Annotated in this window: 96 protein-coding genes, 2 tRNA genes and 7 pseudogenes (1 of these 105 running past the window's edge); 53 read left to right on the top strand and 52 right to left on the bottom strand. The window is 56.1% G+C overall.

All coding sequences use genetic code 11. The features are described 5' to 3' along the window. Window positions 1-789, bottom strand: the 5' portion of a protein-coding gene (locus B347_RS24970) for a GlxA family transcriptional regulator (RefSeq protein ID WP_019410072.1). It extends 219 nt beyond the left edge of the window; only the first 789 of its 1,008 coding nucleotides appear in the window; it begins with the start codon at window positions 787-789; its stop codon lies beyond the left edge, outside the window. Between the two features lie 161 nt (window positions 790-950). On the opposite strand from B347_RS24970, the gene B347_RS0112665 reads away from it, so the two are divergent. Next, on the top strand, window positions 951-1,496 hold the full coding sequence (locus tag B347_RS0112665) for a cysteine hydrolase family protein (RefSeq protein ID WP_019410071.1): 546 nt from the start codon (window positions 951-953) through the stop codon (window positions 1,494-1,496). A gap of 155 nt (window positions 1,497-1,651) precedes the next feature. Here B347_RS0112665 and B347_RS0112660 read toward each other — a convergent pair whose 3' ends face one another. The 4 genes and pseudogenes from B347_RS0112660 to B347_RS0112645 form a co-directional block, all read right to left on the bottom strand. Then, entirely contained in the window at window positions 1,652-3,712 is a 2,061-nt protein-coding gene (locus B347_RS0112660; RefSeq protein ID WP_019410070.1) for a TonB-dependent receptor, read from the bottom strand. Window positions 3,713-3,994: 282 nt separating this feature from the next. Continuing rightward, a pseudogene (locus B347_RS25450) lies at window positions 3,995-4,543 on the bottom strand (saccharopine dehydrogenase NADP-binding domain-containing protein); the annotation flags it as partial. After that, window positions 4,540-4,941 (bottom strand): VOC family protein, encoded by a 402-nt coding sequence (locus B347_RS0112650; RefSeq protein ID WP_019410068.1) that lies wholly within the window; start codon window positions 4,939-4,941, stop codon window positions 4,540-4,542. The pseudogene B347_RS25450 and the gene B347_RS0112650, both read right to left, overlap by 4 nt. Window positions 4,942-4,960: 19 nt before the next feature. After that, complete coding sequence (locus B347_RS0112645; RefSeq protein ID WP_019410067.1) at window positions 4,961-5,704, bottom strand: SDR family NAD(P)-dependent oxidoreductase; 744 nt, start codon at window positions 5,702-5,704, stop codon at window positions 4,961-4,963. Between the two features lie 139 nt (window positions 5,705-5,843). Between B347_RS0112645 and B347_RS0112640 the strand changes: the two genes are divergently transcribed. Further along, a complete protein-coding gene (locus tag B347_RS0112640; protein ID WP_019410066.1) occupies window positions 5,844-6,728 on the top strand; it encodes an AraC family transcriptional regulator in 885 nt (294 codons plus the stop codon). A 77-nt stretch (window positions 6,729-6,805) separates the two neighbouring features. Here B347_RS0112640 and B347_RS0112635 read toward each other — a convergent pair whose 3' ends face one another. The 12 genes and pseudogenes from B347_RS0112635 to B347_RS0112570 all read right to left on the bottom strand — a co-directional run bounded on the left by B347_RS0112635 (window position 6,806) and on the right by B347_RS0112570 (window position 21,170). Further along, window positions 6,806-8,077: an McrC family protein gene (locus B347_RS0112635; RefSeq protein ID WP_026014151.1), complete on the bottom strand. Its 1,272-nt coding sequence runs from the start codon at window positions 8,075-8,077 to the stop codon at window positions 6,806-6,808. Window positions 8,078-8,325: 248 nt separating this feature from the next. Next, a pseudogene (locus B347_RS0112630) lies at window positions 8,326-10,188 on the bottom strand (AAA family ATPase); the annotation flags it as partial. A 351-nt stretch (window positions 10,189-10,539) separates the two neighbouring features. Further along, window positions 10,540-11,619 (bottom strand): hypothetical protein, encoded by a 1,080-nt coding sequence (locus B347_RS0112625; RefSeq protein WP_237719126.1) that lies wholly within the window; start codon window positions 11,617-11,619, stop codon window positions 10,540-10,542. A 686-nt stretch (window positions 11,620-12,305) separates the two neighbouring features. Next, window positions 12,306-12,983, bottom strand: a complete 678-nt coding sequence (locus B347_RS0112620; protein WP_157786887.1) for a hypothetical protein — start codon at window positions 12,981-12,983, stop codon at window positions 12,306-12,308. Between the two features lie 752 nt (window positions 12,984-13,735). Further along, window positions 13,736-14,506, bottom strand: a complete 771-nt coding sequence (locus B347_RS0112605; protein ID WP_019410059.1) for a molybdopterin-dependent oxidoreductase — start codon at window positions 14,504-14,506, stop codon at window positions 13,736-13,738. Then, window positions 14,499-14,939, bottom strand: a pseudogene (locus tag B347_RS24955) (cytochrome b/b6 domain-containing protein); the annotation flags it as partial. The pseudogene B347_RS24955 and the gene B347_RS0112605, both read right to left, overlap by 8 nt. A 100-nt stretch (window positions 14,940-15,039) precedes the next feature. Beyond that, complete coding sequence (locus tag B347_RS0112595) at window positions 15,040-15,975, bottom strand: AraC family transcriptional regulator (RefSeq protein ID WP_019410057.1); 936 nt, start codon at window positions 15,973-15,975, stop codon at window positions 15,040-15,042. Window positions 15,976-16,015: 40 nt separating this feature from the next. Then, window positions 16,016-16,915, bottom strand: a complete 900-nt coding sequence (locus B347_RS0112590) for a LysR substrate-binding domain-containing protein (RefSeq protein ID WP_050997503.1) — start codon at window positions 16,913-16,915, stop codon at window positions 16,016-16,018. Between the two features lie 36 nt (window positions 16,916-16,951). Further along, window positions 16,952-18,277 carry an MFS transporter gene (locus B347_RS24950; protein WP_019410055.1) on the bottom strand — a complete coding sequence of 442 codons (1,326 nt, stop codon included), beginning with the start codon at window positions 18,275-18,277 and terminating at the stop codon, window positions 16,952-16,954. 54 nt (window positions 18,278-18,331) lie between these two features. Continuing rightward, the gene (locus B347_RS0112580; RefSeq protein ID WP_019410054.1) at window positions 18,332-19,123 is read right to left on the bottom strand and encodes an enoyl-CoA hydratase-related protein; all 792 of its coding nucleotides are present in this window, start codon (window positions 19,121-19,123) and stop codon (window positions 18,332-18,334) included. Window positions 19,124-19,152: 29 nt separating this feature from the next. Then, window positions 19,153-19,929 (bottom strand): enoyl-CoA hydratase, encoded by a 777-nt coding sequence (locus B347_RS0112575; protein WP_019410053.1) that lies wholly within the window; start codon window positions 19,927-19,929, stop codon window positions 19,153-19,155. Beyond that, complete coding sequence (locus B347_RS0112570) at window positions 19,926-21,170, bottom strand: CaiB/BaiF CoA transferase family protein (protein WP_237719125.1); 1,245 nt, start codon at window positions 21,168-21,170, stop codon at window positions 19,926-19,928. The genes B347_RS0112575 and B347_RS0112570 overlap by 4 nt, the downstream gene beginning before the upstream one ends. 331 nt (window positions 21,171-21,501) lie before the next feature. Here B347_RS0112570 and B347_RS0112565 point away from each other — a divergent pair, with 331 nt between their 5' ends. Then, window positions 21,502-22,881: an NAD-dependent succinate-semialdehyde dehydrogenase gene (locus B347_RS0112565; RefSeq protein WP_019410051.1), complete on the top strand. Its 1,380-nt coding sequence runs from the start codon at window positions 21,502-21,504 to the stop codon at window positions 22,879-22,881. A 407-nt stretch (window positions 22,882-23,288) separates the two neighbouring features. Here B347_RS0112565 and B347_RS25590 read toward each other — a convergent pair whose 3' ends face one another. After that, window positions 23,289-24,353, bottom strand: a complete 1,065-nt coding sequence (locus tag B347_RS25590; protein ID WP_019410050.1) for an RHS repeat-associated core domain-containing protein — start codon at window positions 24,351-24,353, stop codon at window positions 23,289-23,291. Window positions 24,354-24,526: 173 nt separating this feature from the next. On the opposite strand from B347_RS25590, the pseudogene B347_RS27170 reads away from it, so the two are divergent. From B347_RS27170 to B347_RS25445, 4 genes and pseudogenes are all read left to right on the top strand, one after another. Continuing rightward, window positions 24,527-24,649, top strand: a pseudogene (locus tag B347_RS27170) (RAQPRD family integrative conjugative element protein); the annotation flags it as partial. Between the two features lie 22 nt (window positions 24,650-24,671). Continuing rightward, complete coding sequence (locus B347_RS27165) at window positions 24,672-24,770, top strand: RAQPRD family integrative conjugative element protein (protein ID WP_085983210.1); 99 nt, start codon at window positions 24,672-24,674, stop codon at window positions 24,768-24,770. 115 nt (window positions 24,771-24,885) lie between these two features. Further along, a pseudogene (locus tag B347_RS24940) lies at window positions 24,886-25,065 on the top strand (DUF3487 family protein); the annotation flags it as partial. An 86-nt stretch (window positions 25,066-25,151) separates the two neighbouring features. Beyond that, window positions 25,152-25,548: pseudogene (locus tag B347_RS25445) on the top strand (DUF2895 family protein); the annotation flags it as partial. A 107-nt stretch (window positions 25,549-25,655) separates the two neighbouring features. Here B347_RS25445 and B347_RS26925 read toward each other — a convergent pair. The 6 genes and pseudogenes from B347_RS26925 to B347_RS0112520 all read right to left on the bottom strand — a co-directional run. Further along, a pseudogene (locus B347_RS26925) lies at window positions 25,656-26,235 on the bottom strand (tyrosine-type recombinase/integrase); the annotation flags it as partial. 230 nt (window positions 26,236-26,465) lie between these two features. Beyond that, window positions 26,466-26,541, bottom strand: a tRNA-Gly gene (locus B347_RS0112540). Window positions 26,542-26,607: 66 nt separating this feature from the next. Continuing rightward, window positions 26,608-27,165 (bottom strand): CDP-diacylglycerol--glycerol-3-phosphate 3-phosphatidyltransferase, encoded by a 558-nt coding sequence (gene pgsA, locus B347_RS0112535; protein ID WP_019410046.1) that lies wholly within the window; start codon window positions 27,163-27,165, stop codon window positions 26,608-26,610. Window positions 27,166-27,197: 32 nt separating this feature from the next. Then, window positions 27,198-29,021, bottom strand: coding sequence for an excinuclease ABC subunit UvrC (gene uvrC, locus B347_RS0112530; protein ID WP_026014148.1), 1,824 nt, complete (start codon window positions 29,019-29,021; stop codon window positions 27,198-27,200). 2 nt (window positions 29,022-29,023) lie between these two features. Further along, a complete protein-coding gene (gene gacA / locus B347_RS0112525; protein WP_003445030.1) occupies window positions 29,024-29,662 on the bottom strand; it encodes a response regulator transcription factor GacA in 639 nt (212 codons plus the stop codon). Between the two features lie 135 nt (window positions 29,663-29,797). Continuing rightward, entirely contained in the window at window positions 29,798-30,163 is a 366-nt protein-coding gene (locus B347_RS0112520) for a helix-turn-helix domain-containing protein (RefSeq protein WP_026014147.1), read from the bottom strand. A gap of 81 nt (window positions 30,164-30,244) precedes the next feature. Here B347_RS0112520 and B347_RS0112515 point away from each other — a divergent pair, with 81 nt between their 5' ends. The 7 genes from B347_RS0112515 to B347_RS0112485 all read left to right on the top strand — a co-directional run bounded on the left by B347_RS0112515 (window position 30,245) and on the right by B347_RS0112485 (window position 37,093). Continuing rightward, complete coding sequence (locus tag B347_RS0112515) at window positions 30,245-30,487, top strand: DNA-binding protein (RefSeq protein WP_019410042.1); 243 nt, start codon at window positions 30,245-30,247, stop codon at window positions 30,485-30,487. Window positions 30,488-31,179: 692 nt separating this feature from the next. Then, a complete protein-coding gene (locus B347_RS0112510; protein ID WP_019410041.1) occupies window positions 31,180-32,271 on the top strand; it encodes a 3-deoxy-7-phosphoheptulonate synthase in 1,092 nt (363 codons plus the stop codon). Between the two features lie 275 nt (window positions 32,272-32,546). Beyond that, window positions 32,547-33,428, top strand: a complete 882-nt coding sequence (locus B347_RS0112505; RefSeq protein WP_019410040.1) for an esterase/lipase family protein — start codon at window positions 32,547-32,549, stop codon at window positions 33,426-33,428. An 81-nt stretch (window positions 33,429-33,509) separates the two neighbouring features. Further along, a complete protein-coding gene (locus B347_RS0112500; RefSeq protein ID WP_019410039.1) occupies window positions 33,510-33,791 on the top strand; it encodes a peptidylprolyl isomerase in 282 nt (93 codons plus the stop codon). A 121-nt stretch (window positions 33,792-33,912) separates the two neighbouring features. Continuing rightward, window positions 33,913-34,683: a 3-hydroxybutyrate dehydrogenase gene (locus B347_RS0112495; RefSeq protein WP_019410038.1), complete on the top strand. Its 771-nt coding sequence runs from the start codon at window positions 33,913-33,915 to the stop codon at window positions 34,681-34,683. 148 nt (window positions 34,684-34,831) lie between these two features. Next, window positions 34,832-35,938, top strand: coding sequence for an enoyl-CoA hydratase/isomerase family protein (locus tag B347_RS0112490; protein WP_019410037.1), 1,107 nt, complete (start codon window positions 34,832-34,834; stop codon window positions 35,936-35,938). Window positions 35,939-35,941: 3 nt separating this feature from the next. Then, on the top strand, window positions 35,942-37,093 hold the full coding sequence (locus B347_RS0112485; RefSeq protein WP_019410036.1) for an acyl-CoA dehydrogenase family protein: 1,152 nt from the start codon (window positions 35,942-35,944) through the stop codon (window positions 37,091-37,093). A gap of 54 nt (window positions 37,094-37,147) precedes the next feature. Here B347_RS0112485 and B347_RS0112480 read toward each other — a convergent pair whose 3' ends face one another. From B347_RS0112480 to B347_RS0112460, 5 genes are read right to left on the bottom strand one after another with little or no spacing between them, the layout of a single operon-like run. Next, window positions 37,148-37,921 (bottom strand): enoyl-CoA hydratase, encoded by a 774-nt coding sequence (locus B347_RS0112480; protein ID WP_019410035.1) that lies wholly within the window; start codon window positions 37,919-37,921, stop codon window positions 37,148-37,150. A 16-nt stretch (window positions 37,922-37,937) separates the two neighbouring features. Further along, window positions 37,938-39,065: an acyl-CoA dehydrogenase gene (locus B347_RS0112475; RefSeq protein WP_019410034.1), complete on the bottom strand. Its 1,128-nt coding sequence runs from the start codon at window positions 39,063-39,065 to the stop codon at window positions 37,938-37,940. An 8-nt stretch (window positions 39,066-39,073) separates the two neighbouring features. Then, window positions 39,074-40,267, bottom strand: coding sequence for an acetyl-CoA C-acyltransferase (locus B347_RS0112470; RefSeq protein ID WP_019410033.1), 1,194 nt, complete (start codon window positions 40,265-40,267; stop codon window positions 39,074-39,076). 10 nt (window positions 40,268-40,277) lie between these two features. After that, window positions 40,278-41,039 carry an SDR family NAD(P)-dependent oxidoreductase gene (locus B347_RS0112465; protein WP_019410032.1) on the bottom strand — a complete coding sequence of 254 codons (762 nt, stop codon included), beginning with the start codon at window positions 41,037-41,039 and terminating at the stop codon, window positions 40,278-40,280. A 23-nt stretch (window positions 41,040-41,062) separates the two neighbouring features. Continuing rightward, entirely contained in the window at window positions 41,063-42,727 is a 1,665-nt protein-coding gene (locus B347_RS0112460) for an AMP-binding protein (protein WP_019410031.1), read from the bottom strand. A 752-nt stretch (window positions 42,728-43,479) separates the two neighbouring features. On the opposite strand from B347_RS0112460, the gene B347_RS0112450 reads away from it, so the two are divergent. After that, complete coding sequence (locus tag B347_RS0112450; RefSeq protein WP_019410029.1) at window positions 43,480-43,809, top strand: hypothetical protein; 330 nt, start codon at window positions 43,480-43,482, stop codon at window positions 43,807-43,809. 140 nt (window positions 43,810-43,949) lie between these two features. Here the strand turns inward: B347_RS0112450 and B347_RS0112445 are convergent, their stop codons facing one another. Continuing rightward, the gene (locus B347_RS0112445; RefSeq protein ID WP_019410028.1) at window positions 43,950-44,654 is read right to left on the bottom strand and encodes a YoaK family protein; all 705 of its coding nucleotides are present in this window, start codon (window positions 44,652-44,654) and stop codon (window positions 43,950-43,952) included. 237 nt (window positions 44,655-44,891) lie between these two features. Between B347_RS0112445 and B347_RS0112435 the strand changes: the two genes are divergently transcribed. Beyond that, window positions 44,892-45,566 (top strand): histidine phosphatase family protein, encoded by a 675-nt coding sequence (locus B347_RS0112435; RefSeq protein ID WP_019410027.1) that lies wholly within the window; start codon window positions 44,892-44,894, stop codon window positions 45,564-45,566. A 110-nt stretch (window positions 45,567-45,676) separates the two neighbouring features. Beyond that, window positions 45,677-45,901 carry a YgdI/YgdR family lipoprotein gene (locus B347_RS0112430; protein ID WP_019410026.1) on the top strand — a complete coding sequence of 75 codons (225 nt, stop codon included), beginning with the start codon at window positions 45,677-45,679 and terminating at the stop codon, window positions 45,899-45,901. 217 nt (window positions 45,902-46,118) lie between these two features. Here the strand turns inward: B347_RS0112430 and B347_RS0112425 are convergent, their stop codons facing one another. After that, a complete protein-coding gene (locus B347_RS0112425) occupies window positions 46,119-47,132 on the bottom strand; it encodes an AraC family transcriptional regulator (protein WP_019410025.1) in 1,014 nt (337 codons plus the stop codon). 218 nt (window positions 47,133-47,350) lie between these two features. Here B347_RS0112425 and B347_RS0112420 point away from each other — a divergent pair, with 218 nt between their 5' ends. Together B347_RS0112420 and B347_RS0112415 are read left to right on the top strand one after the other, a co-directional pair. Continuing rightward, window positions 47,351-47,722, top strand: coding sequence for a hypothetical protein (locus B347_RS0112420; RefSeq protein ID WP_019410024.1), 372 nt, complete (start codon window positions 47,351-47,353; stop codon window positions 47,720-47,722). A 182-nt stretch (window positions 47,723-47,904) separates the two neighbouring features. Beyond that, complete coding sequence (locus B347_RS0112415) at window positions 47,905-48,375, top strand: hypothetical protein (protein ID WP_019410023.1); 471 nt, start codon at window positions 47,905-47,907, stop codon at window positions 48,373-48,375. A 142-nt stretch (window positions 48,376-48,517) separates the two neighbouring features. Here the strand turns inward: B347_RS0112415 and B347_RS0112410 are convergent, their stop codons facing one another. Continuing rightward, window positions 48,518-49,423 (bottom strand): LysR substrate-binding domain-containing protein, encoded by a 906-nt coding sequence (locus tag B347_RS0112410; protein ID WP_026014145.1) that lies wholly within the window; start codon window positions 49,421-49,423, stop codon window positions 48,518-48,520. 158 nt (window positions 49,424-49,581) lie between these two features. Here B347_RS0112410 and ydiJ point away from each other — a divergent pair, with 158 nt between their 5' ends. Both ydiJ and B347_RS0112395 read left to right on the top strand, forming a co-directional pair. Then, a complete protein-coding gene (ydiJ, locus tag B347_RS0112400; protein WP_019410021.1) occupies window positions 49,582-52,605 on the top strand; it encodes a D-2-hydroxyglutarate dehydrogenase YdiJ in 3,024 nt (1,007 codons plus the stop codon). Between the two features lie 104 nt (window positions 52,606-52,709). Then, a complete protein-coding gene (locus B347_RS0112395; RefSeq protein ID WP_019410020.1) occupies window positions 52,710-53,609 on the top strand; it encodes a LysR family transcriptional regulator in 900 nt (299 codons plus the stop codon). A 48-nt stretch (window positions 53,610-53,657) separates the two neighbouring features. Here the strand turns inward: B347_RS0112395 and B347_RS0112390 are convergent, their stop codons facing one another. After that, window positions 53,658-54,293 carry a cupin domain-containing protein gene (locus B347_RS0112390; protein WP_081498289.1) on the bottom strand — a complete coding sequence of 212 codons (636 nt, stop codon included), beginning with the start codon at window positions 54,291-54,293 and terminating at the stop codon, window positions 53,658-53,660. A 389-nt stretch (window positions 54,294-54,682) separates the two neighbouring features. Between B347_RS0112390 and B347_RS0112385 the strand changes: the two genes are divergently transcribed. From B347_RS0112385 to B347_RS0112365, 5 genes are all read left to right on the top strand, one after another. Further along, entirely contained in the window at window positions 54,683-55,735 is a 1,053-nt protein-coding gene (locus B347_RS0112385; protein WP_019410018.1) for an ABC transporter substrate-binding protein, read from the top strand. 150 nt (window positions 55,736-55,885) lie between these two features. Further along, on the top strand, window positions 55,886-56,965 hold the full coding sequence (locus B347_RS0112380) for an ABC transporter ATP-binding protein (RefSeq protein WP_033387686.1): 1,080 nt from the start codon (window positions 55,886-55,888) through the stop codon (window positions 56,963-56,965). A 10-nt stretch (window positions 56,966-56,975) separates the two neighbouring features. Then, window positions 56,976-58,220: an ABC transporter permease gene (locus tag B347_RS0112375; RefSeq protein ID WP_019410016.1), complete on the top strand. Its 1,245-nt coding sequence runs from the start codon at window positions 56,976-56,978 to the stop codon at window positions 58,218-58,220. A gap of 5 nt (window positions 58,221-58,225) precedes the next feature. Continuing rightward, the gene (locus B347_RS0112370; protein WP_026014142.1) at window positions 58,226-59,050 is read left to right on the top strand and encodes an ABC transporter permease; all 825 of its coding nucleotides are present in this window, start codon (window positions 58,226-58,228) and stop codon (window positions 59,048-59,050) included. Between the two features lie 102 nt (window positions 59,051-59,152). Further along, window positions 59,153-60,400, top strand: a complete 1,248-nt coding sequence (locus B347_RS0112365; RefSeq protein WP_019410014.1) for an aspartate aminotransferase family protein — start codon at window positions 59,153-59,155, stop codon at window positions 60,398-60,400. Between the two features lie 79 nt (window positions 60,401-60,479). On the opposite strand, the gene B347_RS0112360 is transcribed toward B347_RS0112365, so the two are convergent. The 3 genes from B347_RS0112360 to B347_RS0112350 are packed head-to-tail and all read right to left on the bottom strand — an operon-like array spanning window position 60,480 to window position 64,333. Continuing rightward, complete coding sequence (locus B347_RS0112360; protein WP_019410013.1) at window positions 60,480-62,078, bottom strand: GMC family oxidoreductase; 1,599 nt, start codon at window positions 62,076-62,078, stop codon at window positions 60,480-60,482. A 1-nt stretch (window position 62,079) separates the two neighbouring features. Then, entirely contained in the window at window positions 62,080-62,895 is an 816-nt protein-coding gene (locus B347_RS0112355) for a shikimate dehydrogenase family protein (RefSeq protein WP_019410012.1), read from the bottom strand. A gap of 4 nt (window positions 62,896-62,899) precedes the next feature. Next, on the bottom strand, window positions 62,900-64,333 hold the full coding sequence (locus tag B347_RS0112350; protein WP_026014141.1) for an aldehyde dehydrogenase family protein: 1,434 nt from the start codon (window positions 64,331-64,333) through the stop codon (window positions 62,900-62,902). A 662-nt stretch (window positions 64,334-64,995) separates the two neighbouring features. On the opposite strand from B347_RS0112350, the gene B347_RS0112340 reads away from it, so the two are divergent. The 3 genes from B347_RS0112340 (at window position 64,996) to B347_RS0112330 (ending at window position 69,100) form a co-directional block, all read left to right on the top strand. Continuing rightward, window positions 64,996-65,532, top strand: coding sequence for a sigma-70 family RNA polymerase sigma factor (locus B347_RS0112340; protein ID WP_019410009.1), 537 nt, complete (start codon window positions 64,996-64,998; stop codon window positions 65,530-65,532). Continuing rightward, complete coding sequence (locus tag B347_RS0112335; RefSeq protein ID WP_019410008.1) at window positions 65,529-66,479, top strand: FecR domain-containing protein; 951 nt, start codon at window positions 65,529-65,531, stop codon at window positions 66,477-66,479. Before B347_RS0112340 ends, B347_RS0112335 begins: the two co-directional genes overlap by 4 nt. A 95-nt stretch (window positions 66,480-66,574) precedes the next feature. Next, window positions 66,575-69,100: a TonB-dependent siderophore receptor gene (locus tag B347_RS0112330; RefSeq protein WP_019410007.1), complete on the top strand. Its 2,526-nt coding sequence runs from the start codon at window positions 66,575-66,577 to the stop codon at window positions 69,098-69,100. A gap of 44 nt (window positions 69,101-69,144) precedes the next feature. Here B347_RS0112330 and B347_RS0112325 read toward each other — a convergent pair whose 3' ends face one another. After that, complete coding sequence (locus B347_RS0112325; protein WP_019410006.1) at window positions 69,145-70,020, bottom strand: LysR substrate-binding domain-containing protein; 876 nt, start codon at window positions 70,018-70,020, stop codon at window positions 69,145-69,147. 103 nt (window positions 70,021-70,123) lie between these two features. Between B347_RS0112325 and B347_RS0112320 the strand changes: the two genes are divergently transcribed. Next, a complete protein-coding gene (locus B347_RS0112320) occupies window positions 70,124-71,356 on the top strand; it encodes an MFS transporter (protein WP_019410005.1) in 1,233 nt (410 codons plus the stop codon). A gap of 210 nt (window positions 71,357-71,566) precedes the next feature. Here the strand turns inward: B347_RS0112320 and B347_RS0112315 are convergent. Together B347_RS0112315 and B347_RS0112310 are read right to left on the bottom strand one after the other, a co-directional pair. Further along, window positions 71,567-71,642 (bottom strand) — tRNA-Asn (locus B347_RS0112315). Window positions 71,643-71,707: 65 nt separating this feature from the next. Next, on the bottom strand, window positions 71,708-72,904 hold the full coding sequence (locus B347_RS0112310) for an amino acid aminotransferase (protein ID WP_026014140.1): 1,197 nt from the start codon (window positions 72,902-72,904) through the stop codon (window positions 71,708-71,710). Window positions 72,905-73,237: 333 nt separating this feature from the next. On the opposite strand from B347_RS0112310, the gene uvrB reads away from it, so the two are divergent. From uvrB to B347_RS0112285, 5 genes are all read left to right on the top strand, one after another. Beyond that, complete coding sequence (gene uvrB / locus B347_RS0112305; protein WP_019410003.1) at window positions 73,238-75,253, top strand: excinuclease ABC subunit UvrB; 2,016 nt, start codon at window positions 73,238-73,240, stop codon at window positions 75,251-75,253. Window positions 75,254-75,549: 296 nt separating this feature from the next. Beyond that, window positions 75,550-76,194, top strand: coding sequence for a sugar dehydrogenase complex small subunit (locus tag B347_RS25585; RefSeq protein ID WP_081498287.1), 645 nt, complete (start codon window positions 75,550-75,552; stop codon window positions 76,192-76,194). After that, window positions 76,191-77,783, top strand: coding sequence for a GMC family oxidoreductase (locus tag B347_RS0112295; RefSeq protein ID WP_019410001.1), 1,593 nt, complete (start codon window positions 76,191-76,193; stop codon window positions 77,781-77,783). Before B347_RS25585 ends, B347_RS0112295 begins: the two co-directional genes overlap by 4 nt. 1 nt (window position 77,784) lies before the next feature. Beyond that, window positions 77,785-79,128: a cytochrome c gene (locus B347_RS0112290; protein ID WP_019410000.1), complete on the top strand. Its 1,344-nt coding sequence runs from the start codon at window positions 77,785-77,787 to the stop codon at window positions 79,126-79,128. 195 nt (window positions 79,129-79,323) lie between these two features. After that, window positions 79,324-80,472: an MFS transporter gene (locus B347_RS0112285; protein WP_019409999.1), complete on the top strand. Its 1,149-nt coding sequence runs from the start codon at window positions 79,324-79,326 to the stop codon at window positions 80,470-80,472. Window positions 80,473-80,550: 78 nt separating this feature from the next. On the opposite strand, the gene B347_RS0112280 is transcribed toward B347_RS0112285, so the two are convergent. The 10 genes from B347_RS0112280 to B347_RS0112235 form a co-directional block, all read right to left on the bottom strand. Next, window positions 80,551-82,896, bottom strand: a complete 2,346-nt coding sequence (locus tag B347_RS0112280) for a TonB-dependent siderophore receptor (protein WP_237719129.1) — start codon at window positions 82,894-82,896, stop codon at window positions 80,551-80,553. 228 nt (window positions 82,897-83,124) lie between these two features. Further along, window positions 83,125-84,102 carry a FecR family protein gene (locus B347_RS0112275; RefSeq protein WP_019409996.1) on the bottom strand — a complete coding sequence of 326 codons (978 nt, stop codon included), beginning with the start codon at window positions 84,100-84,102 and terminating at the stop codon, window positions 83,125-83,127. Continuing rightward, window positions 84,102-84,596, bottom strand: a complete 495-nt coding sequence (locus B347_RS0112270) for a sigma-70 family RNA polymerase sigma factor (RefSeq protein ID WP_026014138.1) — start codon at window positions 84,594-84,596, stop codon at window positions 84,102-84,104. The genes B347_RS0112275 and B347_RS0112270 overlap by 1 nt, the downstream gene beginning before the upstream one ends. Before the next feature lie 84 nt (window positions 84,597-84,680). Beyond that, entirely contained in the window at window positions 84,681-86,000 is a 1,320-nt protein-coding gene (locus tag B347_RS0112265) for an MFS transporter (protein ID WP_019409993.1), read from the bottom strand. A gap of 303 nt (window positions 86,001-86,303) precedes the next feature. Next, window positions 86,304-87,734, bottom strand: coding sequence for an efflux transporter outer membrane subunit (locus B347_RS0112260; RefSeq protein ID WP_019409992.1), 1,431 nt, complete (start codon window positions 87,732-87,734; stop codon window positions 86,304-86,306). Then, window positions 87,731-88,795: an HlyD family secretion protein gene (locus B347_RS0112255; protein WP_019409991.1), complete on the bottom strand. Its 1,065-nt coding sequence runs from the start codon at window positions 88,793-88,795 to the stop codon at window positions 87,731-87,733. The genes B347_RS0112260 and B347_RS0112255 overlap by 4 nt, the downstream gene beginning before the upstream one ends. Beyond that, window positions 88,792-90,339 (bottom strand): MFS transporter, encoded by a 1,548-nt coding sequence (locus B347_RS0112250; protein ID WP_019409990.1) that lies wholly within the window; start codon window positions 90,337-90,339, stop codon window positions 88,792-88,794. The genes B347_RS0112255 and B347_RS0112250 overlap by 4 nt, the downstream gene beginning before the upstream one ends. Before the next feature lie 155 nt (window positions 90,340-90,494). Then, window positions 90,495-91,403, bottom strand: a complete 909-nt coding sequence (locus B347_RS0112245; RefSeq protein ID WP_019409989.1) for a LysR family transcriptional regulator — start codon at window positions 91,401-91,403, stop codon at window positions 90,495-90,497. 338 nt (window positions 91,404-91,741) lie between these two features. Further along, window positions 91,742-93,940 (bottom strand): lipase family protein, encoded by a 2,199-nt coding sequence (locus B347_RS0112240; RefSeq protein WP_019409988.1) that lies wholly within the window; start codon window positions 93,938-93,940, stop codon window positions 91,742-91,744. Continuing rightward, window positions 93,940-94,749 carry a hypothetical protein gene (locus B347_RS0112235; protein ID WP_019409987.1) on the bottom strand — a complete coding sequence of 270 codons (810 nt, stop codon included), beginning with the start codon at window positions 94,747-94,749 and terminating at the stop codon, window positions 93,940-93,942. The genes B347_RS0112240 and B347_RS0112235 overlap by 1 nt, the downstream gene beginning before the upstream one ends. Window positions 94,750-95,016: 267 nt before the next feature. Here B347_RS0112235 and B347_RS0112230 point away from each other — a divergent pair, with 267 nt between their 5' ends. The 11 genes from B347_RS0112230 (at window position 95,017) to kch (ending at window position 105,886) form a co-directional block, all read left to right on the top strand. Continuing rightward, window positions 95,017-96,114 carry an FUSC family protein gene (locus tag B347_RS0112230; RefSeq protein ID WP_019409986.1) on the top strand — a complete coding sequence of 366 codons (1,098 nt, stop codon included), beginning with the start codon at window positions 95,017-95,019 and terminating at the stop codon, window positions 96,112-96,114. A 524-nt stretch (window positions 96,115-96,638) separates the two neighbouring features. After that, window positions 96,639-96,941, top strand: coding sequence for an urease subunit gamma (locus B347_RS0112225; RefSeq protein ID WP_019409985.1), 303 nt, complete (start codon window positions 96,639-96,641; stop codon window positions 96,939-96,941). A gap of 51 nt (window positions 96,942-96,992) precedes the next feature. Continuing rightward, complete coding sequence (locus B347_RS0112220) at window positions 96,993-97,517, top strand: urease subunit beta (protein ID WP_019409984.1); 525 nt, start codon at window positions 96,993-96,995, stop codon at window positions 97,515-97,517. Between the two features lie 86 nt (window positions 97,518-97,603). Then, window positions 97,604-99,322, top strand: a complete 1,719-nt coding sequence (locus B347_RS0112215; RefSeq protein ID WP_019409983.1) for an urease subunit alpha — start codon at window positions 97,604-97,606, stop codon at window positions 99,320-99,322. Between the two features lie 99 nt (window positions 99,323-99,421). Then, a complete protein-coding gene (ureE, locus tag B347_RS0112210) occupies window positions 99,422-100,099 on the top strand; it encodes an urease accessory protein UreE (RefSeq protein WP_019409982.1) in 678 nt (225 codons plus the stop codon). A gap of 21 nt (window positions 100,100-100,120) precedes the next feature. After that, a complete protein-coding gene (locus tag B347_RS0112205) occupies window positions 100,121-100,807 on the top strand; it encodes an urease accessory protein UreF (RefSeq protein ID WP_019409981.1) in 687 nt (228 codons plus the stop codon). A 42-nt stretch (window positions 100,808-100,849) separates the two neighbouring features. Beyond that, the gene (gene ureG / locus B347_RS0112200) at window positions 100,850-101,506 is read left to right on the top strand and encodes an urease accessory protein UreG (protein ID WP_019409980.1); all 657 of its coding nucleotides are present in this window, start codon (window positions 100,850-100,852) and stop codon (window positions 101,504-101,506) included. Next, on the top strand, window positions 101,503-102,465 hold the full coding sequence (locus tag B347_RS0112195; RefSeq protein ID WP_019409979.1) for an urease accessory protein UreD: 963 nt from the start codon (window positions 101,503-101,505) through the stop codon (window positions 102,463-102,465). Before ureG ends, B347_RS0112195 begins: the two co-directional genes overlap by 4 nt. Before the next feature lie 99 nt (window positions 102,466-102,564). Next, on the top strand, window positions 102,565-103,545 hold the full coding sequence (gene yut / locus B347_RS0112190; protein ID WP_019409978.1) for an urea transporter: 981 nt from the start codon (window positions 102,565-102,567) through the stop codon (window positions 103,543-103,545). A gap of 27 nt (window positions 103,546-103,572) precedes the next feature. Then, window positions 103,573-104,631 (top strand): HoxN/HupN/NixA family nickel/cobalt transporter, encoded by a 1,059-nt coding sequence (locus B347_RS0112185; protein ID WP_019409977.1) that lies wholly within the window; start codon window positions 103,573-103,575, stop codon window positions 104,629-104,631. A 79-nt stretch (window positions 104,632-104,710) separates the two neighbouring features. After that, a complete protein-coding gene (kch, locus tag B347_RS0112180; RefSeq protein WP_019409976.1) occupies window positions 104,711-105,886 on the top strand; it encodes a voltage-gated potassium channel protein in 1,176 nt (391 codons plus the stop codon). 15 nt (window positions 105,887-105,901) lie between these two features. On the opposite strand, the gene B347_RS0112175 is transcribed toward kch, so the two are convergent. Together B347_RS0112175 and B347_RS0112170 are read right to left on the bottom strand one after the other, a co-directional pair. Further along, a complete protein-coding gene (locus tag B347_RS0112175; RefSeq protein ID WP_019409975.1) occupies window positions 105,902-106,126 on the bottom strand; it encodes a hypothetical protein in 225 nt (74 codons plus the stop codon). Continuing rightward, a complete protein-coding gene (locus B347_RS0112170) occupies window positions 106,111-107,475 on the bottom strand; it encodes a PLP-dependent aminotransferase family protein (protein ID WP_019409974.1) in 1,365 nt (454 codons plus the stop codon). The genes B347_RS0112175 and B347_RS0112170 overlap by 16 nt, the downstream gene beginning before the upstream one ends. Before the next feature lie 86 nt (window positions 107,476-107,561). On the opposite strand from B347_RS0112170, the gene B347_RS0112165 reads away from it, so the two are divergent. From B347_RS0112165 to B347_RS0112140, 6 genes are all read left to right on the top strand, one after another. Beyond that, window positions 107,562-108,539 carry a threonine dehydratase gene (locus tag B347_RS0112165; protein ID WP_019409973.1) on the top strand — a complete coding sequence of 326 codons (978 nt, stop codon included), beginning with the start codon at window positions 107,562-107,564 and terminating at the stop codon, window positions 108,537-108,539. 171 nt (window positions 108,540-108,710) lie between these two features. Beyond that, window positions 108,711-109,112, top strand: coding sequence for a hypothetical protein (locus B347_RS0112160; protein ID WP_026014134.1), 402 nt, complete (start codon window positions 108,711-108,713; stop codon window positions 109,110-109,112). A 128-nt stretch (window positions 109,113-109,240) separates the two neighbouring features. Beyond that, on the top strand, window positions 109,241-109,582 hold the full coding sequence (locus B347_RS0112155) for a hypothetical protein (RefSeq protein WP_019409971.1): 342 nt from the start codon (window positions 109,241-109,243) through the stop codon (window positions 109,580-109,582). 53 nt (window positions 109,583-109,635) lie between these two features. Continuing rightward, the gene (locus B347_RS0112150) at window positions 109,636-110,190 is read left to right on the top strand and encodes a UPF0149 family protein (RefSeq protein ID WP_019409970.1); all 555 of its coding nucleotides are present in this window, start codon (window positions 109,636-109,638) and stop codon (window positions 110,188-110,190) included. A 109-nt stretch (window positions 110,191-110,299) separates the two neighbouring features. Beyond that, on the top strand, window positions 110,300-110,980 hold the full coding sequence (locus tag B347_RS0112145) for a GNAT family acetyltransferase (RefSeq protein WP_019409969.1): 681 nt from the start codon (window positions 110,300-110,302) through the stop codon (window positions 110,978-110,980). Window positions 110,981-111,044: 64 nt separating this feature from the next. Further along, a complete protein-coding gene (locus B347_RS0112140; protein ID WP_019409968.1) occupies window positions 111,045-111,896 on the top strand; it encodes a CAP domain-containing protein in 852 nt (283 codons plus the stop codon). Window positions 111,897-111,985: 89 nt separating this feature from the next. On the opposite strand, the gene mqo is transcribed toward B347_RS0112140, so the two are convergent. Further along, window positions 111,986-113,632, bottom strand: a complete 1,647-nt coding sequence (gene mqo / locus B347_RS0112135; protein WP_026014133.1) for a malate dehydrogenase (quinone) — start codon at window positions 113,630-113,632, stop codon at window positions 111,986-111,988. A gap of 620 nt (window positions 113,633-114,252) precedes the next feature. Between mqo and B347_RS0112130 the strand changes: the two genes are divergently transcribed. Further along, window positions 114,253-115,311, top strand: a complete 1,059-nt coding sequence (locus B347_RS0112130) for an aromatic ring-hydroxylating oxygenase subunit alpha (protein WP_019409966.1) — start codon at window positions 114,253-114,255, stop codon at window positions 115,309-115,311. The last annotated feature ends 32 nt before the right edge of the window (window positions 115,312-115,343 follow it).

Below are 115,343 nucleotides of genomic sequence, written 5' to 3'. Positions count from 1 at the left end.
GTTTAACCATCGTGAAACCGTAGTGCCCGCGGCTTCCTTGAAGCGGCGGGTAAAGGTGCGTCTGCTCATTTTTGCCACGTCCGCGAGCGTGTCGAGTGACAACGCTACGTGAAGGTTGGCTTGAGCCCACTCCAGCACCTCAGACAACCGAGTATCAGAAGCCAGTTGTGGCACGGGCTTCTCGACATACTGCGCCTGCCCGCCCTGCCTGAGGGGTGGAGTTACCAGTAACTTGGCCGTGCGGTTTGCTACATCGGCCCCTTGGCCCTGACGAATCAGGTGTAAACAACAGTCGATCGCAGCCACCGTACCGGCCGACGTTATGATGTTTCCGGCACTCACATAGAGCACTTCAGGGCGGAAATGAGCCTTTGGAAAGCGCTGGGAAAACACATCACGGGCGATCCAGTGAGTGGTGGCCTCACGTCCGTCGAGCAAGCCCGCATCCCCCAGCACAAAAGCCCCCAAACACAATCCAACGATCAGTTTTCCTTGGGCGTCAGACTGTTGCAATACCCTGACCAGTTGCTCGGAGGCAGGCTGTAAAGGGTCACTCCAGGCCGGAATAATGATGATGTCGGAGCGCTGCATCAACTCGAGCCCGTGACTCACCTCAATATTCACACCATGGTCGCTGCGCACCATGCCCGGCATTTCAGCGCAGTAACTGACCTCGTAATAAGGCTCGTCAGACGACGACCCCGCACTCCCCAGCACGATGCCAGCAATAGACAGATGAAAAAGACTGACACCGTTGTAAGCAAGTACAGCCACAGAAATAGCACTCATGACAGCCTGACACCTGGGTCATCGTTAATGGCCTGATAGTAACGCTTAATGTCACTCAGGCCACTGTTGCGCATTTCCTTACCCGGCAACAATGGCGTACCGCAGATGAATGATTGCTACACCTCAGTTGATGTTCCATGCCACCTAGCCGGAGAACCCCCATGAAACCTGGTCTTATCGTCGTTGACTTGCAAAACGAGTACCTGCCTACCGGCAAGCTGCCGCTGAGCGGGATTGAAGTCGCCGTTGCCAATGCGGCTCGTGTAATCGCTCATGCGCGCAATAGCAAAATCCCGGTTTTCCATGTCCGTCACGAGTCCGTCGACGAAGATGCCCCGATCTTTGTAAAAGGCTCGGGCGGTGTCGAAATTATTCCTGCTGTAACACCGACGGGCGACGAACCTGTGATTGTAAAAAACCACATCAACTCATTCCGCGACACTGATCTCAAACAGCAACTGGACGCTCACGGAATTGATGAAGTGATCGTGATAGGTGCAATGAGCCATATGTGCATCGACGCCGTGGTACGTGCGGCCGCAGATATGGGTTACCCCGTTACCGTGCTACAAGATGCTTGCGCAACACTCGACTTAACCTTTGCGGGTGTAACCGTGCCGGCGGCACAAGTACACGCAGCAATGATGGCCTCGTTTGAATTTGGCTATGGCACCGTCAAGCCGGTGGACGACTACCTGTCAGCCTGAGGTCATGGCGCAGCCTTGTTGGCTTGGTGACGACAGGTAGCATCAGCGCGCAGGTTGCGCCATTACTAGACAGCCATCGAGTTTCGGCAGGCGGGAGGCTGTATCAAACGCCTTGAAATCAGACACCGGGGGTGCGCATCCATGCGCCCATCGACTTACATGTCGTAACGCAGTACCAAGCCGAATGTGCGCGGTGCGCCCACATCAATGATGTCGCCAATACGGTTGCTGGTGACGTATTGCTTGCCGAAAGCGTTTTTCACGTAGCCCGATACAGCAACGTTTTGGGTGACTTTGTATTCAGTGCTGAAGTTGGTCAGTACGTAGTTGTCACTGCGGCGTACCTTACTGACGTTGCCGTTGTCATCGAACTCGAAATCGGACGGCGCGGTGCTCTGATACGTGAGATCCGTGTTCAAGGTCAAACGGTCATTCCACCGGTAGGTACCGCCCACCGACATTTTGTACTTAGGCGAATAAAGAAACGGCTGGCCGCTGCGATCTAGGCCGTCACGCGTGTTGAAATCCTTATATTTGGCGTCGGTGATTGCACCGCCTATGTTCAGGGTCAACTGCTCGCCAAAATCTTTTTCGACAGTGACTTCTAGGCCCTTGATGTTGCTGCGACCGGCGTTGTAGACAAGGAAGAAATCACCCGATGGGTCAAGCACACTGACCTGCTGATCTTTCCAATCGGTGTAGTACAGGTTGGCACGTGTTCGCAGGGTCTTTTCAAGGAACGAGCCACGGTACGACAGTTCGTAGTTGGTGGTGTATTCCGGGTCGTAAGCCTCATGTCCGCCACCCGCACGCACGTTAACACCGCCACCACGGTAGCCTTTCTGCACCATCAGACCGACGTACTGATCAGGGATAAATTGATAATCAACGCCCAGTTTCGGTAACAAAGCGTGGAACGTTTTCTTCACCTTGCCGGGGCTGGAGAAGTCATCCTGTTTGATATCAGTGTCATTCACTTCGTAGTCGTAGCGCAGACCGGTGATCAGCGTCCAGTCGGGGGCAAAATCCCAGTCAACTTCACCGAATAGCGCGGCGTTGTTAATCGCGACATCGCCCCTGGCGGCGCCCCGTTGCACGTTGTTGAACAATAGGCGGTCGTGGAAACTGTTAGTGGTGCGACCCAAATACATCCCGCCGAAGCTGCGGACGGTGTCGGATTGATAACCCAGACGCAGTTCCTGGCTGAACATGTCACCCGACTGTTTACGGAAAATCTCGTTGTTGACCGTGGCGGTCTGGTCGAAGTCTATGTGCGCGGTGTAGCCCGAGTGGGTGTAGCTGGTCAGGTTGGTCAGCGTCCAAGCATCGTTGAGACGCCAATCGATCTTCGCGATCACGGTGTCTTGGTTGAGGTTGTCATAAGCCTTGGTGTTAGAGGCGATTTTGTAATACTGGACGTCGTCGCCGATGCGGGTGATCGAATTGTCGCCCTGGCGATGTTCGCTGTGCACGTAGGTCAACAGTACATCGGTGTCGTCATTCGGGGTGATCAGCAACTTGCCGCGGTAGTTGCTTGTGCGGTGCGGGTTGGCATCGTCATGGTTGGTGGTGTTGCGGATATAGCCATCGCCGTCTTGGGTGTCGATGGCAATTCGGCCTGCGACCTTTGCGTCTACGATTGCACCACCGCCGGCCACTGCCACGCCTCGCTCACCGTAGTTACCTATGTTGGTTTGGGCGGAGAAGGATGGATAAAAGGTTGGATTCTTGGTCTGGATAACCACTGCACCGGCCAGAGAGTTCCGCCCTTGGGTGGTGGACTGCGGTCCAAGGAAAACTTCGACCTGCTCTGTGTCCCACAGCCCGACAGGGCTCATCGTCAACGCGCGGTTGGGTTGCTGGGCACCGTCGACATACACCGATACAGCACCGTTTAAGGTCGCAGGGCCTTGGTCATCGAAACCGGACACCGGGACACCACGAATGCCCCAGTTTTCGTTCCCGGCTTGGTTGTACACGCCAGGGGTACGAGCAAAGACGTCGATCAGGCTGTGATCGGCTTTGTCACGCAGTTGCTGCTCCGTTACCACGGCTACGCTGGACTGTGTCTGTTCGAGCGTTCGGTTGATTTTTTCACCCGTGACGGTGACCGGCGCAAGCTCCAATGCGCCAGGCTGATCGTCCGCCCATGCGCTGTTCAACAGGCACATGGCAGACCCAACCGCCAACGCAAGTGTATTGATTTTGTAATTCATGCCCCGCCCCCAAACCCGTATTTGTATTTTTATCTGCTGGCAAAGTGCTGCATTCCCACAGCGGAGCGGAGTCTAGGGTAAAAATTACGCAAAGGAAATACTATTGATAATCCATCTCATTAACACCCGATAGACGTTCAGCATCCAACCATTGGGCCGCCCCCTGGCAGGCACCTTCAATGCCCTGTACACCTGGACAATCACTCACGTTAATGAGGTCATCCAGCGCAATCGGCGCTCGATAAGCGAGAAGGTGAAACCTCGTAGAACCTACAGATCGGTGATCATCGTCCCGGCAATAGTCGTGGAAAATTCGGCGCCGATGATCTCACTGACGCTCATCGCCGACCCCCGCGACATAGACCCTGGCACCTGAAGCGCGAGACTCAAAGCCACGGGGTTTGCAACGCGTTGGGCGACGTGCGCCGCCAAGCTGTCGGTGGGGACGACGTCCCAGCCAACACCCGGCAGCAACATCACGTCTGACGCGCCCGCGTCTGGACCCAACTGCTCAGCTAGGCGATAGACATTGATCTCAGCGGTGATGTCCAGGTAATCAACCTTGGCTTCTATACACGCCGCCATCAAGGCGGGCGCTGTGTGAGCAAACGGGCCCGCGAAGTTCAGCAATACACTGATGCCAGACAACGATTGGGCAGCGCCGGAGCCGGCTTCGAACACGCGATAAGGCACTCCCAGTTGCTCAGCGAGTTCGATCAGATGCGGGCGATTGCGACCGGCTATTTCGAAAGGCAAGCCGAACGCCTTCGCCGTTTACGCAGCCATGCGACCGGTATAGCCCGTCGCGCCATAGATCAGAAGTGTGCTCATTGGGCATGCTGCCAGTTTTTGTAGACGAACTCTAAACTGTACCCGTCAGGGTCCAGCACATTGGCTGCGTAGTAATTGGGGGCGTAGTGCAAACGAGCGCCCGGCGGACCTTTATCGATAGCGCCCTGGGCCATCGCAGCGGCATAGGCGGCCTCCACGTCAGCCTTGCTTTGAGCGATAAACCCTACGTGCACGGCTTGCCCCTGGACGACGCCCTCGCGCAACCAAAAGAACATTCGGCCATTGGCGCCAAAACCCTTTAGATCCGGATGCCCAGGGGGGCCGTCCTTGCCGTCATAGTCCAACCGGGCGGTAATGCCAAGCGGCTCAAGAGCTTCCTCGTAGAAACGGATAGAGCGTGCAATGTCGCTGACTGACAGAAAAATATGGTCCAGCATGGTGATGTTCCTCAGTTGTTCAGATGATGTAGCCGCCAGCGACTTCAATGCTTTGTGCATTGATCCAGGCGCCCTCTTGCGACAGCAGCATGCTAATGACCCTTGCTACGTCTTCGGGCTCGCCCACTCGACCCAACGCCGTCTGCCCAGCTAACAGGGCTTCGAACTCATCATTGAGCCCACCCCCCAACTCGGTACGAATCGCCCCCGGTGAAACCGCATTGGCCCTGATGCGGCGCTCACCAAACTCCTTGGCCATGTAACGCGTGAGCACTTCCAGGCCACCTTTGAAGGCGGCATAAGGCGCAACCCCCGCAGTCGCCACACGCGTAGTGGCGCTGGTGAGGTTAACGATGCTCGCGTGCTCTTCAAGCAATGGCAGCAAGGCCTGAGTCAGAAAAAATGGCCCTTTGAGGTGGACGTTGAAAAGGCCATCGAACTGCGCTTCGCTGACTAACTCCAGTGGGCTGAACAGACCGTACCCAGCGTTGTTGACCAAGCCCGAGAGCGAGCTTGTGCCCCAGGTGTCTTGAAGGACAGTGACGACAGTCTTGCGAAATGCCTCGAAGCTGGCGACGTTTGCAACGTCGAGTTTGAGCGCTACAGCTTTGCCGCCTGCTTGCTCAATGCGCTGTACAACGCCTTCCGCGGCATCGGGATGAGTGTTGTAAGTGAGGATGACCCCCATGCCACGCCGAGCAACATGCTCTGCTGCACTGGCGCCTATGCCACGACTCCCACCGGTAATGACGATCACGCTCATGACTAAGCTCCACGGCTCGTTGAAAGAGACTCCACAGTAAGGGGCCCCGCCATCACGAACACAGCCGTTCCTACTCTAAACCTGCCTGTTTCTGCTTTTTGCTTGCGCTGGGCGCCATAGCCGCGTCAGCATGCCCACCATGAACAGCCAATTGATAGAACTGCGCGCCCTCGCCTCCAAAGCCGAAAACCGTCGCACAGAAACGGGTATTCCGCGCGTCGCCATGGTTCAGGGAAAAATCCCTGAGCACTTACTCGCGGCAGTCTACGACCCGATGATCAACCTGATTTTGCAAGGCAGCAAAACCATGTCCGTGGGCGATCGCACGTTGCGGTATGACCCAGCGACGTATTTCGTCATGTCCATTGAACTTCCGGCAGTGGGAGCTGTGCACCCTGCTCCCACAGGCGAGCCCTACCTAGCAGTCAGCCTGACGCTTGACCCGATCGTGTTGTCCACGCTGTTAGCCGACCTGCCAAAACCTGTTAATCGTCACGATAGTGAGCCGGGCTTTTCAGTGTCTGCCACCACCCCCGAGTTGATGGACGCCTGGGTGCGGATGTTGCGATTGATGGGCAAACCTGACGACATCACGGCCTTGGCCTCCGTTTATGAGCGTGAAATTCTGTTCCGCGTGTTGCAAGGGCCACACGGCTGGATGCTAAGGGACATTGCAGTGCCAGATACCGCGATGGCCAGAGTGAATCAAGCCATCCAATGGATACGTCAGTATTTTGCCGAGCCCATCAGAGTGGAAAGCCTCGCTCAGAAAGCAGCCATGAGCGTCTCTGCGTTTCACCGTCACTTCAAAGCGGTCACGACATTAAGCCCGCTGCAATATCAAAAGCGCGTGCGCTTGCTGCAAGCGCGAATGCTCATGGTCGCCAATGCGAAAAGTGTCACGGCCGCGGCTTTCGAAGTGGGTTATGAAAGTGCAACGCAATTCAGTCGCGACTATGCGCGCGTATTTGGATTACCCCCCGCCAAAGACACGGGGAGAATACTGGCGGCCATGACACGCTAACCCTGCGCCCTTTAGGTCGGGGGTATGCTCATTAAGAAACACGGTAATCCCCCCTGAAAATAAGCCTGAATGCTTGCTCAATGTCCCGCAAACAGAGTCAACAGCTGAGTATCAAGCAAACACTCTGCCTCCATGTCAAACGGAAGTACCCATAACCTTAGGCCACCGCCAAAATCGAATGGGGGTAGTGCTTGTTGAAACTCCGCGCGGCGGGGATAGATTAAGACTAGCTCGCCACGCCCTTGCAGGTATTTCTGACCATAAGCAAATAATTGATAGAAATCAGTTTGGGATAATCCGTATTTCTTGTCGCGATCTGCCGCACTCAGGCGCTTCCATTTCGTGTCTAGCACCCAACTTTGCCCCCCCTTGCGCACCAGTAAGTCCGGTTCAAGGCGAAATATTCGCCCATCCTGGTGTTCGCATAAATATTCACTGGCCGCTTGAGCGGTGAGCTTCGCCTCTGCGGGCAATGAGCGGCGTACCCAAGCATCAACATAGCGCTCGAACAGTTTTTCCATTGGGAACAATAGGCTAATACCCCGCCACTCGCCCGCCACGGCAATTGGCATCTGCTGGTTAAGAATTAACTCACACCACGATTTAATCGGCTGGTAATGGGCCATCAACCGATCAGTACGCCAGGCCCGAAAGTCGTCACGCACCGATTGGCTGCCTGACACCTCGTGCAATACACCACGGAGTTCATGGCTCAATCGCCAGTTAGCGGGATCCTGGGTGGTATGGCACACACGCTCAAGGGCCAATTTGAGCAATCGATTCTCCGCTCGATCTGCGACAAAAATGTCATGGCGCACGTGAAAGAAATGCTGGCGCGACGGTGGCTGACGCATCTGCGCGACCACGTTAAGTTGCCCCCGCAGATAGCGCTGCTCTTCTTCGACCCGCTGATAATCAAAACGCATGCCGCGTTTGATCAGATGATCTAACGCGCCGAGAAATTGTCCCATCACCCATTCGGACAAAGGTGCGTCGTAAACCTCAAGAGCCGTAGGACTCACTTCGCGAGGCTTCAAGTTGAGTGATCGCTGGATCAGTCGTCGCAGCAGCGCTCGGCTTTTGACCTCACAGTCACCACTGTCAAAGTGTTTAGGCAAAATTTCCAAACACGTGCCACAAGGTGTTTCCAGCACACCAACATAGCTATCAAGCTTGAGCCAGCGACGCCCCTCCACTTGAACCAAAGCCGCGCCTGCCCGACTAAATGACGCACTTTGTTGACATAACCAGTCAAACGCACTGGCGGATACTTGAGCCCGATCAAGTGTGGGTTCCACAGCATCCACCGTAAGCCGCGCATACTCGCGTACCGTGATTAGTGTCCTCACGCGTTACCGGCCTCAATGGCCTTCATCACTTTGCGCCCCAGTGCACGGGTGTTGTATTCAGAGCCCTCACTTGTGGTCAAGGGTAATCCTAACTGGGCCGCGATATCCCTCAGAGATGGCTTTGCCATGGCTAAACATGCACCACCTTGCAAGACCTCTATGGTGCCACTGCTCAATTGGCGAATAGTCAGTGCACCAAACTGCACCTGCTGCGCAATGTTCGGCTTGGCAAAAGTAACGTGATGATCAATAACGCCTAGATAAGCTTCTAAGCGCTCAAACGCTTCGCTATTAATACTCCACGGTAGGTTGTGTGCCGTAAGGTTAACCTCAGCACCAAATAAAGATTCTGCCACTTGGGTCGCTTGGCTCAAAAAACAGTACTGAAAGGATTTGCGGTGATCGTTCAAGACCCACTGAATGTGCAACCAATCGTCAAAGAAGTATTCCTGAAGCAGTGGCAGTACTTGATTACGAACAATCGAGGCGAGCCGCTCAAGGCGGCGATCATCAATCAGCGGCATAAAGTAGGCGTGGCCTAAACAATGGTCGCGATCCAATAAAACCTCAATACGTTGATTCATAACCCGTAACAGTTGACCAATGTTTACGCCCTCCACATCCACCTGATCCAGCAACTCGGGCCGTGGAGGCATTTCTTTGAAGGTGAATCGCCGGCGCAAAGCGATATCTAATCCAGCCAGCGAACGATCTGTCGTGTTCATGGTGCCAATCAAGTACACGTTGGAGGGCACACTGAACGAGTGCTTCGAGTAGGGCAGCACAATCGACAGTGCTTCAGCAGCACCGGCCCGCTTGGAAGGTTCGATCAAGGTGATCAATTCACCAAAAATCCTAGAGATATTTCCACGGTTAATTTCGTCGATGATCAGGACACGGGCATTGGAAGACTCATGGCTAGGGTGTGACGCCTCTCTCGGTATCACGCGATTAACCACACGTTCGACTAAAGCCGCCAAGAGAGTGTTATAGCCGTTGACTAAAAAAGGCTCTAGCTTGGTATCCAAGACTCGCTCAAATACCGTTTTTTCACGAATGTCGGCCATCGTTATGCGTTGCGCACGCACATAGTCAGCAAGCGTATTCACCACGCTCATGCCTATGGGCAAAACATTATTATTGGGCTTTCGCAGTTCAACGACATCCGCCGATGCGTTGATCACCTCGTAACCTGAACCGAAGCGGTCCCCTGGTTTAAAGGGTCGAGCCTGAACGCTAAGCCCTGAATCGGATACCTCAGCACTCAATAAGCCCTTCAGTTTGACGACATCAATCGAGCCGTCACGTAGCTGATAAATAGTCGCCTGACTAAAGGTCTTGCTCATCAACAACTCACACGGCAATGACGGTGTGTAAACCCTGAGCCAATTGACCTGACGACACTGCCCATAAGCCTCATCCGCATCGGCACGCTTGATGGCTTGATAATCGCTGGTGAACTCACCGATGGCGCGAAATTTGTGATTACCATCACTCACCACAACCAAATCGCCCGGTTTAACTTTCAGTAGAAATGTCGCGACTGCAGTGATGTTATAGGCATCGGGAGCCAGCGCGTAACCGGCTTCAACAAAGCGCTGATGGATGGCTTGTCGGCTTTCACAGCCGCTGAAATCCACCTGATCGCCGTACCCTAACAGCGCATAGCCATTGCTTATGCACTCATCGTAGATATAGGCATCATCGCCCAATGTATTGCCTAACGACATTTTCCAAATGCGACGACCGCTGATGTCAATCGGTGCTTGCGCCTGCTGGGTTACCTTAGCGGCAGCTATATCACAGAGGCTTTTAAACACACCATCAACCACGTCATAGCGCAATTGACCGTCCGCTCCGGTCTCAGCTCGCAAACCTTCTACAAAGTCTTCGTAACTGAAACTCTGGTGAAAAGTCACAAAACATATTTGGCGATTCTTGACCAGTTCATCAAAACGTACTTTCAGCGCGACTCGATTTTCAAGATGAGTCGATAGCCACTGAGGATCAAGAACCTCTAGCGCCGCTTCGATGGTTGCATAGGTTTTTCCAGTTCCAGGAGGGCCGAACAAAATCTGATTAAGAGGCGGCGTTACAGCCGAGTTATCCATAATGTCCCCTCCCCCTTGAGCTAGGAAAATTTGATATCCCAGCCACTGTTTCAGTCCGTTGTGCACATTACTGCTATTACTGTCACCCACAGCAGCATGAGTGCCTTGCGGCCCATAATCTACATACAACTGGCGTAATTCAGGAAGATTAGTGATCTGCAAAACATCCTTGCCAGAGTGGTGTGTTACCAAGTTCACACCCGTCAAGTAATTATTGGCTGTGTTTATAGCTTTACCTGACTGTATCATCCAGTCTTTAAAGTTTTTACCGACCACTGCATTCACAGCCCGTACTCCTAAATAGATTTTTCGATCTTAATCGGTACTTTCAACATATTCGCAATTGGCTGCTCACCGCCAGATCGACCCACGAAGTACCTGTAAAAGATGGTCAACTATCACCCCGGCCGGGACATCCGAGCTGGCAGTACGATCTTCTGAGACTATCGGCCTGAGCCCTTGTTGTGATCTGCCTGGCATGCACGGTGCTGTAAAGGATAGCAATTGGCACAAAACCAGCTTTTCAATCAATGAGCCTCTTTTTTTGGAATCACCCGACCTGGCAATGCTCTCAAATAATTTATGCATGAAGTAGGACAGGTGCGATAACTCCTCCTCATCCAGGTCCAACTGTTGGCTTGCGGTCACTTGAACGTGGCAGTTAAAACGGCGAGCGGGGTCAGCGGTTGGTTGTGGCTGCCATAGACTCAAGCTTTGACGAGCCTCTTCAAACCCATCGATTTGGATGTCATTAATAACAAAGTCAAAGCGCTTAACATCGACCTCATCGGCATCAGGGACTTGGCCCCGGTGCAGTATAAGTGGCGGCGAAACAGGCTCTTTTTTCGAATTGTCGTGCATGTGTGCATTAATTGAAAAACCAATGCTTTCCAGATCGTTCAAAGCGAGTAAGACAACCTCAAACAACCGTTTACGATAATCCCTGTTTAACTGGCCTTGATGACTAAAAATATGACCTTCGATTTCTTTTGTATCGTCCAGAATTTTCTGCAACGCAGCAGAGGTTGTGCAGTACCAAAAGCGCAAACTTTCAGAGGTACGTGATACCGATATAACCGGTTCTGCACGGGCCGAACCTTGCTTCAGTGTTTTTATTTCAGCCTTCAATTGATCAACCCGGTTTTCAGCCTCGTTGAGCGCGGCCTGGAGCTGTCTGTCACGAGCCTTAAAGCTCTTGGACAAGTCACGTGCAACTGCCAGTTTACTGAGCTTGGTCTTACCTGGAACGGGGTCCTCAAAACGAGCAACCGGCACACGGACATTCTGCCCCAGCAGTTGATCGCACCAACTGGCGAATGTCATGTCTGGCGCCATTTTCACTGGCACGCGACCCTTAAGGGCTTGATCCAACTGCTCTTCTTTCAAGGCAGATAAATCAGCCATTACTCCATATCTGTTGAGCACACTCATTTCTGCCGCCCGGACTTTTTTCTCTAAACCCAACGCCTGTACTCCATGACAAAGATCCATAGCACGACACAATAATCGGCCTAATCCGTGAAAGCATGGCAGCAGACACGGCAAAGTGCCAGTATCACTGATGCACATACATAAAAGGCTTACGGGTCATCTGCCAAGAAGGCTAATGCTGCGGGTTTAACTCGCCAAACGGCAGTGCCGATCCGACACTCCAGCGCTAGAGGACTGAGAATATGAATCCGCCAGTCAAAGAGGACAGTTTGATCAGTGTTGACGTCGCCCAGATACCGTATTCGGAGGCTGGGAGCCAACCGACTTCAGAACACAGAATTTAGTACAACTCTGAATCGGCTGAAAAGTAATGTTGATAGAACTCCACCAAACGGTAAAAACCCGAAACTTCAGTTCTTCGCGGGCAAATAAACAAAATCGCTAAACCGTACTGGATAAACCGGTCGCCATATTTTTCGCGAAGCTATCCTTCGTGGTGCCAATCGTTATGTGTTCGCAACAGATACAGCAAAAATCAATATGTGCGTCAAAATCCATTGCCTACCGATAGATGTCCACACTGCCAAAGTGATGAGATGAGTCTTTCCATACCCGTATTGCGGCCGATACGCAGTGCGGAAAACATATGTTGTTCCGAGTTCGACGCCAGTTGGTGCCGATTTACCTCAAATGCAGTCTGTGCCGAAGCGCGACAGCAGGTATGGATTTTTAGGCTGAAAGTACTCCTTAACCAGCACATAGAGCTTAGGTTTCGCGTCATCCCACGAAACCGACTCAGCACGAAGACGAAGCAGTCTCTGACCAAAATCAACTGGATTCAGCTGTTTCGTCGTGGCTATCTCTACTTCCCGTGCCTCGGAATCAAACCGTTTGTGGACCCCGCTACTCTGTCCCGAGTAATCGTAAAACCGGATCAACTTGCCCTCACTATCTCGATCCGAATGGCATTTCGCGAACGAATCTTGTGATAAATGCAGCAGTTGCCCCAGTGCAACTCCCTTAGCCATCTCCTTGTGATCGTTGTAGCGATAGTCAACAAGATCACCGACTCTGCGGCTCCCCTTCAAGAAAAAATTTTTCAAACCCGATACCGGAGCGTCATACACATCCGCATTGAGGTCTAAATCACCCAGAGAGACCCTGAACGCGAATTCCATCCACATCTGGATAAGGTCATAAGTTTCACCTGCAGTCTGCCTAGATGGTGCCATGGCGTGCCAAAACTGCATGTCTCCAAAATGCCCACGGGCTACGAATGGCTGTGTCATCGCCCAATCAGGGTTATCACGAAATTTTCCTGAATACATCCATGAAGAACCCAGCACAGCGATATAACAAGACACGTCATTTTGGTTTGTGATTCGCAGAATTCGCTTAGCACAGCTAGGGGGATTCTTAGTGAGGTAAACGCAGGAAAGTCGTTCCAACGGATACCATGCATGACGTCGCTTGGGTCAATATTGACTGCAATTAACGCCTCACAAGGTGACCCCTTAGTCCCACAGTCAAGTGTCATGCGAGTGAGATCCTGGTGAACCGGAGCTTTGCGATCTACCACAGGAATGATCTCTCTCTTAGTCGCGCGTGGGTTATCGCCGAAATACTTTTCGACAGTATCCATCTCAAGGCTGAAAGCGCTGACCGAGGCAGAAAAACAAAAGGGAATAAAGCGGAAAAAATGCGGGCAAGTCGGCGCATGGCAGACCTCTATGCTAAAGATGTGTGGCTATATAACTATTTGTAGTTGTCAGCCCTCACGGCTGCAAGCCATTGAAGTGGATACTCGTCAGCCTGCATGAAAAGCATATTTCTACAGCTGCTACAAAACACGGCTCTGCAAGAGGAAGGGCCGGGGCGAAAGCCTTCAGTGATGAAGCACGGCGAGGTTGATGAGCGGGCAATAAATGCTTTTCAGCGCCCCAAACCTGTTCAAGATCCCGACACGTGGCACCCGATGCCTGTGGCAGCGATTTAATTGTTGGTGTTCCTACAAAGGCGGACTGAATGCTGCGGTTATCGCCGTGACGCTATCAGGCACGATCCTCATCTGGATACCGTGCGAAATCGTTCGCGTTCCCTTGCTGTATTCGCCTTATCAAATCCCGCTAAACCAGTTATAGCCCTGATCTTCCCAGTATCCGCCTGGATTATCGTTGCTGACGAAGACCTCAACGATATGCTTGGGATTTTTAAAACCCAATTTGGTCGGAACTCGAACCCGCAGTGGGTAGCCATACTCCGGTGGCAGAGCAACTTCACCGAAGTCCAGTGCCAACAGTGTTTGCGGATGCAATGCTGTCGGCATGTCGAGGCTTGAGTAGTAGCGATCAGCACATTTGAAACCGACGAATTTGGCAGTGGTGTCAGCCCCGATGTGTTCCAGAAAGCTTTTCAGCGGCACGCCCCCCCATTGCCCGATGGCGCTCCAGCCTTCTACGCAGATCAAGCGCGTTATATCGCTGCGCTGCGGCAACTTTCGCAAACCTTCAAGCGTCCACGACGCCTTGTCCCGTACCCGCCCGGAAACGGCAAGCGAATAACCGGACAGGTCGACTTGCGGGATATCGTCCTCGCCATAAAAAGCGTTGAAGGGAAACGGCGTGGTCATTTGCGCCTTGGTGAAGGTCGGCGCCAGTTTTTGGCCGCTAAACAGCCAAGCCTGAACCCGATCATTCCAGCGCGACATGGCCCAGAGCACCTTGTCGACCTGATCGCCGTCCTGCAGGTTACAACCGCTCAGCATCGCCATCGCACCAACAGTCAAGCTACCCCGGAGGAAATTCCGGCGCTGCAGATTTTCCAGTTGGAGCTGCTGGGCGGGCTCAAGTTTAATGCGTTGAATCGCGCGTTTTTTAGGCTCAGTCATGGTCGATTTTTCTGCTTTCAAGGGGCCGTATGCCACCCGTGATCATCGGCAACAAGGTTTTCGGCACCAACATCACCAGGGCCAGATGCACAACCACGAACGCGCCAATGACTGCCATCGCCGCGAAATGCACGTATCGGGCAACATCATAGCCGCCAAGGAGCACCACCAATTCGTGCAGTTGGATGGGCTTCCAGATCCCCAGCCCCGAGACGACAACCAACACACCTGCTGCCAGCACCCCCCAATACATCAGGCGCTGCACTGCGTTATAAACGCCCTTCTCGTGTACCAGTCGAAAACGCAAGGCATCCGTCAAATCATGCTTGAGCGCCAAGAGCCCAATCGGCAAAAAATCACGCTTGAAATGGCGACTGATCATCCCGTAAAGCAGGTAGACAAGGCCGTTGATGAACAGCAGCCACCTACATGCAGATGGGGTATCACCACGACATGAAGCAGATCCCTCGCGGACCTTGCCGGTGAAATGATCGGCACGTAGGGCCTCGCTCTGCGCGAAGGTAGGTCAGCGATCAGTGCGACGAAACGTAAATGGACGCTGTCTGCGCAGAGAGCGCGTAAGTAGCTTTCATCCATTCGATTTCTGCATGGGGCGTGCGGCCAAAGAAGCGCTTGAATTCGCGGCTGAATTGCGAGGGGCTTTCGTAGCCAACGCGGAATGCCGCCGATGAGGCTGACACGTCGTTGCGCAGCATCAGCAGGCGGGCCTGATGCAGGCGGGTTGACTTCAGGTATTGCATCGGTGAGGAGTCCGTGACGGCTCGAAAATGCAGATGGAAGCTGGGCACGCTCATGCTCGCCTCCTGCGCCAAGGCCTCGACGTCTAATCGCTCCTGATAACAGCTGTGGATCTTGCGGATGGCGCGCGTGACTTTTGCGAAGTGTCCTTGTGCGCCAAGCGCTGCGCGCATCGATCCGCCTTGCTCACCGGCGAGGACGCGGTAATAGATTTCGCGCACCAGCGAAGGCCCGAGGATCTGCGCCTCGACCGGATGGTTCATGGCTTCGATAAAACGCAAAGTCGACTCGCTGAGCATCTCGTCCATAGGCGAGGAATAAATGCCTCTGGGCCGGGCGTGAGTCGGCCCGAAAGTGTCGTCGATTTCCATAATCAGCTCGCCGGCCAGCTTGAAATCCAGTCGCATGTAAACAGCCAGCATCGGCTCTTCCTCGCTGGCATCGGATTCCATGGTAAACGGCACCGGCACCGATACCACCAAGTAATGCTGCGCGTCGTAAATGTAAACGTCGTCGCCCAAGTATCCGCGCTTGCGCCCCTGACACAGGATCACGATGCCCGGCTCATACAGCACCGGCGTTTTGGTCAGTGGACGGTTCGAGCGCAAAAACCGTATGCCGTCCAACGGGCTCAGGTTATAGCCTTCCAGCGGGGCCAGCTGTTTCATCAGTTGGACCATGCGCTGAATACGTTCGGTACTGTGGTTCATATACCCCCTTTTTCCGACGTTAAACTGTGCGTACAGCGTTTTAAACGACCCGCTGTCCGAGCCACTGACGAAACAGGGTCAGTGCCACCGACTCAGGTGTGTTCAGCGGCCACGCGAAATAATAGGAAAAGCTCTTGCGGTCGATCACCAGGTCGAAGGGCATACGCAGCAATCCGGCCTCCAATTCTTTGATCACCAACGATTTCTGCGCAATCGCCACGCCGTGGCCTTCGATTGCAGCCTGGTAGGCCAGGAGCGACGTTTCGTAGCGCATGCCGCTGTAAGGATTGAACTGAGTGGCGCCGGCTTCCCGCAGCCACAATGCCCAGTCGTCTAGGCGCGCAAGGGAGTGCAGCAGCACCTGATCGCCCAGTTGTTCCGGCGCGCGCAAGTCGGCAACAAAACCCGCTCCCACCACAGGAACCAGCTCATTGGGGGTGAGCAATTGCGTCCCCGTGTTCGGCCAGTCACCACCGCCCAGTTGGATCCCCCCATCAAGGTCTTCATGCTCAAAATCCAACGCTGCGGGCGACGTGGTCAACTGCACGTCGATCGCCGGGTGGGCAATGTGAAATCCAGCCAAGCGAGGAATCAGCCAGCGCACAGCAAACGTCGCGGGGGCGCGGATCTTGAGCAACTGTCGGCGCGTCGAACCACCGACAATGACGTTGGTGGACTCGCGCAGCGCGTTGAACAGCGGCACGATGTCCGCCAAGTAGCGCGCGCCAGCGGACGTCAGTTCCAAACCAGTGGGCATGCGTTTGAACAACTGCACTGACAGGTATTCCTCCAGCGCCTTGATCTGGCGACTGACAGCCGCCGGCGTCACCGACAGCTCGTCAGCCGCACGCGTAACGCTGAGCGACCGGCCAGTGGCCTCGAAAGCCTTGAGTGGATTGAGCGGCGGCAAGGGCCGGGAATGAGCGCCTCTGGTGTTCACTGAAAATCCCCCGGATATCGCCGCTGATGGCTGCACCTATTGAGAAACGGAACTGCGCTTGCGGTCAAGGCGTACTCCCCAGACCGCAGCCACAAGAATGCACGGCAACAGCGAGATGATCGAGTAAACAATGCCTGCCAGCGGGTTGCCGCTCCAATTGACCAACGCCAGGCTGATCATCGGCAGGAAACCACCAAACAGGATGTTGCCAATCTGCTGCGACAACCCAAACCCTGTGGTTCGGCTCTGCGGTGGAAAGCTGTCGGCAATGAACGCTGGCAGTGGCGCCATAACCATCGCCGTCAATGCCGCGAGCAGCGTAATACAGGCGGTCACCACGGGCCAGGCGTGAATTTTCGCCGACGCGACAATTTGCGCAAAACAGGGATAAGCGACTGCCGCCCACAGCACCATGCCGATCAGCATCACCCATGCCCGGCCATAGCGATCGCTGACCGCGCCGAACAGCGGGTACAACGGCGCTGCTATGAGGATGGCGACACCCACACACACATTAGCCTCGAAGACTGGCACCGCCAGCACATTCTGTAAGAAATACAGCATGTAGATGATCGAGGTGTACAAGGTCACCGAAGTTCCACCCTGCGCGCCAAACACGGCCACCAACAGGTTCTTCCATGACGCCCGGCTCCCCAGTGTGTCGGCCAATGGCGAGCGCGATACTTCACCCTTTTCCTTGAGCGTCTGGAACACCGGCGTTTCCTCCATGCCGAGGCGAATGTAAGTGGCGACGAGGACAATCGGCGCCGAGACCAGAAAAGGCACCCGCCAGCCCCAAGCTGCAAAGTCGGAGGGTGACAGGTAAAGGTTCAGCAGAGAGACCACTAGCAGCGCGAGCAACAGGCCCAGGCTGGCCGTGCTCTGCAAGAAACTGGTAAACAGTCCGCGTCGCTCATGTGGCGCATGTTCCATGACATACACCGCCGCGGAGCCATACTCGCCGCCCAACGCGATGCCTTGAACGATGCGAAGTAGCAACAGGCATGCCGGTGCGAGTATTCCGGCGGATTGATAGGTCGGCAAGCACCCCATCAGAACCGTCGATGTGCCCATCAGTACTAGGGTGATGACAAACGCACGTTTACGTCCGATGCGGTCAGACATTGGGCTGAATATCAGCGTGCCCAGCGGCCGCGCCAGATAGGCAACACCAAATGTACCGGCCGTAAGGATCGAAGAAACAAACGGGTCGAACTCAGGCAGGAACAAGGCGCGCAAAGTGCTGCTCAGGGCGACGTAGACGAGGAAATCATAATATTCGAGCAGGGTGCCGAAGCTGGCGGTGCCAACCACCCGTGACATGCTCGGCCGGGCAAATCCTGAGAGTGCGGCGATGTCCATTGATGAGGTCCTTATTATTATGGGCTTACAGCGGATAAACAGCCCGCGCAGGCGTTAGTCGGTCGACGTGAGAAAAGCTCGAACCGCCGTCTTATGCTCAGCGCCGCACAGCAGAATCGCTTGCACACTGCCTGCGGTCTCGAGTGCCTGCGACAGATCACTGGTGGCTGCCTGACGTACCAGGCGCTTGGCCAGTCGAAGCGCCTTGGGCGGCGCAGCGGCAATCGAACGAGCCAATTCGTCGACCACGTTGTCCAACTCTTCAGCCTCCACCACGCGGTTGATCAAGCCCATCTGCAGGGCTTCGTCGGCAGTGTGAAACTGACTGGTCAGGGTCATTTCCATGGCTTTAGCAAGGCCCACGGCGCGAATCAGGAACCAAGCACCGCCGATGCCCGAGATCAATCCCAGACGCAGAAAGCTTTCCGCCATGCGGGCATCTTTCACCGCAATTCGCAGATCGCACATCATCGCTAGGTCCAGTCCCGCACCAATCGCCGAACCATTGATCGCCGCGATCACCGGGACCTCCACAGCCTGCATGGCCAGCGTTATGCGATGTAGATAACGGCGCAGGCCTTCAAGCACCTCTTCAGTAGCGCCCTGCATCAGGTCCGCGCCGCTGTGCATGTCCTTCACATTGCCACCGGTGCAAAAGTGCCGGCCATTGCCGCGCAGCACCACGCAGTGAACATCGGTGCGGCCGTTTACGCTTTCCAGCGCCTCGGCCAAGGCCACGCACATGGGGGTCGCCAGAGCATTGCCGGTTTCCCCGCCATTGAGGGTCAGGTGCAGGACAGCACCGCGTTGTTCGATCAGAACCAGATCGGTTTTCTCGGGGTTCATGGCGCACGCTCTCTTGTTGATCGGTGTGGTTACTGGTGGGTAAAGAATGGAGCACGACGCTCAAGGAAAGCGTCGCAACCCTCGCGTTGATCATCAAGGGCGAAGCTGGCGTGGAAGGCGCTTCTCTCGTAGACCAATCCTTCTGCGAGCGTGCTTTCGAACGCTCGTGCAGTGGCGGCCTTGACCGTCAGCAGCACCGGTAGCGAATGCCGTGCTATCAACTGCGCGAGTCCCAGCGCAACGCGGGTGACCTCCTCATCCGCCACCACCCTCGACACCAACCCGCAGTCCCGTGCCTGGGCAGCTGTGATTGGCTCGCCAGTCAGGTTCATTTCCATCGCCAAGGACTTCCCGACAGCCCGTGGCAGGCGCTGAGTGCCGCCTGCTCCCGGGACCAGGCCCAGTTTGATTTCTGGCTGGCCGAACAACGCGTTTTCACCCGCGACGACAATGTCGCAGAGCATGGCCAACTCGCAGCCACCGCCCAGCGCGTAGCCGCGCACGGCAGCCACCAACGGTTTGCGTGCGGTGCTGAGTGCCTGCCACTCCGCCGCGAGGTAATTGTCCTGAACGGCTTGTGCATAGGTCATTTTCGCCATCGCCTGAATATCGGCTCCGGCCGCGAAAGCTCGCACCGAGCCGGTGAGTACGATCGCGCGGGTATCGGTGTCGGCATCCAGGGTTTGCAGAACCCTGCCCAACTCCTTCATCAACTCGCTGGTCAGCGGGTTGAGGGTGTTGTGGCTGGCCAACGTGACCAACGCAACGGCGCCGTGCCGCTCCAACTGCAAGAGAGACGCGGTCATGCCGTCACCGCCTGGCGTGAATGCACACCAACCGCGCCTACAGCCTCGAGCGCGACTATTTGCAGCTCGCTGAAGCCTAGCGCGGCAAGGATTTCGACGGTGTGTTCACCCACGGCTGGGGGTGGCATCAGCGGCGCGCCCGGATGGCTGTTAATGGCAAAGCCAGGCATGCGCAAAACACCCGCCTCAACATGCGCAAGCTCGACCTCGACACCGCTCTGGCGGTAGTGATCGGTGCTGGTCAGTTCGTCATAATTGGCGACCGGAGCACACAGGATGTCCTGCTGTTCCAGCGCTTGCAGCCAGTAAGCGGACGTATGACAGACGAGTCGTTGCTCCAGCAAAGGGTGCAGTTCGGCGCGGTTCTGCACCCGGGCCGGGTTGTCGAGGAATCGCTTATCCTGCACGAGCTCTGGCAGCTCCAGCAAACGGCAAAGCGCAGTCCACCGCGCGGGGTGATAGGCCGCGACCATGATCCAGCCGTCGGCAGTTTTGAATGCTTCATTCGGCGCCGCGTAAGGTGCTGCGCTGCCAGTTTTTTCAGGGGTTTGGCCGGTGGCCAGAAAGCTGCTCAGCGACAGGTGTTGCAACATCAATGTGCAGTTGTAGAGACTCACGTCCAAGTGCTCGCCACTGCGCTGATGCAGACGTCCATGCAGAGAAGCGAGTATCGATATCGATGACAGGTAGGCGGTGACCATGTCGGCAATGGGGATCGGTACTTTACAAGGCGTGGAGCCAGGGTTGCCCAGCATGCTCATCAACCCGGTCACTGCCTGAATGTTGCCGTCGACGCCAGGCCGTTTGTGCAGTGCCCCCTTCTGTCCGTAGGCGGAAATCGAGCAGTAGACCACCGCCGGGTTCAGCGCTTTGACGGTGTCGTAATCTAGGCCGAGCCGGGCCATGACACCGGGCCGAAAACTTTCGATCACCACATCGGCGTCGCGCATCAACGCCAGAGCGACCCCCTTACCGTCGACACTTTTCAAGTCCAAGGCAATACCGCGCTTGTTGCGGTTAACGCTGAGCGACGTCACGCTCTGGTGCTGCTGCCAAGGCGGACCGATGGCGCGTCCCAGCTCGCCACCCAGCGGCTCGACCTTGATCACGTCCGCGCCCATATCCCCCAGCAACATGCCGCACACCGGGCCCGCCACAATATGCGAGAAGTCCACAACCTTTATGTTTTTCAAGCTGTCGGTCAGCATCGTCACACCCTGTTGCGCACGTGTATGTGCCATTAATCGATGAGATCGAGGATAGGGAAAGCGGTCTTGGCGCCGCTATCGACTTTATAAGCGGGGGGACTTGAGTTTTTGTTAAGGGCAACTGATGACGGTGACTGCATCAGAATTGTCGGTCAGAACTTCCTGCATGGAGCGCAATCGACGTGGCCATTGTTTGAGTTGTATGCGCGCACGCCGTCTTGCAGATCCGTTTCATCACGGACTTGCCCGATATTGGATTAGGCAAGCAATGGAGATAAACCGGCATTCGCAGGACTACTCGCACACCGTAACTTGGGCTCTCAGCGTTTGTACTGAATCAATAGCAACGATTGGAGATCAGCCCATGTTAGTCGTCTACAACCCAGCCGATGGCAGCGAAGTCGGCCGCGTTCAGCAAAGTGATGCGGCCGCCGTGAACGCAGCCGTCGACCGCACCTGCGCAGCCTTTCCCGAGTGGTCCGGCAAGCTGGCCAAGGAACGCAGCGACATCCTTCGCCGCTGGTTTGACAGCGTTAAGGCAGACAAGGAAGCGTTCGCTGAGTTGCTGTCGAAGGAAAACGGCAAGTGCCTGACCGAAGCCCGTGGCGAAATCGATTACGGGTTGGGGTTCATCGAGTGGTACGCCGAAGAAGCCAAGCGCGTCTATGGGGACACCATCCCTACCCATGACAAGAATGCTTCAGTGGTGGTCATCAAGGAGCCCGTCGGGCCCGTGGCCGCCATCACACCGTGGAACTTCCCGTTCATGATGATCACCCGTAAGGTCGCTACCGCCCTGGCGGCTGGCTGTACCATGATCATCAAGCCTGCGGAAGACACGCCTCTGACCGCTTTCAAACTGCTGGAACATGCGCGTATGGCCGGTATTGCGCAAGGCGTTCTGGAAATGGTGGTGGGCGATCCGAAGCAGATCGGCGAGATCATTACCTCCGACCCGCGGATCCGCAAAGTGTCGTTCACAGGCTCTACCAACGTTGGCAAGTTGTTGGCGGCGCAATGCGCGCAGACCATCAAGAAAATGACCCTGGAGCTGGGGGGCAACGCACCTTTTATTGTGTTCGACGACGCCAACATCGACGAAGCGGTCAAGGGGCTGGTGGGTGCCAAGCTACGTAACTCCGGCCAGGTGTGCATCTCGCCAAACCGGATTTTCGTACAGGACACCATCATCGAGTCGTTCCTGGACAAAGTGAAGAGTGCCGTGCAGGCCATCGATGTCGATCAGGGATTACGGGAAGATTTCGTGGTGGGCCCGATGATCAACCGGAACGGCTTCGAAAAAGTCGTCGCGCTTGTCGAGCAGGCCAAGGTCGCAGGCGCCAAGGTGCTGCTGGGCGGCAAACCCCACGCCAAGGGCGGGCTGTTTTATGAGCCGACCCTCCTCACGGGCCTGACAGACGACTCACCGCTGGCGAAGAATGAAATTTTTGGGCCCGTATTCGCCGTCTATTCGTTCTCCACTGAAGCGCAAGTCATTGAACGCGCCAACCAGACCGAGTTCGGCCTTGTCGCCTACGCCTATACCAGTGCGCTGGGGCGTTCCCTGCGACTCTCCCGCCAGCTTGAGGCCGGTATGGTAATCCTTAACTCGGGCTCTGTCGGCACCGTCTCGATTCCGTTCGGCGGTATCAAGCAATCAGGCTATGGCCGCGAAGGCAGCTACTACGGCATCGAGGAATACGTGCACGTTAAATACGTGCTAATGGCTGGCGCCCAGTTGTAACCCTCAGTTGACAATGCGCAGAGTGCCACGCTCACTCCGCGCACACTGAAGCCGTTGTACTCGTCTGCGACAATGAGCGAGCGCGCACAGTTGAGAGTTTCTTAAAAGGTGTTGGAGTAGTTCGTCATGGCCGGAACCTTGCTTCTGGTAGGCCGAGAGTCAAGTATGTCAATGCCCGTCCAATCGGCAGGCACGAGAAATGACACATCATTGGCCAAGTATCTATGTGTGGGAGGACGAAGGCAGCCCAAATTCTCGGAGAGCTTGGATATTAAGCACTGAAATACAGCCTGCCATCAAGTAGGTTTTATTGAATCATGTGCTTGTCTGACACTCCCCCGATAATACATAAACAACAGAACCACACCCCTCACACATCCAACACTCACCAATGTATCACTCATCATCTACTGCGAATTTGAAAAAACAGAATGATCCGTCGGACGTTCCATTTTTTTAAATGTCGCCACCGGAATAACTACAACATCTTTATACATCCTCTTGCGAATTACCACCAGCTCTTGCAAGAGGCCATTACCAGCAATATGGTCAAAATCAACCCCGCGTTTCTTCGCTGGCAAGTTTTTAACATACACGGCACCAACACTATTGGGTTTCTTCAACCCAACACCATTAAATCTTTGCGATGGCTTCGCATAAAAACGAGCAGTATTTATATTTGGTGCAGTATAAAATCCAGGCCCATACAAGGTACCTATATTACTGCCAATAAAACCTGGATCAAGGCCATTGTTTGCCAAGTTTTCTATATGCTTTGATTTTGATCCATGATACCCGACAAGCTGATACCCCTCAGGTACCACTCGGCCCGCTTTGGAGCCCGCATCATGGGCAATATCAGCTGCAACGGATAACGGGCTTGAAGTCTTTATAGGCATCATCCCTTGAGTCAGCGCCCTTGCCAGGGTGCCCCAAGGGTTGTGCCCACTATTATCCTGATAATTAATCGGATTGTTTTTGCAATAGGCATAGGAGTTCATGCCCCCCTCATAAAATGGACTTAACGAGTCGGGACTACTGAACCTCATTAACACACTGTTATACGCCCGATACCCATTACCCAAGAGATAGATCCCAAGCAGCGGCTCCTTACACTCACCGATGTACCCGGCTGAAAACGAACTTTCACACTCTGAACAATCATACCCATACGCCGTATATACGCGACCGCGCACTTCAAGACCTGACCACCCAATTATCACGGTGTTTTGCTGATCAACACACAGCAAACTCGTCACACCACCTTTTACCGTCCGCTCTTGAAAGCCCAACAGCATTTCCATTTTCCGAAAAAAAGAAAATCCCTCGGCACCTTGAGTTATTGTCGCCAACAAATCATCACAGTAAAAACGCTGAATGCGACCACTCATACTATGCTGCGTCTGCGAGTTAATGCGATCCAATGGATCGTATGAATAACTGCTCACAGGAACACTATTTTTCACATTCATCGCCTTCACCTTAGAGAACTGTTGTATAGAGTTTGCTCCAATACTTACTGGCGGGATAGCTATCAGAAATGATAGGTCAACATCACTTACCTATCGCATTCATGCACACATAAAAAATACCGTGATCAAGCAATCCGGCAGTTCAGACCTGTGCATTATTTGCCAGCGACCCCACCCATCTGGCCACCCTTGTGCGCCAAATCGACCTGATCGAGCGCCTGGCCGAAGACAGTGCCCACCTGCCCCGCGGCGACACCTCGCGCTACCACTTCGACTACCCCCCGCTTTTACGATGACGTGCAGCACATGCGTTAAGGCATCCGTGACCACTTGAGCCCCCGACGTGCTCAACCGCGCGATCCGCTGCCGTTGTCCGGGGACTATCGCCGCGAGGTCGAGGCCAGTCATGAGTCTTAGTAGCAAGCAAAGTGCCGCCATCCTGGCCCATGGCGGGTTTACGCCCGGAGCCAGTGCATCGCTGTTGATTGCGGGGTGTTCGCCGTGCTGCTGTTGTGGGGCGTAGGGGCGTTGCATGCAAAGCGCATCACGACCCAATCTAACACTGACCTTTTTGCCCCACCGCTTGAACCGCCAGCCAGTGGTCGTGCGCGGCCTGACTGCCGATGAATTATGGACTTGCACGGGTATCAGTGCCGCCTTGGGAGGGCTCACAGAGCTGCCGCTGGCCTGGCTGAGGCACAGCGTGGCGATGGCTTGATCCAGCGTTCAGTGGCCTGGCGTACGCGTCAGAGCAGGGCATGACCCGTTTTAAGAGTGAGGTCACACACCTGCAGAGGCATGGGCGCGATGGAATTGCTGGCGCTGACAGCCCTGCGAGCGGTCGGTTGGTGGAGCGCTCCACGCGACCTGACCACCCCTCTCCCGCCCGATTTGCGCTCAGGCAGTGTGCGCAAGTGGTGGGAGGTGCCGCCGGGCACGGTGTACAGCTTTGCCTTCTACATCTTCCGGCATCTCAACCGTTGGCCCACCAATGGTGAGGACGATTACCCGCGCAACATCCGGGCGCTGTCCTCGCACCTGACCCCGGCCTGCCGGGTGTTTCTGCTCGACGAAGCAACCCGTCGGCGCGACAGCACGGGCCAAGGCTATATCCAACGACGACTGGATCGTCACCCTGGATCTGAGCGCTGACGAATACTACGGTGCCGAACAGGTCAAGCGGGCGCTGGTGCGACTGGACATCGACCCCGAACGCAATCCCTTCGGTCTGGCGCTGGCTGCTACAGCGAAGCACCACAACACATTGGCCGCACCCCCGACGACAACGGCGAGGAACCCTGGTAACCCAGTCAACAGCAACAAACGAATCGTCAACTGTGTTTGCAACATCCCGCCATGTTCACGCAGGGTGTGTAGCAACGCGGGCAGCTCAGCCATGCGCAGGAAGGGTTAATGGATGACTGGCGGCTTGGGCAGGGCCACCACATCTAGGTCAGACGCCGGGTTCTGTTCAAGTCCTGGGATCTTAACCATGGCGAAACGGAACAACTGGTTGAACCAGGTCCGGCACTTCTCTGCGGTGGTGAAAGCGCTACGCCGCTCGATGTGGGCAACACATCCTTGCCAAAGATCCGGCGGATTTGAGACAGCGTGCTTTGACGCGCCTCTTTGAGGGTCAGCGACCGGTTCTCGACCCATCGATCAAACAGGTTATGGAATGTGTTTTCTTCCGCCAGCCGGTGGGACTCGCGGCTGCGTCGACGCTGCAACTGGGGATTGACCCCTTGCGTCAACAACTTGTGCGCCTAATCCCGACGGGAACGCGCTTCACGCAAACTGACTTGCGGGTAGTTGCCCAAGGACTGCGCATTTGCTTGCCGGTGGGCTTGGCCTGCCGGACGGCAGCATCTGAAAGTACCATGCTTCTAGCCTCCTGAAAGTTGGATTCAGGGATAGATGCTCAGATAATGACTCGTCGGGCTCCTTGAACAATCCGATCTCAAAGCCGTCCACTTTTTATGGACTAGATTCTGGACTAAAAACATCCGGATACCCGTGGCTTTCGGTGGATGCTGGCGGAACGAAAAAAGGACCCGAAGGTCCTTGTTTCAATCGCTTACAGAATTCAGCAGAACTCTGCAGCGCAATATTTGGAGCGGGAAACGAGACTCGAACTCGCGACCCCGACCTTGGCAAGGTCGTGCTCTACCAACTGAGCTATTCCCGCGTCTTGGTGGTGCGCATTCTATAGAAATCAAAGAATGCGTCAACCCCTTGATTCGAAAAGTTTTATTTATTTTGTAGAGGTGGTCTTCAAATGCGGCCAGGCGGCCCGCAGATATTGAACCATCGACCACAACGTCAGCCCTGCAGCCACTAGCAACAACGCATAGCCGACCAAAACCCAGAAGCTGAAGTCGGAAGGATTGGCCAATAAGATGACCAAAGCCAGCATTTGCGCAGCGGTTTTCCATTTGCCCATGTTAGAGACCGCAACCTGTGCCCGAGCGCCCAGTTCTGCCATCCACTCACGCAAGGCGGAGATAACAATTTCACGACCAATAATTACCGCGGCCGGCAAGGTCAGCCAGAAATTGTGATGTTCTTGCACCAGCAACACCAGCGCCACTGCCACCATCAATTTGTCAGCCACAGGATCCAGAAAGGCGCCAAACGGCGTGCTCTGCTCCAGTCGTCGAGCCAAGTAACCATCCAGCCAATCGGTTGCGGCCGCAAATGCGAAGACTGAGCTGGCAGCTGCATAACTCCAGCTGTAAGGGAGATAAAACAGCAAGATAAAGAATGGAATCAGAAGAACGCGTAGAACGGTGATCAAATTAGGGATATTCATCGGCACAACTGGCTACGAGGTGAGGGGGCATTCTACTCGCTGTGTAGATTTGCATAAATCAACTCTGCGAGCTTTTTACTGATACCCGGTGCTTTGGCGATTTCTTCGATGCTTGCACGAGTCAGCTCCTGTAATCCACCAAAATGTTTCAACAAGTCACGGCGACGGGTCGGCCCTACTCCGGCAATCCCTTCCAGGGTTGACGTTCGCCGGGTTTTCCCACGTCGCGCTCGGTGCCCAGTAATTGCAAATCGGTGGGCCTCGTCACGGATCTGCTGAATCAAGTGCAATGCCGGGGAATCACCTTTTAAGGTGAACTCATGGGCAGCATCATTCAGGTAGAGGGTTTCGAAACCCGCTTTACGGGTTGCACCTTTAGCCACACCGAGCAAAATCAGGTCTGGAACCGCCAATTCGTTTAATACGTCACGGGCCATTGAAAGTTGGCCCTTGCCGCCATCGACCAACAGAATGTCGGGCAGTTTACCTTCACCTTCTTTCAGACGGCTAAAGCGGCGCATCAACGCTTGGTGCATGGCGGCATAGTCATCGCCGGGGGTTACGCCTTCGATATTAAAGCGTCGGTAATCCGACTTGATTGGACCTTCAGGACCGAATACCACGCAGGAAGCTACCGTGGCTTCGCCGCTTGAGTGGCTGATGTCATAACACTCAAGGCGTTGTGGTATTTCATCAAGCTTCAACACTTGAGCTAGGGCTTCAAAACGTGCAGCTACATGCAAGCGATTGGCTAGGCGTGCACTCAACGCCTGCTCGGCATTGGTGACAGCCAGTTGCTGCCATCGGGCACGGGTGCCGCGCACGCGATAACTGATCGCCATCTCACGCCCCCGCAGGGCTTCGATCGCATCGCTGATGGCATCAAAGCTCTCGTGTTCAACGTTGACAATCAATTCGCTTGGCAGGTCGCGTTCAGGGCTGCTGATGTAGTACTGCCCGAGGAAAGCTGCCATAACCTCGGCCACTTCCTCTTCAATCCCCACTTGCGGGAAGAAGTTCTTACTACCCAGCACTCGCCCGCCGCGCACATTGATTAAATGCACGCAGGCGCCACCTGGGTTTACGAAGGCCGCGATAATGTCCACATCGCCAGTCCCACCTTCCATGCTTTGCTGATCCTGAACCCGGCGCAGCAATGAGATCTGATCGCGAAGCTCTGCAGCACGCTCAAAATCGAGGGTGCTGGCGGCCTTTTCCATTGAACTGTTGAGTTCATCGGTCAGCGCACTGCTACGCCCCTCGAGGAACATCACCGAGTGGCGCACATCTTCTGCATACACCTGGGGCTCAACTAATCCAACACACGGCGCCTTGCAGCGTTTGATCTGATATTGCAAGCATGGCCGGGTTCGATTTTTGAAGTAGCTGTCTTCGCACTGGCGAACCAGAAACGTTTTCTGCAAAAGACTCAGGCTTTCACGAATCGCACCTGCGCTCGGGTAAGGTCCGAAGTATTTACCCTTCTGCTTTTTGGCTCCGCGATGAATGCTCAGGCGCGGGTATTCGCCGTCCGATAGAAAGACATACGGATAGGATTTATCGTCGCGCAGCAGAATATTGTAGGGCGGCCGCCATTCTTTGATCAGCGTCTGTTCAAGTAGCAGCGCTTCCGTTTCATTGGCGGTGATAGTGGTTTCGATTTGCGCAATGCGAGCTACCAGCGCGGCGGTCTTTGGCGCGAGCCCTGTTTTGCGGAAGTAACTGGCCAAGCGTTTTTTCAGGTTCTTGGCTTTGCCCACGTAGAGCAGACGAGCATCGCTATCAAACATGCGATAAACGCCGGGCCTGCCACTGCAGGTCGAAAGAAATGCGCTTGAGTCAAACACGTCAGTCATTGTTAACCAGCATCAACCATGCCATGACGAACAGCCAACAAGGCCAGTTCAACATCACTTTTAACTGATAGTTTCTCGAAAATTCGATAGCGATAAGTGTTAACGGTCTTGGGGGACAGGCAAAGCTTGTCGGATATAACTTGAACCTTTTGGCAGCCGACAATCATCAATGCAATCTGAATTTCTCGTTCAGAGAGGGCATCAAAAGGAGAATCACTAGCAGGCTGAAAAGACTTGAGCGCCAATTGCTGAGCCACTTGTGGACTGATGTAGCGCTGACCTGCAAATACAAGGCGAATAGCCTGAACCATTTCGGCCAGGCCGGCGCCTTTGGTCATGTAACCTGCAGCACCCGCTTGTAACAAACGCGTCGGAAAAGGATCCTCTTCACACACCGTTACGGCCACAACTTTAATGTCAGGGTGGCTGCGCATCATTTTGCGAGTCGCTTCCAGACCACCGATACCCGGCATTTTGACATCCATCAAGACCACGTCCGGCTTCAGTTCGCGCGCTTTGATGAGCGACTCTTCGCCTGATTCGGCTTGACCGACCACTTGCAATCCTTCGATATCAGCCAGCATTCGTGTAATGCCCGTACGCACAAGATCATGATCATCGACCACTAGAACCCGAATCAAGTCGACACCTCGCAAATTGCGTCTTAGTTGGTTGCCGCTACCTTAGCAAAAAACAATTGAGGCAACCTACCTATACATGCGTTATCTGCTTAGATCTTATGGCTCAAAATCACGAATAGGATGACGTGGTCTGGCTCACACATCATTTGGCTCTTGGCGTTTTTTTAACGGATGAGTGACAGACATTTCCGCCAAGGCCGTGGTCAATTGCCTAATAGCATCCTGATCTTCTTTTTGCAGAACGCGATAATTGACCAGAATCTTTTCTTCTACGCGACTGAGATTATCGAGTAGTGTTGGCGTTGGCGTTCCAGTGAGCACATAAAGTAAATCCACACCACGTTCAGCAACGCGAGACAAATAATCAGCTTTCGGTGCTCGATCACCGCTCTCATATTTACCTTGGGCATTTGCCTCGACACCACCTATTTCACCAAAAACTTTCTGTGACAAGCCAAGTCGCTCTCTTTCTTGCCTCAAACGCGGACCAATGCCACTCATTTGAATTTTAGAGCCCATATTTAACACCCATATGAATGGTATAATTCGCGACTATCGAACAATATTGAACGGTTTTGAACTATGACCGAAATTCGTACTGCCGCACAAGCCAAGGCTTGGCTGGAACACCAGGGTAAGTCTGTTCAAGAGTTCGCTCGCGAACATGGCGTAGACCCGGCAACTACCTATCAGATACTCGCCGGGCGAAAAAAAGGAAAGCGCGGAGAAGCTCATAAAGTGGCGGTCCTTCTGGGGATGAAGGATGGAGTAATCCCGCCCGACACTCCCGGATCCAAAGGGGCAGTCACCATTGATCTTTATTGAGTATGCGCTTAATTCAGTTCAATACTCGATTAACTGATAATCGACATATGAGTGTTTACCTGCACGTCTTACGCGCTGAGAAACCTATGCGACAAATACGCTTGCTCGCTCCAGGCCCTCTCTTGAGGACGGTTATCAGGCGGCTGACAATTGAACATGGCGCTGATAGCAATTTTAGATTGAACCCGAGCTTCTCTCTCTTGTAAGCTGCAAATCACTCAGTGGAGATGACACATGTTGACTCACGCACGCATAGACCTAAGCCATTCGGAAGCTAACAAGCTCCTAAATGCTGCTGTGTGCACGAACAACGGTGCCTTGACTGCACGATTTTATTTTGGGTATTGGTTTAGCCACTGGCGCGCCTGATACCCCTCCGGCGCCCATTTTAAACGGGTCGCCTACCAGAGAATTCTCACCCCCGGTCGGCTTCCCGACCGGGGGTTTTGTTTTTTCAGGCCCTCACAAACTACTGACTTTAAGGAATGAACCCATGAACTACACCACTTATTACCGCTTCGACCTTTGCACTGCATGGCGATTTATCAGCCGCCGTTCGGGACAGTCTGCCGCCTCCGAACGGGCGCACATCGGTGGCTCGCACGTACTCATAGCCAGTCTGGCCAATTGTCGAACACCCCAGTAGGGCTGAGCGCGCGGGAGAACCCGCCGCCTGCCTAGGAAGCACTACCATGAACGCATCCATCTCTGCTCTGCCAACTACTGATCGCACCGCCACCAAAGCGGTCTTAACCCAACGCCTGCCCAGCTCTTCGGAGCTTAAGCAACAACTGCCGCTCAATGCAGATCTCAGTCTGTTGGTGAATCGCCAGCGTCACACTATTCGCGCCATTCTTAATGGCGAAGACCCACGTCTACTGGTCGTTGTCGGTCCCTGCTCGATACATGACCCTATTAGCGCCCTTGAATACGCCAGCCATTTGGCCGCCTTGTCTCACGACCTGAGCGATGACATGTTGCTGGTGATGCGCGCCTACGTCGAAAAACCCCGCACCACCATTGGCTGGAAAGGCCTGGCTTACGATCCGCATCTGGACGGTAGCGACGACATGGCCCATGGCCTGACCTTGTCACGCGAGTTGATGATCGAAATGCTGCGCATGGGCCTGCCCATTGCCACGGAATTACTACAGCCCATGGCCGCTGGGTACTTCGATGACCTGCTGGGCTGGGTCGCAATTGGCGCACGCACCACCGAATCACAAATACATCGCGAGCTGGCCAGCGGACTTGATTTGCCGGTCGGGTTCAAAAACGGTACCGATGGCGGCGTGGTAATTGCCTGCGACGCCATGCGCTCAGCAGCCCATGGGCATCGCCACTTCGGGGTGGATAGCCAAGGGCACCCGGCGATTATCATGACCCCAGGCAATCCAGACACTCATTTAGTGTTGCGCGGCGGCCACAGCGGCCCTAACTATGATCGCGACAGCGTCGCAAAGGCCCGCGCGGGCCTTGAAAAAAACGTCATCCCTGCGCGCCTGATGGTTGATTGCAGCCACGCCAACAGCGGTAAAGACCCACTGCGTCAACCAGACGTCTTCAATGAAGTACTCGCGCAACGCCTCAAAGGTGATCGCTCATTGATTGGGGTGATGCTTGAAAGCCATCTTTTCGAGGGTTGCCAACCCCTGAGCAGTAACCTGCGCTACGGCGTCTCCGTCACCGACGGCTGTCTGGGCTGGGAGGCCACTGAACGGTTGCTGCGCGATGCCGCAAGACAGTTGCAACAGCAACGACGCTCGGCGAAGGCGGCTCATTAAAAGACTCACCGCGTTGACCATTGCGCACCCGCAGGCACTGCCCACGGGTGCGTAAAGTCGATTGTGACTGACAGCAAAGGCGACAATTACTGCCTGAAAAGCACTGCGAGAGAAACGAACGCCACCTTCTGCAACTGAGAATTATCGACCAAACGCTTTAGGCAGGGATCCACTGCCATACCATGCGTGAAGACATATCCTGCAACCCCGCCTGCCCGCCTCGTGTACTCGACTAAGGTGTTTTTATGACCTCAAACATCGATTAGAGAACCCACATGAGCGATACAGCAAACACCCAGCACCCCATTTTGTTGGTACATGGACTCTTCGGTTTCGACCGTATTGGCCCATTCAGCTACTTCAACGGCATTAAGGAAGCACTGCAGCGTGCAGGTGCCAACGTCTTTATCGCCTCCCTCTCTGCGGCACACAGCAATGAGACTCGCGGCGAGCAGCTATGCATGCAAATTGCCGAGATCCTACAACAAACAGGTGCCAGACGAATCAACCTGATCGGCCACAGCCAAGGCGCACTGAGCGCCCGCTATGCGGCTGCCGTGGCACCGGAGTCTGTGGCCTCAGTCACGTCGGTCAGCGGGCCTAATCATGGTTCTGAACTGGCCGACCGCCTGCGATTGGCCTTCATCCCCGGCAAGTTGCCTGAAAAGGTCGCAGCGTCGCTGATTTCCGCCTTCAGCACTTTCATGACGATTATCAGTGGCAAGCCCCAACTACCCCAGCATGCACTTGAGGCGCTCAATGCCCTGACCTCTGAAGGCGTGGCCGCCTTTAATTTGAAATACCCCCAAGGCCTGCCTAATACCTGGGGAGGCATGGGCGCCGCTGAGGTCAATGGTGTACGTTATTACTCTTGGTGCGGGATTATCAAAGGCTCTTTACTTTCAGAATCATTAAACCTCTTCGACCCCATGCACACCGCCTGCCGGGTATTTGCCAGTTTTTTCACCGCTGAAGCCAACGCTAATGACGGGATGGTTGGCCGCTTTAGCTCACATTTGGGCACGGTGATTCGATCGGACTATGCCATGGACCACCTGGACACCATCAACCACCTGGCAAGCATGACGCGCAACAATGCCAACCCCGTAGACCTCTATGTGGAACATGCGCAACGTTTGAAGAAGCAAGGCCTGTAACACAGATTCAAGGGAACTTTGCCGAGAAAAAAGCCACTGAATCCGGTAGGCTCACCACTTTCTTGAAAGGAGTACTCCCTCATGGCTAAAGCCACTGCCCGTCACATCCTTGTTGCCAGCGAAGACAAGTGCAACGAACTGAAAGCACAAATCGAAGGCGGCGCTGATTTCGCCGAAATTGCCAAGGCAAACTCCACGTGCCCATCCAGCCGTCAAGGCGGCGACTTGGGTTCTTTCGGTCCAGGCCAAATGGTTAAAGAATTCGACACCGTGGTTTTCAGCGCGCCAATCAACGTCGTGCAAGGTCCGGTTAAAACCCAGTTTGGTTACCACCTGCTGGAAGTCACCAGCCGCCAGGACTAATTACTCCGGCTCTGTGTGAAAACGGCCCACCTTTTGGTGGGCCGTTTCGTATCCGAGTCACGAACCTCGTGCTACGTTTCCTCATTGACGAATCTACCGTGTCTCACCTGAGGAATTGATCATGAGCCTTAAGGGTAAAACTGCCCTGGTTACCGGTTCCACCAGTGGTATTGGATTGGGCATCGCCCAAAGCTTGGCCAAGGCTGGCGCCGACCTAATACTCAACGGTTTTGGCGACGCCAGCAAAGTCATTGCCGAACTGCAACAGTTCGGTGGGAAAGTTGGCCACCACCCGGCAGATGTTAGCGATCCAGCGCAAATTGCCGACATGATCAGTTATGCCGAACGGGAATTCGGCGGCCTCGACATACTGGTCAATAACGCTGGTATTCAACACGTGGCCAGCGTCGAAGAGTTCCCGGTGGAGCGCTGGGACTCAATCATCGCAATCAACCTTTCCTCGGTCTTTCACAGCACCCGCCTCGCCCTGCCCGGCATGCGCAAACGCGGCTGGGGGCGCATCGTTAATATCGCCTCGGTACACGGCTTGGTCGGGTCAGTCGGCAAAGCCGCCTACGTCGCCGCCAAACACGGCGTGATCGGTTTGACCAAGGTCGTGGGCCTCGAAACCGCCACCAGCAATATCACCTGCAACGCCATTTGCCCCGGCTGGGTATTGACCCCTCTGGTCCAAAAGCAGATAGACCAGCGCATCAACCAAGGCATTGACCCGTATCAGGCGCAGCACGACCTGCTGGCCGAGAAACAACCTTCGCTTGAGTTCGTTACCCCGCCGCAACTGGGCGAACTGGTGCTGTTTTTGTGCAGTGAGGCAGGCAGCCAAGTGCGCGGCGCCGCCTGGAACGTCGATGGTGGATGGCTGGCGCAATAAGCGCCCACCGGACTACTTGTGCGTCATGCAAAAATGCACACCAACCCTGCACGCATCCCGGTTGTAATGTGCAAATTTGCACTGTTAGCATCGGCTATCGTTCGCACGCAAATACCTTCTAAAAATAATACACAGCAGGGAGTTAGTGATGACTGCTCAGGTTTCATCCTCACCGACACAGCATGTCGAGCCGCCCCAAAGTACGGTATTAGCCGAGGTCCGCAACCACATTGGCCACCTGACCCTGAACCGCCCCAGCGGCCTTAATGCGATAGACCTGCCCATGGTCCGCAGTCTGCAACAGCATCTCGACGCCTGGGCCCAAGATGCCGACATCAAAGCAGTCGTATTGCGTGGCGCAGGCGAAAAGGCCTTTTGCGCAGGTGGTGACATACGCTCGCTGTACGACAGCTATAAAACCAATGACACCCTGCACAAAATCTTCTTTGAAGAGGAATACGCCCTCGATCTGACCCTCCATCACTACACCAAGCCAGTGCTCGCACTGATGGATGGCTACGTGCTGGGCGGTGGCATGGGTCTGGCACAAGGCTCAGACCTGCGCCTGATTACTGAACGCAGTCGCCTGGCCATGCCAGAAGTCGCGATTGGTTATTTCCCGGACGTGGGCGGCAGTTACTTTCTGACGCGTACCCCCGGCCAAACTGGCACTTATTTGGGCGTCAGCGGCGTGCAAATTCGCGCCAGCGATGCGTTGTATTGCGGGCTGGCTGATTGGTACACCGATAGCAGCAAACTGGCTGAATTGGATCAAAGCCTAGATAACCTCAAGTGGCAGCAAGCGCCGCTCCATGAGCTCAAGTCCTTGCTGGGCACTTTCGCCGTGCAAACCCTACCTGATGCACCGCTGGCCAAACTACGACCATTGATTGATGAAGCGTTCGCCCTTAACAGCGTTCCCGACATCGTCGCCCACTTGCGCACGGTTAACGCGCCTGAATACCGCGAATGGGCCACCGAGACTGCCAACCTGCTGGAGACCCGCTCACCGCTGGGCATGGCCGTCACTCTCGAAATGCTCCGTCACGGCCATAAGCTTGACTTGGAAGAGTGCTTCGCCCTCGAACTGCATTTGGATCGTCAGTGGTTTGATCGCGGCGATCTGATCGAAGGCGTACGTGCGCTGATCATCGACAAGGACAAAACGCCACACTGGAACCCGCCGACCCTGCACGAACTCGACCCGGCGCATGTCGCGAGCTTCTTCACAGACTTCAAACAGAGCGGACTTTAAGCCATGCAAGACCTCGAACTGACTGAAGAACAAGTGATGATCCGCGACATGGCCCGGGATTTTGCCCGTGGCGAAATTGCCCCCCACGCCCAAGCCTGGGAAAAGGCTGGCTGGATCGACGACGCGCTCATCGCCAAGATGGGGGAGCTCGGCTTGCTTGGCATGATCGTCCCTGAAGAATGGGGCGGCACTTATGTCGACTACGTGGCTTATGCCCTGGCCGTGGAAGAGATCTCAGCCGGTGATGGCGCCACTGGCGCGTTGATGAGCATTCACAACTCGGTAGGCTGCGGCCCGATCCTCAAATACGGCAGTCAGGCACAAAAAGAAACTTGGCTCGCAGAATTGGCCAGCGGCCAATCCATCGGCTGTTTTTGCCTGACCGAGCCGCAAGCGGGCTCCGAGGCGCACAACCTGCGTACCCGCGCCGAGTTGCGTGACGGTCAATGGGTCATCAACGGCGCCAAGCAATTTGTCAGTAACGGCAAACGCGCCAAACTGGCCATTGTCTTCGCGGTAACTGATCCGGAACTGGGTAAAAAAGGTATTTCGGCGTTTCTGGTACCCACCGCGACTTCGGGTTTTATCGTTGACCGGACCGAACACAAAATGGGCATTCGCGCTTCGGATACCTGCGCCGTGACGCTTAACAACTGCTGCGTGCCAGAAGCCAATCTGCTGGGTGAGCGTGGCAAAGGCTTAGCCATCGCCCTGTCAAACCTGGAAGGCGGACGCATCGGCATTGCCGCCCAAGCCCTGGGCATCGCCCGTGCAGCCTTTGAAGCCGCACTGGGATACGCCCGCGACCGGGTACAGTTCGACAAAGCCATCATTGAGCACCAAAGCGTGGCCAATATGTTGGCCGACATGCAAACCCGCCTGAATGCTGCTCGCCTGCTGATTTTGCACGCCGCGCGCCTGCGCAGCGCAGGCAAGCCCTGCTTATCAGAAGCCTCGCAAGCCAAGCTGTTTGCGTCAGAGATAGCTGAGTTTGTGTGTTCCAAAGCAATCCAGATTCATGGCGGCTACGGCTACCTTGAAGATTACCCGGTGGAGCGTTACTACCGCGACGCGCGAATCACCCAGATCTATGAAGGATCGAGTGAGATTCAACGCATGGTGATTGCTCGAGAGCTGAAGAATTATCTGATCTAAACCACACCCCAGTAGGAGCGAGCTTGCTCGCGCCTACTGGGCATCAGGTGCTACTTAACTGTTTTTGAACTGCGCCTCACGCTTGCCCACAAACGCCGCCATGCCTTCTTTCTGATCATGGGTGGCAAACAGCGAGTGGAACACTCGACGCTCAAAACGCACGCCTTCCGACAAGCTGACTTCAAACGCGCGGTTCACGCTTTCTTTGGTCAGCATCAGCACCGGCAAGGATTTTTTGGCGATGGTTGCAGCCACTTTCAACGCATCTTCCAGCAATTCATCCACTGGAATCACACGCGCAACCAACCCCGAGCGCTCAGCCTCGACAGCATCCATCAAACGCCCGCTCAGGCACATTTCCATAGCCTTGGCCTTGCCTACAGCACGGGTCAGACGCTGGGTGCCGCCCATACCCGGCAGCACACCCAGATTAATTTCAGGCTGGCCGAATTTAGCGTTGTCACCGGCCAGAATAAAGTCGCACATCATCGCTAACTCACAGCCGCCGCCCAAGGCAAAACCAGCCACCGCAGCAATTACCGGTTTGCGCCGGGTCGATACTCTATCACTGTCCGAAAACAGGTCCTCAAGGTAAATCTGCGGGTAGGTCAGCTCCGCCATTTCCTTGATGTCGGCCCCGGCAGCAAAGGCTTTTTTCGAACCCGTAATGACGATGCAGCCAATCGAATTATCGGACTCCAGAGTGTCCAGCGCGTGATTCACCTCACTTACCAACTGCGCATTTAGGGCATTCAGCGCCTGCGGCCGATTCAGTGTAATCAGACCCACTTGCCCATGAATGTCCAACAAAATGGTTTCGTAGCTCATCGATAACGTCCTCAATTTAAAGATTGCGCGAAATGACCATGCGCTGAATATCGCTGGTGCCTTCATAAATCTGACACACCCGCACATCGCGATAGATTCGCTCAAGCGGGAAATCGCTCAAATAGCCATAACCACCCAGGGTTTGCAACGCTTTGGAGCACACCCGCTCGGCCATTTCCGAGGCAAACAGCTTGGCTTGTGAGGCCTCGACCAACGCTGACTGCCCGCTGTCACGCAACGCCGCGGCGTATTGGACCATTTGCCGGGCAACGGCGATTTCAGTCGACATGTCGGCTAAACGAAACGCCACCGCCTGATGCTCAACCAACGGCTGACCGAAGGTCACACGCTCACGCGCATAATCGCGAGCCGCCTCAAACGCTGCGCGGGCCATGCCCACCGCTTGTGAAGCAATGCCAATGCGGCCGCCTTCAAGGTTGCCCAGGGCGATTTTGTAGCCCTGCCCTTCTTCGCCCAACCGATTGGCTACGGGCACTTTAAGATCGTTGAACAAAATCTGGCAGGTGTCCGACGCATGCTGCCCCAGCTTGTCCTCCACGCGGGCCACGCTGTAGCCCGGCGAATCGGTGGGCACAATGAACGCAGTAATCCCGCGCTTGCCCGCTGCCGGATCCGTCACCGCAAACACAATCACCACCCCGGCGTTTTGCCCAGATGTGATGAACTGTTTGCAGCCATTAAGCACGTAATAATCACCTTCACGCCGAGCACGGGTTTTCAAATCGCTGGCGTCAGAACCCGCTTGCGGCTCAGTCAACGCAAACGCACCCAGCATCGCGCCGCTGGCCAACGGAATCAAAAACTCGCGTTTTTGCTCATCGCTACCGTACGTGAGAATCGGCACGCACCCCACCGAGTTGTGCACGCTCATGATCGTGGAGCAAGCGCCATCACCGGCGGCGATTTCTTCAAGAGCCATCGCGTACGCTTGATAACCCGTGTCGCAACCGCCCCACTCTTCCGGCACCAACATGCCAAAAAAGCCCAATTCGGCCATCTCGCTAATGGCCTCGCGCGGAAAGCGATGCTGTTTATCCCACTCAGCCGCAAAGGGCTTTAAACGCTCTTGGGCAAACTGGCGGGCCGCTTCGCGGATTTGTAGTTGCTCAGATGTAGGAAGCATAGAAATCCTTAATACAGACATTCCACAGCAATTGCCGTGGCTTCACCGCCGCCAATACAGATGGCTGCAACACCGTTTTTGAGGTTGTGCTGACGCAACGCTGACAGCAGAGTAACCAGAATTCGCGCCCCCGAAGCACCAATCGGGTGACCCAACGCACACGCCCCACCGTACACATTGACCTTGGCATGAGGGATGTCAAGTTCGCTCATGGTCACCAACGTCACCACGGCAAACGCCTCGTTGATCTCAAACAGATCGACCTCAGCCAGGTCCCAACCGGTCTTCTTCATCAAGCGTTTAATCGCCCCGACGGGTGCAGTCGGAAACAATCCCGGCTCGTCGGCAAACGCCGCATGCCCATGAATGACCGCCAATGGCTTAAGCCCGCGCTTGTGCGCCTCACTGCGACGCATCAATACCAGTGCCGCCGCGCCATCCGAAATCGAACTGGAGTTGGCCGCCGTCACGGTCCCGCCATCACGGAAGGCCGGTTTCAGGGTCGGTATTTTTGCCAAATTAGCTTTAGGTGGCTGCTCGTCATCGCTGATCAAACGCTGTTCTTTGCCGACGGTAACCTGCACCGGGACGATCTCGGCGCTGAAACTGCCGGTCTTGATAGCCTGTTGTGCACGGTTTAGCGAGGCCACCGCAAAATCATCCTGCGCCTCGCGGGTAAAGCCGTGAGCCTGTGCGCAATCTTCAGCGAAGGTGCCCATCAGGCGCCCACGGTCGTAGGCGTCTTCCAGACCATCAAGAAACATGTGATCCAGCACCCGGCCATGGCCCATGCGGTAGCCGCTACGCGCGCGGTCGAGTAAGTAAGGCGCGTTGGACATGCTCTCCATTCCGCCTGCCACAACCACATCGGCGCTTGCGGCCAGCAGTTGATCGTGCGCCAGAATCGTTGCTTCCATTCCTGAGCCGCACATTTTGTTCAGCGTGGTGCAACGCGTGCCCTTGTCCAGCCCCGCACCTAAAGCCGCTTGACGCGCCGGGGCCTGGCCAAGTCCGGCTGACAACACACAACCAAACAGCACTTCATCTACACCGTTCGCCGCGATGCCAGCCCGCTCAACGGCAGCGCGAATGGCTGCAGCCCCCAATTGCGGCGCGGTCAGGCCTTTGAAGTCGCCCTGAAAACCGCCCATGGGTGTACGTGCAACGCTGACGATAACAACCGGATCATTCGCAATGGTCATTTCACACCTCTTATTTCGCGGCCATGCGCAAGGCGCCGTCGAGACGGATCACCTCGCCATTGAGCATGCTGTTCTCGATGATATGCCGCACCAACGAAGCGTACTCCGCAGGTTTCCCCAAACGCGGTGGAAACGGCACACCGGCAGCCAGTGAATCGCGCACTTCAGGGGTCATGCCCGCCATCATCGGTGTTTCGAAAATGCCGGGGGCGATGGTCATCACCCGAATCCCGAAGCGCGCCAGTTCACGTGCAGCAGGCAACGTCAGGCTGGCGATTGCGCCCTTGGAAGCCGCATACGCGGCTTGTCCGATCTGCCCATCAAAAGCGGCCACCGACGCCGTATTGATGATCACCCCGCGCTCGCCGTCAGCATCGGCAGCGCTTTCGGCAATCGCCGCTGACGCCAAGCGCAGCATGTTGAAGCTGCCAATCAGGTTGACGTTGACCACCTGACTGAAACACTCCAGCGAATGAGGTCCGTTTTTGCCGAGGATCTTTTCACCGCGTACGATCCCCGCACAATTGACCAGGCCATTGACGGTACCGAACGCCGCGACGGTGGCATCCACCGCCGCCTGGGCTGCATCCGCCTGACTGATATCAGCCACTGTGCTCTTGGCACCCAACTTGGCCGCTTGTGCCGCCACGGCGTCTGCGTTCAGGTCAACCAGCATCACCTTAGCGCCCGCCTTTATCAGCATTTCAGCCGTGGCTGCACCCAAACCTGATGCGCCACCGGTGACGATAAAAACCTTGTTTTCGATTTGCATGAGCGTTCCTGACTAATAAAAGATCAGGCTGTAACCTTGGCGTTTTGAGCCAGTTCAGCCTTGGCGATTTCTTGGTTGCGCAAAATAAAGCGCTGCAACTTGCCACTGGGGGTCTTCGGCAACTCGCTGACGAATTCGATTTCGCGAGGGTAAGCATGCGCAGCGAGACGCTGGCGCACATGCAAGCGAAGGGTTTCGGCCAGTTGCGCATCGCCCAAGTACTGCGGGCTCAGCACCACAAATGCTTTCACCAATTCAGTACGCTCAGGGCAAGGCTTGCCCACCACTGCCGCCTCAACCACCGCCGGGTGTTCGATCAACGCGCTTTCCACATCAAAAGGCCCTACGCGGTAGCCCGACGTCGTGATCACGTCATCGCTGCGGCCGACAAAACTGATGCTGCCGTCCGGGTTCAACTCCACGGTGTCGCCGCTCAAGTAGTAATTGCCAACAAACGCCTTAGTCTTGAAGCCTTCATAACCGCTAAACCAGCACATGGGTGATTGACTGCGGTCGACCGCTAAAATCCCCGGCTGCCCCACAGGCAGTTCTTGATGGTTCTCATCCAGCACTACAATGCGATGCCCTGGCGAAGCAAAGCCTGCAGCCCCCATATGCACGGGGTGGTCTAAACCGTGGTGGTTGCACAGCACCATCCCTACTTCGGTTTGCCCGTAGTGGTCGTGAATAGTGACATCGAGTTTTTCAGCGAACCAGCGAATCACTTCTGGGTTAAGCGGTTCACCCGCGCTGCTGACGGCCCGCAACTGACCTTTGATTTTGCTGGAGAAGGCCTCACCGGCCGCAATCAACATGCGATAGGCCGTCGGAGAGCCCGTGAGATTGGTAATGCCGTACTTTTTGATCACCCGACAGGTGCTTTCAACAGAGAATGGGCCATCGTATAACGTGATCGGATGCCCCATCGACAACGGTCCGGTAATCCCGAAATAAATCCCGTAAGCCCACCCCGGATCGGCCAAGTTCCAGAATGAATCCTCTGGACGCAAATCTACGGCATCGCGGGTGTAACTCTGGAACGCGACAATCGCCTTGAGTGGCACCAGTAACGGTTTGGCCGGCCCCGTGGTGCCCGACGTAAACATGAGCAAAAACGGATCTTCACCGCTCATCATCACGGGTTCACAAACCGCTGAGTAATTGTCCAGTTCTGCCCAAAAACTGAAATCGCCGCGAACTAGGCCTTGGCCCTTAGCGCCCGCCACTGTAACGATGGCCGGGCAGTCATTGACGTCATTGAGCTTGGGGCGATTCACTGCATCGGTGACCACTAATGCAGCACCCGAACCGTTGAGGCGATGTTCGATGGCTTTAGGGCCGAACGCAGTGAACAACGGTTGGTAGATAGCACCAATACGCCAAGTGGCCAACGCGACAACCAGCAACTCGACATTACGCGGGAGCAAACCCGCTACTTTGTCGCCTGGCTTTACGCCTTGAGCCAGCAAGAAATTGGCAAAGCGTGCGGCGTAATCCTGCAACTGGGTGAACGTGTACGCCGCGCTGCTTGCGTCGCGCCCTTCCCAAAACAACGCAATATGCCCCGGCAAGGCATGCCGGTCACAACACTCAACACAAGCATTGAGCGCCGCCAAATGGCCGTTCAGTGCAGCGGCTACAGTCCGTTGGTAGTCAAAGTCATTCATTGCTGTTTGATAGTCGCGCATCAGCAGAATCCCTCGGTCATTATTTTTAGGAGTGGGAACCGTTAAAAGTCCTGCTGATAATCACCTTGCGAGGGCTCTGCAACAATGGTCAAACCGCTCAAGCTGGTTGACTGTTTTAGCCAATGACCAAGTGCTGATCGGAAGCACCCGCATAACCTGCGCACGCCTAGCTTGCTCCAGTAGCGCCGCATGCATGACCGTGAGTAAACGTTGATGCTGTTGACCCTCCTAACGACGCTGAATATTAGGTAGGTGTTCCAGCAAAGGCTGGGAAATCAAGGATGACCGGCATGCTGAAAATCGACCCGCAAGTCACAAATGTAGTACTTAAAAATAAACACTACATATTTGTTGACGACACGATTTTCCCAACGCATTATGCAGACGTCTTCCCCACCGGAAGCGCTGGAAAGGGTTGTTGCATGCATGCTCGACGAGCTGTCGAGCTGTTCCGGGATAGGTACTGCCCACAAGGCAGAATTGATGAAGCGGACCTGGCTTGATCGTCCACGTAAAGGGCGCAAGGAGCTAGCGAAACGTCTTCAAGAGGCTTGTGGCTGATGAGGCATGTCACCCAAGCATCCTGGTTTACGTTGCCTCCCTCGCTTTACGCAGTATGTTGTAGTGCTTTATTTCACTACTACATATGAAGGACTCAAGACCAGATCTTCTTTAGATGGACACTACGTAGCGCTGCATAAGCAGTTGCGCGAATCAATTAGACAGATCAACGCGTGGTCAAGGAGTTAGCTATGAACCTGAACAATCAACCGTGTGTTAACGAGCTGGCTCGACTGTTCGCTGCTCAGAAAGACTCGCTGAACGACCACATCCTGTGGATCAGCGATGCCGGTGATGTACGCATTGAACCGGTGGTTGCATGCGAAGAAGAAACCCAATTCGAGAAAGAGCGTCCACACATGCGAGCTCATCTCAAGATGTACCGTCGTGGCCAAGGCTACGTGGGCAAAAAGGCCGCCGCCGATAAAGACTTTATGGCGCGAGTGCTACAAACACTGACCCTGACATGGGAAAAGGCTCAAACCGAGCAGATCCTGGTAAAAGTTAACAGCTACAGCTGATAACGCCCCCGCCCGATAAAAGAGCCCCGGATGACCTCCGGGGCTTTTTTATCAGCTTTTTTACCATCATCAAACAGATCCGCCACCCGGCCACAATCGGCTATCTGAAAAATTGGGTTAGATCGAATGGCCAATAAGGGTTATCGCGGCATGTAATCACGTTGCCAGCGACGCGGGATTTTCAGTGAAATCAGCCCCAACACTGCCGCAAGCCCGGCACTAAAAAGCATGGCTTTGACCCCGAACCGGGCCTCTAGCATCGCCCCCACCACAGCGCCGACCAGCATGCCGGTCCAAGGCACTAACTGCACCCGCCAACCCGTACGCCGCTCGCCCAGCACCCAGCGACCCAAGCCACGACCAAAGCGCGACAGGGCTCCGGTCACATAAGTCAGCCCCACTGGCAGGCCGTTCACCTGCTCCACCGCCGCATTTAACATGCCCATCGCCAGCACTGCCGCCAACAGCGCGGGTACCTGCGATTCAAACGGTAACAGTGCCGAGGTACATAACAACGCCGCGATGATCAACATCAGCGGCAAGGCCCGTCGGCCGCCCAAGCGTGCGAGCAAAATACCCAGCGCGTTACCAGCAATGAATGCCATTACCGCTCCCCCCAGGCGTGCGATCACCCGCAGATCGCCTTCGCCGATGGCCACTGCGAGGCGCGTGGTGTTGCCACTCATGAATGAAACGAAATCACCCGTGGCTAAAAAACCGATGGCGTCGGTCATGCCGGCCAGTACCGACAAACTCGCCACCAGCCCCAACCCCACGCGACCGCGCCAGGCACGTACGCGTACGTACAACGGATTATTCGACTTTGAAAATGGCACTGGGAGCATCGGATTAAGTCCTTGTAAAGAGGTGCAGGCCTAAATATATGCGGGAAAGAGGGGAAAATGCCCGCTACTAAGTATGAAAATTCCGCATTAAACAGAGGTATAAGCGAACCAACTTCAAAAAAGGCGTCTAATAAACACCTCACTCACGGACGAGACGCACAAAACTGCGCTGACAAGGACCCACACTCACGAGTGATCAGGCAAATCAGCCTCAATGGCTTTATACAGAAGAACACCATGACCTTGTCCGGCTGGATGAAACCCCAATTCAAACCCTATGCGCTGGCAGTTATCCCGCTGTTACTGATCACTGCTGGGACAACGCTGGCCACCCATATGGAGTCCGCGTTTGCCCAGCCCGTGGATGGCGTGCAAACGCTGGTCTTTATGCGCCACGCCGAAAAACCGGCTGATGGCCTTGGACAGCTCAACTGTCAGGGTCTTAACCGTGCAATAAATCTGGCAACCTTGCTGCCACAACGCTATGGCAATGCTGACTACATATTTGCTGCAGACCCGTCACGCCAAGTAGAAGAAGGTGCGAACGATGATGCCTACAACTATGTACGACCGCTGATGACCATTAACCCGAGTGCGATCAAACTGGGGTTGCCAATCAATCTGGAATTCTCGGCCAATGACACCCGTGAGCTGGCCAATGAATTGACCCGAGACAAGTATCACAACGCCACTATCTATACCGCGTGGTCGCACGGGTATTTGCCTGAACTGATCAACAGCGTCGCGGGTAAGGCCCTTGGCAAAAAAACCACGCTGACCGAAGACTGGTCAGGCAATGATTTTGACTCCCTGTATGTATTAACCCTGACCTGGAAGGGCGGCGAAGCTACGTTGAGCAGCCGCGTCGACCAGCAAGGCCTGAACAATGGCACCCAAGTCTGTCCAACGTGAAACATCCCCTTCAATACCAAACGTATAGTTGGTATAAAGCGCCGCGGTAAACAGCCCATTGGCACGCTAAGCGCGATCACCCCTTAATTTGTACAGTTCAAGGTACGTGTATGAAGATCAACATTATCGGTTTGCCTCTGGTCATGATCGCGGTTTTGGCACTGGCTGGCTGCGCTACCCCCACCGTGGTGACATTACAAAACGGCACCCAGTACCTAACCAAGGACCTGCCCACCACTAAAAATGCCAGCGGCTTTTACGAGTTCGTGGACATTGCCGGCAAGCACATCAAGGTCAAGGCTGACGATGTTGCGACTATCAAGGCTGATAACTGAGGCTACCCTAGCTGCGTGCTTGAGCTTATTAAGCATGCTTGGTAAATCTTTAGGCCCGGTACTTCCACCCACACTCCAGCACGCGGCTGGTCATTCTGATAGAAACCCTGCTGTTCGTGTTGGTAGCCATAATGCGGCTGTACTACGTCAACCGGCCGTGGCCTAGTTCGTTGGGGTGCTCAACGGGCTGGTCGGCATGTGGTAACTCTGACAGGCGTCAGCCAGCGCCCAAAATCAAGCTGCGGTAGTGCCCAGGGTTGGTGCCGGACCACTTGCGGAACGCCTTGTAAAACGAACTGGTATCGGCAAAGCCCAAACGCAGGGCGATGTCGGCAAAACTGTGGTCTGGCTCGGCTAACCAACCAATGGCCAACTCTTTGCGCACACCGTCCTTGAGCCCCTGAAAGGTCTGGCCTTCTTCGGCCAGACGCCGACGCAAGGTTGAGGCTGACATGCACAAGCTTTGCGCCATGCCCAGGGTTTCTGGCCATTGTTCTGCTGGCAGTTGCCGCAGGTCTTGCTTGATCAGACTGGCCAGGCTTTGCGGGTCGCGGTATTTGACCAGAATATTGGCCGGCGCCTGGGCCAAAAACCGCTTCAGTTCTTCGGTGCTGCGTTTGATCGGTGCATCCAGACAGTCAGCCGCAAATATCATTCGCGTCCGCGGGCGATCAAAGCGCAGGTTTTCGGAAAACATCACTTCGTAGTCACCGCAGTAATCAGGCTGCGCACACCGCAATTCAATAGCCAAAATAGGAATCCGCCGCCCGGCCAGCCAACAGGCCACGCCATGCACGATCATCCAATAGGCGAAGTAGGTAAAGGCGCGGTTCGACTGAGCCTGTGGCTCGCGCAAGACGATCTCTGCCACGCTCTGTTGACGAACCAAACGCGCAGGCAAGCGCTCCAGCATTAACGACAAATACCTCAGCACCAACTCCAAGCCCTGCGCCAGCGTGGGCTGAGCCATGGCCGAACGGCACATGAACTCCAGGCTACCGGCACGCAGCTTGCGCGGGTCCATGCCGAAAAACTCGTCATCGAGGCGCCGCGCCACAAGCCGCCACATCCGCGCGTATGCCAGGGCGGGCACACGGGCATCCGCCTGTTCAAGCAACGCCGGATTGATCCCGACCTTTTGCAGCACTTCGTGCATGCCACTGGCCGAGGCGCAACTTTGCAACAGCGCTTCGCGCACCAACTGAATGGAAATGGTGTCTTTATTCAACATTGGCCATGATCCAAGCCCGATGACGGTTAGGTGTCGAACATCTTAAGCAGAGCAGATCAAAAAGCCAGTAGTACCTTTGGCTAGACAGGTATTGGCTCCAGATGGCCTTGCTGATGCGGACGGGGCGGGGTTAACGCATTTGTCCAACTCGGCCAGAAACAAAAAGCTCAAGTCACGTACAATCCGCCTTTTGCCATCGCAGCCCACAGGATTCACCCATGTCTTTGAACAAACGCAATCAGGCGCAAATTGAACGTCGCCTGATTAAACACCTGACCGATGCCTGTGAAACGGCTAAAGGGCAGATCCCGGGATTTGTCTGGCTGACACACGCAGTCGACTTTGCAGCCTTCCCGGCAAGCCTGAAGGTGGTCTGGGTCTTCGACACCCAAGTCAATAAGGACTTTGCGCTGGCCGATGGCGAGGCCCGGTTTATGGTCGAATTGACCACACAGGCTCTTGCGGATGCCAATGTGAACGTTCGCCAAGTGGCAAATCACGTGTTTTATGATTCCGAAGAAGAATGCCAGCGCGCCTGTGGCGGTGACTGGCCTAAGCGCCTGGCACAAAAGAATCCCGGCCGCGCGTGATCGAAAAACGGCCCGCGTAGCAGCTTGGTCGTCACGCGATGTGAATCGTTATGAAAGCCTTAGTTCAGACTGGCGAAGTGCAAGTTGTCACTAAATGAGTATCTGGGTTTTTAAGCCCGGCCATGCGCTACCATGCGCGGCTTGTCTGACGGTAAACCACATCAAAACGGAGAGATCGAACAGTGAGAATTGCACTTTTACTGCTGTTGGGCGCGCTGTCCATGCAAGCGGTGGCAGCCAACATCGGTGAACACCTGACGCCCTGGACCCTGCAAGATCAGCACGACCAGCCTTATACCCTAAACAACGACACCCACGTTTTATTGGTCGCCCGCAACATGGACGGTTCCAAACTGGTAAAAGCCGCGCTGGAGAACCAGCCAAAGGGGTATCTAGAAGCACGTCATGTTGCCTTTCTCGCAGACGTTAAAGGCATGCCTTCAATGATCGGCAAGTTCATCGCCATTCCGAAAATGCGTGATTACACCTACCGCGTCGTGCTTGACCGAGACGGCAAAATTGCCGCCCAGTATCCCGGTGCCGAAGACAAGGTGCTGTGGCTGCAACTGGACAACGGCACCTTGGTTTCACAGCAAGAACTTGCCAATGCCGATGAACTGCGTTCAGCACTGGCAAAATTGCCAACTCAGTAAAATCCAACGCCTAATTGCCTCGGCTGGCCGCGTCCTGACGCCTCCCAACTTCCGAGCTTACGCCTCGTGCCTTGCGATCTCTTAAAAAATTAAAAGATCGCGAGGCACGCTTGTGCCTAAAGGGCTGCACGCATCACCGCGCTTAATTGTCCGGAAAGGACAAACTCAACAGCCACTCGTTAAACGCTATCAACGCGGGCAGGTTTTGATACCGATTAGCATAGGCAACGTAGTAACTCCTACCACTTTCCATGGGCTCGAACAGCGCCACCAATGTGCCGGCCTTGATCTCGTCCTGTACCAAAATACGCGGCACTAACCCTATGCCGATCCCGGCAGCAACGGCCTGAATCAGATGCGCCGTAAGCTCGAAACTTGGGCCTAAGCGCATTACGCGATGGTCCAAGCCATTACGCTCAAACCAATCCGACCAGGCATTGGCTCTGGAAACAACGCTGAGCAACGCATGGCTCGCGCCCACGTCTGCCGCAGTCATGCTGCGGTACTCGGGCAATGCTTGTGGGCTAGCCACGACCACCAGCTTTTCAGTCAGCAATTTGTGCGCCTTATAACCCGGCCATGGCCCGGCACCGGCAACGATAACGGCGTGCATGTCCCCCGCAACACTGGCCAGGTCCGCGTGCATGATCCGCGAATGGATGTGCACCACGATGTCCGGGTGCTGGGTATAAAAGTCATTCATTCGTGGCAACAGCCACTTAGAACCGAACGTTGGTAAAACCGCGAGGTTTAAGGTCCCGCCTTGGGAGCGAAAGGCGATGGTTTGCAGGGTGGCACTGCGAATCCTGCCTAGGGCGGCTGACAGTTCATGCTGATACAACGCCCCTGCCGCCGTCAGGTCGATACGCCGCCCATCACGATTGAACAGATCAACCCCGAGCAACGCTTCCAACGCCTGCACCTGACGGCTCACAGCGCTTTGGGTCAGCGACAGTTCATCGGCAGCCTTGGTAAAGCTGCCATGCCGGGCTGCCGCCTCAAACGCAACCAACACGGACATAGAAGGAGTGAGACGTCTCGGATTCATTCATAAACCTCATGCAAAGGCTGCACGTTATACGTTTGTTTTACTGCCGCTAGACCCTGAAAATCAGGCCAAATCAATTTCACTGCGTGGTTCAGCTCGCGAGCAAGCATACGTTGAGTGAATGTAGAAATGAATTTAGCCTGCAGGAAATACCGTCAATGATCGCCCGCCTCGCCTCGCCCCATCGCCTTGATGACGCTTACAAACGCTTTTTGAGCGCACTGGAAACAGCAGGTTTCAAGGGCGAAGTCGCCAGTGATCACGGCCTCAGAACCGTGCTGGCAACTGACAACTCCATCTACCAGCGCTTGCCCCAGGCGGCGGTTTTCCCCAAGGACTACAGCGACGTCGCCTGCATTGCCAAACTCGCGGCGCGGCCTGAACACCGCTCCATTGTGCTGACTGCGCGTGGCGGCGGGACCGGTACAAACGGCCAGTCACTGACTGACGGCCTGGTGGTCGATCTTTCAAGACACCTCAACACCATTCTGGAAATCAACGTTGAAGAGCGCTGGGTGCGGGTACAGAGCGGTGTGGTCAAAGACCAATTAAATGCAGCGTTAAAACCCCACGGGCTGTTCTTCGCCCCCGAACTGTCGACTTCGAATCGAGCGACCATCGGCGGCATGATCAACACCGATGCCAGTGGTCAGGGCAGTTGCACCTACGGCAAAACCCGCGATCACGTACTGGCCCTTTCGACGGTGCTGCTGGGCGGCCAACGGCTGGACAGTCAGGTGATGGCACGCGAGATGGCCAATCAGCAGGCGGCCCGGCAGGACGTCATTGGCGAGGTTTACCGCTGCACCCAAGACATTGCCGATAACCAAGAGCAGCTGATCAACGAGATATTCCCCTCGCTCAATCGCTGCCTCACCGGGTATGACCTCGCTCACCTGCGCGAGCCCGACGGGCGCTTCAACCTGAACAGCATACTGTGCGGTTCCGAGGGCTCACTTGGCTTTATCGTCGAGGCCACGCTTAACGTTTTGCCCATCCCGCGGCATTCGATTTTGGTCAACGTGCGCTACGCCGGATTCATGGATGCGCTGCGCGACGCCAAGGCATTGATGGCGCTCAAGCCGCTGTCGATTGAAACCGTTGACTCGAAAGTGCTAATGCTGGCGATGAAAGACATCGTTTGGCACGGCGTTGCCGACTATTTCCCGCAGGACCCAAACAACCCGACCCTGGGTATCAACCTGATCGAATTCAGTGACGATGACCTTGAACGGCTCGAACAACGGGTTCACGACTTTACCGAGCACTTACAAACCGATAACAGTGTGCGTCGACTGGGCCATACGCTCGCTATCGGCAGCGAGGCCGTTAAACGGGTGTACACCATGCGCAAACGCTCTGTGGGGTTGCTGGGCAATGTTCAAGGCGAAGCCCGGCCACAACCGTTTGTGGAAGACACCGCCGTACCGCCGCAGAATCTGGCGGACTACATAGCCGAGTTCCGTGCCCTGTTGGACAGTCACGCGCTGGAATATGGCATGTTCGGCCACGTCGACGCCGGGGTGCTACACGTGAGGCCGATTCTGGACATGAAGGATCCACGCCAGGCCGCCCTGATTCGCCCTATTTCCGATGCTGTGGCTGCGCTCACGCGCAAATACGGCGGCTTGCTATGGGGCGAGCACGGCAAGGGGCTGCGCTCCGAATATGTGCCTGAATATTTTGGCGCGTTGTACCCCTCATTGCAGGCGATCAAGGGCGCGTTCGACCCGTTCAACCAGTTAAACCCGGGCAAAATTGCAACCCCGTCACAGGTGAGCAACGCCCGACTTACCCCAGTGGACGAAGTCCCGTTACGCGGCGATTTTGATCGTCAAATCGATGAGCGCGTGTGGCAAAGCTATCAAACAGCACTGCATTGCAACGGCAATGGCGCCTGCTACAACTTCGACCCCGATGACGCAATGTGCCCTTCCTGGAAAGCCACCCGCAACCGTATTCACTCCCCCAAAGGGCGCGCTTCGCTGATGCGCGAATGGCTACGCCTGCAAGGTGCCCATGGGGTCGATCTGCTGGGCAGTTACTCGTCGAACGTGTTGCGCAGAACCCGTAACAGCCTGGCCAAACGAATGGGCGAAAAGGATTTCTCGCACGAAGTCTATGACGCGATGGCCGGCTGCCTGGCCTGCAAGTCGTGCGCGGGCCAGTGCCCGATCAAGGTCAACGTGCCGGATTTCCGCGCACGCTTTCTTGAGCTGTATCACAGCCGTTATCTTCGCCCGCTCAAGGATTACGCGGTTGGCTCGCTTGAATTCAGCATTCCTCACATCGCGCGTTTCCCTCGGGTGTACAACGCGATGATGAGTGCCAAACCCGTTAAGTATCTGCTGGAGCGCGTTGTGGGAATGGTCGACAGTCCGTTGCTAAGCCTGGTGGATTTTCATCAGGTGTGCGCCACCTGGAATGTGCAAACTGCCACGCCTCACAGCCTTTCACGCCTGACTGACGAACAGCGCAAACGCAGCGTGATCTTGGTCCAGGACGCGTTCACGCGCTATTTCGAAACTCCACTGGCCGCACAGTGGATCGAGTTAATCGCACGACTGGGCTACCAGGTCTACCTCGCACCCTTCTCGCCCACGGGTAAACCACAGCAAGTGCAAGGCTTCCTCGGCGCATTTAAAAAGACGGCCACACGCACCGCAAAAACGCTGATGACGTTGCAACAAAGTGGCCTGCCGCTGATAGGCCTCGACCCGGCCATGACGTTGGTGTACCGGCAGGAATACGCCAAAACCCTCGACCAAGGCACCGCGCCACAGGTTGTCTTGCCTCAAGAATGGTTGGCGACTGCCCTGCCAGCCTCTGCGTTGCCAGGCGTTAAAGAGGTCTACCATTTTCTGCCGCACTGCACTGAACGCACCAACGAGCCCGCGAGTGTTGAACTGTGGAAGAAAGTCTTCGAGGGTTTTGGTCTTACGCTGAACGTTTTGGCCAGTGGCTGTTGCGGCATGTCCGGCACCTACGGCCATGAAGCGCGCAATGCCAGCACCTCGGCGATCATCTACTCACAGTCTTGGCAGCCGTTGGTAGAGCGCCACCAGTCGAGCGGCAGGCTGATTGCCGATGGCTATTCATGCCGAAGCCAAGTGAAACGTCACGCGGGGCAAGCGTTGCAACACCCCTTGCAGGCACTGCTCGGCCACCTGCGCGCCGGCTAGCGTGTTGTTTGGGTTGCTCAATGATGGCAGGCTACGCCTCTGGTGCTGTAGCCGCTGTCGAGGCACGAGGCTACAGGTGGTCGCGCAGGATTCAAGGAATCAGCATGGATAACTTTTCCCAAATGCAGGCCTTTCTGTGGGCCAACGAGCATGGCAACTTTTCTGCGGCAGCTAGGGCGAATGAGCTAACCCCGTCCACCATCAGTAAGTTGATCACTCGCTTGGAAAACCGCCTTCAAGTGCGCCTGTTTCAGCGCGGCGCACGTAATTTGACGCTCACTGAAGAAGGCTCGGCCTATCTGGTCAGCGCGCGCGAAGTAATGAACGCCATGGCTGAAGCGGACTCTCTGGCAGAGGCTTTTCCGAACCGGGTCAGTGGCGCGTTACGTATTCACACCATGACCACCTTCGCAAAACACCAGATCGTGCCGTGGCTGCCTGAATTCCTTTGCGCTTACCCCGGCCTGACTGTCGACCTCCAGGTTGGCGCCCAATATGTGGATCATTTCGACCAAGGGCTCGACATTGCCATCCACAGCGGCGTACTGCCAGATTCGTCGAGAGTGGCGAGAAAAATCGGCGAAAGCGCATGGATAATCTGCGCATCTCCCGAATATCTGGCACTCAGAGGCACGCCGAATCACCCAGAAGAATTAATCACGCACGATTGCTACAACTTCGGGTTTAACAGTGTGTGGAATAACTGGCAGTTTATGGTGAATGGCGAGAAGGTCACCGTCGCGATCAAACCCAAAGCGGTCTTCGCCCAAGGGGACTTACAGCGAGACATTGCCTTGGGCGGCGGCGGAATCGTCAAACTCGCGCAGTTCCACATCGGTGCAGACCTCAAGGAAGGCCGACTGGTGCCGCTACTGCAAAGCTTTAACATTCCGTCCAAAGAGCCTATTTACCTGATCTATACCAATCGAAAACACCTAAGCCCACGCATTCGGGTATTCCGCGATTTTCTGGAAAAAAAACTCAGCGAAACACCTTGGGAATAGTCCGTAGCAGTTGCCACATTCTGCGAGGCTACTGCTACAGGGGTTAGGTCAAAACGTAGGCGGCGAAACCGCACTCACCACAATGCACACTTCGTCAAACGGGTTGCGCATTCGATGTGGGAGTCGGCTGTCAAAGTAGTAGGCATCCCCCACTTCCAGCACTCGAATTTCATCACCTACGGTCATTTCCAGTCGACCTTCGATAATGATTCCGCCCTCTTCGGCATCATGCGAATACAACTCCTCGCCCTCTTCCCCCGTATCCGCGCCTGGCTCGTAGCGCTCATGAAGAATCATCATCGAGCTGTTTTCAAGGTTTGCACCGACCTGTCGATATGATAGCTTTTTGCCATCAGCTAATTCGACCAGATCACTGGCTTTATAAAATACTGCCCGGTCGACGACAGCAGAGTCTGAAAAAAACACACTGAGGGTGACGTTCAAGGGCCGAAGCAAACGCTTCAAGACACTTACTGACGGGCTGGATTTGTCGCGCTCGATGATTGAAAGCGTGGCATGCGGCACACCGGCCTGCTCAGCCAACCCTCGAATCGAGAGTCCACGGCTTTGTCGCAAAGCCTTGAGCCTCGCACCTACTGAAGCCGTGTCCAAAGCCTCTGTCAGGCTTTCGGGCGGCTCCTCTTGAACATGTGGGCTTCGGCCTGTCGCCGATGTTTCTATCACGGTTGATTCCTTAGATAAACGGCACCCGAGTGGGCCAAAAGTTAATTCGAACCTTGAACTGCCGAGTTCTTTTTTGCGGTAAAAGACGACTCAAACGCACTAGGTTGGGTGATTGCGCACCCTGCAACACACTCCAAGTGAAGCAAAGTAACACGGTTTCAAAAAGGCTCATTCATGTAGGAAACGTTTAATACTCTAGCTAAAAAAAACTGATGAGATTGATTTGTAGCGGTCTTATCAAATTTAGGGCGTAAAAAAACAATCGCTTGCCATTAACTGGGCGATTGTGGGTTTTGTCGGCCAAGCCAGAAATAAAGCTTGCCTAGCTCATTCTTGAATGGTAAAAATTTTTACCACCCAAACACAACATCTGCGTAGAGGCTAAAAAAATGCACAAATCACGCCACGCTGTTGCAGCATATGGACTTGCTCTCATTGGACTTGCAGTTTCCCACGCTGCAAGCGCCCGTGATCTAACGATAGTTTCCTGGGGAGGAAATTTTCAGGACGCTCAGCGCGAGCTGTTTTTCGCACCCTACGGTAAGCAAACTGGCCAAAAGGTACTTGATCAGACCTGGGAAGGCGGTGTTGGTGTTCTCGATACCAAGGTGAAAGCCGGTAACCCTAACTGGGACGTCGTCGAAGTTGAGGCTGAAGACCTCGCCCTCGGCTGCGAACAAGGCCTGTTTGAAAAAATAGACTGGACCAAGGTTGGCAACAAAGCAGACTTCATTCCTGAGGCCGTGAACGAGTGCGGTGTTGGCAATATCGTCTGGAATACCGGTCTGTCGTGGGACGGCGACAAGCTCAAGACGGCCCCGACCTCTTGGGCCGATTTCTTTGATCTGGAAAAAATTCCCGGCAAGCGAGGCCTGCGCAAAGGCCCTAAATACGCACTTGAGTTCGCTCTGATTGCCGACGGCGTTAAACCTTCTGAGGTGTACAACGTGTTGCGCACCCCTGAAGGCGTTGATCGCGCCTTCAAAAAACTGGGCACCATCAAGTCGAACATCGTGTGGTGGGAAGCTGGAGCACAACCGCTGCAAATGCTGTCATCCGGTGACATCGTGTTGAGTTCCTCCTACAACGGCCGTATCACCGGCTTCAACAACAACGAAGGCAAGAACTTCAAGTTCCTGTGGAACGGCAGCGTCTCGGCGATCGACTCGTGGGCTGTGCTCAAAGGCAGCGAGAACAAAGCTGCCGCCATGGACTTCATCGCCTTCTCCAGCAAACCTGAAGAACAAGCCAAGCTGCCCAAGTACATCGCTTACGGCCTAACTAACAAAAAGGCCAACGACTTTGTACCGCAAGAGCTGAAACACACCTTGCCAACTACCCCGGAAAACCTGGCGCAGTCGATCCCTATCGATGTCGAGTTCTGGGTTGAAAACATTGAGCCGCTGACCGAACGCTTCAACGCCTGGGTCGCCCAGAAGTAAATCCCCGCCTCATCTTTAGGTCACCCTGCCACCTGGTTCTAGGTGGCAGGTCACGCGACTTGAGCGATTAACCATTGCTTGTTCATTTGCATGCCGATGCAGATAAGTAGCGAAGATGATGTGTGCCTGCTCTCGAGTGAGGATTACCACGTGAAACACTTGGTCAGTTTTAAAAATATCCAGAAAACCTACGACGGTTTGCGCCCCGTTGTTAAAGACTTGAACCTTGATATCAAAGAGGGTGAATTTGTAACCCTGCTCGGCCCATCGGGCTCTGGAAAAACCACCAGCCTGATGATGCTGGCCGGATTCGAAACGCCGACTCACGGCGAAATTTATCTGAAAGACAAACCGCTGCACAACCTCCCGCCGCATAAGCGTGACATCGGGATGGTGTTTCAAAACTACGCGCTGTTTCCGCACATGACCATTGAGCAGAACCTGGCCTTCCCTCTCTCTGTCCGCAAAATGAACAGCGTCGACAGAAAGGAGAAAGTACGCCGCGCCCTGGACATGGTGAAACTTACCGATTTCGCAAAACGCTACCCTGCACAACTCTCGGGTGGTCAGCAGCAACGTGTCGCACTGGCACGCGCGCTCGTGTTTGAACCCAAGCTGGTACTCATGGACGAACCCCTCGGCGCGCTCGACAAGCAACTGCGCGAACACATGCAACTGGAAATCAAACACCTGCACCAGCAACTCGGCCTAACCGTGGTGTATGTGACGCACGATCAAAGCGAAGCCCTGACCATGTCTGATCGCGTGGCGGTCTTTAATGACGGCGTCATTCAGCAGATCGATACCCCGACCGCTATCTACGAAGCACCTAACAAAAGCTTCGTGGCGCAATTTATCGGTGAAAACAACACCCTGATCGGTACATTCGTGTACCGCGACGAGCATCACGCCGTGGCACGGCTGGCTGACGGCAGCCTGATCCGCGCACTCTCGGTGGTCGAGGCACAGCCGGGTGATCAAGTGGCGTTGTGCATCCGACCGGAACGCGTGATTGTCGGCCCCGCAGGCAGCACCCCGTTGACCGCTCGAATTCAGGAATACATTTACTTGGGCGACCACGTCCGCATGATCACTGAAATAGCCGGGCAAGCGAACTTCATGATCAAGCTGCCAGCCTCCCAAATGCACAATAGCTGGACTGTCGGCAGTTCGATTTCCCTTTCCTGGGCACCAGAGCACATTCGTGCGCTGGATGTGACCACCCACTGAGTCGTCGATTATGAGTCAGTCCGCAGTCATCAACGCCCAAGAGCAGACGCTCGATCTGAGGGCCAAACTCAAAAAATCCGAGCGTGCCTACAAATTCAAATCCTTGATGCTGATCGCACCGCTGTTTCTGTTTGTACTGGTGTGCTTTGCCTTCCCCATCGGCACCCTGCTGACGCGCAGCGTCGACAACCCCGATGTCCACACCGCGCTGCCTGCAACGACCAGCGCGCTGACTACCTGGAAAGGCAAGACGCTACCGAGCGAGCTGGCTTATGCGGCATTGGTCACAGACTTGGCCAATGCCAAAGAGAATGGTCAGATCGGTGCGCTTTCCAAGCGGTTGAGCTATGAGATCCCGGCGTATCGGACCGTCATCAGCAAGACCCTGCGCAACCTTCCGGACAACAGCGTGGCCTCCAAACGTGACGCGTTGATTGAAATCGACAGCGCCTGGGGCGAGCTCAACTACTGGAAAGCGTTGAAGCAGGCGTCGACAACCTTCACCCCGTATTTCCTGCTCGCCGCCCTCGACCATAGAATCGACTCTGCCTCTGGCAGCATCGTCAAGGCCGACCCCAATCAGTCGATCTACGTGGATATTTTCGCTCGCACCTTCTACATCGGGGGCGTGGTCACGATTCTCTGTCTGCTGCTGGGGTTTCCGGTCGCTTACTGGCTGGCCACCTTGCCTGAAGGCAAAAGTAACCTGCTGATGATCTGCGTTCTGCTGCCTTTCTGGACGTCGCTGATTGTGCGCACCGCCGCCTGGGTCGTGCTGTTGCAGTCTGATGGCCTGATCAACCGTTCACTCCTGTTCTTGGGCGTTATTGATGCGCCGGTGCAACTGGTCTTCAACCGCACGGGCGTGATCATTGCAATGACCCACGTGTTATTGCCCTTCATGATCCTGCCGCTTTACAGCGTGATGAAAAGCATCCCGACAAACTACGTGCGGGCGGCCATCTCACTCGGTGCCCACCCCTTTGTCGCGTTCTGGCGAGTGTACGTTCCACAGACCTTCGCCGGGCTGGCTGCCGGTGCGTTGCTGACCTTTATTCTCGCCATTGGTTATTACGTGACACCGGCACTCGTCGGCGGTGCGGCCGATCAAATGGTCAGCTACTTCGTCGCCTTCTACACCAACAAAACCGTTAACTGGGGCATGGCCTCGGCGCTCGGCAGCCTGCTGCTAATCGCAACACTGCTGCTGTACGCGGTGTACGGCAGACTCACCAACCCAAACCAGGCGAGGTAATGACGATGATGCAGCCTTATGCTTCTACGGCCGAAAAACTCGCCCGATTTGGATTGGTCACAGTCTCACTGCTGGTACTGCTGTTTTTGATCATTCCGGTGCTGGTGATTATTCCACTGTCATTCAATTCATCATCGTTCCTCACCTACCCAATGGACGGCTTCTCCTTGCGTTGGTACGAAGAACTGATGTCGTCTGAGGAATGGCGCCAGGCCTTCAAAAACAGCTTCCTCATTGCCCCGGCAGCCACCGCCCTGGCGATGATCTTCGGCACCTTGGCTTCTGTGGGCTTGAGCCGGGGCAACTTTCGTTTCAAAGGCGTGATCATGGCTTTTCTGATCTCGCCGATGATCGTGCCGCTGGTGATCGTGGCTGTGGGCTTGTACTTCTTCTTTGCCAAGCTGCAATTGCTTAACAGCTACATTGGCCTGGTGCTGGCCCATGCAATGCTCGGCGTTCCCTTCGTGGTTATCACGGTAAACGCGACCTTACAGGGTTTTAACACCAACCTAAGCCGAGCCGCCGCCAGTTTGGGCGCTCCGCCGCTGACGGTATTTTTCAAGGTTGTTTTGCCGCTGATTGCGCCCGGTGTGATCTCAGGAGGATTGTTCGCCTTTGCCACATCGTTTGATGAAGTGGTAGTCACCCTGTTTCTCTCCAGCCCATCACAGCGAACCTTGCCCCTGCAAATGTTCTCGGGCATCCGAGAAAACATCAGCCCCAATATCGCCGCCGTCGCCACCATCATGGTCATCCTGTCGGTCTTGATGCTCTTGACCCTGGAAGTGCTTCGACGTCGCAACGAAAAACTGAAAATGCAACAACAATAAGAAAATAACCGCCGTCTTTCAGGCTCGTTAACTAACGCTGTGAAATCCTCCTGGGCTTGAAAGCCCGGGACGGTTAACTACTGTCAAAATCCAGAGGTTTTTATGCCTAATCTAGTGGGTGATGTTTCGAGTGCTGCCCGCATCCTGCCTGATCTCAAAGGTGAAAAACTGTTCATTCGCAACGGCAAGGGCGCCTACTTGTGGGATGACAAAGGGCGTCAATACATCGATACCGCATTGGGCTTTGGTGCCGTGTTGCTAGGCCACTCCAATGACGCGGTCAACGCCGCCGTCAGCCAAGCCTTGAGCGACAGTGCTGCACCGTCTTGGGCGCATGTTCGTGAGCATGGCGCAGCCACGGAATTGGCCAAACACACAGGCGAGCTGTCCAAGGTGATCTTCACCAACTCGGGCAGCGAAGCCGTTCACCTCGCCTGCCGTGCCGCCCGTGCGTATACCGGCCGCAGCAAGATTGCCAAAATGGCGGCGGGCTTCGATGGCTGGTTCGATGATGTGAGCTATGGCAACGTCACCTCCAAAGAAGCAGCCTTCCAGGACGGCCAACGCCCGTCGACAGAGCGCACCACGCTGCTGCGTTTCAACGACTTCGACGATGTTGAGCGGCTGTTCGCCGAGGACCACGACATTGCCGCCGTGGTGCTGGAGCCGATGTTGGCTAACGCGGGCTGCATCATGGCCTTGCCCGGCTACCTCAAGCACGTGCAAGACATCGCCCACCAACATGGCGCTCTGGTTATCTGTGACGAAGTGCTGATGGGCTTTCGCCTATATGCAGGTCTGGCAGGGTTGCGCGAAGGTCTGGACCCAGACATTGCCAGCGTCGGCAAAGCCATTGGCAATGGGGTTCCGGTGTCTGCGGTGGTCGCCAAGCCGCACATCCTGGAGGGTTTTGAACAAGGCCGAGTGATTCGCGGCGGGACATTCAGCGGTAATCCGATGGCCTGTGCGGCAGTGACCAGCACGTTGTCGCAGTTGGATAACAGCGACTACGAGCTATTAATTGCCCGTGGCAATGCCTTGCGTAAAGCGATTGAGGCGATCTTCAAAGCCCACAGCATAATCGTGACCACCAGTGGTTATGGCAATGTGTTTGGTATGTGGTTGGGGGCTGTCGCGCCGATGACCTATGAGCAAGCCGCGAAAATTGCCAACCCGAGCTTCACAAAGGCGCTGCATCTGGCGCTGCGCGATGCGGGTGTGCTGATCATGCCGTCGCCGTATGGTCGGCTGTATATTTCCTTTGAGCACAACAACCGGGTGATAGAGGAAATAAAGACCGCTTTTGAACACGCGGCGGCTGAGCTGAGCAGTGCTTTTGCCAATGTTTGACGGGGTTCAAAATCTGTAGTCGCTGAGGAGCGAAGCGAGGCTGCGATCGCAGCCTCGCTTCGCTCCTCAGCGACTACTTTCACAGTAGTGAAGCATCCCCCAGAATCAAGTCTGCACCCCGCTCTGCCACGGCCATGACTGCGCACTGGATGTTGCCGGAGATCATCGAGGGTATGACCGAAGCATCCACAACTCGCAAGCCCATCAGGCCGCGCACCCGAAGCGAGGAATCAACCACAGCATCAGCGTCTTCGCCCATGCGACACGTCGCAATCGGGTGATAGATGGTTTGGCCATTAGCCTGAGCAAACTCAAGCCATTGTTCGTCAGTTTGCACGTCGATTCCCGGGCCAGTTTCCATCTCCAAAAAGGCGCCCATAGCAGGCCGCTGCATGATTCGACGGGCGATTTTCATGCCTTCGATCAAGCTGGTCCGGTCTTCTTGCACACTCAAAAAGTTAGGCCTAATCGCCGGCATGACAGCCGGATCAGCAGACTGGATATGGATGCTCCCTTTAGAGGTGGGCCGCAACTGGCTAACCCCGATAGTAAACCCCGGGTGCTTGTCGAGAATCCGCTCTGCTGCGTTGGCATAGCTGGCATGCACGACAAAATACTGCACGTCTGGTGTCGGCATGCTCGGCTGAGTCTTCACAAAGCCGTGCACCAACCCGGTCCCCAACGTCAGGATACCGGTGCGTTTGGTGAAGTACTCCACCACCGCCATGCCCAAACGCCAGCCACGCGCCATTTCATTGAGCGTGATGGCGTTTTTCAGCTTCCAGTTCATACGCGTCGCGAAGTGATCGATGTAGTTTTCACCTACACCGTCCAAACGGTGCTTAACGGTGATTCCCACTTTTTCGAGCACGTCGGGGCGACCAATACCCGACAATTCCAGAATCTGCGGCGATTGAATTGCGCCCGCACACAAGATCACATCTTGCGTGGCGTTGACGGTGATTTCCTTGCCATGCTGGCGGTAGGTAATGCCCGTGCAGCGAGTACCCTTGAGTTCCAGGCGCAGCACATGGGCATGGGTCTCGATCGTCAGGTTGGGCCGACGCCGCGCAGGGTTCAGGTAGCCGTCAACCACGCTCCAGCGACGACCGGCACGCTGAGCAACCTGGTAGTAACCAAAGCCAGTTTGCTCCTCGTTGTTGTAATCGCCGTTGAACGGCTGACCATCCTGCTTGGCCGCGTGCATGAACGCATCGGAAATGGGATAGCGCTCTTTTACTTGTTCAAGGTGCATCGGACCGTCATGACCACGGCGGTGATCGCCTTGCGGATAATTTTCGATCTTCTTGAAATAAGGTTTGAGCGTGGCGAAGTTCCAGCCTTTGGCGCCGCTTTTTTCCCAGGCGTCGTAATCACCGGGCTGACCGCGCACGTAGATCATGCCGTTAATCAGCGTCGAGCCGCCCAAGCCCTTACCACGCGGCACTGCAATTTCACGGCCGCGGGTGTTCTCTTCGGCTTGAGTCTTGAAGCGCCAGTTGTAGCGCTTGTCGACCAACAGCTTACTAAAGCCTGCCGGAATCGAGATCCAGAAACCTTTGGGTTCGCCACCGGCTTCAAGCACCAATACACGGTACTTGCCGGAGGCGGTCAAACGGTTAGCAAGAATACAGCCCGCTGTGCCACCGCCAACGATAATGTAATCAAATGCACTCATGTCACGACTCGTTCTTTTTAGAGGCCATGGCTGCTGCCATCAATTCAATCTGGCAGAGCAACATAGGCAGTCCTTCATGAATCCGGCAGCCGGCTTTTTGCGCAGCCGCCAGCAAGGGGGTGATCACGGGTTGCATGATGATTTCCGCCACAACCTGCTCGGCAGACAGCCGTGTCACGTCACAGGGGAGTGCATCGCCCTCTTTCAAGCCCAGCGAGGTGCCATTGACAACCAGGTCATAGCCGGAGGGATCCGACGTGCCGACCGAGACTGCCAGATTAGGAAACGCCCGTGACAAACGATCAACCAGTGCCTTGGCTTTATCTTGACTGCGATTGGCAATAGTCAGCCAGCCAATGCCGGAGGCTGCCAGGGCAAAAGCAATTGCGTTCGCGGCACCGCCTGCCCCAGCCAGATACACCGCTCGCCCTTTCAGCTCAATACCGGCCTGGCGCAGCCCGGTCACAAAGCCTTCGCCATCGAGAACTTCGCCATGCAATTTGCCATCGTTTGAGCGGGTGACAACGTTAACCGCGCCGACCAGCCGAGCCGCGTCAGAGACGGTGTCGCACAACTCTAAAATGGCGGTTTTATGCGGCACTGTGACGATGAAGCCATCGAGGCTCTGAATACCACGCAACCCCGTAACCACCCCCGCAAGGTCAGTTGGCGACACATGGAAAGGCACCATCACCCGATCCTGCCCAAGAGTTGAAAACAGCGCGTTCATCGCCTGCGGGGTCTGCACATGGTGAATCGGGTCGGCAATAATTGCGTACACCCGTGTGGTGCCGCTTATCTGCGTTATATCGGTCATAAAATCAGGCCAGGGTGTAGGCGGTTTTAACGCCTGTATAAAATTCGCGGGCATAGCTGCCCTGTTCTCGCGAGCCGTAACTGGAGCTTTTTCGGCCACCAAACGGCGCGTGATAATCAACGCCTGCGGTCGCCACATTGACCATCACCATGCCCGCGCTGGAGCGCTGCTTGAAGTCAGAGGCATGCTTGAGCGAGGTGGTGCAGATGCCCGATGAAAGGCCGAAATCAGTATCGTTGGCCAACGCCACGGCATGCTCATAGTCGCGGACACGAATGACGCTGGCGACTGGGCCGAAGACCTCCTCGCGGTTGATCCGCATCTCATTGGTGGTCTCGGTGATCAGCGCTGGAGAAAGGTAATAGCCCGGCGTAGCCCGTTCGAGCAACTCACCGCCAAACGCCAGGTTGCCGCCTTCAAGACGCGCAATATCGATGTAATCGCAGTCCTGCTTGAGTTGCGCCTGAGACACCACAGGTCCTATGTCGCAGCCGTCAGCCAGCGCATGGTCGACCCGAAGTCCCGCAAGGCGCCGTACCATAGCCTCAACAAACCGGTCATGAATGCCATCTTGCACGATCAGGCGGCTTGACGCGGTGCAGCGCTGCCCCGTCGAGAAGAACGAACCGGACACAGCAACTTCAACGGCCTGTTGCAAATCGGCATCATCAAGAACGATCAGCGGGTTTTTGCCGCCCATTTCCAGCTGCACCTTGGCGCCTCTTTCCATGCAGGCCAGTCCAACTTGACGGCCGGTGTGGGTTGAGCCCGTGAAGGTCACCGCGCGAACTTTGCGCGACGTGGCCAACACATCGCCGATTGTCGAGCCCGGCCCCATCACCAGATTAAACACCCCGGCCGGAAGCGCTCCGGCGCGGACAATAATTTCGGCCAGCGCCCACGCACTGCCCGGCACCAGGTCTGCCGGTTTGAACACCACGGTGTTGCCGTAGGCCAACGCGGGTGCGATCTTCCAAGCCGGTATAGCAATCGGAAAGTTCCACGGCGTAATGACCCCAATGACACCTTCTGGCTCACGCCGCACATCAACTTCCACGCCTGGGCGAATAGAGGCCAGACGCTCCCCCGACAAACGCAGTGCTTCACCGGCGAAGAACTTAAACACCCGACCCGCGCGAACAACTTCACCAACGCCTTCGGCCAGGGTTTTGCCTTCCTCACGCGAGAGCAAATACCCCAACTCTTCGCGACGCGCCAAAATCTCGCTACCGATACGGTCCAGCGCATCACTGCGTTGCTCTGCGGTGAACCTCCCCCAGGCAGGTTGGGCCTCGAACGCCGCATCGATGGCCGCGTGTGCCTGCGAAGCATCCGCACGCGCGTATTCGCCGACCACATCGTTAGTGTCTGATGGGTTGATGTTCACATTCACATCAACGCCCAACACCCACTCTCCGTCTATATAGTTTTTATTCACGCGTATTGCTCCAGCGAGGGAATTAACTCGTTTTAAAACATCATGACTTAACCCTGTTGCCTGACGATTACGATTCAACAGCGATATCAAAGAAACGAAAATTAGCGCGCAACTCTGTATTTGGATTCAACGATCGAACACAGCCGACAGCCTTAGTTTTGAGCGGTCTGCCCTAACGTTAATCGCCACTTGAATACCGAAAGTGCTATGACTGGTTACATCAGAGGGTGATGGGCAAAACATACGCCTCAACCCACACAGCGTCTATTCATTGGCTATGACGTAGATTCACACCTCCTGTGATTCTGCTGCACACATACCTGCAAACATGACAGCGGCGATATTGGCGGAGCACGAAAGTTATCGAATGGAGAAATAACGCATGAAAGTGAATTAGCCCAATTGCCGAATTAAACCGCAGATCGATTAATACCCAAGACGCCCATAAAGGTCGTTAAAAAGAATCATGAGATGCTCACGAAATGCAGCCCGTTATTGCAGACGTTCCAACCAGGCTTCAACAAGCGGCCATGATTATTGAGTGGCGAGGACGATACCCACCGTTCGACACAACGAAGATAGATGGCCGTGCGCTATACGTAATTGCCATCATCTGGCCTTTCGGTTAAATTGAGATTGGTTCTCAACTGCGTGCAATTATCATGTCTCTTGGCATCCCTCCTCACGAAGCCCCTCAGACCATCAGCAGTCTGTACGGTGACCACCATGGCTGGCTGGTCCGTTGGCTGCGTGCACGCCTGGGATGCTCTCATCAAGCCGCCGACATGGCCCAAGACACCTTCGTACGGCTACTGCTCAGCGAACGAAAAGATCCGGCAGCCCCCCGGCTTAAACAGCCCCGCTCCTATCTGGCGACCGTTGCCCGCAGAGTGATGGTTGACAGTTTTCGCCGTCGTGCACTTGAGCAGGCTTATCTGGAAGCACTCGCCCTGCAACCGGAAACGTATGCCTTGTCACCTGAAGACAAGCTCCTGATGGTCGAAGCGCTGCATGCCGTGGATGCCATGCTCGACGGGTTAGGCCGCAAGGTGAAGCAGGCATTTCTACTCTCGCAACTGCAAGGTATGGCCTACAAGGAAATTGCTGAACAACTGGGCGTATCGGTCAGTTCGGTAACCCAGTATGTCGCCAAGGCTAGCGAACATTGCTTGTTGTTTGCCCTGGAATCAGAGCTGTGACGGGCGAAGACAAACGTCAGGCCTTGCGTGCAGCAGCACAATGGCTCGCTCGCCGGGCAGGCGCCCCTGATGACAGTGCACTGCACCATGCCTGGCACCAGTGGTGCGTGGAAAACCCGACCCATCAGTGGGCGTGGCAGCGTGTTGAACACCTGCAAGCACAATTGGGCAAATTGCCCGGAGATGTGGCGTGTCAGGTGCTCAATCACTCCCCCACGAGGCTCCCTGAGCTAAACCGTCGCGCACTACTCAAAGGTCTCGTCCTGATGGGCGGAGTGGGAGGGCTTGGCTGGTCGGGCTATCGACAAGCACCCTTGTGGCTGGCGGACCAGCGCACGACAGTCGGTGAGCGGCGCAGCCTGCAATTGGCGGATGGCACCCGGCTGGTCCTCAATACCTCAACGGCTGTGGATATCGAATTTAGCGCACAATTGCGCCTGATCACATTGCGGGCCGGGGAGATCCAGGTACAGACCGGCAAAGACCCGCGCCCCTTTGTGGTACGCAGTGCGCAAGGCGATATGCAAGCGCTGGGCACGCGTTTTGACGTGCGCCAATTGGACGCTGGCACCGCGTTGAGCGTGTCAGAACATGCGGTGCAAATCCGCTTGGCCGATGGCCGCACGCAACGGGTAAACGCCGGGCAAGCGATAACCTTTAGCCGGCGTGAGTTTGGCACTCTGCAAGCGGCGGTACCCGGCAGTGAAGACTGGATAAAAGGCTATTTGCTGGTTGACGCTTGGCCTTTGCATCGCCTACTCGGCGAGTTGAGTCGCTATCGAGTGGGCTACCTCGGGTGCTCGGACGAAGTGCGCAACCTCTTACTGTCTGGCGCATTCCCTCTGGACGACATTGATATGGCGCTGGCCGCCGTAGCACGCGCACTCCCGGTAGAAATGGTCCAGCGCACCCGTTACTGGACACGCGTGGTCAAAAAACCTGAATGAGATAAATAATTATTTAGACCTCTGTAGAAACGCCCCGCTCCGTTCGACCTACTCCTGAATTTAATAAAACTCTGCCCACTCTTTCAGGAGCTTTCATGTCCCCCCGGCAAACCCAATACACAGCAGAGCGGCACAACCCATCACGCAAATCGCCGCTGGCAAAGGCCATTTTTTGCGCCAGCGTTGCCTTGCAGTGCATCGCACTGACGCCAACGGTTGTGAATGCTGCACAGGCGCAAGCCAGCACGCAGCACAAGAGCTTCAAGATACCGGCGGGTCCGGTGGGCGCAGCCATTACCCGCTTTTCCGGCGAGGCTGGCGTGGTGGTGTCTTTCGATGCGAACTTGACCGCTGGGCACAACACTGCCGGGCTGGATGGCGTCTACAGCGTAGAACAGGGCTTCGCTGTATTGCTCAAGGGCAGCGGGCTGCAGGCACAGAAAATTGATGAGCGGACCTATCTGATATCCCGCCAGGAACAGAGCGGCGCCCTGAGCCTTGGGGCCACTCGCATTGATGGCCTGGAATCAGGCAGCACCACAGAGGGCACAGGGTCGTACACAACAGGCGTGACCACCACCGCGACCAAACTCAATCTGTCGCTGCGAGAAACGCCGCAATCGGTCAGTGTCATGACCCGCCAGCGCATTGATGACCAGAATTTGAGCAGCATCGGCTCGGTGCTGGAGCAGACGCCGGGGATCAACGTCCAAAGCCCGGGCAGCGACCGGCTGTATGTGTTCGCCCGCGGTCTAGCCGTTGATAACTATCAATATGACGGCATGCCCACCACCTCGTTCGCGTTCAGCCAGGCATTGCCTCAGGCCCTGTCAGACATGGCGATTTATGACCACATCGAAGTGCTGCGTGGGGCTTCCGGCTTGCTGTCCGGCACGGGCGATCCTTCCGGGACGATCAACATGGTGCGCAAAAAACCCACCTCGACGTTCCAAGGTTACGTCAGCGCAGGCCTTGGTTCCTGGGACCAGTACCGCACTGAAGTAGACGTTTCCGGCCCGTTGACGCCAACCGGCAACCTGCGCGGACGTGCAGTCGCGGCCTACCAGCAAGGCAATAGTTTTACCGATCACTTACAGCAAGAAAAAACCATTCTCTATGGCGTGATGGAAGCCGACCTGAATGACAGCACGCTGCTGACAGTCGGGGCCGAATACCTCTACAACGACCCACGTGGGTTCTCCACCACAGGCCTGCCGTTGCTGGACAACAAAGGTAACCGCCTGCACACCTCACGCAGCGACAACCCGGCCAGCCGCGACAGCAGCAATCGCCAGGAGTCGGTAAACGCTTTTGCCTCGATTGAACACAAACTGGCCAACGACTGGGCCCTGAAAGTCTCGGCTAACTCGCTGTACGGCACCCGTGAGTACGACTCGATCATCGTCGGTACCACCACCGGTTTCGTCAACGCGCAGACTGGCAATGGCCTGAGTTACACCGCAACCAAAGGCGACAACACTCAAGAGCAAAAAGGCCTAGACATCATGCTCTCCGGCCCCTACCAACTCATGGGGCGCGAACATGAACTGGTGGTGGGCTTTAACTACCAGAGCTACGAAAACCGCCGCAACGGCTTCGGCAACTTGCTCGCCAATGGCACCAGCAACAACGGTGTGAGTGGCAAACCGGTCAACATCTATAGCTGGGACAACTATGCCCCGACCGCCGCCTACAACTTCAACCGTGAAAACGACGACATCGACCAATGGCAGAACGGGACTTACCTGGCCACTCGCCTGAAACCTACCGATGATCTGTCGGTGATCCTCGGCGCGCGCGTCAGCAACTACCGCTACGACGCCTTGCTGCATTACAACGTGGCGAGCCTCGTACCCTACAGCACCGATGACGCGATACGCGTCAACGGCAAGGTCACGCCCTATGCGGGCGTCGTCTATGACCTGACCCCCAACCACTCGGTCTATGCCAGCTACACCAGCATCTTCAAACCCCAGCCATACCGCGACACGGCAGGCCATTTGCTGGACCCACGCGAGGGTGATAACTACGAGATCGGGCTCAAGAGTGACTACTATGGCGGCCGGCTGAACACCGCCATCGCCTTATTCGAAGTCGATCTGAAAAATGACGCCATCGCCAATGGCTTGATCGCAGGCAGTGACATACAGACGGCCTATCTGGCGGAAAAAACCAAGACACGGGGCATTGATATGGAGGTGAGCGGCGAACTATTGCCGGACTGGAACCTGAATGCCAGCTATAGCCATAGCGTGGTCAAAGACGCAGACAACAAACGCGTCAAAACCATTATTCCGACCGACATGCTGAAAGTCTGGACCACCTACCGCCTTCCCGGCGAGCTCGACCGCCTGACCGTGGGCGGCGGCGTCAATTGGCAAAGCGCAATCCATATGACCGTGGACAGCTGGCAATTACCGGCGCCGGCCAAGGTCAAGCAAGGCGAATATGCCACGGTCGGTCTGATGGCCCGTTACCAACTGACGCCGGAGTGGTCCACCACCGCCACGGTCAATAACCTGTTCGACAAAAAGTACATCAGTTCGCTCGATGAAAACTTCCGCAGCGGTTCTTATGGAGCGCCGCGTAACGTTATGCTGACGACCAAGTACGCGTTCTAGACCAATACACGTTGCACGTCGAGGGAGCACACGCCCTCGACTGCTCACTCCAACTGCAATTTAACCGCCTGCACAACGATGCGCGACAAGCGCTCGACGGCAACCGATCGCTCGGTCTGTTGATAGCGCAAGGTCAATGCAATGGAAGGCAGCACAGGCAAGCCGATCTGCTGTTCATCGAGTACACAGGTGCCCGTCTGCAAACCCAGACGGGTTCTGACGGTGTAACCCAAGCCTGCCTGGGTTGCCGCGGCCAGGCCCGGCAAGCTTGAACTGGTAAAAGCGACGCGCCAATCGATGCTTTCACGCGCCAGCGCTTCAGTGGCTTTAGCATGGAACGGGCACGCCGTATCAAACATGATCAGCGGCAACGGTTCTGCCCCCGACACTCTCCAGGCGAGTGGCTGCTGCTCGGAACCTATCCAACGCATCGGCAACTCGGCAATCAACTCACTGCGCCGTCCACCCTCGCCCCACACCACCGCCATGTCCAGCGCCCCGGACTCCAAGCGACTGAGTAACTCGGCATTTCGCGCTATTTGCGCCTCAACCCGGACCTGAGGATGAGCACGGGTGAACTGGCCCAGCACCGAAGGCAAAAATCCGCTGAGGTCTTCTTGCAGGCCAAAACGCACCCAGCCTTGAAGAGACGTTTCAGAGACGGCGAACACCGCTTCATCATTCAGGCTCAGCAGACGCCGCGCATAGTCGTGCAATTGCTCTCCGGCCTGCGTCAACTCAAGCCCCCGGCCCGCCTTACGCAACAAGGGCACACCAACCTGCGCCTCAAGCTTTTTCATTTGCGCGCTGATGGCCGATGTCGAACGTGCGAGCTTGTCTGCCGCCGCCGCAAAACTCCCGGACTCCACCCCACAGACAAAACTTCGCAGCACATCAATATCAAAACTGACTGGGCGCATAACTGTCCTGTTTTTCGGGATCATTTTAAAAATTAGTTGATTTTACGAACGATCTTGGCATGGGACGCTGGCCTCTCACAAGTCACATATCGGGAGAGGGTTAATGGGGCTTAATAACCAACATCGCTGGAAAGTGCTGGCTGCCGGGGTCTCCGCGAACGTCAGTTTTTCATGCGTAGTCGGGGGCGTGCCTGCAACAGCGGTGTACCTGCGCAGCACTTATCACCTGTCAAACAGCGAACTGGGGCTGGCCTTGGGCATCCTGGGATTGGGCATCGCCGTCAGTGAAATCCCCTGGGGCCTGCTGACTGATCGCTGGGGCGATCGGCCTGTACTGTTGACGGGGTTGCTGAGCGTGGCATTGTCGCTGCTTATCCTCGCCGCTTTCTCGGCCCACACGCTTACGGTGCAGGGGCTTTGCCTCGGGTTGTTCGCAACCGGCTTGCTGGGCAGCAGCGTCAATGGCGCCAGCGGCCGGGCAATCATGCTCTGGTTTCAGGAGCGCGAACGAGGACTGGCCATGAGCATCCGGCAAACCGCCGTGCCCACAGGCTACGCGCTGGGTGCGGTGTTATTGCCGTGGCTCGCCCACCGTTATGGCTTCAGCATTGTTTTTGGTACGGCGGCCGCGTTATGCCTACTGTGCAGCGGGTTGGTTTGGTTGTGGATCCATGAGCCGAACCTGACTCAACCGAAGACCGAAATTCCGCGCTTGAGTCCGCTGCGCGACAAGCAGGTGTGGCGTGCGGTGCTGGCGATCAGCGTGCTGTGCGCACCGCAATTTGCCGTACTGACGTATGCCGGGGTGTTCTTCCACGATGCGCTGGGCCTCAGCGTGACGACGGTATCGCTGGTTCTGGTATTGATTCAGATCGGTGCAGTCATCGGTCGCCTGTGGAGCGGTCACTGGACAGATCGACTGAACAATCGCCGCGCTTACCTCAAAGGCTGCGCCTTATTCTGCGCGGCGGCGTTTGCAGGGCTGAGCATCGCCGCCAGCGTGCTCGAAACGCCCTCTTTACTGGCCAGCATTGCGCTGCCCCTCGCCGTGATTCTGGCGGGTATTGTAGTGTCGATCTGGCACGGCGTGGCGTATGCAGAATTGGCCACATTGGCAGGCGCACAACGCTCAGGCACTGCGCTTTCGATGGGTAACAGCGGGGTTTTTCTTGGACTGTTCCTCACCCCCATCGCAGCCTCTGCAACCATCAGTCATTGGGGCTGGGCAACACTCTGGGCGCTGTGCGCTTTGTGTGGATTGATTGCCGCCAGGCTGTTTGCGCAAGCATTGGTCAAGGTGACCGCCTTGACGCCCGTTAACACGCAGAAAGCATGATATGTCCTGCGTTCGACCCGCGTGGTTTAAGGGGGGGCACCCAATCAAAATCTGATTAATTGATCGCGAGCAAGCTCGCGCCCAACCTTAAACCCAATGGCAATCACGCTCAGGGGGAATGCCTGATAAAAGGCTAGAACGAAAAAACCCGCCAGAAGGCGGGTTTTTGGTGGTTTCAGACGCTTTAAAAGCTGCGTCTTTAACCTTGTCTGGCTCCACGACCTGGACTCGAACCAGGGACCCAATGATTAACAGTCATTTGCTCTACCAACTGAGCTATCGCGGAATGGCGTCTATCTTACTGATATAAAAAGAGAAGTCAACACCTCCGATGACTTCTCAGCGCATTAATCAGATGACCTGAACAATGGCGTCAGTGACCGCTTCAATGTTGTTCTGGTTCAAAGAAGCGACGCAGATACGGCCGGTGTCGAGGGCGTAGATGCCGAACTCGGAGCGCAAACGCGCCACCTGTTCAACGGTCAGACCGGAGTACGAGAACATGCCACGCTGACGCGCAACAAAACTGAAATCGTGACCTGGGGCTTTTTTTGCCAGCGACTCAACCATCTGCAAACGCATGCCGCGAATGCGCAAGCGCATTTCGGCCAGTTCTTCTTCCCAGTTGGCTCGCAGCTCTGGGCTGTTGAGGACTGCTGCAACAATGCTTGCGCCGTGGGTCGGCGGGTTGGAGTAGTTGGTGCGGATCACACGCTTGACCTGGGACAGAACGCGCGCGCTCTCTTCCTTGGATTCGGTAATGATCGACAACGCACCCACGCGCTCGCCGTACAGCGAAAACGACTTGGAGAATGAGCTGGAAACAAAAAAGCTCAGGCCCGAGTCCGCAAACAAGCGGACGGCGGCGGCGTCTTCGGCGATGCCGTCGCCAAAGCCTTGATATGCCATGTCGAGAAACGGAATCAGGCCTTTGGCTTTAACCACGTCCAGCACGTTCTGCCAGTCGGCCGGTGTCAGGTCGACACCGGTCGGGTTGTGGCAGCAAGCGTGCAGTACAACGATCGAACCTGCTGGCAAGGCGTTGAGGTCTTCGAGCATGCCGGTACGGTTTACATCGTGGCTGGCGGCGTCGTAGTAACGATAGTTCTGCACCGGGAAACCAGCGGTTTCGAACAACGCGCGGTGGTTTTCCCAGCTTGGATCGCTGATGGCGACCACAGCGTTCGGCTGCAGTTGCTTGAGGAAGTCAGCACCAATTTTTAGTGCGCCTGTACCGCCAACGGCTTGGGTGGTGATCACACGGCCGGCAGCCAGCAGCGGCGACTCTGCGCCGAACAGCAGTTTCTGCACCGCTTGGTCGTAGGCTGCAATGCCATCGATCGGCAGGTAGCCGCGCGACGCATGTTGAGCAACCCGGATCGTTTCGGCTTCGACAACGGCACGCAAGAGTGGAATTCGTCCCTCCTCGTTGCAGTAAACACCGACCCCAAGATTGACTTTGCTGGTACGAGTATCGGCGTTAAATGCTTCGTTGAGGCCCAGGATAGGATCGCGTGGTGCCATTTCGACAGCGGAGAAAAGGCTCATTATTACGGCGGCTCTGAATGGGGAATGGAGGGGGTGACAACGCTCCAGCCGATTGCACTAGAGCGGTGCACAAACGGGGAGCAAGTATAAAGCTGATCGCGATTGGGGCAACAGGCGATTCCCGGTTTTGGGCAAGTATTTCGGTTTATTTTCAGCCCACTGGTCTAATTGCAATATTCATCGAAATGACCGTGCCAGCATTGCGCCTTGAAACAGTCAGTCACGATCTCCATATTTAGCCGTATCCTGTTTGTTCTGCGGCATGCGTCGTATGCAGTCTTTCTCGCTTTTACAGGGTCCATACCACTGCAGAAGTGAATCCAGAGGTCCGTTATGTCTGATTTCCAACTCGTTACCCGCTTTCAGCCTGCAGGCGACCAGCCCGAAGCCATTCGCCAGATGATCGAAGGCATTGAAGCCGGTCTGTCGCACCAGACCCTGCTCGGGGTAACCGGCTCGGGCAAGACCTTCAGCATTGCCAACGTGATTGCCCATGTGAATCGGCCGACCCTGGTATTGGCGCCGAACAAAACCCTGGCGGCGCAGCTGTATGGCGAGTTCAAGTCGTTCTTCCCAAACAACGCCGTGGAATACTTTGTCTCGTACTACGACTACTACCAACCCGAAGCGTATGTGCCATCCTCCGATACGTTTATCGAGAAAGACGCCTCGATCAACGACCATATCGAGCAGATGCGGCTGTCGGCGACCAAAGCGCTGCTGGAGCGCAAAGACGCGATTATCGTGACCACGGTCTCGTGCATCTACGGCTTGGGCAGCCCGGAAACCTATTTGAAGATGGTATTGCACGTTGATCGCGGCGATAAACTCGACCAACGCGAACTATTACGCCGCCTGGCCGACCTGCAATACACCCGCAACGACATGGATTTTGCCCGCGCCACCTTCCGGGTACGCGGCGATGTGATCGACATTTACCCGGCCGAATCCGACCTTGAGGCGATTCGCATTGAGCTGTTCGATGACGAAGTGGAAAGCATCAGCGCCTTTGACCCACTGACCGGCGAAGTCATCCGCAAGATGCCGCGCTTTACCTTCTACCCCAAAAGCCACTATGTAACCCCGCGCGAAACCTTGCTCGACGCAGTTGAAGGGATCAAAGAAGAACTCAAGGAGCGCCTCGACTACTTGCGCACCCATAACAAGCTGGTAGAAGCGCAGCGTCTGGAGCAACGCACCCGCTTTGATCTAGAAATGATCATGGAACTGGGTTATTGCAACGGCATCGAAAACTACTCGCGCTACCTCTCGGGTCGTGAGTCCGGTGCCCCGCCACCCACCCTGTTTGATTACTTGCCTGCCGACGCGCTCTTGGTTATCGACGAGTCGCACGTCAGCGTGCCGCAAGTCGGCGCCATGTATAAAGGCGACCGATCGCGCAAGGAAACCTTGGTGGAATATGGCTTCCGCTTGCCATCAGCACTGGACAACCGGCCGATGCGCTTTGATGAATGGGAGCGCATCAGCCCGCAAACGATTTTCGTCTCGGCTACCCCCGGCAACTACGAAGCCGAACATGCAGGCCGGACCATTGAGCAAGTGGTGCGGCCGACCGGCCTGGTCGACCCGCAAATCGAGATTCGTCCGGCACTGACTCAGGTTGATGACTTGCTTTCCGAAATATCCAAGCGCGTGGCGCTGGAAGAGCGGGTGCTGGTAACGACCTTGACCAAACGCATGTCCGAAGACCTCACCGATTACCTGGCCGATCATGGCGTGCGCGTGCGTTACCTGCACTCAGACATCGACACCGTGGAGCGGGTCGAAATCATTCGCGACTTGCGCCTTGGGGTGTTTGATGTGCTGGTGGGCATCAACTTGCTCCGTGAAGGTTTGGACATGCCCGAAGTGTCGCTGGTGGCGATTCTCGACGCCGACAAGGAAGGCTTCCTGCGCTCCGAGCGTTCGTTGATCCAGACCATTGGCCGTGCGGCCCGTAACCTCAATGGCCGGGCGATTCTGTACGCCGACCGCATCACTGGGTCGATGGAACGAGCCATTGGCGAAACCGAGCGCCGTCGCGACAAACAGATCGCGTTCAACCTAGCCAACGGCATCACCCCTAAAGGCGTGTTCAAGGACGTTGCCGACATCATGGAAGGCGCGGTGGTACCGGGCTCGCGCAGCAAGAAGCGCAAAGGCATGGCCAAGGCCGCCGAAGAAAACGCCAAGTACGAAAACGAACTGCGCTCACCGAGCGAAATCAGCAAGCGCATACGCCAACTGGAAGAAAAAATGTACGCCCTCGCCCGCGATCTGGAGTTCGAAGCGGCGGCGCAAATGCGCGACGAAATCGGCAAGCTCAGAGAGCGGTTGTTGCAGGTTTAATTTTTTAAACCTCACACTTCACTGTATGAGCGAGCTGCCTCGCGATCTTTTGATTATTTAAAAGATCGTGAGGCAAGCTCGCTCATACAAATCAATAATGATTTGCATTACCAATGCCTATATATAAAAAATCGCATTAGAGTCACCGCCCCCCCTAAATATTCAACGCCCGTTTTATTAATCTGAAAGTCCCCTCTCTGACTAACCATCAAAACTTGCTGTTAGTTGTATTTTGGCTATAAACAACTTTGGAAGTATTAACACCGGACGTTAATCAGTTTGCCAGGGTGGCCAATATGTCTATGGATCGTCGCTCCTTTCTTGTATCACTCGCGTTAATACCGCCTGCCTTATATTGGTCGAGTGCGCTATTGGCCGCAGGGTCTGCTTCAAATGCGTTTCGCGAGGTGAGCCGGATCATTACCGGCGCCGACAATCTGACCCCCGGCGCCGCCGCACGGATCGAGGCCTTGCTGACTGAACGCCATGCAGGCTTTGCCGCACATCTCGCCGCATTGCACAAAACCCTGGCGGCAAGCACCAACCGCGAAGCGGGTCTGTCGGCCCTCAGCGGTACAGATCTGGACACGGCACTGATCATCGCCAAACCCTGGTATTTGGGCTATGTCGGCACGCCGTCGGGGCGGATTCTCGAGGATGACGCCGCCTTCGCCACGTTTCTTGAAATGCAGGCGTATGCCAAGACCGGCGGCATTATCCCCGCGCAGAGCTACCCACCTGGCCCGGCAGGCTGGTGGCGAGACACGCCACGCGGGGTCGACGCTTCCGACTTGCCAGAAGGCGCCACCACCTGGGCTTATCAGCCGTTGAAGCACTACACCATCGCCGCCCCTGATCCAGCCTGGCACGCCTATGCCGCAGGCCGGTTCGAGTCAATCGAGGCTGCCCGCGCCGCACTGGGCCAGGAGGCAAGGAAATGAGCGATTACGATGCTGACGTGATTGTCGTGGGCTCAGGTTCATTGGGTTCCATGGTGGCGCTGGAACTGGCCCGCGCCGGGAAAAAAGTCATCGTGCTGGAAGCTGGGCCTGAAACCACGGACTGGAAAGTCACCGATAACTTTCGTAACTCGGCCCGCCAGAACAACTTCAACGCGCTGTTCCCGGATGTACCCTACGCGCCCAACAGCTTCAGCCCCGGCTATATCAACCCACACCTCGAAGGGATCGATGTGTTCCCCGGCACCTTGCGTTCAGTGGGCGGCACCTCACGGCACTGGACAGCGGCCACCTGGCGCTTGCTTCCCGAAGACATGAGCCTGAAGTCCAGCTTCGGCCTCGCCGTGGATTGGCCCATCACCTACGCCGAGATTGAGCCGTTCTATTGCGACGCCGAGTACGAAATCGGAGTCAACGGCATCGCCGATTACGACGAATCCGGCCAAGGGTTGGGGTACACCTACCCACCCCGCTCCAGGCCTTTTCCGCTGCCCGCCGAAGCCAAGCCCTACGCCATTCAGCGCTTGCAGCAACAAATTGCAACCAAGGGTTATCGCATCGACGTCGCCCCTTCGTCACGCATCAGCAAACCCTATGACGGCCGGCCCGCGTGCATTGGCAACAACATGTGCAACTGGAACTGCCCGATCGGCGCCAAGCACTCGGGGTATCACGTCGTCGAAAAGATCCGCAAGTTGGGCGTCGACCTGCGCAGCAACGCCATTGTGCACAAGATCGAAACCGGCGCGGACGGCAAGGTAACCGCCCTCCACTACCTGACGCCCAACCGTGCCGCCACGCGGCTCACGGCCAAAGTCTATGTGCTGGCCGGCCATGGCTTTGAAACCCCCAAGCTGATGCTGATGAACAACCTCGGGGCGCGTTCGGGCATGGTAGGTCGCAACCTGATGGTTCACCCCACCATCGACATGACCCTGCTCTCGTCGGAGCCGTTATGGGCCGGACGCGGGCAGAACATTCACGGCGCGATCATGCAGCGGCGCAATCAGCCAGACCGCACGCGCATTCCTTCGACGCGCTATGACTTGCTGAACAACCCGCCTACTGTGGGCATTGCCGAAACAGCCCTGTCGGAGCGCAAGATCGGTGCCGCGCTGGATGACGAAATCCACGATCGCTCAGCCCGTATTTTTACCTTTGAAGCGTTGACCGAAGATTTGCCCGACAAGGCCAACGGCATATCTCTGAACCCCGGCTTCAAAGATTCGCTCGGTTTACCGGGATTGCGCTTGGACTACCGAATTTCGGACTACACCAACGCCAACCTGCCCCGGCTGATGGACGACTTTGCCAACTTCCTACAAGCCACCAACGGCACGCGGATCAGTGCACCCACAAAATGGATTTGCCAGCAGCACATCATGGGCACGGTACGCATGGGCACCCAGGCGGAGGATGCTGTAGTGGACCGGGATCTGCGCTGTTTTGATCACCAGAACCTGTTCCTGGTGACCACCGGGGTCATGCCCACGGCGGGCGGTGTAAACCCCACCCTGACCGGGATGGCGCTGGCCATCCGCGCTGGCAAACATATCGCCAAGGAGGTGTGACATGCGTAAAGCCCTGATAGCCGTCACCCTCGCCCTCGGCACACAGTGGGCCAGTGCTCAGTCAAGCGATGCCAGCACGATTGAACGCGGCAAATACATCGCCACGGCGGCCGATTGCGCGGGCTGCCATGGCGAGAACCTGGCGGGCGGCGCTGCAATTGCCAGCCCCTTGGGGCCTATTTATGCCTCCAACATCACCCCGGACACGCTCACCGGTATCGGCGGCTGGAGCGAAGCGCAATTGCGTGATGCCCTGCGCAAAGGCCGCGCTCCCGGTAAAGGCTGGCTGTACCCGGCAATGCCTTACACGTCCTACACCGGCATCAACGATGCCGATGTATCGGCGCTCTACGCCTATTTGCAGAGCGTGCCTGCGGTCAACCATGAAGTGCGCGCAACCGATCTGGGCTTCCCGTTCGTAAGGCCAGCCATGATTGCCTGGAACTTGCTCTACTTGAAGGAAGGACACGCGGCAGGCGAGAAACCTGCACAAGGTGAGTCGGCAGAACGCGGGCGATATCTGGTTGAAGCCCTCGGGCATTGCAGCGCGTGCCACACACCACGCGGGGTTCTCATGGCGGAGTTGCCGGAGCAGCACTTGGGCGGCGCGTTTGTCGGCGGCTGGCAAGCCCCCAACCTCACCAACGATCCGTCCGGGCTGGGCAGCTGGAGCGATCAGGAACTCAAACAGTTTCTGCAAAAAGGCCATAACCCGGTGGCGGTCGCAGGGGGTGATATGGGCCTGGCTGTGAGCCGTAGCCTGAGCCATCTGGGCGACAGCGACATGACCGACATCATTGCCTATTTGCGCCAGGTGCCACCGGTCATTACCCAAGCATTGCCTGCTGCGCCCTCACGCCCGGCCCGCGTCGACCCCGACACGGTTGAGGGACCGATTACCGGCTGGCGCAATCTGGCCAACAACGCCACCACCGATGGCGCCGTGCTGTATCAATCAGCGTGTGCCAGTTGTCACGGGGTCGACGGCACGGGCACCGCAGGGCCGGATTTAGGTCGGTTGCGCGACTTACGCTCGGCCCATCCCAATAACCTGGTGCAAGTCATTGCCGGGGGCATCAACCTCGAAATAGATGGCAAGCACATCCTCATGCCCGGTTTCCGCGACCAAATGAACAACGAGCAAATCGCCGCGCTGGCCCGCTACGTGCGCTCGACATTTGGGCAAGTGCCAGGCTCCGGGCCGGATGAACAGGAGGTGACCAGCATTCTGTCGGATAAAACACCGGTGAGCTGGCTGATCAACTACGCCCCGGCGCTGGCCTGGGGCGCGATTGTGGTGCTGGTGCTGTTGCTGGGTTGGGTGCTCGCTCGGCGTAAAGCCTAGGCACTCGGCCTTTAGACACCTCGTGGGAGCGGGCTTGCTCGCGATGCAAACGGCTCGGTCTGTCAGTTACACCTTGTCGATCCAATCGCGAGCAAGCCCGCTCCCACAGCGTGATGGCGTTCGCGATGTCGCGAGGTTGGCCGCAACTGTGTAAGGATGTTGCTTTGTTTTTGCCGCTTGCCTTCAAGGAAGACCATGACCTCCATGCCTAAAGCGCCTCCGGTTCCGGGGCGTCTCGAACAACTCTCGACGCGAATTGCCTTTTTCATTGCCGGCTTCGGCATCGCTGCCTGGGCGCCGCTGGTGCCTTACGCCAAGGCACGGGCCGGGCTGGATGACGCAACGCTGGGGCTGTTACTGCTGTCGCTGGGTGTCGGTTCGATTCTGGCAATGCCGATTGCCGGGGTGCTGGCCACACGCTTTGGTTGCCGCCGGGTGCTGACCGGCGGGACCCTGTTGATCTGCCTGAGTCTGCCGCTGCTGGCGACAGTCAGTTCCATCCCGCTGCTGATTGCCACGCTGTTTGTCTTTGGCGCGGGGCTGGGCACCGTCGACTCCACCGTCAACTTGCAGGCGGTGATTGTTGAACGCGCCAGCGGGCGCAATATGATGTCGGGCTTTCATGGTTTGTTCAGTGTCGGCGGGATCGTCGGCGCTGCCGGGGTCAGCGGCCTGCTGGCCGTCGGTCTGACGCCTTTGTGGGCCATGGCCGTGGTCATCGTGCTGATCCTCGCAGCGCTGTTCAAGGCCGCGCCGCACCTGTTGCCCTATGGCAGCGAAAGCAGCGGCCCGGCGTTTGCCATTCCCCATGGCGTGGTGCTGTTTATCGGCCTGCTGTGCTTTACCGTGTTTTTGGCTGAAGGCGCGATGCTCGACTGGAGCGCAGTGTTCCTGACCTCTGAAAAACACATCAACGAGGTGTATGCCGGGCTCGGTTATGCCGCGTTTGCCCTGACCATGACGGCAGGCCGCTTGCTCGGCGATACCATCGTCAGCCGCCTGGGCGCACGTCGGATCATCGTTCTGGGCGGGCTATGCGCTGCTGCCGGGCTGGCGCTGGCGACAGTGGCGCCGGACTGGGAAGTGTCGCTGTTGGGCTACGCGCTGGTGGGTGCCGGCTGCTCGAATATCGTGCCGGTGCTGTACACCGCAGTGGGCAAGCAGACCGTGATGCCTGAGAGCATCGCCGTGCCGGCCATCACTACGCTGGGTTATGCGGGGATTTTGGCAGGACCTGCAGCCATAGGCTTTATCGCCCATGCCAGCAGCTTGAACATCGCCTTCGGCTTGATCGCCGTGATGCTGGTAGGCGTGGCCATCAGCGGGCGCATCTTGAAAGTCTGATCCTCCACGTCTTATAGGAGCGAGCTTGCCTCGCGATCTTTTAAACCATCAAAAGACCGCGAGACAAGCCGTGCTGCTTTAGAACCCTACGCTGGCCTGCACGAAGAACGTGCGCGGTTCACCCACGTAGATACCCGAGTTGTTGTCGCTGGAACGTGTGTAGTACTCCTGGTTGAACAGGTTTTTGATGCCCGCGCCCACTTTCAGGTTCGAGGCTTCAGGGCCAAAGTCGTAACCGACACGGGTGCTCCAGGTCGCATACCCCGGAATGTCGCCGTATTGGCCATCTGGCGTCGGGTCGGTGATGTAAACGCCGCCCGTGCCCGGTGCGTGCTGCTGAGACTGCGCAAACATGTCGAGGTTGTACGTCCAGCGATTCACCCCATAACGCACGCCAAGGTTGACCACCTGACGCGAGTAAAGCGGCAGATCACGGCCCTTGAAGTTGGCAATGTCGCCCTCGGACGTCGCCTTGGTGTAGGTAAAGCCAGCATTCACCGACAAGCCGTCAAGACGCGGATCCAGCGCCGACATGTCGTAATGGGCCGAGGTCTCGATACCCTGGTGCTTGGTAGCGCCCAAATTGGTCCAGCCCACATCGTTGCTGACGTATTGCAGTTCATCGGCAAAGTCGATGTAGAACAGCGTCACTTCGCCGCCCCACACACCATTGTCATAGCGGGTGCCGATTTCATAGGTCTTGGCTTTCTCAGGCTTCAAGCCAGCTGCGGTCTGGTCACCTGTGCCGCCCTGGGCGAGCTGGAAGTACTGCAAGCTGCCAAATGAGGTTTCATAGTTGGCGAACAGTTTCCAGGCATCCGAAAGGTGGTACATCACGCTCAGTGCAGGTAACGCTTCGTTACTGTCGATGCTGCGGTTCTTTTCCGAGACCGGCACGCCTTTGTTGTCCAGCACCGAGTGGTCTTGCCAGTGGGTGCTGATGCGCTCAAAGCGAATGCCCGGCGTGACGGTCCAGTTGCCGACATCAATCTTGTCATCGATATAGAACGAGCTGGCTTCGGTGCCGCCGGTGCGGTCCTGATAAATATGCCCGTCAGCGCCAGGCCCAGGGACTGGCACGTTATTGACCAGGTAAACCTGGCTGGCTTCTTCTTGCATGGCTTCTTTTAGGTAGCGATAGCCCAGACCCACTTCTTGCGTGACATCACCCAACGTGAACACATGCGACACACGCGGCTCGATCCCGAAGGTGTGGTAGCTGCGTGGGTACGATGCCAGGGTTTGCAAATTGCGCGCCGCGATATTGCTGCCACGGAAGCTGTCGGTGTAATACGTCAGAACTTCGAACTGGGTCTGGTCATCAATCTGACGCAAGTACTTGAAGGACACGTCCTTGCGGCGACCGGTGAAATTGTCATAGTCGCGTACCGATTGGTACGGATCCGCATCAAACTGTTTCTGTGTCAGACCGCCAGGCATGTCAGCAGTGGCGTCGTAATAGTGAAAATTAAGGCTGAAATCGTCTTGATCGGTCGGCGCCCAATGGGTTTTGAGCAACACGTCATCGATGTCGTTGTTGTTATTGCTCGCCCGGTAGCCATCACCCTTTACTCCCGAGTACAACAAGGCGGCACCCATCCCGTTGTCGGCCGTGCCGCCAAGGAAGGCCGATTCAATGTGCTTCCAGCCGCCGCGCTCGGAGGTTTCCAGGGTCGTGCCGACGTCACCCTGAAAGGTTTCCGGGATCGCGCGGGTCACAAAGTTGATCACGCCGCCCACGTTCTGAGGTCCATAGCGCACAGAACCGGCACCGCGTACCACGTCGATACTGTCCAAGTTGCCCGCTGAAATCGGCGCCATGGACAATTGAGGCTGGCCATACGGGGCAAATGCCGCCGGAACCCCGTCAATCAGTACCGTTGAGCGCGGCGACAGGCGCGAGGTCAGTCCCCGCACGCCCACGTTCAAGGAAATATCACTGCCGCCGGTGCCGTTAGACTCTTGCACCTGCACCCCTGGAATGGTCTTGAGCACATCGCCAACATTCATTGCGCCCTGCTCGATCATCGCTTGACGACGCACCACGGTACGGGCTCCGGGGTGATTCTGCACCACTTCAGAATTCGCATCGCCCAGCCAGTCACCTACCACTTTGACGTCCACCGGCCCCAGCTCCAGCGGCCCAGAACCGCTTGTGGCACTGACCGTTTGCGCCGGGCTCAGGGTGACTGCATCGCCATTGAGCGCGTAGCCCAGGCCACTGCCTTGCAGCAGCTCACGTAACGCTTGCTCAGGGGAGAGTTTGCCGTTGACTGCCGGCGCCTGCTTGCCATCCACCAGTTGAGGACTGAAGAACACCTGCAATGAGGTCTGCTGAGCCAGTTGGCTCAACGCCGCGCCCAACGGCTGGGCCTGAATATGAACCGCGCTCGACGCAGGCTCGCTCGCAAACGCACACGGCATCGCAGCGCTGACCGCAAGGGCGAGCGCCAGCGGCAACACGCGTGAACGGGCAATAGACGATGGCGTATTCGAGGGTGTTTTAAACGAGGAATGCCGCACACAAGGAGTGTTGTTTTTCACGTCGAGTCTTGCCTTTTTGATCGCAATTGAGTGCGTCTGTTAATGCAAACCAGTTGCAGTTGATCAAGAAGACGAAGAACTCGAAAAAAACCTGAATCCATCCTGACATTATTTTGCTGAGATGATTTCCTGGCTGCCATCGGCGCGTTTTTTGATCGCTACCGGCAAAATACGCGGCAAGGCGGCAAGCAGCGCGTCGGTGTCATCTGTCTTGAATACGCTGGACAAGCGCAACTGTGCCAGCGCAGGCGTGTTCACGACTAATGGCTTGGCGCGGTAACGCGATACCTCGGCAGCCACCTCTGCGAGGCTTGCGTTATCAAACACCAACTGGCCTTTGCGCCAGGCCAGCAGTGCGTCGATATTGACCGGTTGTGCAGCCGCGACCTGCCCCTTGGCATTTACCACAGTGCCCAGCCCAGCCGTCAGGTTCACCACCGACTGGGCATCGGCGCCTTGCACCCGCACGTTACCCGACTCCACCGCCACCCGCGCTTGCTCGACATCGTGCCGCACATCAAAGCGGGTACCGGTGACCGTCACCCGACCAAGACCTGCCTGGACCACAAAAGGCCATTCGCTGTCATGCGCGACGGTGAACATCGCTTCACCTTGTTCGAGTTCGACGTTTCGCTGCTGACGGTCGAAGTTGACGCGCACCCGGCTGCGGCTATTGAGTTCGATGGATGAACCGTCCGGCAGCGTAACGGCCCGGCGCTCGTCCAAGGCTGTGGCAAAGTCGGCGCGATAGCCGGTTGTCGATTGCACATGCATCCACACGCCCGCGCCTACCGCGACGGCCAGCACACTCGCTGCCAACCCAAAACCCAGTACAGAACGGCGCCTGACTGAGATCACGGGGGCCTCACACAGTGCCTGCAGACGGGCTTTAGGCACCAGATCAGCGGCCGACCACAGGCTGACGAGCCACTGGTATTCCGCCTCATGCAGCGCATGTTGCGCGCGCCACGCGTCGAACTCAGCCTTCTCACCGGCGCTCATCGATTGCGACTGCATGCGCGAAAACCAAGTGGCCGCCGCTTCACGCACGCTGGCACTGCCGCAGGTGCATTCACGCGTATCCATCACGGCGACTCCACCCGTTCACGCAGATGACGCAGGGTGCGGATCATATATTTCTCCACCATGTTCTTGGACAATCCCAGGCGCTCGGCAATCTCGGCTTGAGTCAAACCGTCGATCTTCTGCCAGACAAACACCTTTCGGCAGTTTAGCGGGAGTTCCTGCAAGGCTTTTTCGACAGACTCAGCCAACTGGATAGCACGCATGTACTGCTCCGGATCGCCCGTTTCGGACGAACTTGGTGGAACGGCTGCCTGCTCCTTGGCGTCACGCAACGCTTCTCGACGAAAACCGTCGACCGCGATATTACGCGCCATTTGATGCAAATATGCACGCGGCAGCTCGACCGACTCCGACGCAGATTCGAGTACCCGTACAAAGGTATCGTGGGCCAAGTCCTGCGCCTGCTGGCGATTACGCAAGCGGCGCGTCCACGTTCCGATCAACTCTTCGTAATGTTCAAAAAAGCCCGTTCGGCGGGGCACTTTGTGAGTCATCGCACTGGACTGAATAGGAGGGGCGCGAATAGTAATGCTTCCTATTAAACGCAGCAATCATTGCGATGACAGAAAGCGATCTGACTACATTTCAGTGGCCGCTCGCAAGCGCCGTTCGACCTGATTGTCCCGCGCAAAACCGAACCGGCGTGCAGTCAACACGCCCACCAGCCCCATCACCGCGCAAAAAACCACGCACACCCATGGACTCCAAGGCATGAGTGCTATCAGCAACAGCGGCGTAGTGCTGGCCCACAGCGCGTAGGCAATGTTGTAGGTGAAAGAAATACCCGACACACGGATCGCTGCCGGAAACAAACCGACCATCACCGACGGCACCACGCCAACAATCCCACAGGTCAAGCCGGCAAACGCATACGCCAAGCCCGGCAAACCCCACTGTCCGACTAGGCTGGCGTAAAGCACACCAATCCCCAACGGCAATAGCAGGCTGTACAACACGATGCTGCGCCAGACGCCAATCCGGTCAACAACCCATCCGGCCAGCCCACAACCGATGTTCAGAAAAACAATACCCAGGCTACTCAAAGCAAATGTGTGGCTGGCGGTCATGCCAAAACGCTGCTGCATCACGGTCGGCGTAATCACCACAAACACCACGACAGCGCTGGTGAGCACACACGTCAGCAACGCTGCGGGCAGTAAAGAAGGACGATAGTCGCGCAGCACCGTGCGCAGCGGCAGCTCTGCCCGCCCCTCACGCCGCTCGCGCAAAGCCAGAAACACCGGGGTTTCGCTCAGCCAGCGGCGCAGCCATACCCCGATCACCCCAAACACACCCCCCAGCAAGAATGGAAAGCGCCAGGCGTAATCAAGAATTTCGGTGGGGGTAAACAATTGGGCCAGCAAGGTGGCGGTCAAGGCACCAATCAGGTAACCGAACGTTAGGCCTGCCTGCAAAAAACCCAGCGCATAGCCACGACGACCGGCGGGTGCGTGTTCGGCCACAAACACCCACGCACTCGGGACTTCCCCGCCGACGGCTGCGCCTTGCAATATGCGCAGCGCGAGCAAGATCAGCGGTGCGAAATAACCAATGTCGGCATAAGTCGGCATGATCCCTATCAGCAGACAGGGCAAAGCCATCATCAGAATGCTCAGGCTGAACACCCGCTTGCGCCCCAGATGGTCAGCAAAGTGCGCCATCAGGATGCCGCCCAGCGGTCGGGCCAGGTAGCCAGTCACAAAAATCCCGAAACTTTGCAGCAAGCGCAGCCATTCGGGCATATCCGGCGGAAAAAACAGCTGACTGAGCGTCAGCGCAAAAAACACAAAAATGATGAAATCGTAGATTTCCAGCGCCCCACCCAGAGCCGCCAGCCCTAGGGTTCTGTAATCGGAGCGCGAAAAGCGCGTGGTCGTTGCTTGAATATCGGCAGACATGAATACGCTCAAAGTGAACTGGACCCGCCTATGCTGGCGTTTATTGTCGAGACGGCGAGCATAACAAATCTGAACTTTTGAACACGCCACAAATGCACTCCCGTGGGAACTGCCGCAGTGCTTATGCGAAAGGCCACCTCTATCGGTAAGAGCTTGCCTGGCGATCTTTTGATTTTCATAAGGTCGCAAGGAGTGCTGGCCACACACAAAGACCCTATTGCGAGACACGCTCACCCTGCAGATTTGGGATGCGCCTCAAATCATGCGCAGGACGAGCCTGTCTCGCGATAGGGTCTTGCCGTGTCAGCTCTGCCAGCCACCCCCCAGCGCGCCATACAACCCGACCAGCGACAACGACACTTGCGCCGTGCTGTCGACCAGTGCCGCCTGGTTGGCCAGCAGCGCGTTTTGCACGGTCAATACGTTGAGAAAGTCCACAGTGCCCTGCGCGTATTGCTGATGAACGCTGTCGAGTGCCCGCTGGCTGTGCTCCACCGCCTGTTGCAGGCTGTCACGGCGGCGCTGATTGGCCTGGTACGCCACCAGCGCGTCATCCACTTCATGCCAGGCGCGCAATACGGTTTTCTGGTAACCAATCCCGGCTTCCTGTTGACGGCCTTCCTGCAATTGCAGTGCTCCTTGCAAGCGCCCTCCTTCAAACAGTGGCACGCTCACGCCCGGACCCAAGGCAAAACTGCGCGAACTCCAACTGCCCAGATCCGACAATTGCAGCGCTTGGAAGCCCACGTTGCCGGACAAGGTAATGCGGGGGTAAAAGTCCGCTTGCGCAATCCCAATCGACGCCGTTGCCGCATGCAACCGGGCTTGCGCCAGACGAATATCCGGGCGTCGTTGTGCCAGTTCGCTAGGCAAGCCAATCGGCACTGTCGCGCTATACGCTGGGACAACCGCGGGCGTGCTCAATTGTTGTTGCAAGGCCCTGGGTTCGCGGGCCAATAACAAACTCAGGGCATTGATCAATTGCGCGCTGTGCTGTTGCAGCGGCGCCAGTCGCGCTTGAATTTCTGCAACCTGAGCCGCCGCTTCCGAGACTTCCAAGTCAGTGGCCACTCCTTCTTCAAGCTGTAATCGAGTCAGCTCTAGGCTGCGCCGGGCGATTTGCAGGTTCTGCTGGACCACTGCCAAACCCTGCTGAGTGCTGCGCAGTTCGATGTAGTCCTGGGCGGTCTGCACAATCACCAACAGTTGCACCGCGTGACGATCTTCTGCGGCCATTTGCACGGTGGCATCGGCAACTTCAACGGAACGTTTGACCCGGCCCCACAGGTCTGCCTCCCAACTAATGCCAAGCCCACCGTTCCACAGGTTATACGCCTGCTTGCCGCTATTGCCCGACGGGTCACTCAAGCCACGCTGACTGTTGCGACTGCGGCTGTAACCCGCCGCGCCATCAACCGTTGGCAGTTCCTCGGCCGCCACTTGACGACGCATAGCGCGGCTTTGCTCAAGCCGGCTGGCCGCCAGTTGTAGATCAAAATTTCGGGTCTGGGCTTCGCGTACCAGCGCTGACAATTGCGCATCGGCAAAGCTGTCCCACCAACGCACGTCGACCGCCGACTCGTTGGTGCCACTGTGCCCGGCTTCGCTTGGCGTCGGCGCCCAACGATTGGCCAATGGGTTATCGGGGGCCTTAAAATCCGGGCCCATCACGCAACCGCTCAGGCTCAACACGCTGAAGCAGGCCACCGCGCTGGCAAAAAATGTGCGGTTCATCGTGCGCTGACCTGTTGCCCAGACATGTCTGTGGTATCGACAGACGCATCCACCGACATGCCCAAGCGCAACTGCCGGGTCAACGGCTGGTTGGCGTCCAAGGTGATCTTGACCGGGATACGCTGCACTACCTTGGTGAAGTTACCCGTGGCGTTATCTGGGGCAATGGCCGAAAAAGTCACCCCCGTGGCTGGTGCAATACTGTCAATGGTGCCGTGCAGGCTTTCGCCGGGGAAGGTATCGACCTTCACCGTGACCCGCTGCCCCGGACTCATGTGCGTCAGTTGATGCTCAAGAAAGTTGGCCACCACATACGCCTTGGCCAGTGGTACCACGGCCAGCAGCGTGTCGCCCGGTTTGACGTAAGCCCCTTGGCGTAAGCTGCGACGACCGACTACCCCGTCAAACGGCGCCACCAGTTGGGTGTACGACAAGTCCAGTTCGGCCCGGGCCTGCAGGGCTTGGGCATGTTGCACGGAAGCCTGGGCGGCCGTGCTTTCGGCAGCCAGCACGTGGGTTTGCTGACGAGCGGCTTCGAGTGCGGCTTTGTGCTGCGCCAATTGCGCACGCGCGGTCTGCGAGCGGTTCTTGGCCTGCTGCGAGTTTTGCAGCGTGCCTGCGCCTTGCCCGGCCAAATGCTGGTAACGCTGCAACTCGTGCTCGGCAAACTCCACTTGCGCCAAGTCCGCGTCGACTGTGGCCTTGGCCTGCTCGATCAATGAGCGCTGACGCTCCAGCATCGCTTGTGCATTGACCAGTTGCGCTTGCGCTGTGGCCACACTCGCCTGCGCTGCTTGCACACTGGCCTGATAATCTTGCGGATCAATGCGCGCCAGCAACTGCCCGGCCTTAACTGGCTGGTTGTCTTGCACCAGCACCTCGTCAATAAAACCCGCGACTTTCGGTGCGATCAACGTGAAATCGGCACTCACAAACGCATCATTGGTGCGTTGCTGTGCACTGCTGGCAAAGACCAGGTGCCAAAGCCCGTACAGCACCGCCAGAGCCAATACACCAGACCCTACGATCAATAAAGGCTTGCGCCCGTTAGTTGTACTCATTTCACTGCTCCAACAGGTGTTCCCGGCGGATAAATCCGCGTCGGGCCAAAAGGAATAATTACGATCAATAAAAGCGCCAGACCGGCCATGCACAGGTACAAGTCTGACGAGGTCAGTACCATTGCCTGCTGGTGTACCCGGTGCGCCAAGTCTGCGCTGGCGGTAACCAACGGCGAGTTGCCGATGCGATCAACCAGCGTCATGGAGTGGAAGTGCTCACGATTGACCGTCAACACTTGCAACACGCTGCCTGCCGCCACCGCCGAGAAACCTTTAACGGTGTTGAACCATGCCGAGGCAAACGGCCCATCGGCCGGGCTCAAACCGCCCGTGGCCAACATCAACAGCGGGATGACGGCCATCGGCTGGGCGATGACTTGAATGGCCTGCAAACCGTAAAAGTTTTCGCGACTCCACACCGACGTCACTTGCGAGCCGATCACACAGGCCAGCGCTAGCAGCCCCAAGCCAATGGCTAACACCCAGCGGCAATCGACCCAGCGCAGGTTGCACAGTGCAACCACCAACGGCAGCGCAATTAATTGCGGCACAGCCACCATCAGCATCACCGGCGCAGTCTCCAGCGGGCGATACCCCTGAATCTCGGCCAGGTAGCTGGAGGGAATTTTGATCACCGCCAGCAGCACAAATAGCACCCCGGCCAACGTCAGCAAGGCGTGGGACAGGTTGCGAATTTTCAGCAACTGCAACTTGAAGAACGGCAGCGGATGCGACCACTCATTGATAAAAAACAGCACCAGTAAAGCCAGGCCGCCGACGATAAAGATGCGGATCATTTCGGACTCGAACCAGTTAAGCCGCTGCCCCAGTTCAAGGCCCAGCACCAGCATCACCAAACCGGGTAAACCGAGCAGCAGCCCGCGCCAGTCGAACTGCTTAAAGCGCTCCAGACGCAAAGGATCTTGCGGCAAGCCCCACGCCACGCAGGCCATGGCCAACAGACTCAGCGGGATGACCTGCCAGAACGCCCATTGCCAACCGGCGTATTCCACCCACCAGGCCGACAACGGCGTGCCAAAGCTGGGGCCAAAGGTTGCAGTGAGCGCGTAGCTGCCTAACCCGTAAAGACGGATGTTCGGCGGCAAAAAACGCAGCGCGACCGACATCAGCATCGGCGGCAAAGCGCCCCCGGCAAACCCTTGCAGGGTACGCAGCAGCATCAACACAGAGACGTTAGGCGCCAGCGGACACAGGATGCCCAGCAGCACGAATGCGCCAATCGCACACAGCGTGAAACGGCGCAGCGAAAACGTTGCCGCACACCACGGCGCAAACGCCATAGCACTGATTGATGTGGCGGAATACACCGCCAGCAACCACGTGCTTTCGTCATAGCCGATGCCCATCGCGCCGCGAATATCGGGCATCGCCACTTTGGTGACATTTTCGTTAAAGCCGGACACCAGTACCGCCAGCAACACCCCGAGCAGGCCGGTAAAAATCCGCACGCCGAATGCCGTGCTGCTGGCTGGCGCTGCGACCGGCGCAGCAGCGTTCACCGAACCGGCGGCCAGCGACGTCACACCCGGACTCCCGTCACCCCATCACGCACACACTTAAAACGCCGATACATGGCCAACTCCGTCTTCTCACTAGATGACAAAAAGTTTAACCACGCGCCAATGCTATAAAAATTGATAAATAGCTAACTGTGGAGTGCGTTAAACGCAATCCACAATCAGGCGACAGTGTTATCGCAGAAGGTTTTGAGGGTGCGGCGTAACCAGCGGTGGGCATGGTCATTGTCCAGGCGCGGGTGCCAGGCCTGGGTTATTTCAACCGGCTGCAACGTGATCGGCAACTCGAATGCGCGCAACTTGAGGCCCATGGGTTCCAGCGTTTTGAGCAATAACTGTGGCATTAACGGCAAGATCAAATCTGAGTTGGCCAAGGCAAAAATGGCTGAATAGAAAGTAGGTGTTGTGAACGAGACCCGACGTTCAAGGCCAATTTCGGTCAGTTGTGTATCAATCGGCCCGCGAGCACGGCCCCGTCGCGACACACTGATGTGGTCATAACTCACAAACCGTGGCGCAGTGATGGGCTGATCAAAAATCGGATGGTCTTCACGTGCCAGCCCCACAAAAGGACAGGTAAACAACTTTTGCACTTTGATATCGGCCCCAGAAGGCTTGGTAGCACCAATGGCCAGGTCAATCCGGCCCTCACTCAGCGCTGCATCATCGGTATAGCCTTCGGGCACGACCCGCAGCGATGCCTTAGGCATTTCCAGGGCCATCTGCTGGCGTAAAGCCCCACCATACACGCCGAAGAACACATCATTGGCGCGAATGCTGAACGTGCGATCCAGCGAACGCAAATCACTGTCCTGACTTTGCGTGAACACCCCGTGTGCCAGCTCAACCACTCCCCGCACCTGCTCACGCAATTCCAACGCTCTGGGAGTCGGCACTAGCCCGCGTCCTGAACGCACCAGAATCGGGTCATTGAGCACCTCGCGAATGCGCGTCAAGGTGCGGCTCATGGCCGGTGCGCTGAGGTTCATGCGCCGGGCAGCGCCCACCACCGAACCTTCTTCGAGCAAGACATTCAAGGCAACCAATAAATTCAAGTCAGGTATGTGCATGGGCGAAAGGTTAGCGTTTAACGTCGGGAGTGGCTAGACGCGGCTATCGACCGGCTTCGCACATACGCACCATTGTTGCGCAACAGGTAAAACTGTTTCGCATACGATTAGCTAGCTAACTAAACGTTGTACGGGTAGATTGCCCCTGTCAGGTAGATGCCTGACGCTCTCTTTGGTTGAGATTTTTGGCCATTACCGGATCCCCATGATGGTAATGGCCTTTTTTATGTCTGCCGCCTTGAAAGGCCCTCAGTGCCGTCAATTCCCTCGTCAATGCAGCAATGTTGCTCACCTAAGCGCTGGGCACGGCCAACGGCAAAAGCGCGATAAGGGCTTCCTTACCCCATCGAATCCCAGTCAAACGTATAAGGCGCGCCAATCACATGACCGCCGACCAACGCCGTGCATTCGGCTTCTGACAGGCTGGTCGGGGCCATGGCCAACTGTTCTTTTTTGAGGCTCTCGGGGTGCTGGCGCCAGCGCTCTAACGCTTCAGCCAGCAGCTCGGGCTGCCGCGCATAAAGGCCGTATACATCGGCGGCGCTGAGGACGGTGCCTTTTAACAAGAGTAACCGTTCGCGCGTCACCTTGACCCTATTAGCCTCACGCAGGAGCGCTTGGCCGGTCTTTTTATGGCTGATGATTCCAGGGTCAAGTTCATGCCGTATGTAGTGCTCGTGCTCGAGTAGATTCTGTTGAGTCAATTTCAGGGCTTGATCAATCCGTTCATATTCATACGCTGTCACGATCGAACGTTTGGCCTCCAGGGCTTCTTGCCAACGTCGCAGCGCCGCCCAGCACGCGGGTACATAACCACCGACCAATGTATGGTTAGACCCGTTCATGACTTGTTCCCAAAAGTCAGCGCGCTGCGGCAAGCCGTTTTCTTGCGCCACCGCGAGCGTGCACACCGCTTGATCTGTAAGCACCTCACAACTGGGTGCCCACAAAATGTGCGACAGTTCGTCGGCGCTGAAACTCACGGGCATAAAGTGCTGCAACGTCCCGTGATGGGTGTAGGGAAAGGCATTCGGGTCGACCATACCCACCACGTAACTGCTCATGGCGAACAGCGCAATACCGTCGTAGTCTGCAAAGGCCTCACGCAATGTTCGGGTGGGCCTGAACTTCATCCACGCGCTGGGCACACTGGGCACCGGGTCGTTATGGTTCACCGTGCGGTAATGCACCAGGCTTTTGGCGCCTTCGGCAAAGTCCGAATCGCCAGCACGCGGGGCACCGTAGGTGTAGAGCAAAAGGTCGTAACTATCTGACCTGCGGCGCAGCATCTCGGCCACCAGCAATGCAATTGCCCCGCCCAGGCTGTGGCCACAGATGACAAGTTTTTGCCCGGCGTAGAATTTATCCAGGTATGCCACTGCAAATCTGTAGACCTGCCGGGCAGCCTCATAAAACCCGCGGTGAACCTTGCCGGCGCCCTCCATAAAGGGCACTTGGAACGCATCCGCATCGCGTAATCCGTCCGGCAAGAACTCGCTGGTGCCTCGTACAGCGAGCAGTATCAGTTCGCGGTTATGGGTGATAAACGCTTGGGTGTCGGTGTCGACTTCTTGGCCTCTGTCATCGAGAAAATGCAGAATTGCCGGGTTTTCCTGGTCGAGTTCCTGACTCGGTTGATTGATGGGGTACAACTCGGGGTCAAAGGGCACAATTTCCAATCGCTGGGAATACGGCACGTCTTCATACAGCGGGTAGTAAGCATGGGGTTGCGTGGAGTCAACCCGCCAGATTTCCTTGAACGTGGCCAGCGCATCCCCAAACCAGTTACCCATGCTGGGGATCATCGGAAAACTGACCCTTGGAGCATTGACCGGGTGCTCGTCAGGGTCCTGCCCAAAAGGGCAATAACTCAGGGTGGCCATCAACGCCAGTTGATAGAGATTGAGTGCGCAGAATGCAGCGTCCATAGACAGCAGGGGCCTTAAAGCCCGTAACGGGCGAACCTGCATCACCGTGTGTCTGCTGCCAAAGATGCGCACGCCGTGTTTTACCGGATTTCTCATGGCTTCCATGATTTTCATGATCCCCTCACTGGGAGGGAAATACGCGTCGACCTTTGGCGGCAAGTGCGAGGTGTGCTCAACCAGGTGCCTGACTTCCACTTGGATAAAGTCCGTGTCCTTAACCGTTTCGAATGGATTGTCTTGTGTACGTGCGCCATCTTTATTGACGAAACGTGTGGACTCGGCCCTGACTTGAAGTTCGGTAATTTTAAGAGGGTAATGGTCTCTAGCCATTAAGAAAACATACTCTTTGCTACCACCGGCATAGCCTTGCTTAAATTCCAGCGCTATAGGCCCTGCGTAATGGTTATTCACCTCACCTGTGCCGGTACTGTCCAGAACGCCAGAATATTTAAACCCTTCAAAGTCTGTAACTTCATAAATCAGTCCAGCATAAGGCTCACCGCCTCCCATTTCATTAACTAGCTGAAAGGTTGTTCGCTTACCTCCTACCGGACAGGTAAACATACGACCTTCCAAGTTTAAAGTTTGATACGCATTAGTCTGTTTCATTAATCGCTTTCCTTACGCGGCGTACAGTCGGGATACACCGTGCACCTACGACCATCTACCATCACAAAGTCGGTAAATTTAGGCGGTGTTGTGCAGAGTTCTTCATTAGGCGTATCCCAACGCCCGGTACACGGGCGCCAACCTTCTGGGGTCTTGAGCCAGAAGCCTTTAAAATACGGCCTGTCTTGTGCCGCCCACGTGAGTTTCAGCTTTACGGTTTTACCCGCCAGTTGTTCAAAGGTGTAAGCCCCAGTCGGCACTTGATTTTCCAAAACACCTTGGGCATTGATATTTTTGCAACTGAGGAGTTTTCTGAGTATTCGAGGCTTGCCAGATGTTCGAAATAATGACTGACACTGCCCTTCAACAAGCGTCACTCCTGCAGCATCAAAAGGTTTATTCCACAGCGTGTAACCGTCGTTTTTTTCATCTCGCAAAAAAACAAACGCTTTATCGACACCAAAGTCTCCGCTTTCTTTCCCATAGACCGAGTACATTTTTAGTTGCACACTGCGCATGATTAACGGGCAATCATTGATCGTACGCTTTAGTTTTATTTCAATAGACGGCGCGTACTCTTCCCACCATCTATAGTTATACACAGTTGCCTTGTTATCTTTGCGTGCCACCGTGCACGTTTCACCGGGCGCGGGAATGTAATTCACCACGGCTTTATATTTAAAGCCCGGCGGCATGTCGACGATAAAGTTAAAGGTATTTGGCTCCATAAAACTGCACCCACTCATCAAACCAGCACCTGCTATCAGCAGGAATACGCTAATCAAACGGTGTAAAGAGGCATTAAACATTCATTAATCCTTTACTCGCTTTTGCGCAGCTTTAAAGATCAGGACGGTAACGAACGCAGGTATTTTTTTATGTAGGAATCATCCTTAATTTCTCAAGGAAATGAGCCTTACCATTGGATGAGCACACAGGGTTGCGCGTGAGCGCAGGGTGCGATGTTTCAAGATCAAAAACGTCGAGATTCCAGCGTGCTTCAGAAGCCAATGTGGTGGTCCGTCCCGAGGTGAACTACGCTGCCTGCGCAATCCACCACGGCGATTGGGGGCTCTATGCAGTTGGGTAAAAAGATTTCCAATCTGGAACAACTGGCCTGTCGGTACTACCGCTGGATTCATGCCACTCGCATCAGCTTGGCGTTTCTGGTCACCTTCGTGGTTATTCGTTACTTCAAGCTCGACGATGCATCGTGGGCCCTGATCACCATGCTGATCGTGATGGGGCCGCAGCCTTATTGGGGCAATGTGTTCGCGCGGGCCTTGCAACGTACTGGCGGAACCGTGCTGGGGGCGCTTTCGGGGCTGGTGGCGCTGTATCTGGAGACGTTTTCGTTCCCTGCCATGCTGCTGTGGTGCGCAATTATGATGTTCGTCGCCGGTTATCTGACCCTCGGCAAGCACCCGTATATGGCCTTGCTGATCGGTTCAACCCTGGCCGTGGTCAGTTGCTCACCACCCAACGACATGGAGTCGGCCATTTTGCGCAGTGCCTATGTGCTGGCCGGGTCGCTGCTCGCGATGCTTTACACGAGCATCTATCCGCAACGCGCCTATACCGACTTACGCATCAAGTTCAGCCAGAGCCTGCACAAGCTCAATGGACTCTATGCAGCCTACTTCTCACCCCAGACGCTGGAACGGCCAAACCTTGAAGATCAATTAAAAAATGAACTGGACGCGGTTATTAAGTTACGCAGTTACATCGCCCCGGCCAGTAACGAAAGTAACTTGAAGCCTGCTGTGTTTGAGTCGTTGCAAACGCTGCACCGCAATCTGGTAACGACGTTCTCACTGATGGTCGATGCGTATTGGTCTTCGGCAGCGAGTCATAAGCTGATTGAGAATGAGCCCGCCTTGCGCGATGTTCGGCGCTTAATTCCACAAGCCCTAGAGTCGCTCCAAAACAAGCTGTGCCTGGGTATTGGTAACAACGAAATCAGCGGCCAATTGCGCCAGACCACTCGCGACCTTAAAGAATTGGCCTTGCAGTGCATCAACGGGAAAAACGCCGAAACGCCATTTTATGCCTATGTATGGTTGAGTCTGGAAATGCTCAGGCAACTCATCGAGCTAAATGATCAGTTGCATGCAGCCCTTTACCAGACACACAAACATCTGTTTAAAAAAACGACTGACACTGACAAAAAATAACCCTATGACGGTCAAAATGCTTACGGCTTTAAGGATCGACCCTACAAAAAACCCTCTACTTAAATGAAATATCGCACTAAAGATGAAGAATTTTGAACAGCGGACCCAGGTTCTTTCTCGAAGGAATAGGCTTATAACGTTGTAATCACCTCGCCATAAAAATCATAGGTCTTTGTATTAATTGATTTTTTATAAAAACAACAGCCCGCAACCGCTTGCACACACCTGACCCGCCCGCTAAAACATCCTGCCTCTTCGGCTCACCGGTTGAAAATTATGGTCTAGGCTCTGATCGCGCCCGTCTTAATGGACTTGAACGGTTGAGCCTATGAAACGTACAAGCACCGCCTCCGCGGCCCGCCCCAAGCACCCAGCGGACTTGCTTTCCCCTTCGAAAAATCAACTGGCAATCAACCAGCGAGCGCTTTCGCGTGGGCGTAATCGACCCGGTTGTCAGGCGCAGGCTTGAGCCCTGACCGGCACTCAAAATACTCATGTTTACCGCACTGTAGATAGGAGGGCTTATGCAGCTCACCCCGAGAGAAATCGACAAACTGATGATTTACACCTTGTCGGACGTGGCATTACGCCGCAAGGCTCGTGGCTTGAAGTTGAACTACCCAGAGGCTGTTTCAATTATCACCGTGACGGCACTGGAAGGCGCACGGGACGGGAAGACGGTTGAAGATGTGATGACAGAGGCCAGCAAAGTGCTGACCAAGGACGATGTCATGGAAGGCGTCAGCGACCTTATTCCAAACGTTCAGGTTGAAGCGATTTTCACCGACGGCAGCCGCTTGGTCACGGTCCACGACCCGATCAAATAACGGCCTGCAGTAGCCGGTTAACGCAAACAGACCCGTTTTGAGGAATCAGTAATGAGCACCAAAAAAACCGCTGCCCCTGCCGCTCCTGCCAGCCCGCACCAGGACACACACCCGGATCACCACATCCCGCATGCGAAAAACCCCGGTGGCGTGCAAAAAGGCAGTGAAGATAACGTGCCGCTGGGTGGCACCATTTATGCCAGCTCGCCGATCAGCTTCAACGAAGACCGCCCGGTGACCAAGGTTAAAGTCCGTAACACCGGTGACCGCCCGATTCAGATCGGTTCGCACTTTCACTTCTTTGAAGTCAACCGCGCCCTCGAATTCGACCGAACGGCCGCCTTTGGCAAACGCCTGAACATCACCGCCACCACCGCGATTCGCTTTGAGCCAGGCGATGAAATCGAAGTGTCACTCATCCCTTACGGCGGCAAGCAAACCCTCTACGGTTTCAACAACCTGGTGGATGGCTGGGCCCCCGACAAAACCGTCAGCGGTCACGAACGTCCGGAAAAACTGCAAGCCATTCAGCGCGCAATTGAGCACGGCTTCAAGTTCTCCAAGAAGAACCAGTAGCCCCCAAGCCAATCATGCACTTACAGACTTTGCACCCGCGCCGTTGAGTCATTGACGCCAGTGCGGCATTAGAAAAGGAGCCACCGATGCCAACTATTTCACGCAAAGAATACGCCGGCCTGTTTGGGCCTACCACGGGCGACAAAATCCGCCTGGGCGACACCAACCTGTTTGTCGAAATTGAAAAGGACTTGCGCGGTTACGGCGAAGAGTCGGTCTACGGCGGAGGCAAATCCCTGCGCGATGGCATGGGTGCCGATAACACCCTGACCCGCGACAACGGCGTACTTGACCTCGTGATCACCAACGTCACGATCATCGACCCGATTCAGGGCGTGATCAAAGCCGACGTGGGTATTCGTGACGGCAAAATTTGTGGCATAGGCAAAAGCGGCAACCCCGGGATCATGACCGGCGTGACCAATAACATGGTGGTCGGCGTAAGCACCGACGCCATCTCGGGCGAGCATTTGATTCTGACCGCTGCCGGGATCGACACCCACATTCACCTGATCTCGCCCCAACAGGCCTATCACGGGCTGTCCAACGGCATCACCACCTTCTTCGGCGGCGGTATCGGACCAACCGATGGCACCAACGGCACCACCGTGACCGCAGGCCCGTGGAACATTCGTGCAATGTTGCGCTCGTTGGAAGGCTTGCCGATCAACGTCGGCATGCTCGGTAAAGGCAACTCTTTTGGCCGTGACCCACTGGTTGAACAAATCATTGCCGGTGTGGCCGGGCTTAAGGTTCACGAAGACTGGGGCGCAACCTCCAACGCCCTGCGTCACGCGCTGCGTACAGCCGATGAGATGGACGTACAAGTCTCGGTGCACACCGACAGCCTCAATGAATGCGGTTACGTTGAAGACACCATTGATGCCTTTGAAGGCCGCACCATTCACACCTTCCACACCGAAGGTGCGGGCGGCGGTCACGCCCCGGACATCATCAAGGTGGCCAGCCAGCTCAACGTGCTACCGAGTTCGACCAACCCGACCCTGCCCTACGGCATCAACAGCCAGGCCGAGTTGTTCGACATGATCATGGTCTGTCACAACCTCAACCCGAACGTGCCTGCCGACGTGTCGTTTGCCGAAAGCCGCGTGCGCCCAGAAACCATCGCTGCCGAAAACGTGCTGCAAGACATGGGCGTTATTTCTATGTTTTCCAGCGACTCCCAAGCCATGGGCCGAGTGGGTGAAAACTGGCTACGGGTGATGCAAACCGCCCATGCCATGAAAGCCTCACGCGGCAAATTGCCCGAAGACAGCGCCGAAAACGACAACTTCCGCGTGCTGCGCTACGTGGCAAAAATCACCATTAACCCGGCGATTGCTCAAGGTGTGAGCCATGTTCTGGGCTCGGTCGAAGTGGGCAAAATGGCCGACTTGGTGCTCTGGGACCCGCGTTTCTTTGGCGCCAAGCCAAAAATGGTGATCAAGGGCGGCATGATCAACTGGGCCGCCATGGGTGATCCAAACGCCTCGCTGCCAACCCCGCAGCCGGTCTATTACCGCCCGATGTTCGGGGCGTTCGGCAAAACCCTGCAAGACACCTGCGTGACCTTTGTCTCGCAAGCCGCGCTGGAAGACGGGGTCAAGGAAAAAGCTGGGCTGGATCGTCAGGTCATGGCCGTTCGCAACTGCCGCACCATCTCCAAAAAGGACCTGGTGCGCAATGACCAGACGCCGAAGATCGAAGTTAACCCTGAGACCTTCGAAGTGAAGGTCGACGGCGTGCACGCGACGTGCAAACCCATTGACGTCGCCAGCATGAACCAACGTTATTTCTTTGGCTAAACAACACATTTCTGTGGGAGCAAGCGTGCTCGATAACTTGTGATGTTTAGAAGATCGCGAGCACGCTCGCTCCAACAGGGGTTAGAAAGGAGTTGTAACGTGATTTTGATTGAACACATTTTGGGCAATGCCAAGAAAGACCCGATCTGGAAGCAAAAGCTCGCAAGTGCCAACGTCGACTTATTGATTCTTGACCAGCGCGAAGCACAAAAAAGCCGTTGCCGACGCACCAGTGTTAGCGGGCTAGATCTGGGCATCTCTCTGGAACGCAATGTGGTGCTGTCTGACGGCGACGTATTGATGTGGGACGAAAAGACCAACAGCGCCGTGGTGGTTCAGTTAAACCTGCGCGACGTGATGGTAATTGACCTCAAGGAGCTGAAACAGCAGCCCCTGGATGTGCTGATCAAGACCAGCTTTGAACTCGGCCATGCACTGGGCAACCAGCACTGGAAAGCCGTGACCAAGAACAATGAGGTGTATATCCCGCTCACCGTGGAAACCAAGATGATGGACTCGGTAATGCGTACCCATGGCTTTGAGCACCTGCCGTACGCCTTTATCAGCGGGGCCGCCGTGCTGCCCAACCTCACCACCTCTGAAGCCCGCCTGCTGTTTGGCGGCGCCGAAGAAACCGGCACCCACGTTCACGTGGCCAGCCCGCAAGACAAACTAGAAGCCGCAGCCCTACAGATAAAAGGCCAGCACCGTCATGACCCGCACAGTCACAGCCATGACCACGGCCATACGTTTCACAGTCACGATCACAAGCACTAACCCCGGCAAAAGGCGCTTTGGATGAACGCATCAGATCTAATTCGCATCATGCAATTTGGCGACTCGGTATTGCCGGTCGGTGCCTTTTCGTTCTCGAACGGTGTGGAATCGGCCATTCAAACAGGCATCGTCCACGATGTCGCGACCCTCAAGGGGTTCGTCCTCACCGCGCTCAAACAGGCCGCCAGTTGTGACGGCATGGGCGTCGTCGCTGCACACCGGGCAGCCGTGGCCGACGACCGCGAAGGCATTTTGCGCGCCGACTGGGCGGTGAATAACCGCAAGCTCAACGAAGAAAGTCGGCTGATGGCCACACGCATGGGCAAAAAACTCGCGGAAATGTCGATTCACGTCGTCGAGAAACCCTTGGTGCGCTGGTGGCTAGAGCAAATCAAGGCTGGAAATGCCGCAGGCACTTACCCAGTGACCCAAGCCGTGGTCATGTCTACCCAGGGCATTGGCGCCCGTGAAGTGGTGGTGATGCACCAGTACGGTGTGGCCATGACCATCCTCAGCGCGGCGATGCGCCTGATGCGGGTCACCCACCTCGATACACAGCACATTTTGTTCGAACTCAATCACGACATTGAAGCGTTCTGTGACATCGCCGAAATCGGCGACATCAATCAAATGTCGTCGTACGTGCCCATCGTCGACGTACTGGCTGCGGTGCACGTCAAAGCTCATGTGCGTCTGTTTATGAACTGATACATGGGCCCATCAGCGCCCTTTTCTATTAAGGAAATTCCTGTGAAAAAGATTACTCGTATTGGTATTGGCGGCCCGGTCGGTTCAGGTAAAACCGCGATCATCGAAGTGATCACCCCGATCCTCATCAACCGTGGCTACAAGCCGCTGATCATCACGAATGACATCGTCACCACTGAGGACGCCAAACAGGTCAAGCGCACGCTCAAGGGCATCCTCGACGAAGACAAGATTCTCGGCGTCGAAACCGGTGCCTGCCCGCACACCGCCGTGCGCGAAGACCCGAGCATGAACATTGCAGCCGTCGAGGAAATGGAAGAGAAGTTTCCGGACAGTGACCTGATCATGATCGAAAGCGGCGGCGACAACCTGACCCTGACATTCAGCCCCGCGCTGGCCGACTTCTATATCTACGTGATCGATGTGGCCGAAGGCGAAAAAATCCCTCGCAAAAACGGCCCGGGCCTGGTGCAGGCGGACATCCTGATCATCAACAAGATCGACCTGGCACCCTACGTGGGTGCGAGCCTGGATGTGATGGAAAGCGACACCAAAGTGGTGCGTGGCAACCGCCCTTATATCCTCACCAACTGCAAAACCGGTCACGGCATTGAAGAACTGGTAGACATGATTGAGCACATGTTCCTGTTCGCTCAAAAACCCTCTGCTCCGGCCACCAAAAGCGAGGTCACTGCATGACTGCGCTGAGCCAGATCGTGAACACTCCGTCACGGCTTCGCGCTCACTCACTTGGCACGGATGCGCCGGAGCTAGCGCAATACCAGGACGAGCCGCCGCAAATGCAAAGCGGCGTAGCCGGCAAAAGTGGCTACCTGCGGCTGGGCTTTGAGAAACGCGCTGATCGCAGCGTACTGGCGGACATGGAACGACGCGTGCCGTCACTGGTGCAGCGGGCTTTGTATTGGGACGAAGAAATGCCCCAGATGCCTTGCGTCACTATGATTTCAACCTCGGGCTGCGTGCTCCAGGGCGACCGCTTGGCCACTGATGTGAATGTTGGGGTGGGTGCCTGCGGGCACGTCACCACGCAGTCGGCCACCAAAGTGCATTCGATGAATGCCAATTACGCCTCGCAAATCCAACACCTGCGAGTCGAAGAGGACGGCTATCTGGAGTTCATGCCAGACCCGCTGATCCCGCATCGCGATGCACGTTTCATCACTGATACGCAGATCAAAATCCACCCGACGGCAACGGCAATTTACTGCGAAATTCTGATGTCTGGGCGCAAGTACCACCACGTCGATGAACGCTTCGGCTTTGACGTGTACTCCTCGCGGGTATCCGCCGAAAACCTTGAAGGCAAAGAGCTGTTTGTCGAGAAATACGTGCTTGAACCGAAAAAGGAAAGCTTGGATGCCGTTGGTGTGATGCAAACCTTCGACGTGTTCGGCAACGTGGTGCTGCTCACGCCCAAGGAGCATCACGACCGGATCGTCGAGCGTGTTCCGGCACTGTTTGATATGGAAGCGGGTCTGGCCAGTGGCGTGACACGCTTGCCCAACCATTGCGGGTTGATTTTCAAAGTGCTGGGCAATGACAGCGGTGCAGTCAAAGCCCGAATCCGTGAATTCTGGAAAGTCGCCCGGGAAGAGGTTCTGGGCGTGACCTTGCAGCCGCAGTTCCTGTGGAAATAAACAACAGCGTGGGAGCTGCCGAAGGCTGAGTTCTTTTGGTATCGCGCAAAAGATCGCAGCCTGCGCCAGCTCACACAAGGCATAAGTGGGAGAGTCGATATGGAAGCTGCATCCAAGTGGTCACAGATGGCCAATGGCAACGTGGTCCTGGAATTTATTGACGTCACGTTGCGTGGCTGTTCGCAAGTCATGTTCCAAAGTAATCCCCTGACCGGCTTGCTATTTTTTGCCGCGATTTTTGTCGGAGCCTTTGCCGAGGGCAATCCTGCGGTGGCTTATGGCAGTGTGCTGGGCACTGTCGCCGCCACCTTCACCGGCATGCACCTTAAAGACCAAAAATCTTGGAAGGCCGGGCTCTTCGGCTATAACGGATGCTTGGTAGGCGTAGCCCTGCCGACCTTTCTGGAAGTCACGCCAACCGTCTGGTTGTGCATCATTCTGGGCGGCGTGGTCTCGGTAATCGTCACCATCTGCATCGCCGACATTCTAAAAACATGGAAAGTCGCGGCCCTCACCGCCCCTTTCGTCTTAGTGACCTGGACCATGCTGCTGGCAAGCTATGCCTTTGGCGGTCTCACCAGCAACACGTTGCCGGTGCCCAACCTGCCCCACGACTTGGTCGCGCACAACAGCAACCTGCTGGACGGCATCGACCTGTTCCATGCAACGTTCTATGGCGTTTCTGAAGTGTTCCTGATCAGCACCGTGGTGGGCAGTTTGCTGTTCTTGGCCGGGCTGGCAGTGTCTTCATTGTGGGCCGCGGTGTTCGCGCTGTGCGGTTCGCTGCTGGCGGTGCTGGTCGCAACGCTGCTGCAGGCCGAGCACTCAAGCATCAACAATGGGCTGTATGCGTTCAGTGCGGTGCTGACCGCCATCGCACTGGGCTCGACCTTTAACAAACCGAGCTGGCGTGTGCTGATCTATACCTTGATCGGGGTCGTTTTCACTGTATTTGTGCAAGGGGCTTTGAATACTGTATTAGGCCCTGTCGGCATCCCGACCTTGACCATGCCTTTTGTACTCGCTTCATGGTTATTCTTGGTGCCTAACAAGGACGTAATGCCTTCCCATCGCCAGTAAATGTCGAACCTTTTGCAGGAATCCCGCATGACAGCCATCGCTCAAGTACCCGGTACCTCGCGACCGACCGACACCACCCGACGGGCGATCTATTTATTGATTGGTTTGGTCATTGCTAACCTGCTCGCGTGGGCTTGGGCGTTCATCGAGTTCGGCAGCAACCCGGTGCTGATGGGCACAGCGTTGCTGGCCTACGGTTTCGGATTACGCCATGCCGTGGATGCCGACCACATCGCGGCCATCGACAACGTGACCCGTAAACTGATGCAGCAAGGCAAGCGGCCAATTGCTGTCGGCACCTGGTTCTCGCTGGGGCACTCGACCATTGTGGTGCTGGCTTCGTTCGCAATTGCCGCCACCGCCATGGCCTTCAAGGACGACATGGAGTGGTTCCACGAAACCGGCGGGTTGATTGGCACTCTGGTGTCATCCGTGTTCCTGCTGCTGTTCGGCGTGCTCAACTTGGTGATCCTGATCTCGGTGTACAAAAAGTTCAAACAGGTCAAGGCAGGTCACACCCTGCCCCCTGATGAACTCGACCTGTTAATGACTAACAAGGGCGGGCTGATGGCGCGCATCTTTGGTCGCCTGTTCAATCTGGTCGACAAAAGCTGGCACATGTACCCGGTGGGTTTTCTGTTCGGATTGGGTTTTGACACCGCCACTGAGATCGGCCTGCTGGGCATCAGCGCCACCAGTGCTTCGCAGGGCATCAACCTGTGGTCAATCATGGTCTTCCCAGTGCTGTTTGCTGTCGGCATGGCCTTAATCGACTCACTGGACAACTTCGTGATGATCGGTGCTTACGGCTGGGCCTTTTCCAAGCCGGTGCGCAAGCTTTACTACAACATCACCATCACAGCGGCCTCAGTGGTTGTCGCGTTGTTTATCGGCGGCATTGAGGCGTTAGGCCTTATAGCCGACAAACTGGAACTCACTGGCGGGGTCTGGACACCGATCGCTGCCCTGAACGACAATTTTGGCGAAATAGGCTACTGGATTATCGCCATGTTTGTTTTGTGCTGGCTGGTTTCTGGCCTCAATTACTACCTGCGCGGCTATGACCAATTAGGGGCCAACACCTGACGGTTTGCCGCCGACTGCGGCAGCCTGAAAAACCTGGCCTACACTCCAACAACCCCTTAACAGACGCGTCGTAGGAACCATGACTTTATTACAGGCAGTTAAATCGCGGCTCAACTTTGCCACCGGGGTCGCCTTACTGGTGGCCATCAATGGCATTGTTCTCTTTTTGCCAGTGTTGCAGCGCGGGGTCGCCCACTCTAACGCTGCCAGCGGCTCCTTTGGCTCCTGGAAAGAGGCTCTAAACTTCTTAGCCTTGTTGGAAATTCCGGGGTTCGTCGTGGGCTTCGTGCTGGTGCTGATGTCCTTGGGGCTGCTGATGAAGTCACGCATCAGTTGGTTCTTTGCCCTGCTGTTGCTGGTGGCTACCGTCTGCGTTGACTTTTTCATCTTGAAAAGACCTGACGGTGTGACCTTTTTCTCATTCATCACAATTGCCGTACTGGGCTTTTACTGGCGCCGATTTGACCACTACAGCCTGGCGATCGGCAGCTTCTTTGCCGTGGTCAGCATTGCCTCACTGATTGTGTACAGCACCTTGGGCACGCTCTACATAGGCGATGGGTTTTCACCGCCTGTCACCGACCTGCAGACCGCGTTCTATTTCGCCATTGTGGTGATGTCGACCGTCGGATTTGGCGACATCGTGCCACACACCACTGACGCCCGTTTCTTCACCCTGACGGTAATTATCCTGGGCATCACCATCTTCGCGATTTCGGTGGCGTCCATTGCCGGCCCGCTGATCAGCAGCAACATCCAACGCATCGTTAAAGGCAGGATTACTCACATGGCCCGTAAAAATCACTACATCCTCGTTGGCGTCGGTTCTCTGGCCCAAAACGTCTATAAAAGCCTGACTGACCGGGGCGAACACGTCACCGTGGTGTGTGCTCCAGGCACCCAACACGACTTGCCTGAAAAGGCCGACGTCATTGAAGGCGATCCATCGGCAGCCTCGACCCTCAAAATAGCGGGCGCAGGCGAGGCCAAATACATCGTTACCCTGTGCGATAGCGATGCTGAAATTGTGTTCACCGTTCTGGCGGCCAAAGAAGTCGCCGGTGATGACACGCAAATCATCGCGCTGGTCAACGAAACCCGGAACATGCCCAAGGTTAAGCGCGTCAGCCCGACCATGGTCTTGTCACTGCCGCTGCTGGGCAGCGAGTTGCTAGTACGCACCCTGCAAGGCGATCAAATCAACAACGACCTGATCACCGAAATGTTCTTCGGCAAACGCAATTCCCTGGGCTAACACGCTGCTCCGGGGTTAGACGGTGTATTGCTTAAACAACTCTTCCTTGATGATCAGCAGTGCATCTTCGTAGTAGCGTTCACCACGCGCTTCGCTGAGTAACACCGAGCGCACACTGCCCTTACCTTCGCTAGGGCAGTGTTCGCAGGTGAGGTAGAACTCGGCAGTTTCGGGCTTGAATTCCAAGTAATAAAACAGTTCGCGGCCTTCACGGTGCCAATAGCCTATTTCTCTGCGCATGGGGTTCTCTGGTTAATGATCTGCGCAACACGCTCTAGCGCGGCTTTCAGGCGCTGCACACTCTGAGCCGCGGTCAGGCTGATGCGGATTGCATGGGTGGGGCTGGATTTAACCGCAAATACATCCGCAGACACCACATCGATACCCGCCGCACGACAGGCCTCGGCTAGCGGGATTTCGCCCGGGGGCACTGTCAGCCAGATATGCGGTGACGCAATCTGCGTCTGGTACATCACCGTCCCCAACAGTTTTTTTGCCAGTCGCCAACGTCGGGTCACTTCCTCTGTTTGCCACGCAGCGCGCTGGCGGGCGGTGCCATCACTGATCCATTGGTTGGCAATCGCTAAGCACACTGGCGAAATGCCCCAGTGAGCCGACTGCGCGTGTGGATCAATACGCGCCAGCAACGCAGGGCTGGCCGCAATCCACCCCAAACGCACCCCCGCCGCCACGGTCTTCGACAGGCTGCTGACCAGCACCCCGAGGTCTGGCAAGTGCTGGCACAGCGGCGGGCTGTCAGTGAGCGCGCCATAGACGTCGTCCTCGATGACCCAGATGCCGTGGCGCCGCGCGATGTGTGCAAGCGCCTGTTTACGCTCTGGTCCCATCACCGCCGAGGTCGGGTTCTGTAAGGTAGGCGTCAGTACAGCAATGCGTGCTCCGGTGGCGCGGATCATGCGGTCGAAATCTTCCGGCACGATGCCTTCTTGGTCCATGGCCACGCCATGCATTGGTAAGCGCAATTGAGCACAGGCGGCCTTAATCCCCGGAGCCGTAAATGCTTCAACCAAGACCGGCTCACCTGCCTGGCACAACGAGAGTAATACGGTGAACAACCCTTGCTGCGCGCCGGTGCAGGGCATGATGTTGTCTGCATTAAGATGCAGCCCGCGGGCCTTGAGCCACTGAGCACCCAGTGCTCGGGCTTGGTGCAGGTCCGCCGCACTCAGATAACGCTGCAAACGAATTGCTTGATGGGTTTCAAGCAACCATGCCAGCGCCTGAGTATCGCTTTGGCTAGCGTGATCAATGGCCGGAACATTGGTGCGCAGGTCAGTCAACGCGGCGTGCTCATCAACCTGCTGCAAGCGGAACAGGGTCGCCTCCTGACTGCCCGCCAGCACGTAGGTACCGCGCCCGACTTCACCCGAGACTAAATGCCTGCGCGCCGCCTCGCGATAGGCCTGCATGGTGGTGCTGGGGTTCCAGCCCAATGCCCAGGCCAGTCGTCGCTGCGGAGGCAGTCGCTCGCCGGGCTTTAGGTCGCCACTGCTGATAGCACGGGCAATCGCATCCACCAGCGCCAAATAGCGTGGTTGCTGCGAATCGTTCAAAGCGGGAATCCACATTTATTGTTGGCCATGCAATATAAGGTTCGGCCCATACAATGCGACGCGCCTAGAATCGAGTCAAATCCTCCTGATGACGGTGTGCCATGTTTGACCTGACAGCTCTTCGCCTCGCCGCAACCACTGTGTACCAAAGCATGTCCCCGACTCCCCAGCTGGCCTGGCCTTTGTTGGCTGAGCAGTTGGGCTGCACGGTATGGGTCAAACATGAAAACCATAACCCGACCGGCGCGTTTAAAGTGCGCGGCGGCATGCTGTACGTGCAAGGTTTACTGTCGCGCGAACCGCAGACTAAAGGGCTGGTGACCGCCACCCGTGGCAACCATGGGCAGAGCCTGGCGCTGGCGGCACGGCGTCATGGGTTGACCATCAGCATCGTGGTGCCTGAAGGCAACTCCCTGGAAAAAAATGCCGCCATGCGCGCTTTGGGCGCCACCGTCATTGAACATGGCAAAGACTTCGATGAAGCGCGCAGCCATGCCGCCACGCTCGCCGTCGACCATCAATTGCACCTAGTGCCTGCGTTCCATCCTGACCTGATTCGCGGGGTGGCCACCTACGCGCTTGAGTTGCTAGAAGCCGTGGCCGACCTGCACACGGTGTATGTACCGATCGGCATGGGCTCGGGGATATGCGGACTGATTCAGGCCCGCGACCTGCTGGGGTTAAACACTGAGATTGTCGGCGTTGTTTCAGAACACGCGGACGCCTTTGCCCAAAGCGTCGAGCAAGGTCGCGTGGTCTGTACCGCCAGCGCTCACACTTTCGCCGATGGTCTGGCCTGCCGTCAGCCGCTGCCTGAGTCGCTGGAGATCATTGCCAAAGGTGCAGCGCGGGTCATTCGCGTTTCAGACCGCGAGATCGCATACGCCATGCGCCTGTACCACGAGACCACCCACAACACCGCTGAAGGCGCTGGCGCCGCTGCATTGGCCGGGCTGATCAAAGAGCAGTCGCAGCAACAGGGGCGGCGGGTCGCGGTGATTCTAAGCGGCGCCAACATTGATCGCCGCATGTACGCCGCCATTCTCGATGAAGACATGAGCCCAAACTGGCCCAAGTAGGACCACGCTTGCTTGCGATCTTTTGGCCTTGAAAATCAGAAGATCGCACCCTGTGACGACTCTCCCCCCAACATCCACAAAGACGCGCCCATGCCCTTCAATCACCCGACCTAGCCATTGCCCCGGCTAGGCACGCGACAAACCGAGGGCAATATGGCTATGCTCAAGCCCATGAGCCCACTCACTGCAACCCGTCAGCCTTGCCCTCCCGGCGCTTGCAACTGCGAGCGCGAGCAGCTGTTGGAGGCGCCCGAGCCGGACTTGCGCATACTGAACCTCGACCGTCAGGCCGAAAAAGTTTTAATAGAGCGCCTGGAGAATATCCAGAGCCTGGATGACCTTGAACACATGCAACGCCGCCTGTTCGAGCAACTGGGCATTCAGTTGATGATTGGGCCCGGTTTTAATGAGGTGCGAAGCATGCGCGGTATCGGGATCCATATCGCTGACCAACCCGGATTGTGTCGTAAAACACGCCAGTCAATTCCGGCTGCAATTCGCCGGGCACTGGAAAAACGCCCAGAAATTGCCTACAGGTTACTGGATGGTCATGATCTGCTGCGGGACACCTGATACGCCATTTTCCGGTTGGATTGTCCTACACGATCAGCCAATTTAGACCCAAGCCACTGATTTATCTTGCCTAACTGCGCATAGTCACTTATAAGCGCGTTTTTTAAATCACGAATTAGAGCCCGCACATGAGTACCGGATTCACCGAGGACGAAATGCGTAAAGCGCTCGGCCTTGATCTGCCTGCAGCCACTACGCCATCTACTCCACCCGCTCCAGCTCCAACTCCCGCAGCGCCCAAAGTCGCTGCTCCGGCACCCAAGCCGGCACCCCGCGCACCGGTCAAGCGCCGCGGCCCGATGCTGCGTGTGTCGCTGCACGTCAGCAAAGTGTATGACGGCGAAGAAACACTATTTGTGCACGACTCAAAATTGCTGAGCCGCTTTGATGCGGAGCAGGAAGCTAAAAAAGCGTTGGCCAAAGCCGGCTTTAAATACTTTGTAGTCAACTCGATTGTACAAGTCGACTGAACGGCACACGCCTGACGCATAGTTGACTCTGGATCAATGCCAAGGAACCCGCCATGCAAAGCCAGCCCCTGAATACCGCAGACTTCGAGGCCATCGAAGACACTCTGCTCAAATACGGCGATGATCACTCTGTTCTGAACGCCTGCGAACTCGATGGTTTCTTCACGGCCTTAGTTTCAGGCCCAAAACCCGTGGACATAGCCGACTGGTTCCCGGCGATCTGGGGCGGTCAAAACCCGAACTGGGAAAACACCGATGAGGCAAAACAGTTCATCGAACTGAGCGTGCGCCATATCAATACCCTGGCCCGCCAACTGGCAGAAGACAGCCAGGCCTTCGTTCCGCGTTTTGAAGAGACCGAGCACCTGGGTCAAACCGTCACCTTGGCCGAGGAATGGTGCTTCGGTTATGAGCGCGGGGTTGCCGTGGCTCAATGGGCGCCTTTGCCAGCCATTCAGGCAGGTTTACTGCAAACCATCGCCGAATGCGCGGAGCAAGACAACTTTGAACTGCCGCCCGACCTAGACGTGCCTGCCCATCAGCAACGTGTGGCAGACGTTGCCCCGGCAGCTCGTGCGCTGCATGACTACTGGCTGAGCCAGCGCTAAACCCTTGCCCCCTGTAGGCGCAAGTTTGCTCTCGACCGTTTGATCGTTTAAAAGATCGCGAGCGCCTACAGGCATATGCGTATTCCCTCACGCCTCGCAGAACCGACCTATGACCACCCTCACCCACTTCGACACCCCGATCAGCGAGCCGATCAACGCCCAGATTTTGCAGCTCGTGGTCGACCACCTCAGCGAAATCAGCGCCATGGAAATCGCGCCGAGCAATCTGCTGTACAGCATCTATCAATACGCCATCGGTTTTGAAGTGCACCTGTACCTGCAAGCCCTCAACGGCACTCAAGGCATCGCGGTTGAGTTGATGGTCGCGACAGATGATCAAGACCCGCAGAAAGTAACCGGTTTTGTCCTCTATTTGCCGGTCAAGGACGACCCTCAGGCCTGCGGCATTGCGTACATGGCTGAACTCTCCAGCCACCGCCATCTGGGCGTCATGCACGCCATGCTGAGCGCCGTGACCCGCCGCTACCCGCACACCGAACTGACGTGCAGCGTCAGCAAAGTCGCAGCGTTTCAAGCCATGGGTTTTCAGGTTATCGGCACCCGCGGCCCGCAAGTCCTGATGAACACCCGTGACCACAGTACAAATGGCCTGATGGGCGTATTAGACGTGGCATCGGTCTATCAATCGACCGAAGTGCGGCAGATCCATACCTACCTGCTGCAACGCAATGGCAAAAAAGCGATGCTCGACGCTGAGAAAAAGCGCGACCGCCAGATTGACCAACTGACGGCCAAAGCCAAAGCCTTTGTCGCACACCTCAATGGCTAAAAAGGCCTGCCACGGCCAGCCTGAAATAACGCATGATGGGCGCATTCCGATCTGAGGGAACGTTATGCGCCGCCACTTCACCTTCAACCGCCTTGCCGGATTAACCCTGAGCCTGATGTTCAGCGCCTCAGCGCTGGCCAGCGAAGAGTCGCAACTGGTCGACTCGATCAACGCTTACCGCAGCCAGATTCAGTTGTGCGCAGGCCAGGCGTCCCAAGAGCTACCACCGCTGACCTCCGACACCCGGCTAGTGTTGCCCGCCAGCAGCTTTGGCGACTTGCAAGAAGCACTCGGCCGGGCCGCCTACCCGCTGGCCAATGTGCAGGCCATCAATCTATCAGGCCCACGTGATGCACAGGCCGCCATGAAAGCCGTGCAAGAAAGCTTCTGCAAAGTGGTTCTGGACCCGCAATTTGTCGACATCGGCGTCAGCCACTCCCAGCAGGATTGGCGCATCGTGTTGGCGCGTCCCTTGCTGGCAAGCCGCTTGGGCGATGCACAAGCAGAGGGTCAAAGAGTTCTTGAATTGATCAACAGCGCCCGCACCCAACCGCGCCAATGCGGCACCCAAGCCTTCGCCCCTACCGGCCCACTGACCTGGAACGCCACTTTGGGCAGTGCTGCCGAGACGCATACCCGAGACATGGCCAATAACAATTACTTCGACCACAAAGACCGCAACGGTGGCACACCGGGAGATCGCGCCGAATTGGCCGGGTATATCGCCCAACAGATCGGTGAAAACATCGCGGCAGGCCAAGACACGCCACGCAAAGTCGTCGATGGCTGGCTAGCCAGCCCTGGGCATTGCGCCAACATCATGAACCCGGCGTTTCGCGAACTGGGCGCGGCCTATGCAGTGGACCCTAAAAGTGACGCAGGGATTTACTGGACCGCCCTGTTCGGCAGCCAATAAAAGGATTCTAGAAGGCGTTTAGCGAGGGTATAACGAGCAGGATTCAAACAAAGCAGCCCCACCCAACACCGTTGGGCGGGGCTTCTTTTTTACAGCGCCATGTCAGCCGCTGGGTTGCTAGGCGCAGGCTTGGCCGGCGCAGCAGGTGCTTCTTGTCCAACGGTTGCAGCCGGGATAGCCGGTGGCGGAGTCAGTTGCAGGACATCGGCAGTGTAAGCCCATTCCTGTGCAACGCGCTCAGGCGAGCCGTTCAGCTTGGTGCCGTAGCTCGGCACAATCTGATGCAGCTTGGCTTGCCACTCAGGCGTTGCAACCTTGTCCTTGAACACGGTTTCGAGCACAGACAGCATGATCGGTGCTGCGGTCGACGCACCCGGCGAAGCACCCAGCAGACCAGCAATGCTGCCATCTTTCGCGGCAACAATCTCGGTGCCCAGTTTCAGCACGCCGCCCTTCTCATCGTCACGCTTGATGATCTGAACACGCTGGCCGGCTTGCCATAGGCGCCAATCTTCTTGCTTGGCATCCGGGTAGTATTCTTTCAGCGCCTTGAAACGGTCTTCGTCCGACAGCATCAACTGACCTGCCAGGTATTCAACCAGTGGGTATTGTTCGATACCAACTTTGGTCATTGGCCAGATGTTGTGGGTCGTGGTGCTGGTCAGCAGGTCAAAGTACGAACCTTCTTTCAGGAACTTGGTCGAGAACGTCGCGAATGGTCCAAACAGGATAACGCGCTTGCCATCCAGCACGCGGGTGTCCAAGTGCGGAACCGACATCGGCGGTGCGCCAACCGAAGCTTTACCGTAAGCCTTGGCCAGATGCTGTTCAGCAATGGCCGGGTTATCGGTTACCAGGAACGAACCCCCTACCGGGAAGCCAGCGTATTCCTTGGCTTCAGGAATGCCGGACTTCTGCAGCAAGTGCAGAGCACCACCGCCCGCGCCGATAAATACGAACTTGGCATCAGTTACGCTTTCAGTGCCGTCTTTGAGGTTCTTGTACACCACACGCCACGAACCGTCCGCGTTGCGCTTGATGTCTTTAACTTCGCTCGACAGTTTCAGGCTGAAGTTAGGTTTGGTTTGCAGGTAAGCCGCAAACTGACGCGTGATTTCGCCGAAGTTTACGTCAGTACCAATTGGCGTCCAGGTAGCCGCGACTTTCTGGTTCGGGTCACGCCCTTCCATCATCAGCGGAACCCACTTCTTGATTTGAACCGGGTCTTCGGAATACTGCATGCCCGCAAACAGAGGGCTCGCCTGCAGTGCTTCGTAGCGCTTTTTCAAGAACTTGATGTTGTCATCGCCCCACACAAAGCTCATGTGCGGAGTGGAGTTGATGAACGAACGCGGATTCTTCAGAACACCGTTCTTGACCTGCCAGGACCAGAACTGACGCGATACCTGAAAGGCCTCATTGATTTCAATGGCCTTCGGGATTTCAACGTTACCGTTCTTGTCTTCAGGGGTGTAGTTCAGTTCAGCCAGCGCTGAGTGACCGGTGCCCGCGTTGTTCCAGCCGTTGGAGCTTTCCAGAGCCACGCCATCAAGACGTTCGATCATCTCCATGGACAGACCAGGCTCCAACTCGTTGAGCCAGACACCCAGGGTAGCGCTCATGATGCCGCCGCCAATCAGCAGTACATCAACGTGCTTTGGCTCGGCAGCGTGCACGGACGTGAGTCCCATGGTCAGCGCCAGGCCCAGTAGCCCTTTGTTCATCTTCTTTAACATGTTGTCGTACCTAAGATAAAACGCCATCTACCCGGCACGCGGTTCATGACAGACCTCGACTCACTGCAAGACAGGCTGCTTGCAATAGAACCATCCGTCAGGCCTTGAACGGGTAGATATATAAGGCCTATGCACACTATAGACCTCACTTTTATGTACCTTGGGCGCTGATCTTTTATTGCTTTTGGCTTCAGCTACTTGGGTGACATTTATATTGTGTGCCGGGTGTGGCCGATGACAGATTCAATCTGCCCAGCTCCTTCACACCCGCCACCTTCTCGCGAATCCATTGGTACTGATCCCCTTGCCGCTCCTTCCAGGGAGCCTGCGCGGACATGAAAATCCGGGGTGCCAGCCTTCAAACCGCGACATTCTACCTCAGGTGGCACTTTTGACGAAAATGCATCTTATGAGCGTTGTGAAGCAGATCAACCGTCGCGGGACAAACCTTAAATCCATCCAATGGATCCAATAAAAAACGCAGCACCATAATTTGTGTTCGGTAATCGCCTAAAAAGCCCAATTAACTACAAATCAGCCCAAGACCAAATTGACTCTCTCGCTACCAATCACGCCTAATGGATCCATAAAAGCAATAACACCTGATCTGGAGATTGGTCATGTATCCAAAAAACACGTGGTACGTTGCGTGCACCCCTGATGAAATTGCCGACAAGCCTCTGGGGCGGCAGATTTGTGGTGAGAAGATCGTTTTTTATCGCGGCCAAGAAAATAAAGTCGCGGCGGTTGAAGACTTTTGCCCCCACCGTGGCGCACCCCTGTCGCTGGGCTATGTCGAGAATGGCAACTTGGTGTGCGGCTACCACGGCCTAGTAATGGGCTGCGACGGTAAGACCGTCGAAATGCCGGGGCAGCGCGTTCGCGGCTTTCCTTGCAATAAAACCTACGCAGTCGTTGAGCGCTACGGCTTTATCTGGGTATGGCCCGGCGACCAGGACAAGGCTGACCCTGCGCTGATTCATCACCTAGAGTGGGCCGTGAGCGATGAATGGGCTTATGGCGGCGGGCTGTTTCATATCGGTTGCGATTACCGCCTGATGATCGACAACCTGATGGACCTGACGCATGAAACCTATGTGCATGCGTCCAGCATCGGCCAGAAAGAAATCGACGAGGTCGCACCGACCACTACCGTCGAAGGCAACGAAGTGATCACCGCCCGGCACATGGAAAACATCATGGCGCCACCGTTCTGGCGCATGGCGCTGCGCGGCAACAACCTAGCCGATGACGTGCCCGTCGACCGCTGGCAGATCTGCCGCTTCTCGCCACCCAGCCATGTATTGATCGAAGTAGGCGTTGCCCACGCAGGCAAAGGCGGCTATCACGCAGGCCCGGAATTTAAAGCATCGAGCATCGTGGTCGACTTCATCACCCCTGAGACCGATACCTCGATCTGGTATTTCTGGGGCATGGCGCGCAATTTCAAGCCGCAGGATCACGCCCTGACTGCCACCATCCGCGAGGGTCAAGGCAAGATATTCAGCGAAGACCTGGAAATGCTCGAACGCCAGCAACAAAACCTCTTGGATCATCCGCATCGCGCCCTGCTTAAGCTCAACATCGACTCGGGCGGCGTGCAGTCACGCCGTGTTCTGGAGCGCATCATCGCCAGCGAACGCACACCCGAGCCGCAACTGATCGCCACCGCTCAGTAACCGCCCCGGGCACGGCAACCCCTGCCGTGCCC

The sequence above is a fragment of the Pseudomonas psychrophila HA-4 genome, from assembly GCF_000282975.1.
GTDB lineage: Bacteria > Pseudomonadota > Gammaproteobacteria > Pseudomonadales > Pseudomonadaceae > Aquipseudomonas > Aquipseudomonas psychrophila_A.
The sequence above is the reverse complement of the archived record's forward strand: the minus strand, read 5'-3'. Positions and strand labels throughout refer to the sequence as shown.

Bases quoted from the DNA above. Each gene is read 5' to 3' on its own strand.
- B347_RS0112160 (WP_026014134.1), top strand. From the start codon at position 108,711: ATGAGCCCACTCACTGCAACCCGTCAGCCTTGCCCTCCCGGCGCTTGC.
- B347_RS0112245 (WP_019409989.1), bottom strand. From the start codon at position 91,403: ATGCACATACCTGACTTGAATTTATTGGTTGCCTTGAATGTCTTGCTC.
- B347_RS0112355 (WP_019410012.1), bottom strand. From the start codon at position 62,895: ATGACCGATATAACGCAGATAAGCGGCACCACACGGGTGTACGCAATT.
- B347_RS0112175 (WP_019409975.1), bottom strand. From the start codon at position 106,126: ATGCGCAGAGAAATAGGCTATTGGCACCGTGAAGGCCGCGAACTGTTT.
- B347_RS0112485 (WP_019410036.1), top strand. From the start codon at position 35,942: ATGCAAGACCTCGAACTGACTGAAGAACAAGTGATGATCCGCGACATG.
- B347_RS0112325 (WP_019410006.1), bottom strand. From the start codon at position 70,020: ATGCGCCCAGTCAGTTTTGATATTGATGTGCTGCGAAGTTTTGTCTGT.
- pgsA (WP_019410046.1), bottom strand. From the start codon at position 27,165: ATGAATATCCCTAATTTGATCACCGTTCTACGCGTTCTTCTGATTCCA.
- B347_RS0112395 (WP_019410020.1), top strand. From the start codon at position 52,710: ATGGATAACTTTTCCCAAATGCAGGCCTTTCTGTGGGCCAACGAGCAT.
- B347_RS0112425 (WP_019410025.1), bottom strand. From the start codon at position 47,132: ATGTTGAATAAAGACACCATTTCCATTCAGTTGGTGCGCGAAGCGCTG.
- yut (WP_019409978.1), top strand. From the start codon at position 102,565: ATGGAAGCTGCATCCAAGTGGTCACAGATGGCCAATGGCAACGTGGTC.
- B347_RS0112385 (WP_019410018.1), top strand. From the start codon at position 54,683: ATGCACAAATCACGCCACGCTGTTGCAGCATATGGACTTGCTCTCATT.
- B347_RS0112575 (WP_019410053.1), bottom strand. From the start codon at position 19,929: ATGACCGCGTCTCTCTTGCAGTTGGAGCGGCACGGCGCCGTTGCGTTG.
- B347_RS0112165 (WP_019409973.1), top strand. From the start codon at position 107,562: ATGTTTGACCTGACAGCTCTTCGCCTCGCCGCAACCACTGTGTACCAA.
- B347_RS0112625 (WP_237719126.1), bottom strand. From the start codon at position 11,619: ATGAGTGTGCTCAACAGATATGGAGTAATGGCTGATTTATCTGCCTTG.
- B347_RS0112510 (WP_019410041.1), top strand. From the start codon at position 31,180: ATGAACGCATCCATCTCTGCTCTGCCAACTACTGATCGCACCGCCACC.
- B347_RS0112460 (WP_019410031.1), bottom strand. From the start codon at position 42,727: ATGCGCGACTATCAAACAGCAATGAATGACTTTGACTACCAACGGACT.
- B347_RS0112365 (WP_019410014.1), top strand. From the start codon at position 59,153: ATGCCTAATCTAGTGGGTGATGTTTCGAGTGCTGCCCGCATCCTGCCT.
- B347_RS0112270 (WP_026014138.1), bottom strand. From the start codon at position 84,596: ATGACTCACAAAGTGCCCCGCCGAACGGGCTTTTTTGAACATTACGAA.
- B347_RS0112170 (WP_019409974.1), bottom strand. From the start codon at position 107,475: ATGTGGATTCCCGCTTTGAACGATTCGCAGCAACCACGCTATTTGGCG.
- B347_RS0112570 (WP_237719125.1), bottom strand. From the start codon at position 21,170: ATGGCACATACACGTGCGCAACAGGGTGTGACGATGCTGACCGACAGC.
- B347_RS0112340 (WP_019410009.1), top strand. From the start codon at position 64,996: ATGTCTCTTGGCATCCCTCCTCACGAAGCCCCTCAGACCATCAGCAGT.
- B347_RS0112505 (WP_019410040.1), top strand. From the start codon at position 32,547: ATGAGCGATACAGCAAACACCCAGCACCCCATTTTGTTGGTACATGGA.
- B347_RS0112605 (WP_019410059.1), bottom strand. From the start codon at position 14,506: ATGACTGAGCCTAAAAAACGCGCGATTCAACGCATTAAACTTGAGCCC.
- B347_RS0112470 (WP_019410033.1), bottom strand. From the start codon at position 40,267: ATGACCATTGCGAATGATCCGGTTGTTATCGTCAGCGTTGCACGTACA.
- B347_RS0112255 (WP_019409991.1), bottom strand. From the start codon at position 88,795: ATGAGTACAACTAACGGGCGCAAGCCTTTATTGATCGTAGGGTCTGGT.
- B347_RS0112520 (WP_026014147.1), bottom strand. From the start codon at position 30,163: ATGAGTGGCATTGGTCCGCGTTTGAGGCAAGAAAGAGAGCGACTTGGC.
- B347_RS0112235 (WP_019409987.1), bottom strand. From the start codon at position 94,749: ATGTTTAATGCCTCTTTACACCGTTTGATTAGCGTATTCCTGCTGATA.
- B347_RS0112265 (WP_019409993.1), bottom strand. From the start codon at position 86,000: ATGTCTGCCGATATTCAAGCAACGACCACGCGCTTTTCGCGCTCCGAT.
- B347_RS0112230 (WP_019409986.1), top strand. From the start codon at position 95,017: ATGCAGTTGGGTAAAAAGATTTCCAATCTGGAACAACTGGCCTGTCGG.
- B347_RS0112650 (WP_019410068.1), bottom strand. From the start codon at position 4,941: ATGCTGGACCATATTTTTCTGTCAGTCAGCGACATTGCACGCTCTATC.
- B347_RS0112275 (WP_019409996.1), bottom strand. From the start codon at position 84,102: ATGGATACGCGTGAATGCACCTGCGGCAGTGCCAGCGTGCGTGAAGCG.
- B347_RS0112495 (WP_019410038.1), top strand. From the start codon at position 33,913: ATGAGCCTTAAGGGTAAAACTGCCCTGGTTACCGGTTCCACCAGTGGT.
- B347_RS0112515 (WP_019410042.1), top strand. From the start codon at position 30,245: ATGACCGAAATTCGTACTGCCGCACAAGCCAAGGCTTGGCTGGAACAC.
- B347_RS0112465 (WP_019410032.1), bottom strand. From the start codon at position 41,039: ATGCAAATCGAAAACAAGGTTTTTATCGTCACCGGTGGCGCATCAGGT.
- B347_RS0112150 (WP_019409970.1), top strand. From the start codon at position 109,636: ATGCAAAGCCAGCCCCTGAATACCGCAGACTTCGAGGCCATCGAAGAC.
- B347_RS0112130 (WP_019409966.1), top strand. From the start codon at position 114,253: ATGTATCCAAAAAACACGTGGTACGTTGCGTGCACCCCTGATGAAATT.
- B347_RS0112320 (WP_019410005.1), top strand. From the start codon at position 70,124: ATGGGGCTTAATAACCAACATCGCTGGAAAGTGCTGGCTGCCGGGGTC.
- B347_RS0112185 (WP_019409977.1), top strand. From the start codon at position 103,573: ATGACAGCCATCGCTCAAGTACCCGGTACCTCGCGACCGACCGACACC.
- B347_RS0112260 (WP_019409992.1), bottom strand. From the start codon at position 87,734: ATGAACCGCACATTTTTTGCCAGCGCGGTGGCCTGCTTCAGCGTGTTG.
- uvrC (WP_026014148.1), bottom strand. From the start codon at position 29,021: ATGACTGACGTGTTTGACTCAAGCGCATTTCTTTCGACCTGCAGTGGC.
- B347_RS0112155 (WP_019409971.1), top strand. From the start codon at position 109,241: ATGAGTACCGGATTCACCGAGGACGAAATGCGTAAAGCGCTCGGCCTT.
- B347_RS0112480 (WP_019410035.1), bottom strand. From the start codon at position 37,921: ATGAGCTACGAAACCATTTTGTTGGACATTCATGGGCAAGTGGGTCTG.
- B347_RS0112475 (WP_019410034.1), bottom strand. From the start codon at position 39,065: ATGCTTCCTACATCTGAGCAACTACAAATCCGCGAAGCGGCCCGCCAG.
- B347_RS0112565 (WP_019410051.1), top strand. From the start codon at position 21,502: ATGTTAGTCGTCTACAACCCAGCCGATGGCAGCGAAGTCGGCCGCGTT.
- B347_RS0112240 (WP_019409988.1), bottom strand. From the start codon at position 93,940: ATGAAACAGACTAATGCGTATCAAACTTTAAACTTGGAAGGTCGTATG.
- B347_RS0112430 (WP_019410026.1), top strand. From the start codon at position 45,677: ATGAAGATCAACATTATCGGTTTGCCTCTGGTCATGATCGCGGTTTTG.
- B347_RS0112295 (WP_019410001.1), top strand. From the start codon at position 76,191: ATGAGCGATTACGATGCTGACGTGATTGTCGTGGGCTCAGGTTCATTG.
- B347_RS0112140 (WP_019409968.1), top strand. From the start codon at position 111,045: ATGCGCCGCCACTTCACCTTCAACCGCCTTGCCGGATTAACCCTGAGC.
- B347_RS0112195 (WP_019409979.1), top strand. From the start codon at position 101,503: ATGACTGCGCTGAGCCAGATCGTGAACACTCCGTCACGGCTTCGCGCT.
- B347_RS0112280 (WP_237719129.1), bottom strand. From the start codon at position 82,896: ATGCCGTGTGCGTTTGCGAGCGAGCCTGCGTCGAGCGCGGTTCATATT.
- B347_RS0112310 (WP_026014140.1), bottom strand. From the start codon at position 72,904: ATGAGCCTTTTCTCCGCTGTCGAAATGGCACCACGCGATCCTATCCTG.
- B347_RS0112410 (WP_026014145.1), bottom strand. From the start codon at position 49,423: ATGAATCCGAGACGTCTCACTCCTTCTATGTCCGTGTTGGTTGCGTTT.
- kch (WP_019409976.1), top strand. From the start codon at position 104,711: ATGACTTTATTACAGGCAGTTAAATCGCGGCTCAACTTTGCCACCGGG.
- B347_RS0112450 (WP_019410029.1), top strand. From the start codon at position 43,480: ATGAACCTGAACAATCAACCGTGTGTTAACGAGCTGGCTCGACTGTTC.
- B347_RS0112580 (WP_019410054.1), bottom strand. From the start codon at position 19,123: ATGAACCCCGAGAAAACCGATCTGGTTCTGATCGAACAACGCGGTGCT.
- B347_RS0112660 (WP_019410070.1), bottom strand. From the start codon at position 3,712: ATGAATTACAAAATCAATACACTTGCGTTGGCGGTTGGGTCTGCCATG.
- B347_RS0112490 (WP_019410037.1), top strand. From the start codon at position 34,832: ATGACTGCTCAGGTTTCATCCTCACCGACACAGCATGTCGAGCCGCCC.
- B347_RS0112375 (WP_019410016.1), top strand. From the start codon at position 56,976: ATGAGTCAGTCCGCAGTCATCAACGCCCAAGAGCAGACGCTCGATCTG.
- B347_RS25585 (WP_081498287.1), top strand. From the start codon at position 75,550: ATGTCTATGGATCGTCGCTCCTTTCTTGTATCACTCGCGTTAATACCG.
- B347_RS0112500 (WP_019410039.1), top strand. From the start codon at position 33,510: ATGGCTAAAGCCACTGCCCGTCACATCCTTGTTGCCAGCGAAGACAAG.
- B347_RS0112665 (WP_019410071.1), top strand. From the start codon at position 951: ATGAAACCTGGTCTTATCGTCGTTGACTTGCAAAACGAGTACCTGCCT.
- B347_RS0112205 (WP_019409981.1), top strand. From the start codon at position 100,121: ATGAACGCATCAGATCTAATTCGCATCATGCAATTTGGCGACTCGGTA.
- B347_RS0112420 (WP_019410024.1), top strand. From the start codon at position 47,351: ATGTCTTTGAACAAACGCAATCAGGCGCAAATTGAACGTCGCCTGATT.
- B347_RS0112330 (WP_019410007.1), top strand. From the start codon at position 66,575: ATGTCCCCCCGGCAAACCCAATACACAGCAGAGCGGCACAACCCATCA.
- B347_RS0112290 (WP_019410000.1), top strand. From the start codon at position 77,785: ATGCGTAAAGCCCTGATAGCCGTCACCCTCGCCCTCGGCACACAGTGG.
- B347_RS0112640 (WP_019410066.1), top strand. From the start codon at position 5,844: ATGAACAGCCAATTGATAGAACTGCGCGCCCTCGCCTCCAAAGCCGAA.
- B347_RS25590 (WP_019410050.1), bottom strand. From the start codon at position 24,353: ATGAATGTGAAAAATAGTGTTCCTGTGAGCAGTTATTCATACGATCCA.
- B347_RS0112285 (WP_019409999.1), top strand. From the start codon at position 79,324: ATGACCTCCATGCCTAAAGCGCCTCCGGTTCCGGGGCGTCTCGAACAA.
- B347_RS0112595 (WP_019410057.1), bottom strand. From the start codon at position 15,975: ATGAACCACAGTACCGAACGTATTCAGCGCATGGTCCAACTGATGAAA.
- B347_RS0112215 (WP_019409983.1), top strand. From the start codon at position 97,604: ATGCCAACTATTTCACGCAAAGAATACGCCGGCCTGTTTGGGCCTACC.
- ydiJ (WP_019410021.1), top strand. From the start codon at position 49,582: ATGATCGCCCGCCTCGCCTCGCCCCATCGCCTTGATGACGCTTACAAA.
- B347_RS0112220 (WP_019409984.1), top strand. From the start codon at position 96,993: ATGAGCACCAAAAAAACCGCTGCCCCTGCCGCTCCTGCCAGCCCGCAC.
- uvrB (WP_019410003.1), top strand. From the start codon at position 73,238: ATGTCTGATTTCCAACTCGTTACCCGCTTTCAGCCTGCAGGCGACCAG.
- B347_RS0112445 (WP_019410028.1), bottom strand. From the start codon at position 44,654: ATGCTCCCAGTGCCATTTTCAAAGTCGAATAATCCGTTGTACGTACGC.
- B347_RS0112370 (WP_026014142.1), top strand. From the start codon at position 58,226: ATGATGCAGCCTTATGCTTCTACGGCCGAAAAACTCGCCCGATTTGGA.
- B347_RS0112145 (WP_019409969.1), top strand. From the start codon at position 110,300: ATGACCACCCTCACCCACTTCGACACCCCGATCAGCGAGCCGATCAAC.
- B347_RS0112645 (WP_019410067.1), bottom strand. From the start codon at position 5,704: ATGAGCGTGATCGTCATTACCGGTGGGAGTCGTGGCATAGGCGCCAGT.
- B347_RS0112435 (WP_019410027.1), top strand. From the start codon at position 44,892: ATGACCTTGTCCGGCTGGATGAAACCCCAATTCAAACCCTATGCGCTG.
- mqo (WP_026014133.1), bottom strand. From the start codon at position 113,632: ATGTTAAAGAAGATGAACAAAGGGCTACTGGGCCTGGCGCTGACCATG.
- B347_RS24950 (WP_019410055.1), bottom strand. From the start codon at position 18,277: ATGGACATCGCCGCACTCTCAGGATTTGCCCGGCCGAGCATGTCACGG.
- B347_RS0112360 (WP_019410013.1), bottom strand. From the start codon at position 62,078: ATGAGTGCATTTGATTACATTATCGTTGGCGGTGGCACAGCGGGCTGT.
- B347_RS0112225 (WP_019409985.1), top strand. From the start codon at position 96,639: ATGCAGCTCACCCCGAGAGAAATCGACAAACTGATGATTTACACCTTG.